This is a genomic window from Brevibacterium aurantiacum (assembly GCF_003932995.1).
Lineage (GTDB): Bacteria > Actinomycetota > Actinomycetes > Actinomycetales > Brevibacteriaceae > Brevibacterium > Brevibacterium aurantiacum.
This window is the reverse complement of record NZ_CP025333.1, coordinates 2824291-2938291: the sequence shown is the minus strand read 5'-3', so window position 1 is coordinate 2938291 and position 114001 is coordinate 2824291. Positions and strand designations below refer to the sequence as shown.

The window sequence follows — 114001 nt, the reverse complement described above, 5'->3', positions numbered from 1 at the left end:
CCCATCTCCGAGGTTGCGCACCGCGACAGCCTGTTCGACGCAGGCATCTTCGAAGGCTGAGGACAGCGGACCCAGCGGCAGCCACACGAAGTTCCCCTGCGCCTCGGGCACATCCCATCCTTGGTTGCGAAGAGCCTCGGCGAAGTCATCGCGGACGGCCGCGATCTCCTTGGCCCGGATACCGACCTCATCACTGTGGCGCAGGGACTCCAGTGCGGCAGTCTGGCTGACATCGGTGACTCCGAAGGGGATGACGGCCTTGAACAGTCCCTGGATGACCGATGCGTGAGCGAGCGCGTATCCGACCCGCAGGCCGGCCAGAGCGTGAGCCTTCGAGAAGGTCCGGACCAGAACGACATTGGGGTAGTCGGCCACGAGAGCGACCCCATCGACGACTCCGTCGGCGGTGGCGAACTCCCAATAGGCCTCGTCGAGGGCGACCAGCACCGTCGCTGGGACGTGATCGAGGAATCGGCGCACCTCCTCATCGCGCAGCGCCGGCCCTGTCGGATTGTTCGGGGAGCAGAGAATGATGAGGCTGGTCTTGTCGGTGATCGCCGCAGCCATCGCGTCGAGGTCGTGTCGACCGTCGTCACGGACCGGAACCTCGACCCGTTTCGATCCGGCCAGACCCGTGGTTTGGGGATACATCTCAAACGAGGGCCAAGGGTAGATCGCTTCGGTGCTGGCGTCCGAGGTGATCTGAGTCAGCGCCACGAGCAGTTCGCTGGCGCCAGTGGTCACGATGAGCTCATCGAGACTCACGCCGAGGCGGTCGGCCAGTTCTGTGCGCAGAGCCAGTGCCGCATCATCGGGGTACAGGGCAGGATTCTTCGCATCGGCGACCATGGCTGCGACGACGGCCGGCAGCGGCTCGAGGTAGTTCTCATTCGATGACAGTTTGAACGGGGTGAGCCCGTCGATCTCCTTGGGTGCCTTCCCAGGAACGTACGGTGGGAATGTCTCCAGCGAGGCCCGCAGCCGCGGGGTCGAGGTGCTGTCAGCTGAGGTGTCCGGAGTGCTCATGGAATCATGATCGCACAGGAGACTCACCAGGGTTTGTCCGGGGCCGAACGACCTCCGTCACCGCCAGGTCCCTGCTGTTGCTGTTCACGGTCCGAGTTCTCGCCGCGCTTGCGCAGCTTCTCACGCTTCTGCTCCTCCTCGGACTTCTCTCCGGAGTCATCAGATTTCTCTTCGCCTTCGTCAGAGCCCTCTTTCTCGTCCTTCTTCTTCGAGTCGTCTCCGGAGTCGCCGTTCTTCTGATCATCGCCCTCAGAACTCTCGGAGTCGTCGCTTTCGGACCCCTCCTGCTTCGACTTCTCTCCGGCCTTCTTGTCCTCGACGCGTTTCTTCGCCTCGTCGCTCTTCTGCTGCTCTTCGCTCTTCTTCGGCTGGCATTCCTTCGGAGCATCCTCCAAGGTCTTCAGCGACTGTTCGTAGAGTTCATCGGTCTTCTCAGGGTCCTGGCCCGCAGCCTCATCGGCGAGCTTCTCGTAGACATAGGACAGGTTGATGCGCACGGCGCACTCGTCCCGGACGGGAGCAATCTCGAGAGCCGACTCGAGGTCGTCTCGCGCTGGTTCGAAATCGCCGACTGCTGCCTCCGCGGTGCCGCGATTGTAGTAGCCGATGTGGCGTTGGACCGGACTGAGTGTGAGGAAAGCGGTCGATGCCTTCTTCGCTCCGGGGAAGTCATTCGACGAATAGCGTACCTGTGAGGCCGCCCCGAAATAGAGGGTCGCAGCCACATAGCCGAAGACGAGCAGCAGGACGGAACCGATGATGATGTTGATGCGAGACAGCCTGCGCATCGTCGACCAGGTGCGTGTGATCCGGTTCATGGCCGACCTCCTCGCCGTGTGGGGGCGATGGTACGCAGCCGCAGCAGTTCGCGGACCCCGAACACCATCTCGACTGCGATCCACGCGAACACGAGGATCAGGGGGACCCAGAAGTATTCGTCGACGGTGACGCGGCCATCCTTCTTCACCAGAGTCTGATCGTACTTCGGCGCCGAGTAGACGCTCGACATCGAGGCCCCGCCCTCACGATGGTGGTATTTCACGCCGAGGTCAGTCGCCAACTGTTTGAGGTTCGTCTCATCGATCTTCGAGATCCCGGGATTGCCCTGCCCATCGCGAATGTACTCGTCGGCTGATCCACCGGACCCGCCAGCACCGTCAGGGTCTTGGGGGTCGCCGAGGCCGGGATCATCTCCGGGAGACGATCCGTAGCCGAAGGGCTGGGGTTCCTTCATCTTCCCGCCCTGCGCGGTTCCGTATCCGAACACCGCGCCATCATCGATGCGCGAGGCGAAGGATGACCATGAGTCGACAGAGGTCTCAGCCGTCTGCTCACCGTCGCCGAAGTAGAAGACCAGGCTCTTGTTCTCAGGACGATCCTCCTGATTGGACTTCATGCGTTTGTCCAACTCAGCACCCGCCTCGGTGATGGACGAGCCATTCGAGTTCAACGACATCTCGGGGCTGAGGACGTCGACGGCGGAGGCGAACGCAGCATGGTCGGTCGTCAGCGGCATGACCGTCGAAGCGGTTGAGGCAAAGGAGATGATGCTCAGCCTGGTGCCGGGGAGCTGCTTGGCCAGGTCGAGCATGTCCTTCTTCACCCCTTCCAGGCGGGTCTTGTCACCGTCATAGTCCTCAGCGGCCATCGAAGTCGTCGTGTCGACGAGGAAGTAGACGTCGGCTGCGGCCTCGTACTCCTCGGTTGAGGATTTGATGGGAATGCCGGGGCGGGCCAAAGCGAGTGCGAGCACGACGACAATGCCCATGCGTGCGAACCATTTCCAACGCGGACCGTCCCCGCGCACAGCCGGAATGATGCACACGGTCAGCAGAGCGAGGACGAGGAAGCCCCATCCGAACCAGGTGAAGACGGGGTCGAAGATCATGATTTGGTCCTCCATGCCAGAACGAAGACACCGGCGAGGCCGAAGACCGCGATCCCGAGGGGAACGGTGGGCATGTCATGGACGACGGTGTAGGAGCGGCCGGGAGTGTTCTCGGCCTCCTGGCTCTGGATCTCTGAGACGATGCGGTCGATCGTCGACGCCGAACCCATGTCGAACTGCTTTCCTCCTGTGCGATCGGAGACCGACTTCAACTCCTTGGTCTGCGGGTTCGTGAGCACCGATGGGGGAGAGAGGCTGTAGACCCTGACATCCGACTCCACTGCGATGTCCGTGGCCTCGTCGAGGTCGAAGAGCGGGTCACCTGCGAGCATATTGTCGGTGGCGAAGACGATCGAGCGTGAGCGATCCTCGTCCTGACGATCGAAGTTGTCCACGCAGGAGACGAGACCGTCGCCGATGAGGGAGGACCCGCCGATGTTGGGAGGTGAGGTCGACCAGGAGTAGTCGGTGCCCTCCGAACCCCAAGTGCGGAATCCCTCCTCAGCCTCTTCAAGGTAGTTCTGGACCATCTCGTAGTCATCGGTGAGTGGGAATGCGGAGACAGCGGTGGAATTGAACACGGTCATGCCGATGCGTTCGCCGTCGAACCGGTCGACGAGTTCCTGATAGGCCTCGAGGAGATCGGCATCGTATCCGAGCATCGAACCGGAGACATCGAGGCAGAGCATGACGTCACGCAGCTTCTTCTCCGGGTTGACGGTCTCGACCCAGGCAGGCCGAGAGATCCCGGCGAGCGTCGACAGTCCGGTGAGGGCGATGACCGCGAGGAAGGCGACCGTCGTGAGCAGGCGAGTCCGCATGGCTTTGCGGAAACTCGGCAGGGTCGTTATCCGGGCGCTGTGTGCCACGGCAAGTGAGGAGGCGGTGGCCTTGGGCCTGCGAAAGAAGAAGACCGCGGCCGCGGCCAGCACCAGGAGGATGATCGCCAACCACCAGAGCATCAGGACCATCGCGTCACCAGCTTTCTGGCACCGGCGATCTGGGGCCCCAGATCGTGGGCTTCGTCCTCAGCGAACTCCGCCTCGTAGAGTCCCGACAGGGACTCGGCGAGGTCATCGAGACCGGCCACAGCCGCGTCTCGGTAGGTGAGGTGCTCGGCCTTGACGCCCCACGCGTCACGAGCGAACTCGCGCACGATCTTCGCCAGGTCCCGGGCGGAATCCCTGACGCCGACATCTCCGTCACCGAGTTTCGACTCGACGGCGGCGATCCGTGACATGTAGGTGCTGCGGACAGGAATGGGAATGCGCGGCCGGGATTTCGCACCTGAACCGGCAGCCGCGCGCAGCAGCGGAGCGAACAGATTGAGGACGGCGGCCAGCAGAACGGCACAGGCGGCGACATACCACCAGGCCGAGAGCTGCAGCGGCGCGACGAGTTCAGCGGGGCCCACGGCGGTGCCTCAGCAGAAGAGTGTGGAGATTGCCCAGTGCCTGGTCCGGGTGGGCGAGTTCGGTGTGTGAGATCCCGAGCTTGGTCAGCAGGTCGCTTCGGTGCTGCCGGCGGCTGGCCTCGGCGGCGTGGAATTCGGCGCGCACACTCGGATTGGCCATCACGGATGATGGCAGGCCGACGTCCGGTCGTGAGACGTCGAACGGCGCCGAGGCGGTCGGCAGCTGGGCGAGGTCTGCGTCGGTGATCGTGATCCACAGGATCTCGTGCTGCGCGCGCAGACGTTTGATCGTGGCCTCTTCCTTCGCGCCGAGGGGCGCTTGATCGGAGATGACGACGACGAGCATCCGGTGGTTGATGTGGGTGGCGATCCACTGCAGCTGCTCATTGATCGAACCGTCGCTGTCGGTGCCGGCTTCGGCGAGGATCTGCTGCAGCAGGTTCTCCAAGTGGGCTTCGCTGCCCTTGCGGGGCGATGCGGTGGACCGCGCTGAGTTTCCATGGACGAGCATCACGTCATCACCGTGGCGTACGGCAAGGTAACCGGTCATTCCGGCCATGAGGATCGCCAGCTGTCGTTTGTCGACTCCCGCCGAGGTGACGGCGTCGAAGTTCCGGGAGGAGTCGACGACCAGTGCCAGAATGTGCCTGCGGTGGGCGACGTAGCGTTTGACCAGTGGGTTCGAATGTCGAGCCGTGGCCTTCCAGTCGATGTCGCGGATCTCGTCGCCGGGGATGTAGTCACGCAGGTCATCGAAGTCGAGGCTGTGTCCGTGGAAGACAGAGGAATAGTCCCCATCGAGGAGCCGGCGGGTCCGACGGTGTGCGTGGATGGTCATCCGCGCCTTGATCCGATTGAGCAGAGCAGTCATCGATGCAGCCGATCAGGGAGTCGGGACGGCCATGAGAAGGGCATCGACGACCTGTGCGCTCGTGATGTTCTCGGCCGCGGCTTCGAAGTTGAGTTGGATGCGGTGAGCGAGGATCCGGTGGGCCAGGTCCTTGATGTCCTCGGGGATGACGTAGTTGCGGCCCCGGATCATCGCCAGGGACCGTCCGGCGTTGGTGAACGCGATCGAGGCACGAGGACTGGCGCCGTATTCGATGAAGGGAGCCAGGCGACCCAGATACTTCGTGGTGTTCCTGGTCCCGTGGACGAGCTCGACGAGGTACCAGCTGATCGATGGGTCGACGTAGATGGTGCGTGCATACTGCTGCAGCGTCTCCACGTCCTCGAGGCTGCACGAGGGCTTAGGCACGGAGTCGCGGTCGAAGACACCCGAATCGAGACGGGAGAGGATCTCCATCTCCTCGTTGGGACTCGGATGGGTGAGGAGATCTTTGATCATGAACCGGTCGAGCTGAGCCTCGGGAAGCTGGTAGGTCCCCTCCTGCTCGATCGGGTTCTGCGTGGCCATGACGAGGAACGGACGCGGAAGTTCGAACCGCTGGCCGCCGATCGTGGTCTGCTTCTCCTGCATCGCTTCGAGCATGGCGCTCTGCGTCTTCGCCGAGGACCGGTTGATCTCATCGAGGAGGACGATGTTGGCGTGCACGGGGCCCAGGACCGTATTGAACGAGCCCTCCTGAGCGTTGTAGATCTGTGAGCCGATGATGTCGGCTGGCAGCAGATCGGGAGTGCATTGGATGCGGGAGAACTTTCCGGCCACCGCATTGGCCAACGCCGCTGCCGCGGTCGTCTTGGCTAGTCCAGGAACACTCTCCAGGAGCAGATGACCACCGGAGAGGAGACCGATGAGCAGGCTCTCCCGCAAACGCTGCTGCCCGACGACGAAATGGTCCAAATAGGACTCCAAGCCTTTGAGAATCGATTGAGCATGCGCGATCTCTTGAGTGTTGGCGGGTGCCGTTGCCGTCATGGTGGGGCCTCTCAAATCTCAACTGGCTGACAAAACAAGCATATGGGCTGACCCTGACACACGTCTGGGCACTTTCGTGTCAGTACCGACACATACAGTTCAAGGAACGACACACAGCCGTGGAAGGCGCCGCGAAGTCGCGCACAACGCCACGAAATCGACGCGATGAAGAAGGGAGGCGGTGACCGTGGAAGTGGACCATATTCGACCGCAAGCGCAGTCGAGCGTGACACGCCGAAAAAGTGCCCACAGGTGAAATTTTTATCTGTGGACAAGTGTGGAAAACGCAGTAGGGGGAGGCGCCCGAAAATGGGTTTTCGGCCCCGCTGCCCAGTGTCCTCGCAGGTGATCGAACTACATCAGTGTCATTCGTGACTTGTGGATGACTGTGGACGATTTGAACACAGGGTGTGGATGATCGAAACAACACTGGTGTAACACTGGATATAGGGGTAGAGTCGACCCCGAGCACAACATCTAGTGGTCACACTCGGGCCTGATCTGCGTGATATTCGTCATTGTCAAGGTCATAGCCCGAGCTGGACATACCGTGGAATCTAAGCCGAAGTGCAGAATTGAGGAGTCGCGATGATCACCGTGTACACCAAGCCATCTTGCGTCCAGTGCAACGCCACCTACCGTGCGCTCGATGCCAAGGGTCTGAAGTACAAGTCGGTCGATCTCAGTGTCGATGAGAACGCCTTGGATGTCGTCAAGGCCATGGGCTACATGCAGGCTCCCGTCGTTGTCACCGACAACGACCACTGGTCAGGTTTCCGTCCGGACAAGATCGCCACTCTGGCCGGCGAGCAGACCTCGGTCTCCGTTGTAGCCTGACATGCTCCTGGTCTACTACTCGAGCAGCTCTGAGTACACCGACCGATTCGTCAGCAAGCTGCGGCACCCCTCACGCCGACTTCCCCTGCTGACAAAAGATGAGACGCTGGCGATCGACGAACCGTTCGTCCTTGTGACTCCCACCTATGGAGCCGGCCCCAACAGAGGCGCCGTCCCCAAGCAAGTGATCAAGTTCCTCAATATCGAATCGAATCGCCGCCACCTCGTCGGCGTCATCGGCGCCGGAAATACGAACTTCGGCGAAGAATACTGTCGCGCGGCACACAAAGTGGCCGCGAAATGCAATGTACCCGTGCTGTACCGTGTCGAACTCCTCGGAACCCCAGAGGACGTCGAAGCAGTGAATTTAGGATTGGACAAACTGTGCGCGAGCTCGCTGAAGACCGCAATGTAGAAGACATCATCCGCGAAGAGACGGATCTTGACTACCATGCGCTCAACGCCATGCTGAACCTCTACGACCAGGATGGTCGCATCCAGTTCGAACGTGACAAACAGGCTGCCAGGCAGTACTTCCTGCAGCATGTCAACAACAACACAGTCTTCTTCCATGACCTCAAGGAGAAGCTGGACTACCTCGTCGAGAAGGAATACTACGAGCCCGAAGTTCTCGATCAGTACTCCTTCGACTTCATCGAGGAGCTTTCGAAGCACGCCTATTCGGCTAAGTTCCGGTTCCAGACCTTCCTCGGTGCTTTCAAGTTCTACACCTCGTACACGCTGAAGACCTTTGACGGAAAGCGCTACCTCGAACGCTTCGAAGATCGCGTCGTCATGGTCGCACTGTTCCTGGCTCGCGGCGACGAGACCCTGGCTAAGCAGCTCGTCGACGAGATCATCCATGGTCGGTTCCAGCCGGCCACCCCGACCTTCCTCAATGCGGGAAAGAAGCAGCGCGGCGAGCTTGTCTCCTGCTTCCTGCTGCGCATCGAAGACAATATGGAGTCCATCGGCCGTTCCATCAACTCCGCTCTGCAGCTGTCCAAGCGCGGCGGCGGTGTGGCCTTCGCTCTGACCAACATCCGCGAGTCCGGTGCACCGATCAAGAAGATCGAAAACCAGTCCTCGGGTGTCATCCCCGTCATGAAGCTGCTCGAAGACTCCTTCTCCTACGCCAACCAGCTGGGTGCACGTCAGGGTGCCGGTGCCGTGTACCTCCACGCTCACCACCCCGACATCTACAAGTTCCTCGACACCAAGCGCGAGAACGCCGATGAGAAGATCCGGATCAAGACGCTGTCCTTGGGCGTTGTCATCCCGGACATCACCTTTGAACTGGCCAAGCGCAATGAGGACATGTACCTCTTCAGCCCGTATGACGTCGAACGTGTCTACGGCATGCCCTTCTCCGACGTCAACGTGACAGAGAAGTACGAGGAGATGGTCGACAACGCGGCCATCAAGAAGAACAAGATCAATGCACGCGAGTTCTTCCAGACCTTGGCAGAGATCCAGTTCGAGTCCGGATACCCCTACGTCATGTTCGAAGACACAGTGAACAAGGCGAACCCGATCGACGGCAAGATCATCATGTCGAACCTGTGCTCCGAGATCCTGCAGGTCTCCGAGCCCAGCAAGTACGACTCCGATCTCGGATACGACGTCGTCGGCAAGGACATCTCCTGCAACCTCGGTTCCCTCAACATCGCTCTGACGATGGACTCGTCTGACTTCGGGCAGACCATCGAGACTGCGATCCGCGGACTGACCGCTGTCGCTGAGACCTCTGACATCCAGTCGGTGCCCTCGATCGCCCGCGGCAATGACATGTCGCATGCCATCGGACTCGGCCAGATGAACCTCCACGGCTACCTTGCCCGCGAGCATATCTACTACGGTTCCGATGAGGGCCTCGACTTCACGAACATGTACTTCTACACCGTCGCCTACCACTGTGTGCGGGCATCGATGGAGATCGCGAAGGAACGTAAGACTGCCTTCGCCGGATTCGAGAGGTCGAAGTACGCGAGCGGCGAATACTTCGACAAGTACACCGACGAAGTGTGGGAACCACGCACCCGGCGGGTGGCCGAGATGTTCACCGAAGCCGGTGTGCATATCCCCACTCAGGATGATTGGCGTGAGCTCAAGGCTGCAGTTGCCGAGCACGGCATCTACAACCAGAACCTGCAGGCCGTTCCGCCCACAGGATCGATCTCCTACATCAACAACTCGACGTCGTCGATCCACCCTGTAGCTTCGAAGGTTGAGATCCGCAAGGAGGGCAAGATCGGTCGGGTGTACTACCCGGCACCCTTCATGGACAACGACAACCTCAAGTACTACCAGGATGCCTACGAGATCGGCTACGAGAAGATCATCGACACCTACGCCGAGGCCACGAAGCACGTGGACCAAGGCCTGTCGCTGACCTTGTTCTTCATGGACACCGCCACGACTCGTGACATCAACAAAGCGCAGATCTACGCGTGGCGCAAGGGCATCAAGACCATCTACTACATCCGGTTGCGCCAGCTCGCGCTGGAGGGCACCGAGGTCGATGGCTGCGTTTCCTGCATGCTGTGACCGTTGAGCGCTGTGGGCCGGTGCAAACCGGCCCACAGCCTCTTGACCCGGGGCCTGCCCATCGTGCAGGCTCCGGGTGCTCAATATTCTTAGTCTGCTGAGCAGACGATACGTACGCACGACGTACCTGCAACTTGGAAGAGAGATGGAAACGTTGGAGAATCTGACTTTGGCCTCGCACGTCGACGCCATCAACTGGAACCGTGTCGTCGATCCCGTCGACGATGACGTCTGGGATCGCCTCACAGGAAACTTCTGGCTGCCTGAGAAGGTGCCGCTGAGCAATGACATTCCCTCGTGGGCCACCCTCACCGAGGAGGAGAAGACGCTGACGATGCGCGTCTTCACCGGTCTGACTCTGCTCGATACGATTCAGGGCACCGTGGGTGCGATCTCTCTGATCCCGGATGCGGTCACGCCGCACGAGGAAGCAGTGATGACGAACATCGCGTTCATGGAGAGCGTGCACGCGAAGTCCTATTCGTCGATCTTCTCGACCCTGTGCTCGACGAAGGAGATCGACGAGGCGTTTCGTTGGTCGCGGGAGAACACCTACCTGCAGTCCAAGGCCGACATCATCCTCAGCTACTACCGCGGCGATGACCCGCTCAAGCGCAAGGTTGCCTCCACGCTGCTGGAATCGTTCCTCTTCTACTCCGGCTTCTACCTGCCCATGTACTGGTCTGCGCACGCGAAGCTGACGAACACGGCGGACCTCATTCGCCTGATCATCCGCGACGAGGCTGTGCACGGCTACTACATCGGCTACAAGTACCAGAAGGGCCTGGAGTCACAGTCCGAAGAGCGCAAGCAGGAGCTCAAGGACTACACGATGAACCTCATGTTCGAACTCTACGAGAACGAGGTTGCCTACACCCATGACCTCTACGACTCGGTGGGCTTGGCCGAGGACTGCAAGATGTTCCTCCACTACAACGCCAACAAGGCTCTGATGAACCTCGGGTATGAGGCGATGTTCCCGAAGGAGGTCACCGAGGTCAACCCGGCGATCCTCGCGGCGCTCTCGCCCAACAGCGACGAGAACCACGACTTCTTCTCCGGGTCCGGATCCTCCTACGTCATCGGCAAGGCCGAGAACACGGAAGACGACGACTGGGACTTCTGAGTCATCTTTCAGGCGCTTGAGGGACCGAGTCCTCCGAGCGTCAGCGGCCCATCCGAGCACACACTGCTTGGGTGGGTCGCTTTTCTGCATTGAGGAGTCTGCAGGCGAAACCGGTTCAACTCAGCTGCTCAACTCAGCTGCTCATCTCAACTGACTATTGTCAGCGAGATTCGCGTGCCTCACGTGCGGAGGCGACGTCGTCGACGATTGCCGCGATGTGCTGCATGCTCGCGATCAGCGACCCGTACAGGGCCCAGGAGCGCTCAGGGAGGCCGTCATCGGCGGCCATGGTCACCGACAGTTCTTCGAGGCGTTTGAAGATCGGCTCAACCTCCGCATCCGGGTCGGCAATCGATCGCCCTGCGTCGCGGACGATCGACGTCCACTGCTCGCGAAAGCGAGAGTCCCATTCGCCGTCTTCATAGGACCCCTCGCGCAGAGTTCGCGTGAGATGGCGCAGATGGGAGATGCCTTCGTCCACCCGCAACAGGATATTCTCGTAGCTGGCTTCCTTCGGCGATGTCTGAGTGTCCCGAGCCTCGCCCGATGGCGTGCGCCTCCGACGCAGACGATGACGCGGATTTGCTCGTTGGCTCTCACGAGCGAACTTGACCGACTGCCATGCGGAGTTCATCTCTTCGCTCATCGACTCGGTCTCATTGAACCAGTCATCGGCGTCCGCGGTTTCCCAGCCGTCGTCCAGTTCATCTGCCATGTCGACGAGCATGTTGCCCATGCGCCGGTTGATGCTGTCGACGTACCGTGCGGCCTGCTGATCCCGCAGCGGCGGAATCACCAGGAGATTGACGATGATGCCGACGGCAATGCCCAGGCAGAGCTCGAGAATGCGTTCGCCGAGCAGTGGCTGTTGGCTGTCGAAGCCGCTGCCGAGGACGAATATCCCCGTCGTCGCGATCGCCACGCCCTCGTCACGTATCCACGGCAGACGCGCGGCAGCGAGACCGACTAGGAGCGCGAGAGCAAATGTCCAGATGCTCACCCCCAGGTAGTTGCCGATGAGGAAGGACAAGGCAACACCGAGAGTCGAGGCGATCGTCGACTGTGCTCCGCGAGACAGGGAGCGGTGGACGGTGGCATGGACTGTCAGCAGCGCCGCCCACGGAGCCAGGAACGGCATCTGGGAGTTGAGGACATTGTCCGACAGCCACCACGCGCCGGTGGCCGCGATGACGGTCTTGACGATCTGGAGAACGTCCGTTGCAACGTCGGGGCGTCTGGCCAGCAGTGGTAGCTGGTCTCGTGAGTTCTGCGGCATTGGTCGTACTTTCGGACAGAGGCCATGTAGGTCTCACTCTACAAGGCATGAACGGCAGGTGACCGGTACAGGCGAGGGGCATGGGCACAGGGGATGGGCGGAGAATGAGAAAGCCCGACATTCCTGCAGGCGAAACCTGCGAAATGTCGGGCAGAGGTCAGACTGTCGTGGTTCTCGCTCTGCTTAAAACCCAGCAGTGCGAAGGAAAACCTTGACAGACGGCGGCGATCAGGCCGCCAGCGGCGTGATCTCACGCAGCGATGAGCCGGTGAACAGCACGACGCGGCCGGTGTTGTCACTGATCGTGACTTTGCCGTTGCGGGTGCTGATCTTCGGATCAATCAGTCCTGCATGCTCAATGGCACGCTGGACCCACTGTGGGAACTGAGTCATCGTTCCCTCCTTTCTTAGCTACTTCGTCGAAGGGCATGCATCAACGCATGTCATTCTCATTGTTTTCGTGGTAGCGACGGGGCAGTCGCCGGGGTGCCGGCCGCGAACCGCGTAAATCGGAAGCTGGCCTGCTGAAATGTCACCGTGGAGTGGGTTGATCCTTCACGGTGGGGGATCTGCGATTCGAAGTGAGACAGTGTCCGTGGCGAATCATTTGAAATGTCGAACCTGGATCTGAGTTCTCACTCATGGGCGACGTGTCATCGTGCTCAGTGGATCAGATGGTTCAATGAAGCCGGACAACTTCGAACGCAAGACACCAGCTTAACCGCAGTGGAAACGAGAAGTCAAAACGGCTATTGATCAGCGGGGAATCTTGCCTCGACGCAGCCTCACCAGGATGATGAGCGCGGTGAGCAGCAGAGCAGCCGCAACAAGCAGCATTCCGACGGGGAGCAGCGACTCATTGGCTACGCCGAACGTCTTCGACGACTCCTCGGAATAAGAGGTCTCTGCACCGTCGCCGGACTCCACCTGGGCGCCGACTGCTGAAATTTCATCTGCGTCGGCTCCGCCGGCATCGCTGCCGCTCTCCGAAGCGCTCGGGTCGCCACTGGGCGTCACTGTCTGGCCGACCGGGACGGTCTGCAGAGATTTGGGATCCTTCTGGGCGAAGTCCCATTCGAGGAGGTCGACCGCTGCCTGCCGGGAGTTATTGTCGATTCCGAGCATCGTCGAGACGACACGGCGGCCATCACGTTCTGCCACCGCGATATACGCGCCCTTGGCCTGACGCGTGAACCCGTTCTTCAGCCCGAGCCCACCGTCGACCTGGCCGACGATCTTGGTATGGTTCTGAATCTCGTAGCCCTTGAACTTCTCCTTGGTATCCGGGTTCTTGCCACCCGGGAACTTGTAGGTCTCGGTGTCGATGACGCTCATCAGATAGTCGTTCTCACACACCGCCCACGCCAGTTTCATCATGTCTGCGGCAGTCATGTACTGATTCTTATCGTCGAGGCCCGAAGTGTTCGCCGCGTGAGTGTTCGTCATCCCCAGCTCTTCGGCCTTCTCGTTCATCAGCGCCACAGCCTTGTCCTGACCGCCAGCGGCTCGCCCGAGCGCATTCGCAGCATCGTTGGCACTCGACATCAGCATTGCGTGGAAGAGCAGATCCACGGTGTAGTCGTTCTTCTGCATGAGACCGACCTTGGTGCCGTCGATCTCCATGTCCTCGAACTCTGCCTCAACCTTCTGCTTCGGATCGTCGAGGACCTCGACGAGCGCGAGGGCGGTGAGGAGTTTGATCGTCGATGCTGGGGCATGCTTTTTGTCGATGTCATGCGCGACCTGGAGCTCACCTGTGTCGAGGTCTCCCACCAGCCATGACGTTCCCACTGGTGTCGGTGGCTTCGATCCGTCGCCGAGGTCGGCCGGAGACTCGTAGACCTTCTCCGGTGTCTCCTCCGGTTGGCTCAGACCGTGCGAGGTGCTGGGGGAGAGGACCAGCTGAGCCCCAATCAGCACCAGAGCGATTACGGCGCTGACGAGGAGACGAAGTCCTGCCAGAGGTGAACAGGGGAGGACCGCTGTACGCGTCGGAGAAGAAGGATGGTGAGAACGCATCGCACCAGTCTACGACCGAGGGGAACTGGGAGCTTTCAGGAAACTCGGTGCGATTGGGCACAGCTTGCGCCGCCCCACCCGCCCCAGGGAACGCGAAAGGCGGCCGTGCACGAAAAGTGCACGGCCGCCTCGGCGATGGTGATCGTCAGATCAGAATGCGCGCTGCAGGACTGCCTGCTTCACCTCGGCGATGGCCTTGGTGATTTCGATGCCACGAGGGCAGGCCTCGGTGCAGTTGAAGGTGGTGCGGCAGCGCCACACGCCTTCCTTGTCGTTGAGGATCTCCAGGCGCATGTCTCCGCCCTCGTCACGCGAATCGAAGATGAAACGGTGCGCGTTGACGATGGCTGCCGGTCCGAAGTACTGGCCATCGGTCCAGAACACGGGGCACGACGAGGTGCACGCAGCGCAGAGGATGCACTTGGTGGTGTCGTCGAAGGCCTCACGCTGCTCGGCCGACTGCAGACGTTCACGCGTCGGCTCGTGACCGGAGGTGATGAGGAACGGCATGACCTCACGGTAGGACTGGAAGAAGGGCTCCATGTCGACGATGAGGTCCTTCTCCAGAGGCAGACCCTTGATCGCTTCGACAGTGATCGTCTTGGAGGTGTCAAGATCCTTCAGCAGGGTCTTGCAGGCCAGACGGTTACGGCCGTTGATGCGCATGGCATCGGAGCCGCAGACACCGTGGGCACAGGAGCGGCGGAAGGACAGCGAGCCGTCCTCCTCCCACTTGATCTTGTGCAGGGCGTCCAGGACACGGTCGGTGCCGTACATGGTGACCTTGTACTCCTCCCAGTGCGCCTCTTCGTCCTGTTCGGGATCGAAGCGTGCGATCTGGAAGGTGCAGTCGAACGACGGGATCGAACCGCTGTCGCCGGCCACATGGTCGGGCAGGTCGATCTTAGAGGCCGGCTCCGGGGTTTCGGTTGAGGTATCGGTGCTCATCAGTACTTACGCTCCATCGGCTGGTAACGGGTGACGATGACGGGCTTCGTCTCCAGACGCATGCCCTTGATGCCGTCGGTCTCCGCTTCGGGATCGAGGTAGGTCATCGTGTGGTGCATGAACTTCTCGTCGTCACGATCCGGGAAGTCCTCGCGGAAGTGCCCACCGCGTGATTCCTTGCGGTGGATGGCGGCGACGGAGATGACCTCGGCGAGTTCGAGCAGGAAGTTCAGCTCGACGGCCTCGAGGAGGTCGAGGTTGAAGCGCTTGCCGCGATCCTGAATGCCGACGTTGTTGTAACGTTCACGCAGTTTCGCGATCTCGTCGAGCGCTTCACGCAGAGTCTCGTCCGTGCGGAAAACCTGGACGTTGGCGTCCATGAGCTCCTGCAGATCCTTGCGGATGGCGCCGATGCGTTCGGTGCCGTCTGAGGTCCGCATCTTCTCGAGCAGTGCGACGGTGTCGTTCTCGGCAGCCTCGGGCAGTTCGACGAAGTCAGCGGTCTTCGAGTATTCTGCGGCGGCGATGCCGGCGCGCTTGCCGAAGACGTTGATGTCGAGCAGCGAGTTCGTGCCCAGACGGTTCGAACCGTGCACGGACACGCAGGCAACCTCACCTGCGGCGTAGAGGCCGGGAATGACGTTGTCGTTGTCCGCGAGCACCTCGGCGCCGATGTTGGTCGGAATGCCGCCCATGGCGTAGTGCGCGGTCGGGAAGACCGGCACCGGTTCTGTGTAGGGCTCCACACCGAGGTAGGTGCGGGCGAACTCGGTGATGTCGGGCAGCTTCGCATCGATGTGTGCGGGCTCGAGGTGCGTGAGGTCGAGCAGGACGTAGTCCTTGTTCGGACCACAGCCGCGGCCTTCGCGCACCTCATTGGCCATGGACCGGGCCACGATGTCACGAGGAGCGAGGTCCTTGATCGTCGGGGCGTAGCGTTCCATGAAGCGCTCACCGTCGGAGTTGCGCAGGATCGCGCCCTCACCACGGGCTGCCTCGGAGAGCAGGATGCCCAAGCCGGCCAGGCCGGTCGGGTGGAACTGGAAGAACTCCATGTCCTCGAGCGGGATGCCCCGGTTGTAGGCCACGGCCATGCCGTCGCCGGTCAGGGTGTGGGCGTTCGAGGTGGTCTTGAAGACCTTGCCCACGCCGCCGGTTGCGAAGACGACCGACTTGGCCTGGAACAGGTGGATCTCGCCGGTGGCCAGTTCGTAGGCGACGACGCCCGCCGGACGACGGACTCCGTCGACCTCGGTCATGGCCAGGTCGAGGACGTAGAACTCGTTGTAGAACTCGACGCCGTGCTTGACGCAGTTCTGGTACAGAGTCTGGAGGATCATGTGGCCGGTGCGGTCGGCTGCGTAGCAGGAGCGACGGACCGGGGACTTGCCGTGGTCACGGGTGTGACCGCCGAAGCGACGCTGGTCGATCTTGCCTTCTGGGGTCCTGTTGAAGGGCAGCCCCATCTTCTCGAGATCGAGAACGGCGTCGATGGCTTCCTTCGCCATCACCTCGGCGGCATCCTGGTCGACCAGGTAGTCACCGCCCTTGACGGTGTCGAAGGTGTGCCATTCCCAGTTGTCCTCTTCCACGTTCGCCAGTGCGGCGCACATGCCGCCCTGGGCGGCACCTGTGTGCGAACGGGTCGGGTAGAGCTTGGTCAGGACTGCGGTCCGGGCACGCTGGCCCGATTCGATCGCTGCGCGCATCCCGGCGCCACCGGCACCGACGATGACAACGTCGTATTGATGTACCTGCATGTTTCTCCTTCTATGCGGCCGAGCAGAACGACGCCAGCAATGCGGGGTCGGCTCCGGCCGGGCAGGGATCGAATGTGAAGATGACGAGCGTGCCGAGCACGATGACGATGATCGAGGCGATGTAGAGGATCACCTGGAGAGCCATCCTGGTGCCGGGCTTCTCGGCATAGTCCATGATGATGGTGCGCAGACCGTTGGTGCCGTGCAGCATAGCCAGCCACAGCATCATCAGGTCCCAGATCTGCCAGAACGGGCTGGCCCACTTGCCGGCTACGAACCCGAAGTCGATGGCCTGGACGCCTTCGCCGGCCCACAGGTTCACGAACAGGTGGCCGAAGATGAGGATGACGAGGACGACGCCCGAGATGCGCATGAACAGCCATGCGAACATTTCGAACTTCGACCGTGTTGATTTGTGGCGCGAGTAGCCGGTGCGCGGAGCCGGGATCGATGTTGTGCTCATGTCATCCTCCGAACGTGTGCATCAGCTGGCGGGGGATGAAGGCGATCATGATGATGAGCCATACGACGATGACTCCCCAGAACAGCTTCTTCTGATTTTTCGGTCCACTCTTCGAGAAGTCGACGAGAATGACGCGAAGACCGTTGAACGCATGGAATGCGATTGCGGCAACGAGTGCGATCTCGCCGATGGCCATGAACGGTGTCTTATACGTTCCGATCACGGCGTTGTAGGCCTCGGGTGAGACGCGGACGAGTGCAGTATCGAGCACGTGGACCAGCAGGAAGAAGAAGATTCCGACGCCTGTGACGCGATGCGCGACCCAGGACCACATTCCTTCATTTCCTCGGTACAGAGTGCCCGTAGACGCTTTGGCCACGGAGCATCCTCCATCTTGGATTAATCGACTGTGTACATCAAGAAACTACGCCGAACGCCGCCTGGTTGCCAGTTGAGCCACGCCTGAGCGTGGTGGATCACATTAACTTCCTGGCAGTTCCCTCATAGTCGCGATGTCCAGATACGACGATTTTCAATTACAGAACAATCATATGCCCTAAAGAATCGCTTCGCCGGGCTGACCTGGTGAGTCGGTTCCCACGCCGAGGCGGGTGCGGGCTGAACGTGGAAGTGCAGCTGATGTATCAGATGTCGAACCCAGGATCGAGAATTCCGGTTCTCCTCACCCCGACACGGCGGACAACATCGGTCAGAGCGTGACCGAACTTTGAGACACTGATGATGTGAACACACACTTCCACGCCATCATCCCCGCCGGCGGATCCGGAACCAGGCTCTGGCCGCTCTCACGCAAGGCATCGCCGAAGTTCCTCCACGACGTCCTGGGTACGGGCCGGAGTCTGATCCAGTCCACCTGGGATCGAGTCGCCCCGCTCGTGGGCACCGAGAAGGTCTGGGTCGTGACCGGGCAGAACCACCGCGACCAGGTGGCCGAGCAGCTTCCCGAGATCTCGGTGGACAACATCCTCGCCGAGCCCTCCCCGAAGGACTCCGCTGCCGCGATCGGTCTGGCCACCATGCTCATTGCGAAGGAAGACCCGGACGCGATCGTCGGCTCATTCTCCGCCGACCATTCGATCACCAACGTCGACGAGTTCCGGCTGGTCATCGACCAGGCCTGCGTCGCCGCAGAGACCGGCGACATCGTCACCGTCGGCATTATGCCCCGCAACCCTGCCACCGCCTACGGCTACATCGAAACCGGTGATCTGCTGGGGCTCAAAGGCGCACCGACTGCCCGCCGGGCCCTGGCCTTCGCCGAGAAGCCGGCCGCGAGCACGGCACGTGCCTACGTCAACTCCGGTCGCTACCGCTGGAACGCCGGCATGTTCATCGCCAAGGCCGCAGCCCTCCTCGAGGTCCTTGAGACCGAGGACCCGACACTGTTCGCGGGTTTGTCGAGGATCGCCGAGGCCTGGGGGACCGATGCCCAGGCACAGGTGCTCGCCGAGGTGTGGCCCGGGTTGGAGAAGCGCGCCATCGACTACGTCGTGGCCGAACCCGCTGCCGCGGCCGGACGAGTCATCGTCATCCCCGGCGACTTCGGCTGGGATGACGTCGGCGACTTCGACTCCGTGGCCCGTCTGCGCCAGCCGGTGGCGGGAGAACCTGCCGGGGTCATCTCGATCGGTCAGAACTGCGACCTCCTCGAAATCGACGCCTCCGGTGTCGTCTTCTCCGAATCCAAGCAGCCGCGCACGGTCGCGATCGTCGGCCTCGATGACCTCGTCGTCGTCGACACCGAGGACGTCCTGCTCATCACCTCGCGGTCCCATGCTCAGGATGTGAAGAAGGCGGTCTCGGCCGCAGGTGAACGCGGACTCGAGGACCTGCTGTAGGAACGCACGCATCTCGCAGTGTGAGGAGAGGCGTCTGCGGAGTGTGTCGAAATTGGTCGCAGTGCGCCCAAATGTGACGCGGAGTGCTTAGCATTGCAGTCAATGTCTCAGATATCCGAACCGCGCCTCGCCGGCGTCGCGCCCCCAGAAGGACCAGACGTGATCAGCTCGACCATTGCTGAGATCGGTGCCGAACTCATCGATTTCCGCCGCGATGTCCACGCACACCCGGAACTGTCCTTTCAGGAGTTCGGCACCACCGACAAGATCGTCGCACGCCTCGAAGCGGCCGGTCTGTCACCTCGGCGCCTTGAGAGCACCGGTGTCGTGTGCGAGGTCGGTGAAGGACCGCTGGCACTGGGACTGCGCGCCGACATCGATGCGCTGCCCATCGACGACCTCATTGACGAGGACTTCGCCTCAACGGTGCCCGGCGTCGCCCACGCCTGCGGCCACGATGTGCACCTGACCGGCCTCGTCGGCGCAGCCATCGCCTTGCAGCGACTCCACGAATCCACTCCCGGCGGACTCGGCGGGCGTGTGCGGCTGATCTTCCAGCCCGGTGAGGAAGTCACCCCGGGCGGTGCTCTGCGCGTCATCTCCCAGGGCGTCCTCGACGACGTTCCCGAGGTCTACGCCCTCCACTGCGACCCGAATGTCGACGTCGGCAAGATCGGCTCCCGCATCGGGGCCATCACCGCCGCCGGCGACACCGTCATCATCCGCCTCTCCGGTCATGGCGGACACACCTCACGACCCCACCTGACCGAGGATCTCGTCTACGCCTTGGGCAAACTCGCCACAGACCTGCCCTCGACGCTGGGCCGCCTCATCGACCCGCGCCACGCGATCTCCCTCGTCTGGGGCGAGATCAGCGCCGGCCACGCGGCGAATGTCGTCCCCAGCGAAGGCATCCTGCGCGGAACCCTGCGCTGCCTCGACGTCGACGGCTGGAATCAGGTCGCCGAGGTACTGCCGGAGCTGGTCGAGCGCATCGCCGGCCCGTACGGAGTCACCGTCGACCTCGACCATCGCCGAGGTGTGCCGCCGGTGGTCAACACCGAAGACCAGGTCGCCCTCATCGAATCCGCCGTGCGCGGAGAGCTCGGCGAGAACTCCGTCCAGCTGACCCCGCAGTCCATGGGCGGAGAGGACTTCGCCTGGTACCTCACCCACTGCCCTGGAGCGCTCGTGCGCATGGGCACCCGCACTCCGGGGGGAAAGACGTACGACATCCACCAGGGTGATCTCCTCATCGATGAGGACAGCGTTGAGATCGCTGCCCGCATCTTCACCGCGACCGCACTGAAGGTCCTGCAGCGAGACTGATGCCGTACCGGGGACTCAGACAGAACCGATAATCTTGGAGACATGAGAGTAAAGGTCATGAGCACGGTGCTGGGCGCCGGCTTCAGTGCGTTGAGCCTGGTGGCCCTGAGTGCGTGCTCGATGTCGACACCCGAACCCGTCGAGGAAGAAACACTCGGATGCATGATCTCGGCTCCTGCCGGATTCGACGATCACTCCGCCGGGGCACTGACCCTGGCAGAGACGGAACTGGCGCGGTCGGCGGGACTGTTCTCCGCGACATCGAGCCAGCGGGTGACCAACTCATCGGCCACCTCGGCGGCTCTGACGAGGATGAAGGACCAGGACTGCGCACTGACGACGGTGCTGGGACCCGGCGGGGCCGACGAACTCAGCGACCATGCCAAGTCCAATCCGGACGACGTCTTCCTCGGAGTGGCAAGCGGGCACGAGGACTTCCCGGACAATGTGCTCAGCATCGATTTCGACCTGGTTCCTCCGGCCTTCATCGCCGGCTACATAGCAGCGACCGCGAGCGAAACCGGTGAAGTCGGCGCGCTCGTCTCGCAGGGGTTCCCGCAGGCGAAGAAGATCCTCAACGCCTTCGATGCCGGAGTCGCACTCTACAACGACGAGGCCGACGAAGATGTCGAGAACGTGAAGTCCTACCGCGAGTCTGCGGTCGACGACCGGACCGTGGCCGACACCAGCGATGAGGGACGGAAGTTCTTCGAATCGGCCTATGGCTCGGATGTCGATGTGCTCGTGCCCTTCGGATCGGCGGCGGCAATGGGCGTGGCCACCGCGTCGACCGAGGAGATGGCGGCCCAGCGCACCCAAGAGCCCGAAGAAGAGGGCGCGGAGGAGAAGGCCCTGCCGAAGGTCATCTGGTACGGAGCATCCGGGGCCTTCAGCGACACCATCATCGCAACCATCGAGCCGAACATCCGTCGGGGACTGCGCAGCATGTTCGCCGAATGGCCGCAGAGCAGGAACCCCGACGAGGTCGCCGAGGCGTCGAAGGACGAACCCGCTGACATGGGCGGATTCCTCATCACCGACAAGCACTACAAGGGCACGATCGACAACGGTGGGGTGGGGATCTCCGCCGAAGACGGGTTCCTCAGCCGCGTCTCCGACGCCGGCCGCAGCATCACCGATCTGCGGGAGAGGATCAAGAGCGGGGACATCGATCCTGAGAAGTCCTGAACGGAAGTTCTGAGCTGGTGGATTCTTCCATCCTTCTCGCACCCTGATCCGATAAGCTGTGGGGGTGTTGAATAATCCCGCCGGAGTCGCAGAAGACGACCCGATCCTGCAGTTGCCCAAAGTCTCCCTCCATGATCACCTCGACGGTGGCCTGCGCCCCGCCACGCTGATCGAACTGGCCGCCTCGATCGGTCATGAACTGCCCGCCACCGAACCGGAGGCGCTGGCTCAGTGGTACTACGATTCCGCCAGCTCCGGTGACCTGGTCCGCTACCTCGAGACCTTCTCGCACACGGTTGCCGTGATGCAGAGCCGTGAGGGCCTGATGCGGGTGGCCAAGGAATGGGTCCTCGACCAGGTGGCCGATGGTGTGTTCTACGCCGAGGCCCGCTGGGCTCCCGAGCAGCACCTGGAAGGCGGACTCGAACTCGACGAGGTCGTCGACGCCGTCCAGCAGGGACTCGAGGCCGGAGTCATCGAAGCCTCATCCGATGGAAAGTTCATCCGCGTCGGCCAGATCATCACCGCCATGCGCCAGGCCGACAACTCGATGGCGATTGCCGAACTGGCCATCCGGCACCGCGAGAAGGGGTCTGAGTCAGGAGTCGTCGGCTTCGACATCGCCGGTCCCGAGAACGGCTTCCCGCCCTCGGCGCACCTGTCGGCATTCAACGCACTCCACCAGGCCTACGTGCCCGTGACGATCCACGCTGGGGAAGCCGCAGGCAAAGCCTCGATCCACGAAGCACTCACCGTCTGCCATGCCCAGCGCATCGGTCACGGCGCTCGCATCGTCGAAGACATGGACATCGTCGAAGGCGAAGGACAGCTGGGCAGCCTGGCTGCATGGGTCCTCGACCAGCAGATCCCGCTCGAGCTGTGCCCCAGCTCCAACCTGCAGACCGACATCGGCGGCACCATCGCCTCCCACCCCATCACCGGGCTCAAGGATCTGGGCTTCGCCGTCACCATCAACCCGGACAACCGGCTGATGTCAGCGACCTCGGTCACGCGTGAGATGCGTCGCCTCGTCGACGAAGCCGGCTGGACGCAGACGGACCTCGAATGGGCCACCGTCAATGCAGTCACGGCAGCCTTCCTGCCTCTCGACGTGCGCGAGCGCATGCTCGACGAGATCCTCATTCCAGGATTCGCCCGGGTGAACATTTGAGTTCACGGGACAAGCGTTCGAACACACCCGACGGTGCAGTACCGTCGGGTGGTTCGACTCAGCCTGCCGGCCACGGTGTTCCCACCCCGCGGGCGATGCTGGTCGTCGTCGTGGTGCTCGGGATCCAGGTGCTGGCCCTCCTCGGGTCCGCCTTGTCCTTCATCCTCACCGCCATCAGCGCCGGTCCTCTGGCCGGATCGCTGCTGGGACTGGCAGTCATGTTCCTCATCTTCGCCGCCGGAGTCGCCGCTACGGCGCGCGGATCCTGGAAACTGCATCGTTGGGCCCGGCCGGCGGCGATCGCCTTCGAGCTGCTCGTCATCGTCTTCGCCTTCAGCGTCATCGGCGGAACTCTGTGGCTCGGCCTGGCCTGCCTGGTCACGGCGCTTGCCGTGCTTCTCGGCTACTTCCAGCCCTCTGTCGTCGACGCCTACAACCGGGCACTCGAAGGCTGAGGCCTCAGACCTCGGTGCCGCGATCAAGGCCCAGAGTGGCGATGAGATCCTCGTGGAGCTGGAACCAGACGAGATGGCACGAATCGACATCGCTCCGATCGACCCACATAGTCTGGCCTGATTTGGCTCTGCGCAAGGCAGTCTCGTAGCGGGTCAGAATTCCCTCAAATCGCGTCAGGACCTTCGTCAGCCTTTCGACCAGAGGAGCGAGTTCGACACCCAACCTCTCGAACTCATCGAGGACTTCTGCGTCCCACCCTGCGTCGGAATGATCGTTGCTCGCGAAGGCGTCAACGGCGCTGGGCCCGATCTGCCAGGCGGTGGTCGCCCTCAGCATCCGGGCGTTGAGCGGGAGAAAGTCTCTGTAGACCGCGGCGATCTCACCGTCGGGATCGGCATGGTGACGTTCGAGTGCGAGCTCTCGCTCATTCTCCCATTTGCCGAAGTCGGTCAGCGACCAGCCATCGGTGTCGAAGAACTCGAGGTGCTGCACCCAGCCGCTGCGTTCAGCCTGGCGCAGCAGGATCAGGGTCTCCTCAGTGCTGGCTCCCGCACGTTGGGCAATGGCGTCAACGCCGGCGAAGCCGAGCAGTCGTACCGCATGGAGGACCAGGAGCTGAGGCTCTGAATGGTGGCTCATCGCTGCCTATCCTGGCGAGAGCTCAGACGAGCCACATACTGTTGGCAGGCCTGTGGCGATCGGAAGCCCATTGTTGCGGCGATCTGCGACCATGTCAGTCCCTCGTTTCGGGCAGCGAAGATGAGCCCGATCTCGACTCCCTCGACCTCCGCGCGAGCTGCGGGAAGCAGAGCCAATCCCGCGCGGAGATCCTCAGGGCCGAGGTCTGTCGATCTCCACAGTGCGAACTGGGTGAGGTCGACCGCGGTGGGCGGGGCGGGTTCAGGACGCCACTCACGGGCCTCCAGCCGATCCGCGCCGAGAGCCAGGAGTCGAGCCTGCGCATCATGTTCGCGCTGCGCCTCTGCATGGTCTCCGACCGCTCTGTCTACGGGGCTGGTGTGGTCTGTCTCATGCTTGCCATCCATAGGCCACATCCTGCTATCATCAACATTATGTTGTCAACATAACGTTGAAGGAGGGGTGATGGTGAGATCGCTTTCCAACGCGCACGATGCTCTGTCCGGAGGAAAGGCCAGGTCGCTGGCTAGGCTTCTGCGCGCCGGCCTTCCGGTGCCCGACGGCTTCGTCGTGCGTGCCGACCCCTCCTCAGCCTCTCAGCGCGGTGAAATGGTGCGCGACTGGATTGACCAGGAACTCTCGCGCCTGGGTGATCCGGTGGTGGCGGTGCGATCCTCGGCCGCCGATGAGGACAGAGCAGACACATCCGCTGCAGGAATGTATGACACCGTCCTCGGCGTCCGCGGCACCGACGATGTGTGTGCGGCGATTGCGTCCTGCAGACGCTCAGCAGACTCGGCGCGTGTTCGAGACTACCGTCGCCGAGGCGGTCACTCGGGGGTTCCCATGACAGGCATGGCGGTTCTCGTGCAGGTTCTTGTCGAGGCCGAAGTCGCAGGCGTGATGTTCACACCCCGAAGCGTGGGCGACCCAACCCGAATCGAATCATCGTGGGGACTCGGGCCCTCCGTCGTCAACGGTGGACTGACACCCGATGCATTCGAGGTCGGATCCAGCGGCGCCATCACCGCCGCCATCGGAGTCAAAAATGTCCGAACCGATACCGTTGAAGACCATAATGGGACGAAGACCACTGCGGTCGCGGAGGAGCTTCAGACCAGTCGAACGCTCGATGACGAGACGCTCCTTCGTCTGAAATCTCTGGGTGAGCGGGCATCTGCCGTCCTCGGTGGTCCGCAGGATATCGAATGGGCCATCGCAGACAGCGCGATCTGGGTCGTGCAATCGCGCCCAGTGACCGCTGCTCTGCCGGCGTTGCCTGTTACCAGAACTGCCAGCAACACGGGACAGGACATCAGCATCGGCAGGCACGGCAACTCCGACCTGGCACCCGAGGCGACCCTGATGGGTACTCCAGGGGCGCACGGGGTAGTGACAGCGCCCGCTCGGATCGTCTCTGGCCTGTCCGCGTTTTCCGACGTCAAGCCCGGTGAAGTGGTGATCTGCGCCTACACCGATCCCTCTTGGACGCCCCTGTTCTCGATCGCTGCCGGTGTCATCACCGAGGTGGGAGGGGCGCTTTCGCATGCAGCGATCGTCGCGCGAGAATACGGCATCCCCGCAGTCCTCGGTGTCACCTCGGCGAGGGCCCGCATTGTCAACGGTGATCTCATCACCATGGACGGAACAGCGGGAACGATCACAATCCACTGACTCAGGAATGGATGATGGGAACACGATATCTCTACATCGCACGTCACGGCGATGCTGACGCGTTCGGGAACCTCACCGACAGGGGCCGCGAGCAGGCGCGACTCCTGGGGCGGCGCCTGGCGCATCTGCCCATTGAGGCTATCTGGCATTCGCCGCTGCCTCGCGCCGCCGACAGCTCCCGGGAGCTCAACATCTTCCTCACTGGCAAGGTCACAGTAGGGGAGGCGCCGGAGTTGATCGACCACGTCCCCTACGTGCCGACTCCGGCTGAGACTCCGCCGGCGTGGGTGCCGTTCTTCGACGGGTATGCAAGCGAAGAAGCCGACGCCGGGTGCGCGATCGCTGACAGTCTCACCGCTCGTTTCGGCACGGCTTCGTTTGACGCCATTGGCACCCGCGATGACGATGTGCACGAGGTGCTCATCACCCATGCGTATCCGATCGCCTGGCTTGTGCGTGATGCCTTGGACGCGCCACCGCAGCGGTGGCTGGGTCTCAACAGTGCCAACACGGCGCTGACGGTCATCGAACACCGACTCCAGCTTCCGCCGACGATCATCATGTTCAACGACATGGGCCATCTGCCGCCACAGCTGCAATGGACGGGGTTCCCTGACGTGCCTCGCCCGTGATGTGACACATCGGGTGCTGCCTGCTCAGGCGCTCGGCGGCTGCCACCGCTGCACACTGGCGGCCTGGGCAGCCGTGAACTTCGAAGGCACAGCCGTGAAGATCGCATCGCGAATCCCGGCCAGCAGCGGGGATTGAAACTGGAAAACGGCGCCGAGGGTCCGTGACTTCGCTGCAATCGACTGACTGCGTTTTCTCCGCAGCTGGTCATAGCGACGCAGCGAAACGTCGACGTTTGCCGCCGGGCCCGCCAGGGCTGTCCGGCCAGACGACTCTGCGATGACCGGTGCCAGCAGCGCGGTCAGCGTGGCGGCGTCTTCGAGGGCCTGACCGCCGCCCTGACCCAGGTTCGGCGTCATCGCATGAGCGGCATCGCCGAGGAGGACGACGCGTCCCCGGTAGTAGGTCGCCAGGGGAGTGGCGAGGTCTGAAATCGGGGTCCGCCGGATTCGGTCGTTCGGTGTCGTGGCAATGAGTTCAGCGATCGGTGCGTGCCAGCCGGAGAACAGGTCCCGCGCAGTCGCCTTCTCATCGGCGAAAGATGCGTGTTGGGGCATGTTCGCCACCGCGAACCAGTACACGCGCCCGTCGTTGAGTGGAGCGATGCCGAAGCGCAGGCCCCGCCCCACGGTCTCGCCAGCGGCTCCACCCAGGTCTACAGGGCGTTCGGTGATCCCACGCCAACACGAATAGCCCGAATAGCGGGGTCCGATTCCGGACGTGACGGTTTCTCTCACCTGACTGTTGAGACCGTCGGCGCCGATGACGAGGTCGAAGCGTTCCGAGGAGTCCGGCGGTGATTCTTCTGACTCCGCGTCCCTCCCGGACCGGATCGTCACCGTGCCATCAATGCTCGCCGAGGTGACCAGGGCGTTGGTGCGCACCGTTGCTTCATCGAGAGCATCGAGCAGGACTCGGTGGAGGTCGGCTCGATCGACGATGCGCAGCTCACCGACACTGTCTGTGGGAAGGCGTGCGATCCAGCGTCCGTCGGGGCGCCGTTGGCCCGCAGCGAAGGATTCGGCTTGCTTGTCCGTGATCGCGGCGAATTGAGGACCAAGGCCGAGTGCTTCGAGGGCCCTGAGCCCATTGGCGAAGACGGACAGACCAGAACCCCCAGCACGCACCTCGGCGGCCTTCTCAAACACGGTGACGTTCGCACCGGCCCTCTGCAGACCCACGGCGGCTGAGAGCCCGCCGATGCCGGCTCCAACGATCGCGATCCTCATGGGGTGTGAGCCTCTCATCCGAGATCTGAGGTGTTTGCCTTACTGCTGCAGGTACTCCCCGCAGGCTTCGGTGAGGAAGTCCCCGGCGACGCCGCCCTCTTGGTTGAGACTGTCTGCGGTCTTCTGGATGCCCCACCAGACCTGCGGAGATGCGCCCCACTGCTGACGGAAGTCCTCACGCTTATCGGGATCATCGGCCAGGTCCTGAGCAGCCAGGGAGATGCGGTCCTGAGCATCATCGGCCGTGCACCGAGCCTCATCATCGGGGCCCTTCGGATTGAGCTCGGAAATCTCATCGGAGTTCTCCGCCTTCAGCGTGTATGCGGACCCGCCGATCTCCTCAACGGTGAAGGTGCCCTGGATGAGCAGGAAGGGCGACTTCTCGGTATCGACATTCTCGGCATCGACGGTGACACTGACACTGTCCGGGGTGTCGGCGGTGATGGTGGCCTCGCCGGAATCGGGAACGTCGGGGTTGCCGGTGTGGACGTAGACCTTGAGGTAGGCCTCGGATTTGTTCGCGGCCGCCTCGGCGAGGCCCTGCCACAGTGGATCGGCATCCTTCGCTCCGCCGGGGGAGGAGTCGACGATGGAGACCTTCGGAGCGTCATCAGGAGTCTCGACCGGAGTGACCTCCTCTTCGCTGACGGAGGGACGCGGTGCGGGACGGGTCTCCTCCGAGGTGGGAACGCAGGCTGTCGTCGTGGCCAGCACTGCGGCGGTGGTCAGGAGGGCAAGAGAGCGAATGCGCATGGTTCCTCGAAAGGTGGTCGGCGTGGCGGTGCCGGGCCAGGAGCCCAGCCTTGATTCCAGCCTAATCCGAGAGCTTGCGCTCGCCCCGGTGGACGCGCTGACCCGGCCCCGATTGCTCTGCGCAGCAGCTGCTGCGCGCGGCAGTCACTGCGGGCAGCGGCTACTGGTCGCGGGCCGGCATGAGATCGCTCAGGCTGACCTTCTGTGCGCCGGAATCGTCGAAGTTGTCCTCATCGAGCCACTGCACATAGGCCGCGCGCAGACTGGGCCATTCGGTGTCGATGATGGAGAACCAGGCGGTGTCGCGGTTGCGGCCCTTCACGACCATGTGCTGTCGGAACAGTCCCTCAAAGGTGAACCCGAAACGAGTCGCAGCCTTCTTCGACGGAGCGTTGTCGTCATCGCACTTCCACTCGAAGCGCCTGTATCCGCTGGCAAAGGCAAGATCGGCGAAGAGGAAGAGCGCCTCGGTGGCTCCCCGGGTGCGTGAGAGTGCCGGTCCCCACAGGATGTTGCCGATCTCGATGACGCCGTTGTTCGCATCGATGCGCATCAGCGCCTGGCGTCCCTCGGCCCGCTTGGTGCTGTGGTCGACGACTGCGAAGAACAACGGATCTGGAGACTGCGAGGCCGTAGCCATCCAATCATCGAAGTCTGCGCGCGCACGCTGCGGCGCCTGCGGCAGGTAGCGGAATCGCTCATCCGAACCGTCTGCGGACGCGGCCGTGAAGAGCGAATCCGAGTGCTGCCCGGCATCGAGGGGCTCGAGGTCGACATAGCGGCCGTGGATCGTCTCCCGCCGAGGTGGTTCAACTCCGGCCCAATCGTTGAGGTTCGTCTCGGTCATGGTCTCTCTTTCTCGTTCATCCTTGAACTCCTCCATCGGTTCGTCCCGATTCGCCCGGGTCTTCCCTGTGGTCTTCGGCTCAGCTGGTCTTCGGTTCAGTCTTCGTCGCCGTCGAAGCCGGTTGAGAGCTGGCGCAGCAGGGAAGCGAGCTTGCGGCGACCAGCCGGGGTGAGGTCGCTGAGGATCTCACGCTCCTTGACCAGAAGGTCGGCCAGAGCAGAGTCGACGGTGGCGCGACCATCGACGGTCAACCGCACGAGCACACCTCGGCGATCTCCGGGATCGGGCAGTCGTTCGACCCAACCGGCCGTGACCAAGCGATCGATGCGGTTGGTCATGGTGCCGCTGGTGACCAGCGTCTCCTGCAGCAGAGTCGAGGGGGACAGTTGGTAGGGCTCACCAGAGCGGCGCAGGGCCGAGAGCACGTCGAAGGCCCAGCCTTCGATGCCGTAGTCGCTGAAGCTCGACTTCCGCGCCAAATCCAGTTGGCGGGCCAAGCGGGAGACTCGGGAGAGTATCTCCATCGGGGACACGTCGAGATCCGGGCGCTCGTGGCGCCATGCCGCGACAATCCGATCAACCTCGTCCATGTTCCGATTTTACGTCCAGATCAAGAATCTTTGCGCCAAAGATACTTTTTCACGAGACATTTCTTACTCATTGACGGATTTGGCCTGCACGTTTGGATGGAAGTGCGTGTATGGGAATAAAGTGGTTGATGGTTGTTGCATCCGTCAACGCACCTGCGGAGCCAAAAGACGCCGCAGCAGAAACGAAGGAATACACGTGGATCTTTTCGAGTATCAAGCACGTGACCTGTTTGAGAAGCACGGAGTGCCCGTGCTCAAGGCTCAGGTCGCGACGACACCAGAAGCTGCGAAGAAGGCAGCCGAAGATCTTGGCGGCGGAGTCGTCGTCGTCAAGTCTCAGGTCAAGATGGGCGGCCGCGGCAAGGCCGGCGGCGTCAAGGTTGCGAAGAATCCTGAGGAAGCCGAAGCTCGCGCCAAGGACATCCTGGGTCTCGACATCAAGGGCCACATCACCGAAAAGGTGATGATCGCCGAAGGTGCAGACATCGCTGAAGAATACTACTTCTCGGTTCTCCTCGACCGGTCCAACCGCACCTACTTGGCCATGTGCTCCAAGGAAGGCGGAGTGGAGATCGAGCAGCTCGCCGAGGAACGCCCGGAAGCACTCGCCAAGATCCCAGTCTCTGCCATCGACGGAATCGATGCCGCCAAGGCCGAAGAGATCGCCAAGGAAGCAGGATTCGACGCAGACACCGCCGCTAAGGTGGCCCCTGTGCTGATGTCCCTGTGGACCGTCTTCGAGAAGGAAGACGCATCGCTGGTCGAGGTCAACCCACTGGTCAAGACCGGTGCCGGTGACATCATCGCACTCGACGGAAAGGTGTCTCTCGATGAGAACGCCGACTTCCGTCAGCCCGAGCATGAGGAACTGCGCGACGACAGCGCAGAGAACCCACTCGAGCTCAAGGCCAAGAAGCTCGACCTCAACTACGTCAAGCTCGACGGCGAAGTCGGAATCATCGGAAACGGTGCCGGACTCGTCATGTCGACCCTCGACGTCGTCGCCTACGCCGGTGAGAAGCACAGCAACGTCAAGCCTGCCAACTTCCTCGACATCGGAGGCGGCGCCTCTGCTGAGGTCATGGCCAACGGGCTCGAGGTCATCCTCGGCGATGAGCAGGTCAAGTCAGTCTTCGTCAACGTCTTCGGCGGAATCACCGCGTGTGACGCTGTAGCCGACGGCATCGTCAAGGCTCTCGAGATCCTCGGCGACCAGGCCACCAAGCCACTCGTCGTCCGCCTCGACGGAAACAACGTCGAAGAAGGACGTGCGATCCTCAAGGAAGCCGCGAACCCACTCGTCACTCTGACCGACACCATGGACGGTGGAGCCGACAAGGCCGCCGAACTGGCTGCTGCCAAGTAAGGAAAGGTCTTTACATAAATGTCTATCTTCCTGAATTCCGATTCGAAGATCATCGTCCAGGGCATCACCGGCGGCGAAGGAACCAAGCACACTGCGCGCATGCTCGCAGCCGGATCCAACGTCGTCGGCGGTGTCAACGCCCGCAAGGCCGGCACCACCGTCAAGCACAACGACAAGGACGGCAACGAAGTTGAGCTGCCCGTCTTCGGCTCCGTCTCCGAGGCGATGGAAGCCACTGGCGCCGACGTCTCCGTGGCCTTCGTGCCGCCGGCATTCTCCAAGGATGCTGCGATCGAGGCCATCGACGCCAAGATCGGTCTGCTCGTCATCATCACCGAGGGCATTCCAGTCCAGGACGCTGCCGAGGTGTGGGCTCGTGCGCAGGCCGCAGACAATGCGACCCGCATCATCGGACCCAACTGCCCGGGCATCATCTCGCCAGAGGCTTCGCTGGCAGGCATCATTCCTGCCAACATCACCAAGAAGGGCAAGCTCGGACTGGTCTCCAAGTCCGGCACGCTGACCTACCAGATGATGTACGAACTGCGTGACCTCGGCTTCTCCACCGCCATCGGAATCGGTGGTGACCCGGTCATCGGCACCACGCACATCGATGCGCTCGAGGCCTTCGAGAATGACCCCGAGACCGAAGCCATCGTCATGATCGGCGAGATCGGTGGTGACGCTGAAGAGCGTGCCGCTGCCTACATCAAGGACAACGTGACGAAGCCGGTCGTCGGCTACGTTGCAGGCTTCACCGCTCCCGAGGGCAAGACCATGGGCCACGCCGGCGCCATCGTCTCCGGCTCCTCAGGAACCGCTGCGGCGAAGAAGGAGGCCCTTGAGGCTGCAGGCGTGAAGGTCGGCAAGACTCCGACCGAGACCGCTGACCTCATGCGCGAACTCCTCGCCTGAGTCGTCTGACTCACTCACAGCGCGGTCCAAGTGCGATCGCTCAGCACACATGCTGGGCACCTGCACTTGGACCGCGGTGTTGTATGTCCGCAGGAAAGTGGGTGGGCGGCGCCACACGTAATGATGCGTCACGCACCGGGAGCAGCAAATCACCCCGATACTCGCTTTTCCTCCAATTGGTTCAGCAACCCGACCCGCCAGCATCAAATCACCCCCTTGCAACAGGTGGTTATGGAACGGACTGTGCGGGGTCGGCACGGGACGCTAATCTGAACATGTGAATGACCAGACACCGCTGTCCCAGAACCCACAGGCCGATCAGACGACGCCCCTCGATCAGTCGACGCCCCTCAACCCACCGGCCGTTGACACCTCCCCGGGCGCCCATCCGCGCAACTTCGGCTCCGACAACTGGGCCGGCGCCCATCCGGAAGTCATCGCCGCCATCGCCGAGGCCAATGTCGGACACACGCCCGGCTACGGTGGGGATCCCTGGACTGCGCGCTTCGGTGAGGTCATGAAGGGCCATTTCGGTCCCTCCGCCCAGGCGTTCCCAGTCTTCAACGGCACCGGAGCCAACGTGCTGGCACTGCAGTCGGCTCTGCCCCGCTGGGCGGCCGTCATCACCGCCGCATCGGCCCACATCAACTACGACGAAACCGGAGCCCCGGAGAAGGTCGGCGGACTCAAAGTCATCGGTGCCCCGACTCCAGACGGCAAACTGACGCCCGAGATCATCAACGGTGCCGTCCTCGGCCGCGGCAATGAGCACAACGCACAGCCCCTGGCAGTGAGCATCTCCCAATCGACCGAGTGGGGAACGACGTACACGCCCGACGAGATCCGTGCTATCGCGGACACCGCGCACGGTCTAGACATGATCCTTCACGTCGACGGCTCCCGATTGGGCAACGCCGCCGCCTATCTCGGCACCGGCCTCGGAGCCATTACCACCGACGTCGGAGTCGACATCATCAGCCTCGGCGGGACGAAGAACGGGCTCCTCGGCGCCGAAGCGATCGTCGTCCTCAATCCCGACATCGGCCAGGGGATGAAGTTCCTGCGGAAGATGAATCTGCAGCTGTCATCGAAGATGCGCTTCCTCTCCGCCCAACTCAATGCCCTCTACGACGGCGACCTGTGGTCCACCTCGGCGAATCACGCCAACTCCATGGCCCGGAGGCTGGCAGATGGCCTCGCCGAGGCGGTGTCCACCGACCGTGCCCCCGATATTTCGATCGTGGCCAAGACCGAATCCAACGTCGTCTTCGTACACATGCCCGAAGAGGTCTCGGCACGGGCACGACAGAAGTTCGCCTTCGCGAACTGGCCCATGGCCGAGAACGTAGTGCGCCTCATGTGCGCATTCGACACCACAGCCGAGGACGTCGACGCTCTCATCGCAGCCATCGTCGAATCCTAAATGCCGAGTCCTGAGTAGAGGCGTAGAGGCCGACCGACCGACCCAAGTCTCAGGTCGGTCGACCGTCGGCCGTTCCTGCTCAGTCTCCCTTGACGTTGACGAGCTGACGCAGCGTATGCCTGATCTCGACCAGCGCCGAAGCATCGGCCATCACCTGGTCGATCGGCTTGTACGCCTGCGGGATCTCATCGATGAAAGCGTCAGTGTCCCGGTACTCGATGCCGACCATGGCCTCCCGAAGCTGGTCATGGCTGAACGTCTTCCTGGCTGCGGTACGGGAATACTGCCGCCCCGCACCATGTGGTGAGGAGTTCAGCGATACGGGATCTCCCTTGCCCTCAACGACGTAGGATGCGGTGCCCATCGATCCAGGGATGAGGCCTGGCCGTCCGGCATCGGCCTCGATCGCGCCCTTTCTCGATACCCACACCGTCTTGTTGAAGTGCTTCTCGGACTGGGTGAAGTTGTGGTGGCAGTTGATGCGCTCCGCCTCGACCACGGTCTCACCCATCGTCTCCGACAGCTGCCGGGCCACCCGGTCCATCATCTCCTCCCGGTTGAGCAGGGCGAAGTGCTGAGCCCACTTCAGCTGACGGATGTAGGCGGAGAACTCAGGAGTGCCCTCTACGAGGTAGGCGAGATCCGGGTCCGGAAGATCGATCCACCATTTCTTGTTCAGCTGTACGGCGACCTTGATGTGGTGAGTGGCGATCTTGTTGCCGACGCCTCTCGATCCTGAATGCAGGAACATCCACACCCGATCGTCCTCGTCGACGGAGACCTCGATGAAGTGGTTGCCCGAGCCCAGCGATCCCAGCTGATGCCGCCAGTGTCCGGCATAGTCGGAAGGGTCGAATTCGGACCTCTCCGCCAACTCCTCGAGCTCGGCGATGCGTGGCGCCGCCGTGGCGACGATCTTGCGGTTGTAGGCCCCTGCCGAGGTCGGCACTGCCCGTTCGATGGCTTCGCGCAGTCCGGTGAGATCGCGCGCCTCGAGATCCTGTCTGGTGAACTGTGTGCGCACGGCGATCATGCCGCAGCCGATGTCGACTCCGACCGCGGCGGGGATGATCGCGCCCAGGGTGGGAATGACCGATCCGACGGTCGCGCCCTTGCCCAGGTGGGCATCGGGCATGAGCGCCAGGTGAGGGTAGATGAACGGCATTCGCGCAGTTGTGTGCGCCTGCTCGAGGGTCTTCTCATCGAGAAGTGACGCCCAGGAGATCAGCCGCTTGCTGAGTTTTTCCATGGTCCTTTCCTGATTTCTCTGTTGTGAGGTTCGGGACCCACATCGCCTAGATCTGGAAAGCCATGGCTGCGACATGAAAAAAGCCCCGAACCGTTGATCGGTGCGGGGCATGCTGACTTGCGCTAGGTCAGATGTCGCGCCACCGAAGGGTCGACTGATGCTGGGATTCGAATTGCTTCGATCCCAGGAGTTCGCGCGATGAGGCGTAAACGTTCATCAATGGATTCCTTCGTGTGTGTTCACTGCGCGAGGTGGCGCAGCCAGCGTGTCTGCCGACACGGAAGTACGACTATACACGAGCTTCCGTGCCGGCCGGCAGCTTTGTCATTTCTTCCGGTCGGCCTTCACAGAGACGACGGGGACATCGGAGTCGAGGATGATGCGCTGAGCCGTCGAGCCCATGATGAGTTTGCCGACGGGGGAGCGGCGACGCGATCCGATCACGATCATGCGGGTGTCCTCGGTCGCCTCGGCGAGGGCGAGGAGCTCTTCGACGGGATCATTGCCGCGCAGGAACTGCAGAATCTCATGGGAGACCTCGGATGAACGCAGCGCCTCCTTGAGCTCCTCCATATCCTGGTGCGTCGCCACACCGCGTTCGTCGGGCGTCTCTCCGACGCCAGCATTGAGCACGATCACGGTGTCATCGAAGGCCTTGGCCTGATCGATGCCGAACGTGACGGCAGCCTTGCCTTCGGGGGAGGGGGAATAGCCGACGAGAATTGTCATGGTTTCTCCTGATACGACATTGGACGAAGCACTCTCAATAAATAGCATACCTGCGCACGGCGATCCTCTGACGAGCATCTCAGCCGTTCTCCGACTCGATACTGCCTTTCGGCCAAGGTCCTCACCAGCCACGAGCAAAGCCCCAGCTAGGACCCGACCATGCCCCGGGTCACTCACCCATTTCGGCCGGGAGTAACGTTACCCCGGGCAGTAACAGAACTTGTGGTGAGAAAGAAGAATCGTCAGTGGCAGAGAACAAGAGTATGCAGGCCCCGAACACGGGCACCAAGGGCGAGAAGAAGTCGGAATGGAAGACGATCAAGTCGATCCTGGCCGCATCCTCGGGAAACCTCGTCGAATGGTTCGACTTCTACATCTACTCATTCTTCAGCGTGTACTTCGCTGACCAGTTCTTCGTCTCAGGCAACCAAGCGCTCTCACTCATGCAGGCCGCAGGCGTCTTCTTCATCGGCTTCCTCATGCGCCCCATCGGCGGCTACGTCTTCGGACGCGCAGCCGACCGCCTCGGCCGTAAGAACTCGATGCTCATCTCGATCCTGCTCATGTGCGCCGGATCCCTGCTCATGGCCATTCTGCCGACCGCGGCCACCGCCGGGGCGCTGGCGCCGATCCTCCTGCTCGTGGTGCGCATGATCCAGGGACTGGCCGTCGGCGGCGAATACGGCGCCACCGCGACCTACATGTCCGAGGTCGCCACAGAAGGTAAGCGCGGCTTCTACTCCTCCTTCCAGTACGTCACACTCATCGGCGGACAGCTGCTGGCCAGCCTCCTGGCCGTCATCATGACCCACACCCTGGGCACCGAACAGATCGAAGCCGGCTGGTGGCGACTGCCGTTCGTCATCGGTGCCGCTGCCGCCGTCGTCTCCCTGTGGCTGCGCCGCGGCCTCGAAGAGACCACCTCCGCAGAATCGCGGACGAACGAGAACTCCGGCAGCTTCCGTGAGGTCCTGCGCCATCCGCGCGCCTTCTTCGTCGTCCTCGGCATCACCAGCGTCGGCTCCCTGGTCTTCTACGTCTTCACCACCTACATGCAGAAGTACCTGCTCCTCACCAACGAGGGCACCGCCGGTGAGGAGACATTCAACAAGGGTTCGATCGCCGACCTGATGACGATCTGCCTGCTCGTCTTCGTGTTCATGCAGCCGGCAGCCGGAAAGCTCTCGGACAAGATCGGGCGCAAGAACAACATGCTCATCTTCGTCATCGGCATGATCATCCTGCCGATCCCGATGCTCAGCCTCATCGGCTCCGCGACGTCCCCGGTGGTCGCAGGACTCCTCATCCTCGTCACCATGGCGTTCATCAGCATGTACACCTCGATCTCCGGCATCGTGAAGGCGGAGATGTTCCCCGCCCACATCCGTGGAATCGGCGTCGGCTTCACCTACGCGGTGGGCAATTCGATCTTCGGCGGGTCCGCGGAATACGTCGCCCTGTGGTTCAGCAACGCCGGAATCGGGGCCTGGTTCGGTCTCTACGTCGTCATCATCGCCGTCGTCGGCCTGGTCGCCGTCCTGTTCATGCGCGACAACCGCAAGCACTCGACGATCGACAACGCCGATTCCTCCGCCTACCAGCGCATCGGCAACTGAGGTCAGCGCCGAGTCCGACTAGACTGTTCGAATGCCTTCTACCCTGCTGACTCCGGATTCTCCTGCCCGCCAACGCAGTCAGGATCTGCTGGAACAGTTTCCCGAGCTTGCTGAAGTTCCGGGATTTCCTCAGGCCAGGGTCCTCATCGAGTATGTGCTGGGTCGACGCAGCGGAGAGCTCGATGTCTCGGGGCGGGCCACCGCCGGATCGTTCGTGGACGCCGAGGTGGTCGCGGAGCTTCCGCACGAAATCCTCATCGTCGATGACGCACAGGGGCTGCAGTCGCGCCTGCTCAGTGAGATCGCACCCGTGCGTACCTACAACGACCGGATCGATGAAGCGCACACCCTCGCCGAGGTGGCAGATCGGACCAGCCCCATCGACGATCTCGCCGCCTTCGCTTCGGACCGGAATGAGGTGTGGGCGATCGTCAACGCACCGAAGGCCACCCACGCCCTGGCCGAAACCATTGCGGCCATCCAGTCAGACGTGTCCACGGTCATCGTCATCGGCCGCAGCGATTCGATGAGCCGAGCGGTGAACAAGGAACTTGCCCGCGGCTACGCGAGGGTCGATGTCTCACCCGGCGTCGGCAAACATCGGATGATCATCGGCAGCCGACGATTGTCCTCACCCAGCCTGCCGAGCTACCCTAGGCGCGGCACCATCGATCATCCGGCCACCGGTGTGCTCCAGGTCAGAGCCCATGGCGCCTGCTTCTCCGGGATCAAGAGCGATGAGGGATCGACCGCGCTGCTCACAGCCCTGTCCTCCGAAACCAAGCCCGCCGAGTCTCAACCCGCCGAGGCGGTCACCGGGTCCCCGAATTCCATCCTTGACCTAGGGTGTGGGAACGGATGGCTGCTCACGGCGGCGATGCAGGTGACGGCGGCGAAGAACGGCACCGGCGTGGACGTGTCGAAGGCGGCGGTCACCTCGGCGAGGGAGACCGCGGAGGCGAACGGACTCGAGGTCGACACCATCCTCGCCGACGCCACGGATGTCCAGGCCCTATCTGGCGGGCACGACCTGATCCTGCTCAACCCGCCCTTCCACCAGGGCACGACGATCGAGACCGATACCGCCGCCGGACTCATGGCCACAGCCTCGAAGCTCCTGGCGCCAGGGGGACAGGTCTTCACCGTCTACAACTCACACCTGGACTACCGCGCCACCTTAGAACGCGTGATCGGACCCAGCGAACAGCTGGCTCGCACCAGTAAATTCACGGTCATCCGCAGCCAGGGCTGACAGCAACCGACGCCGTCAGCTGCCAGTGGTGGTGCTGGTGCCAGCGGTGGTGCCAGTGGTGGTGCTGGTGCCGAATCGTGCCGACAGCACTTCGGCGGTCGCACCGACTCCAGCTGTCGCCACTTGCAGAGGCGTACCTGCGGCAACGATTTGGCCACCGTCGGGGCCGGGACCTGGCCCCATATCGATGAGCCAATCGGAACCGGCGGCCAGCTCCATGTTGTGATCGGCGATGAGGATGGTGTCGCCCTCATCGACGATCTGCCGGAAGAGTTGGCCGAGGACCCGGGCGTCGCTGGGGTGCAGTCCGTTGGCCGGCTCATCAAGGATGAACAGTGAGCGTTCACGTCGTTTCCGGGCCCGCATCACCGCGGCCAGACGCAGCCGTTGTGCCTCACCGCCGGACAGGGTCGCCGAGGACTGCCCGAGCAGAAGACCGCCCAGGCCGACCCTCTGCAGAACCTCGAAATGGGCGACGAGGCCCAGCCGTTCGGCGAACACCGTCGCCGCCGCATCGATCGACAGATCGAGGACATCCGCGATGGTCAGCTCCTCGACTGTGACCTCGAGTGTCTCCTCTATGAATCGGCGGCCCTCGCATTCGGGGCAGGTGCCGCTGGAGGCCGGCAGGTGGACGAGATCGATGGTGATGATGCCCAGGCCCTCACAGCGGGGGCAGCGTCCCCGGGCGGTGTTGAAGGAGAACTGTGAGGCGGTGAAGCCACGACTGCGCGCCAGATCGGTCTTCGCGAACAGGCTGCGGATCTTATCGAAGATGCCCAGGTAGGTGCCGATGACTGATCGCGGGGACCGGCCGATGGTGGACTGATCGAAGCTGACCACCCGGTCGAAGACCTCGAGCCCGGCAGCATCGGCCTCGGCAAGATCTCCTCCCTCACCACCGCTGCCACTGCGCCGGGATATCGTCGACGGTTCCTCCTCACCATCGAACGGGGAGGCTCCAGCGCTCCTGGCCAGTGTCGCCACCGACCGCAGCACCGAGCTCTTGCCCGCTCCGGAGACTCCAGTCAGAGTGGTGAGACCGCCGATGGGAAAGGACAGTGCCAGACCGCGGAGGTTGTTCGCCGACAGACTGGTGCACCGAGCCCAATCTTCGAATTCCTGGGGTGCTCGCCAAGGTTCGCTGGGAGCCTCATTGCGCAGGCGGACAGCGGTCGAGCTCTCCCCGTCGAGTGCCTCGGCGACAGGTCCGGAGAACATGAGCTGGCCTCCACGTGCACCTCCGCCGGGACCGAGCTCGATCACCCAATCACAGCGGCGCACGATCTCCATATCGTGTTCGACGAGGATGACCGTATTGCCCGCATCGCGCAGAGCCTCGATGTGGGTGAAGAGGTGATCAGTGTCCTTCGGGTGCAGACCGGTGGAGAGTTCGTCGAAGACATAGACCATGCCGTGAAGGCCGCTGTGCAGATGGGCTGCCAAGCGCAGTCGCTGCAGCTCACCGGGGGAGAGGGTGGCCGCTGACCGTTTGGGCGGAAGGTAGCCGACGCCGAGGCGCTCGATCACGTCGGTGCGCTTGTCGAGTTCGTCGAGGAGGACGTGGGCGGCCTCATCTGTGGCTGCGGAGAATCGCTTCGATTCGCTGGGGCCGCGTTCGAGGTCGGCGGCGATGGCGGCGTTGATCGTCACGGCTAGGTCTGTGAGGCTGTGGTCGCCCACCTCGGCGATATTCGCCCCGCCGATCGTCACCGCCAATGCGGCAGGGTTGATGCGACTCCCATGGCAATCGGGGCAGAGGTCGTTGCTGAGGAATTCCTCGGTGCGCTCGCGGATCGTGGCACTGCTGGTCGTGACCATTGTGTCGAGCAGGTACCGGCGGGCGCTGCGGAATTTGCCTGTGTATTCGCGGGCGACGTGGTCGAGTATCTTCTCCGGCTCGACGGTCACGGATGGTGTGTCTTCCGTGGTCAGCAGCCAGGTGCGGGTGTCAGCGGGCAGGCGCTTCCAGGGAATGTCGACGTCGATTCCCAGTGCTTCGACAAGGTGTTTGAAGTTCCGGCCCAACCATCCTCCCGGCCAGGCGGCGATGGTGCCCTCGCGGATGGTCAGGGTCTCGTCGGGCACTGCGGCGTCGAGGTCGATGTCATGGATGCTGCCCTTCGCCGCGCACGTCGGGCAGGCGCCTTCGACCGTGTTCGGGGAGAATGCCGAGGCAAGCAGACGGCCCTGGTTCGCGGGGTAGTCGCCGAAGCGGGAGAACAGCACCCGCAGCAGATCAGAGACCTGTGACAGGGTGCCCACGCTCGAATTCTCCGGGGGAGTCGACACGAGCTGTTTGACTGCAATTGCGGCAGGAAGGCCCGTGATCCGGTCGACCTGGGGCGCGGAGACCGCGCCGAGGAGGTGACGGGTGAACGGGGAGACCGATTCGAGGTAGCGGCGCTGGGCTTCGGCGTAGATGGTGTCGAAGGCCAACGACGACTTGCCCGAGCCCGATGCACCACAGATGCCGATGAGCTGCCTGTGCGGCAGAGAGACGGAGAAACCGGACAGGTTGTGCTCGCGAGCGCCGACGACGCCGATCTCTTCGGTCATGAAATGGCCACTTCCTCTCGTCCGGGTGCAGCGGTGAAGCTGCACCCGGATAAGGCTACGCGGTCAGCGGTTCGCTCGGTGGGCGCGCCACGTGCTGATCTGATCCCAGATGACGATGGCCCAGATTGCGATGACGGTGATGATCTGCTGCACCTCGGCGCCCGAAGCGGATGTGAGGTCCGGGTGCAGCACCTGCTGCGTCAGCAGAGCGATGGTGAGGAAGACGGCCATCGCCACGTCGAGGACCACACCGGTGATGATCAGCGCGGCACTGGTCGAAGAACGGACCAGCTTGATGACTTCGATAACGGCCATGAGGGTCAGGAAGGCCCAATAGCCGAGCAGCCATCCTGACTCCAGGTCGGGATTGATGAATGTCTCGCCGTTGTTGAGATGCCCGACGTAGACCAGCGAGGTCGGGATGAGCGGGATCAGCGCCAGAAGGACGAGGAAGATCAGGTTCAGGACCGCCTCGGCGCGGATCTGCTTCGCCTTCGCATCCGTCGCGCGCAGCTGATCGACTGACCAGTCCTTCTTCGTGCCGGCGATCTTATCTGCCGCACCTCCGCTCATCTCTTTGTCGCCGAGGGCGAAGATGATCGTGATTGCGGCGAAGGCCGTGAGCAGCGCGACGATCGTATTGCCGACGAGCTGACCGATGAGCGCCCCGATCTGGACCTCATCGTTGGTGGCGATGAACGCGATTGAGTTCGTCACGGCCGCGGCCACGGCGACGAGCGGAAGCACCCAGCGTATCGCCCAGATGAAGACCGGGTAGGACTTCGGCCCGATGAGATGCTGTGACGAGTTCGTGTACTCCCGGGAGAGCTGGGCCGGATCGCCGAGCTCTTCGAGCACCTCGCGTTCGGCAGCCGCGGTCTGCTCGTCTGCAGGATGTTCCAGGTCGCCGAGTCGGTCTTCGACCATATCGTCGATTGTGGCCTTGATCTCTGCCGCGATGTCACCTCGGGAGTCCTCCGGGAGGTGGCTGACCACATTGTCGACGTAGATGGTGGTGAGCGCACTCATGGTGTTCCTTCTTTCCAGAGTTTCGTGATGCTGGTGTTGAGTTCCAGCCATTGGGAGTGGAGTGCTGCGGCGACTTCGGCACCACTGGTGGTGACGCTGTAGTACTTGCGTGGACGCGCCTGTTCGGTGTTCCACTCGGCACTGAGCAGCCCTTGTTTCTCAAGTCTTCGCAGCAGGGGGTAGAGGGTGTTGGCCTCTGTGGCGATGCCGGCTTCGGTGAGAGTCGTCAGCAGGGAGTACCCATACTGAGGCTGACGGCAGGCAACGAGGCTGGCGAAGACGACGGTGCCTCGTCTCAGCTCTTGTTCGTGTGTTGCCAGTGCCTGCTCTTCATCCTCGTTCATGCTTCACACAATAGTGTGTGACACACACTATTGCAAGGGGCGGGGTATAGTGTGAGGCCGGAATTAGGTGAAGAGGTGGGGTGAAGCGCGAGAATCTGCAGGAGTGCCGTGATGAAACCAACTGGAAATGTTCGCTTCGTACCCGAAATGCCGGCGAAATATCCCTCGGCTAGCCTGTGCTCAAGAGCGAGAGAACAGCGATAGGGATGGCGATGAACGACTCGGCAATGACCTCGGCGAATACGACTCATCGAGTCGATGGAATGAACTTCTACACACGCAAGTGGGTTCGCCCAGAGGACCTCAACGCGAACGGCTCGCTCTTCGGTGGAAGCCTGCTGAAGTGGATCGACGAGGAAGCTGCGATCTACGCGATCATTCAGCTCGGCAGCCACAGCGTGGTCACGAAACTCATCTCCGAGATCAACTTCGTAGCTTCGGCTCGCCAGGGGGATCTCATCGAGATGGGGCTCGTCGCAACTCGTTTCGGCAACACGTCACTGACGATGCGAGCTCAGGTGCGCAATATGATCACGCGCAAGTCCATTCTGAGCATCGACAGAATCGTCTTCGTCAGCGTAGGGGAGGCGGGGCAGCCAGACCCTCACGGCTATTCATCGATCACCTATGAGCGCGATCGCATGCCCGTGGTGTGAAGCGGCGGGTACTGGCCAGCTGGTCGGGCCTCACAGGGCCTCACCTAGGTGCTCGGTTGTAGTCGAGCGCAAATGAGAGCCACAGTGCCAGGGAGGCCTCGTCGACGAGGTGGTCGGCGGCGACGGTGATCCAGCCTGGTCCCATGGTTCGTCCCGTTCCCATCTCGGCCTGTTGGGCCCCGGGTTGCTCCAGCAGCAGCCGGTCGTGGTCTTCAGCGGCGATCCTGACCAGCAGGGAGCCGTCCTTGCTGGCGCTGACGATCATCTTCTCGTTGACCATGAACGAGCGACCGCCGAACATCGAGACCTCGCGTTGAGCGGGTTCATCGGCGATTGAGGTGCGGATGCGTTCTGCGAGTGACCTTTGCGCGGATGTCACCGTCATTGCGCACCTCGGACCGGATCCGGCGGGCCATAGGAGAGTCGGTCGAAGATGAGCACACTCTCGCTGATCAGGCCATCACGAACTGTGAAGAACTCAGCTGCCGGTGTAGTCGTCGTCGCTGCCGTTTCGGGGTAATAGAACAGTGCGACCCTGTCGGAGTCGGCGAACTCGGCAATGTCGGTGATGCCGGTGAGCGTCGGCGCGAATCCGGCGATGAACGACTGATAGGCCTCCTTGCCGTCGAGGTCGACTCCTGGGGCTCGGCATGCGATGTCCTCGTCGATGAGATCCATCGCCCCATCGATATCACCGCTGGTCCACGCGTGGTGATATCGGCTGACGACGTTTTGGGCCGATTCGTAGGTCATGAGAAGCTCCTCTGCGATCGATGGTTCCGTGTGAGTGTGCAAACGGATGTGTGTGAACTCTGACACAACGCAGCTTGTTGTATTGTCCCGTCAGGTCATTGTCGCGTCTGGCTGCCAGTCATCGATTCCTGCATCTCCGCCCGAACCGGCGATGATCAGGCGGGGGAAGAAGTGCGCCCAACCGTCGGCGTGACCGCGGACCTCAGCGTCGGGCAGGTGCGAATGGAGCAGATCGACCCGCGTTCCCGATCCAATGGCGGTGAGGGTGAATTCGACCCGGGACGCACCAGGGGGAAGGTCCACGCTGCCGGCGAATCCCCATGACACGACCACACGATAGGGGCGACTGACCTCGAGGAATTTCCCTCGGACGGGGTGCCCCGCGATGTCGACGGCGAATCGGCCCCCAGCCGTCGCCTCCAGATCGGCGTACTGGCCCATCCAGGCCGTCATGCCTGAGTTCGTCGTCAGGTACTCGAAAACCGTCTCCGGCGAGGCGGCGATCTCGATGGAATCTCGGAATTCAGCCATGGGTCTCGCTGCCTGCATTCTCGGGTTCGTCTCGTGCCTCGATAGCAGCCTTGAGCTTCGAGAGTTTGGTCGGCCAGAAGTCGTCGAGGTAGGAGCGAACTGCCGCAAGGCCATCGGTCTCGACTGCGAACAGGTGGCGTGTGCCTTCGCGGACGCCGACGGTAAGGCCGGCTCTTCGAAGCACGCCCAGATGGTGCGATGTCGTCTGCTGGGACAGTCCGACTACCTCGGCGATGGACCCGACCGGGAGCGGATGGCCGCGGATCGCATGGAGAATCGACCGCCGATTGCTGTCGGCGAGCGCTCGAAGTGACAGGTCGAGGTCGATGTCGGGTTCAGCAGTCATCGTCGGCATCCTTTCGCTCGGATGCAGACAGACTACCACAAATGAATGTTTGTACTCATAGGTGTTGGTGGAACAGGGGACTGTCTAGGCTACGAGAAGCGTTGTCTCACATGACTGCTCGTCAACTCGTTGCACTACGGGCCCGCCCCTTACTCCGCGAGATCCAGCGTCGGAGTCGGTCGGCGGAATCCGCGGGTGACGAACGCAAGGTACCCGATGCCGAGGGCCAGCCAGATCGCACCGATGAGCAGCGTGCGCGGTGACAGGCTCGTCCACAGCCACAGGGTGAGGCAGAAGCCGATTCCGGGCAGGACGATGAAGTTGATGATCGCGCGCGATCCGCGACGATTCCCATCGATGATGAAGTGCTTGATGACCGAGAGGTTGACCGCGGAGAACGCGATGAGTGCACCGAAGCTGACCATCTCGGAGATGAAGCTGAGGTCGACGGCCAAGGCGAAGAGCGATACCACTCCGACGCAGAGTGTCGCGAGGATCGGAGTGTGGAAGCGTGGCGACAGACGCCCGAAGAAGCGCTTCGGCAGGACACCGTCACGACCCATCGCGAAGAGGATGCGTGAGACCGAGGCCTGAGATGTCAGTGCGGAGCCGCAGGCCCCGGCGACATAGGCAGCGGTGAAGAAGATCGCGAGGAACTCTCCACCCGCAGCTCCCATGACGTCGAGGGCTCCCGAATCGACGTCGGCGAAGTCATTCGACGGGTAGACGAGCTGAGAAAGGAACGAGAGCACGATGTAGATGAGCCCGCCCGTGACGGTGGCGATGACGATGGCACGCGGGACGGTGCGCTGCGCATCTTTGGCCTCCTCGGACAGAGTCGAGACCGCATCGAAGCCGAGGAACGACAGACACAGGATCGCGGCACCGGCCATGACATTGCCGAAACCGGGTGCGCTGCCGTCACCGGTGAACGGTGCCATGAGATCGACCGTGCCCGAGCCTGACATCGACGCAATGCCGAGCGCTGCGAAGGTCAGGATGAAGATCGCCTGGGCCGCGATGATGACGATGTTCGCTCGTGCCACGGACACAATGCCGATGACATTGAGCGCCGTGACGAGAACGATCGCCGTGAGCACGAACACCCAGGCAGGGATCATCGGGAACGCTGCGGACAGATAGATGCCGACGACGAGGTAGTTGATCATCGGCAGGAACAGGTAGTCGAGCAGCAGCGCCCACCCGGCCACGAAGCCGATGCCTGCCCCGAAGCTCTTCTGCGTGTATGTGTAGGCGGACCCGGCGAAGGGCAGCTCGTGCGCCATCTTCGCATAGGACCTGGCAGTGAAGACCATCGCGAGGAGAGTGATCACGTACGCCAGCGGCACCCGACCTCCGGTGACCTGAGTGACGATGCCGTAAGTCGTGAAAATAGTCAGCGGCACCATATAGACGAGGCCGAAGAACACGAGAGACGGGACCCCGAGAGCACGCTTGAGCTGCCCTTCGCCGCCATCGTGATGTCCTCTGCCACCTTGGGGCGCGCTGGTGTCGTGTGAGTCGGACATGGTGGTCCTTTCGCTCAGGTCGATGAATGCACGGCAACGCCGCCGAGGTAGGTGGTGCGAACGGCCATCTTCGCGAGTTCCTGCGGTGTCACGTCCCGAGGGTCGTGATCGAATCGGATGAGGTCTGCACTCGCCCCGGGGCGGATCTCGCCCCAGACTGCGGGGGAGTGATCGGCGAAGGCCTGGTGGGCCACTGCGGTCGAATAGCAGTCGAGGGCACGGTCGATGTCGACGATCTCCTCCGGAGTCCACCCGCCTGCGGGTTCGCCCGCATCGGTCTGTCGGCTCGTGCCGATCGCCAGGCCCTCGACGGGTGTGCCCGAGGTGCACGGCCAGTCCGAACCGAACGACAGGCGTCCACCGCGTTCGAGGATGGTCCGCATCCGGTACTGATGACCGGCCCTCTCCTCGCCGAGGCGGGGGAGGGTGAGCACGGTCATGAGGTCATCGAGCTGCGCCCACAACGGCTGCATGTTCGCGATCACCCCGAGCTCGGCGAATCGTGAGAGGTCATCGGCATCGACGAGCTGCGCATGGGCGATGACCGGCCGGCGATCCCGTGGACCGTTGCACGTCATCGCCGACTCGATGGCATCAAGGGCCTGGCGGACGGCGGCATCGCCGATGGCGTGGATGTGGACCTGGAATCCGGCCGCGTCAACGGCACGAACCGCTTCGGCCAAGGTCTCGCCTTCCCACACCCGCAGGCCGTGATTGTGCAGCGACGAGCAGTACGGTTCGAGCAGCGACCCGGTTTCGTTCTCGACGACGCCGTCGGCGAAGAACTTCACGGTCCGGGCACTCAGCAGCGGATCGCCGCGCACCTCGACGCGCCTCCTGGCCTCGACCATGGCAGGCAGCTGCTCAGCGAAGTGACGCGGATCCGCATAGAGGGCGAGATTGAACCGGACCTTGAGTCTGCCCTGATCCGAGGCAGCCAGATAGGTCTCGACATCGGCCGGTTCGACCCATGCGTCCTGGACCCAGGTGACCCCGCGCTCGAGGTAGTAGTCGGCTGCCCGTTCGAGCGCGCGCAGCCGCATGGCCTCGTCCAGCGGCGGACGCACGGCGTCGACGAGATCGACCGCGCCCCATTCCCGCAGTGTCCCCAGTGGCGAACCATCGCCTCGGCGAGGGATCTCACCGAGCTCTGGTTCGGGTGTGCCGGCAGTGATGCCGGCGAGTTCGAGGGCCCGGGAATTGCACCACACTGTGTGATAGTCCCAGGCGCGCAGCACCACGGGTCGGTCCGCTGCAGCGTCGTCGAGCCAACGGGAGTCAAAGAGCCCGCCCTCGACGAGGCTGCCGTCATAGGAGGCGCCGGTGATCCACTCGACCTCAGGGTTGGCTTCAGCAAAACGTCGCACCTCGGTCACGATCTCAGCGACGCTGGCACAAGCGCGCACCTGCGGTCCCTCCGCTTCGAGCCCGCCGAAGATCGGATGGGCATGACCATCACCGAAGGACGGCATGAGGAAGCCGCCATCGAGGTCGACTGACTCGGACGAGTCTGCGGGTGAGTGCTCAAATGAGGACGAGTTCAGGTGCCGGTCGACCTCGGCGGAACCGATCGCGACGATGGTGCCGTCTCTCACGAGCAGCGAGTCGGCGGTGCCGCTCGAGGCTCCGCGCCAGATGGTGCCGTTGTGGAAATGCGTCAAGGCCAATTCGCTTCGTCCCCCGCTTCGCTGCGTGTGATCTCTGACCCGCCACAGCGCACGAACAGTGTTCGTATTTGTGACTGAGAACACGATACACTCCGAGGGAGGTCAGGGAAAGAGGTCGGCATGAGACTCAATCGGGAACGACTCGTCGACGCCGCGCTCGCCCTCGTCGACGACGACGGATCCGAGGCGCTGTCGATGCGCACTCTGGCTGCTCGCGTCGATCGGCAGGTGTCGTCTCTGTACAACCATGTGTCGGGTCGAACCGAACTCATCGAACTCATGCGCGCCCGCATCGTCGCCGACATCGATGTGGCGGCGTTCGCCTCGGTGGGCACATCTGCGAGGGCGATTCCATGGGAGAGGGCACTCGAGTTTTGGGCACGGTCTTACCTGCGAGCATTCGCCGCCCACCCCAATCTCATCCGCCTGCTGGCGACGACGGAGATTCGGGATCTGTCGACGTACGAGATGTACGATGCGGTCATCGCCGGCCTGCGCCGAGGCGGCTGGCCGGAATCGAGGACCGTGGCGGTCATGCGCACGGTCGAAGCCCATGTCCTCGGATCCGCCCTCGACATCATCGCTCCCAGTGACCTCATCGCACAGGATTCGGCTGATGTCCGGTTCTCCGAAATCCGTACCGCCCTCGACCCACGATTCGTCGAGACCTCTTCGGCGACTGCCGCATTCGAGCTCGGGCTGAACGCACTCATCGATGGGCTGCGGCTGCAGCTGGAGGCAGGAATTTCGTGAATAGTATGTTGCTCGAAGACTTCTGGTCGGCCGCACGGTCCGCAGTACCGGAGCTGCCGGTGCACGCACCCCAGCCGTGGGCCTTCGGTGCGACGCCCGAGCATGCCGATGACCTCCTCGCATTGGTCCTTGACGGGACGAAGACCGGCACAGCCTCTGCGCTCTGTGACATCGAAGCCGAAGGGGAAGAAGTGCCCAGAGTCGGTGAAGTGAGCATCATCCTCGACGGCCGCGACAGTCCCCGAGCGGTCATCGAGACCACTGCCGTCGTGACTGTTGCCTTCGACGAGGTGACTGCTGAGCATGCTCACGCCGAAGGCGAAGGCGAACGGACCTTGGCGGCCTGGCGGGAGATCCACGAGAGGTTCTGGCGAGACTACAGCCAGAGCTCAGAGGGTTTCGCCTCGGATATGCTCGTAGTGTGCGAGCGGTTCCGGCTCGTGTTTCCACGGTGACCTGTAGACGCAGGTAATCGGACGGAAGGACGAAGTGTCTGAAACTGTCGATTGGTGGAGTCTCATCCATGCCGAACGTACCCGCTTGGTCAAACTGCTGGAGACGCTCGAGTCTGACCAGTGGAGCGCTGACACGCTGTGTTCTGATTGGAGTGTCGAGCAGGTCGTTGCCCATCTCAGCGCGGCGGCGAACACGGGCAGGTGGGCGTGGATTCGCAGCATCGTCGCCGCCGGATTCAACGCTGACCGGCACAATTCCCGACTCCTGGCCAGGTTCCGAGGGAGGTCGCCGGAAGAGACTCTGGGGATCTTCCGCACCTGCATCACGGCCACGATCGTACCGACGAAGGACTATCCTGCGTTCCTCGGCGAGGTCATCGTCCACTCTCAGGACATCGCCCGGCCACTCGGGCTGACTCTGACTCCCGACCCCAGCGCAGTCCTTGAGGTCGCTGGCTTCTATGCCGCGAAGGACTTCGCCGTCAACAGCAGGACCCTCGTCAAAGGGCTGACTCTCGTCGCAGACGATGCTGACTTCAGGGTCGGAAGCGGACCGGCGGTCAGAGGCAGGCTCCTGGATCTGGTGATGGCGATGGCGGGACGTCCGGACTTCGCTTCGCTGCTTGAGGGCGAAGGCGCCGAAGAACTGCGAACTCGCATGAGTTGAGGTCCGCGCACAGACGCTTGAGAAACTTCGTCCTTATGCTTCCTGCGGCTTCGCGTCGTAGGTGACCCAGTTGGTCTTCGTCGCCACCTTGTCATAGAGCACCTGAGCTTGAGCATTGTCGTCGGCAGTGATCCAGCGGACGACCGAACGCCCTTCGTCCGCGGCGATCTCCTGAAGACGGGCGATGAGCGCACGTCCGGATCCTGTTCCGCGGGCCTGAGGATCGGTGAAGAGGTCATCGAGCCAGAGACCGACCGTGCCGGTCGACGGACGCGAGAATCTCCGGAAGTCCGCGATTGCGACGATGCGGCCATCCGCCTCGGCGACCAGGCCTTGGCATTCGTGTGCTGTATCCATGAGCCAGCCCCACACCCGGGAGACGATGTCCTCGGATTCCGGCAGGTGATAGAACTCGCGGTAGCCGCGGAAGAGCTCACGCCAGCGAGCCTCGTCTGCCGAGTCAACAGGGCGAACGGAAGTGGTCGACGAATCTGCCATGACTGTCCGGGCCTTTCCTTATAGTTCTGCGGGGTGACATGTGAGCGCCGCAAGGCGACATGTACTGCAAGAGTATGTGAAAAAGCCCCTGGCCGGGAGGATATTTCCCGAACCAGAGGCCGTTCTCCGCTCTGTACGCGAGGGGGACTTGAACCCCCACGTCCGCAGACACTGGAACCTAAATCCAGCGCGTCTACCAATTCCGCCACTCGCGCGCGACGTCCTCAAGATTAGCAGGACGAGGGCGCGATGCTGAAACGATCAGATAACGCAGCCGGTCAGGCGGCGTCGATGCCCAAGGCCTTGCGCACACGAGCCACATGACCGGTGGCCTTGACGTTGTACTGTGCCAGTTCAACGGCGCCCTCAGCATCGATGACGAGCGTCGAGCGGATGACGCCCTGGACGACCTTGCCGTAGTTCTTCTTCTCCCCGAAGGCGCCCCACTCTTCCATCATGGACTTGTCGGGGTCGGAGAGAAGGTCGAAGTTCAGCCCCTCCTTCTCCGCGAACTTCTTCAGCTTCTCCGGCTTGTCCGGCGAGATGCCCAGAACAACCAGTCCGGCAGCAGACAGCGCCGAAAGCGAATCACGGAAGTCGCAGGCCTCGGTCGTGCAGCCGGGAGTCATTGCGGCAGGGTAGAAGTAGACGACTACCCGCTGCCCCTTGAACTCGCTGAGGGTCACGGACTTCCCGTCCTGATTGCTCAGAGTGAAATCCGGGGCGGTGTCGCCGACTGACAGACGTGGCATAATGTCTCCTCTTCTCGTTCGGAACTTCTCAGAAGTTCTCAGTTCAGTGTCCACTCTAGTCCGAGACCCCGACACGGTTCAGCCTCACTCGATTCGAGCGAAGACCTCGCCGACGGCCACCATGTCACCGACCTTCGAGAGCTGCTTGAGTCTTCCGGCGCTGGGCGCCTGGACTCGGGTCTCCATCTTCATCGCCGACAGCACAGCGACATCGTCACCCTCGGCCACCTCGGCGCCGTCGGCGACGAGATAATCGACGAGGTTGCCGGGCACCGGAGCACTGACACCACCGGTCTCCGCGGCGCCACCATCAGAGCCAGTTCCACCATCACCAGCACCGGCAGCCCCGCCACCGGCGCTGCCCAATGCGGCCAGCAGTGCACTCGGCAGCCCGAGGCTGGAGAGTTTGCCGTCGATTTCGATGTTCACACGCGTCAGCGAGGACTCGGACGCCGGTGCCGGCCGAGGCTGTGTCGTCATGCGGGGGAGGAGCTCGGACTCGATCCACTGCGTGTGGATTCCCAGCTCATCAGCGGTGAACGCGGGATCCGTCAGGATCTCCAGGGAGCATGGAAGCACGGTCGCCGGGCCCTCGACGTGGAGTTCCTTCGCCGCGGTCACGGTGCGTGCGATCGCGGAGGCACGGTCGGGGCCTTGGACGATGAGCTTGGCGAACAGCGAATCGAAGGCCGGCTGCACCATGTCACCGGCCCGGACTCCCGCATCCCAGCGCACACCGGGACCACCCGGGGCGTTGAGCACATCGATGCGGCCCGGAGTCGGCAGGAAACCACGCCCGGGGTCCTCGGCGTTGATGCGCAGCTCGATGGCATGCCCCCGCGGCTCAGGTGTCGACGACAGCGACAGCCCCTGACCGAAGGCGATGCGGAACTGCTCGGCGACGAGATCGACTCCGGAGACCGCCTCGGTGACGGGGTGTTCGACCTGGAGTCGGGTGTTGACCTCGAGGAAGGTCATCGTGGAGTCGGCGGCGAGGAGGAACTCGACGGTGCCCGCACCTCTATAGTTCACCTCGGCGCAGGTGGCTTCAGCCGAACGGTGCAGACGCTCACGCTGATCGGCGCTGAGGCCGGGCGCGGGTGCCTCTTCGATGAGTTTCTGGTTGCGGCGCTGGGCCGAGCAGTCGCGGTCGCCGACGGCCACGACGCGTCCCTGACCGTCGCCGACGATCTGGACCTCGACATGGCGGGGGCGTTCGAGGAACTTCTCGACGAAGCATTCGGAGCGTCCGAAGGCCTCCACAGCTTCACGGGTGGCCGATTCGAAGGCTCCGGCAACCTCGGCGAGGTCGTGGACGATCTTCATACCGCGCCCGCCTCCACCGTGGGCTGCCTTGATGATGATCGGCAGGCCGTGTTCGGCTGCGAAGGCCTCAACCTCGCCGGCGTCCTTGAGCGGCCGGTCGATGCCCGGGGCCAGCGGGGCGCCGACCTTCTGCGCCAGTTGGCGAGCGGTGACCTTGTCGCCGAGTGCCGTGATGGTGTCCGCAGTGGGCCCGATCCAGATGAGGCCGGCATCTTCGACTGCGGCGGCGAAGTCGGCGTTCTCGGACAGGAAGCCATAGCCGGGGTGGACGGCGTCGGCCCCGGACTGCTTGGCCGCTGCGATGATCGCATCGATGTTGAGGTAGGTGTCGGCCGCATTGGTGCCCGGCAGGGAGTAGGCCTCATCGGCCAGCTGCGTGTGCATGGCTTCGAGGTCTTGGTCGGCGTAGACGGCGACCGAGGTGTGGCCGTAGTGGGCGCAGGCGCGGATGACGCGGACGGCGATTTCGCCGCGGTTGGCAACGAGGATCTTCGGCATGATTCAGTGTCCGTTCTGCGGTGAATGGCGGGTGTGGTCTGTGGTGGTGGCATCGTCGGCCACCGGGGAGGTCTCGGTCACGAAGCGGATCATGACGCCGGGTGCCAGCTGTGCCGCGAGGTCTGTGTCATCGACGCTGGCGATGATCGGGTAGCCGCCGGTCAGCGGATGGTCGGGACCGAAGAGCACCGGCTGACCGTTGGGTGGGACCTGCAGTGCCCCGGTCACAGCACCCTCGCTGGGCAGCTCCCCGGTGCGGGCTCGTTCGAGGGGGATCTCACCGGCCAGTCTGAGTCCGACCCGATCGGATTCGTGGGTGACCGTCCAGACCTGTCCCAGCAGGGTCTGCAGGCCAGTGGAGGTGAACCAGTCATCGCGGGGTCCCAGGGTCACCGACAGCTCGATCGTCTCTCCAAGTGCGGGCAGGCGCCGCTGACCGTCTGCGCTGCGGATGGGATCGACGAGGTGGGGCGCCGACTCCGGTCGCCCCAAGCTGATCGTGGTGCCCGGCTCCAAATGCGCAGGGCCGAGACCGGCAAGAGTATCGGCCGAGGCGCTGCCCAGGGCAGTCTCCGCTTCGATGCCGCCGCGGAAGGCGATATAGGCACGGGTCCCGCGCTCGGTGCTGCCGAGTTCGAGTTCGTCTCCGTCGTCGAGTGAGAAGGCCTCGCCGAGGTGGTGCTGGAACACGGCACCGTCGGCAGAGGTCACGGTGATCGTTGCCCTCGCCCCGGTCACCGCGGCCACACCGTTACCGGTGAGGGCCAGCCTCACCCCGCCGCCGAAGCTCTCCAGCCCGGCCGCGGACTCGGCGTTGCCGACGAGACGGTTGGCAGTCTGCAGTGCACCGCGGTCGGCGGCACCTGCGCTCGAGACGCCCATGGCCGCGAAGCCGGGACGGCCGAGGTCCTGGACGAGCAGCTGCAGTCCGGGACGGATGACCGTGCAGGAATGCGCCGAGGCGGCCGCGCCCGGCTGCGAAGACACGGCAGATTCCGCGCTCGCCTCAGCGACCGTGACCGACTCCCGCTCTGCTTCCCGGAACTTCACTGTCGTTCCGGGCACAAACAGGGCAGGGGGTTCCCGGTCGAGGTCCCACAGTGTGGCATCGGTGCGGCCGATGAGCTGCCAGCCGCCGGGGGAGGCGCGGGGGTAGACGCCGGTGAATTCCCCGGCCAGGGCCACGGCACCCACGGGCACGCGGGTGCGCGGGGAGGATCGACGGGGAACGTCGAAGATCGGGTCGTCACCGGCGAGGTAGCCGAACCCGGGGGCGAAACCGGAGAAGGCGACCTGCCAGGTGGCGCGCTGATGCCGGGTCACCACCTCGGCGGGAGACAGGGAGAGGAGATCGGCCACCTCGGCGAGATCCTCACCGTCGTAGTGGACATCGATCGTGACCTCACGGGACTCACTCGAATCCGTGCCCGTGTGTTCGAGCCCGTGGATGGCATCGGTGAGCACCGGCGCCGAGGTGCGGGTCGGGTTGAACGTGACCAGGACCGTCCGTGCGGCCGGGATCAGTTCTTCGACGCCCTCGAGCGCAGCTGATTCCAGGGCACGATGTAAGTGCATGGTGGCCGCGAGATCCGGGCATTCGACGAGAAGATGACGGCGGGAGGCAGTGTGGAATTCGAGGGTGTCGATCATTGGCGGTAGTTGCCTTCCGGCGCGTCGGTGATGAACATCCGGCCCGGTGAGTGCGTGATCGCGAACGGTGGGGCCGAGGCTTGGATGGCGACCTGGGGAGTGACTCCGCAGGCCCAGAACACGGGAATGTCGCCGTCCTCGATCATCGGTGCGTCACCGAAGTCGGGGGCTGAGAGGTCAGTGATGCCGATCTGCACGGGTTCTCCGATGTGGACGGGGCCACCGTGGACGGCGGGGAAACGGTCGGTGATGCGCACCGCCTCGGCGACCTGTCCGGCGGGAATGGGACGCATGGACACGACCATGTTCCCGCTCACGCGACCGGCGGGACTGCAGGCGATCGATGTGGAGTACATCGGCACATTGCGCCCGGCCTGCTGATGGCGGATCGGAATGCCTGCCTCCAGCAGCCCGGTCTCGAAGGTGAAGCTGCACCCGATGAGGAAGGACACGAGGTCAGGGTGCTGTGCCCAGGCCGCGGTGGCGTCATCGACCTCGTCGACGAGTTCACCGTTCTCCCACAGACGGTAGCGGGGAATGTCGGTGCGCAGATCGCTGCCCGACGCCAGCGCGGATTCGACCTGCCCGGGCTCGAGGACATCGATGACCGGACACGGCTTCGGGTTGCGCTGGGCGAAGAGGAGCATGTCGAAGGCCCAGTCGGCAGGCACCGCGATGAGGTTGGCCTGGACCAGGCCGGGGGCCAGGCCCGAAGTGGGGTCCGTGGCACCGGCCCGAATACGCTCGCGGGCCTCCGCCCCGGCTGCAGCGTCGAACTGACTCATCGACCGGCACCGGCGAAGGCAGCGATCCTCACGTCCGAGGATTCGAGGAGCTCACGCGCAGCACGGGCCATGTCGATCGAACCCTGACTGTCGCCGTGGAAGCAGATCGACTGGGCGTCGACATCGACGAGGCTGCCGTCGATGGCCTCGACCTGCCCAGTCTGGACGAGTCTGAGCACGCGTGCGGCCACGGCTTGCGGGTCATGCAGCACTGCATTGGGTTCTGTGCGAGCGACCAGCGAACCGTCGGGGTTGTAGGAGCGATCGGCGAAGGCCTCGGCCGCAACCTTCAACCCCGCCTCGGCGGCGACGCGGTTGGCCACGCTGCCGGCCAGACCGAGGAAGACCAGGGAGGAGTCGACGGCCTTGACCGCGTCGACGACGACCTTGGCCTGCGCCTCGTCACGGACAATGGCGTTGTAGAGGCCGCCATGGGGTTTGACATAGGCGACCGAGCCGCCGACGGCTGCGGTCAGACCCAGGAGGGCACCGATCTGGTATTCGACCTGAGCCTGCAGGGTGGCTGCAGGAACGTCGAGGGGGCGGCGCCCGAAGCCTTCGTAGTCGTCGTAGCCGGGGTGTGCCCCGATGACGACTCCGCCCTGCGTCGCCGCTGCCAGAGTCGTCCGGATGCCCTCAGGGCTGCCGGCGTGGAACCCGCAGGAGACGTTGGCGCTGGAGACCAGGCCCAACATGGCCGAATCGTCGCTGACGACGCGGTCGGGAACGTTCTCCCCGAGGTCCGAGTTGAGGTCGATGGCAGATGTCATTGTCACCCTCCGATTCCGATCATTGCGAAGATGGGGCCGACCGATCCGACGGCCGTGTACCACATCACCAGTGTTGCCGCGGTGCCGATGATGAGCAACCACCTGGGGTACTTGTCGACCCGCAGCAGGCGTGGCCTGAACCAGCCGATGTACATGAAGATCGTCAGGCCGATCGGCAGGATGAGTCCGTTGAATCCGCCGACGAAGACGAGCAGGGTCGCCGGTGCTGTTCCGACGATGAGGTAGATGATGAGGGAGACGGTGATGAACGCGACCGTGGCCAGCTGCAGCGGCCATCCCTTGCCGAGGCGCTTGGAGAACGCGGACAGGAATGTCGCCGAGGTGTAGGCCGCCCCGATCACCGAGGACAGTGCCGCAGCCCAGAAGATGGCACCGAAGATGCGCATTCCGGCATCGCCGAGGACGGCTGCGAACGCCTGACCGGCAGGGTTGGCGGCCTGACCGCTGAGGTCGAGGGCGACTCCCGAGGCCACGACGCCGAGGATGGCCAGAAACAGGATGTAGCGCATGACGCCGGTGACGAGGATGCCTGTGAGCGCCGAGCGCATCACTGAGGGAGCATGCTCCGGTCCGGTCTTGCCCGAGTCGAGGTAGCGGTGGGCTCCCGAGTAGGTGATGTAGCCGCCGACGCTGCCGCCGACGATGGTCGTGATGGTGGCGAAGTTGATGGTGTCGGGCAGGAAGCTCTGCTTGATCGCTTCGCCGACCGGTGGGTCGGAGGCGATCGCGACGATGACGGTGAGGATGATCATTCCGACGCCGAGGACCATGACGACGGTGTCGACGACCTTGCCTGCGCGTTTGAACAGGAAGATGCCGATGGCCAGCACACCGGTGAGCAGACCACCGAGCTTCGGGTCGACGCCGAGGAGGGCGTTGAGTCCCAGCCCGCCGCCGGCGATGTTGCCGATGTTGAAGGCCAGACCGCCGATGACGATGAGGATCGACAGGAGGATGCCCGTGCCCGGGATGGCGCTCGAGGCGAGCTGGGCGGCTCGCTTGCCCGAGGACGTGATCATGCGCCACACATTGAGCTGGATGGCGATGTCGATGAGGATCGAGATGAAGATGGCGAAGGCGAAGGCTGCGCCCATCTGGGCGGTGAAGGTCGCCGTCTGTGTGATGAATCCCGGGCCGATCGCCGAGGTGGCCATGAGGAAGATCGCGCCGAGGATCGCGCTGCGGCTGACCTTGACCGAGGACTTCGCTGTCTGGTCATCGGGCACCTGATCGTGCGGCGTCTGTTCTTGTGGCTGTGACATGGGGTCTCCAAGTTGCCTGGAATGTGGTCTGCATCCCGATGCGATAGGGGGCCAGCCGCGGTGGTGGTCCGCATCACTATCGGAGAAGCGTTAGACAATCTAGCATGGATTGTTCAACAAGAATAGATCTGAGTCACAATGCAGTTCTGGAATTGTCCTCACGATTCTGGGCCATATGTTGCCCCGATCACTAGGATGGAACCGTGAATCACGAATCGTCCCTGGTCAATCAGCTCACCGACCGCCTCATCGCCGGCGAGCTGCCGCCCGGCGTCCGCCTGTCCGAAGCCGCTCTGGCAAAGGAGTTCGACGTCTCCCGCAACACGCTGCGCGAAGCCTTCCGCGTGCTGGGGGAGCAGGGCCTGGTCAATCACATCCCGCACCGCGGAGTCTCGGTGGCCTCGCCGAACACCTCTGACGTCATCGACATCTACCGGGTGCGGCGCCACATCGAATGCTCGGTGCTGGAGAACGCTCCGAAGAACCATCCGGGCGCCGAGGAGATGCGCCGGGCCGTGGAAGCCGCACAGACTGCCGCGGCCGCCGATGACTGGCTGCAGGTGGGAACACTGAATATGTCCTTCCACAATGCCGTGGTCTCACTCTCGGACAGCTCCCGGCTGATGCGCTCGTTCGGCAATGTCCTAGCCGAACTGCGTCTGGCCTTCCTCAAGGTCGAGGTCCTCGACTTCCTCCATGCGCCGTTCGTCGAGCGCAACCAAGAGGTCCTCGATGCCTATCTGCATGAGACCCCGAGAGAAGCGGCCGCTAAACTCGGCGCCTACCTCGGCGATTCCGAACGTCAGGTCCTCGGCGCCTACGCCCGCGCCGGTCAGGACTGAGCACCATGTTCTGAACCTGATGTTCTCAGCACAGTGCCCGCTGAGGCCCGACTGCTAGACTCATAGAGACGTGTTTGTGCAAATTGCATACGCCCATGTCGGCCCAGGCCTGCATGTCTATCGGCAGATCAGACAGTGGTCGGTCTGCAAGGAGTGCGCAATGAAGTATGCACCATATCTCTGTCCCGACTGCTACGGCCGTCTCATTGACACCGCCGCTGCTGCGGAACCCGGTGACGGAGTGAATCTCAACCCCATGCTCGAGTGCGCAGACGGCTGCGGCGTTTCGGAGAATGCACTCAAGCCCTATAGGATCCGGATGAACGGCAGATCCCGCAGAGCAACGAGGACACCAGTCCGATCTGCGGCCAAGGCACCGGTTCGACGCCAACACTAGCCAGCTGACACCGACCCTGGTGCCAGCTACGGAAGACAAACAAGAAACCGTCGTTCGGATGATCCGAACGGCGGTTTCTTTGCTGTGGTGCACCCCCCGGGACTTGAACCCGGAACCCACTGATTAAGAGTCAGTTGCTCTACCAATTGAGCTAGAGGTGCGAGCTGCGCTTGCCGCGCAACGAGAATTAATATTACTCAGGTTGCCAGGGTTCTTGCAAACTGAGAACCGCTCATTTGAGGTTTTGTGAGGTAGCTCGCATCCCTGCACGTCAGAGGTACATCCCGGATCTCGATTGTTCCGGTGGTTCCGAGATCGCGTGGACGTCGCGCTCACGCAGGAGCACATACGCGCTCCCCTCGAGCTCCACCTCGGCGAGTTCCTCAGGGTCATAGAGGACTGTATCGCCAAGGTTGGCCTGCCTCACGTGTGGGCCGGCCGCGACGACCTTGCCCCACACGAGACGTTTCCCCATGCTTGCGGTTGCCGGGATCACGATCCCGGCCGAGGATTTGCGCTCCCCGGCCTCCTCGCCCGGATCCACCAGGATCCGGTCGTGCAGCATGCGGATGGGCAGAGCGGACTCAGCCACGCTTGCTGCGGCCGGAGACACCCACGATCAGTGCGGCCACGCCGAGGACGACTCCGACGCCGAGTGCAACCGCCTCGGGCTTGACCGAGCCGCTCTCCTCTTCAACGACGGAGTACTTCGCCTTGTTAGCGGCGCGAGTCGCGAGGACCTTCGGGTGGACACGGCCCACAAGTTCATCGATGTTGTCCGCGATGCGCTCTTCGCGCAGGCGAATCGATTCCGCCAGCTGGCTGGGTGACGCTGAGTCGACGGTCACATCTGAGGTGTAGACATTGTCAGTCATCGGGGCAGGTCCTCCGGGTCGAGAATACGTTCATGCACGTGACGGGGTGCCACGGTGCTTCGTGTCAAGCTTAACCGCTTGATTCTCTCAGTGTCAGATATTGGGTGCGGAGAGCCGAAAAGTCACGACATCGACGTCCGCGTCTTCAGGCATGGTCGGATAGTGGTCGCGCAGATTGGTCACATATCCCTCGATGCTCGACCCAGCCTGCAACTGCAGAATCTGCGGTGTCAGCTCGCTGAGGCGATGGGTGTTCACCGAGGTGATGTCAACGGGCAGCGGCCCGTGCTCGGTATGTTCGAAATAGGCCAAAGCAGGGCCTGGCGAGTGGGATTCCTGCCACCGCACGGTCAGGTTCTTCCTCCCCGAGGTGGTCGCCTCGTAATAGCGAGGGTGAGCTGGCAGGCCCAGCAGCGCCCGATCTGGGGACTGCGACGAGTGCGTCGGGGTGCAGGTCGAGGATTACCTGACGGCAGCGTCCGCAGGGGGATAGGAGACCCCGACCGCCATCTCCGGCCGCTGCGATCGTGACCAGCGGACCTGCTCCGGCGGCTGCCGCATTGCCGATGGCGACGAGCTCAGCGCAGGGCCCGCCGGTGAAGTGGTGGACGTTGACGCCGGTGTGGATGCGACCATAGGTGTCCATGACGGCGGCTGCCACCGTGTGATTCTCATCGGCTCCGAGTGTGGCTGCCAGAGATTCGGCGACGTCGATCACCTCGAGTTCTGAGTCGTAGAGGTCCATGCTGTGATCTTAGAACAGCATGGACCTGTGAGGTGGGCTCAGTTCTGAGGCGGGTCAGTTCTGCTTATTGCGTCGGCTGACGATCCAGATGATGAAGCCGACGGCGGCCATACCTGAGGCTGCGAGGATGAAGATCGGCCACGAACTCGCAATAGTTGACACAATCGACTCACCGAACGAGGTCGATGGTGGTTTGTCGCTGCGAGGCTTGGGAGTTTCGCCTCCGGTGATGAGGTCCTTGTCATCATCCGGCACTGGAGTGTCAGGGTTCTGCGGGACGGGATCCGAGTAGTCCGGAGGTGGGGAGTCGCCGTTTCCGGGCAGCCAATCGTCGCCGACATCTCCAGGAATCTCATCGCGTGTGTCCGAGGAACCGTTGCCGGTCGCAGGGTCTGGGGTGGAGTCATCGCCGACTGGCCCGCCATCGCTATCGCTGGAGGTTGTTCCGGAGCCGTCTTTGTCCGCGGAGCCTTTGTCGTCCTTGCTGTCCTTGCCGCCGTCCTTGTCCGAGCTGCCTTTGTCATCGGAGCTGCCGGAATCGGAGCCGTCGGATATTGATGAGGAGTTCGAATCAGAATTCTGCTTGGACGAATCGGCGTCTGACGATGACGAGGTGTCGGATTCCTTGGAATCAGCTTTCGCAGAGTCTGAGGATTCGGAGTCGGAGGAAGTGTCGGACGAGGACTTGCTCTCCGAATCCGATGCGGTGTTGGAATCCGAGTTGTCGCCGGCAGAGGTGTCGACGTCGGTGCCGTCGGTGCCCGACTCCGAATCGGTGGAGGCGCTCAGATCTGCGTCATTGGATGAGTCCTTCGCACCACTGTCGGCACCGTCATCGGTGCCCTCAGCATCGTTGGAGTTATCTGAACTCGCTTCGCTTTCAGCCTCGTCGCTTGGCGGTGGGTATGGCTCGCCCTCTTCGACGGTGATGTCTGTTCCGTCTGAAGCGAATGTCCATTTGGGGCTCGGCTCATCATCGAACTCCGTGAAGACCATCTGTTCGCCTGTTTCGGCATTGAGAACGTAACCGTCCTCATCGAACGAATACTTGCCAGGTGCGTCGTCCGTTGCTTCGGGTACGGAGTTTCCACTGTCGTCGGTGGCGCTGTCTGGTTCGCTCCCATCTGCAGCAGAGTCGGAGTCATTGGCAGAAGTCGAAGAGTTCTGGGTTGGCCAGCGTTTGGCTTCGTCCTTTTCCTCCGGGCCGGCGAATTCCTTGCCCTCCCAGCTCCTGGGCATGTCGGAGACCTGCATAGTCTTCGCGGTCTGGTTCCATGTCGAGTCAATCGGCTTTTCGACCACACACGGTGCGCTGGTGTCACCACCATCACTGGGAGTGTCGCACTTGGGATCATCTGTCCCGCCGTCGTCGTCCGCATTGGCCTCGGGGGTCGCCCCTTCGTCTCCAGCGGCGTTGTCGGCATTGGAGTTCTCGGAACCGGAATCAGCCGTGACGGAGCTTGTCGCGTCGCCTGGATCCAAAGCTCTAGCACCTTCGGGAGATCCGTCAGGATCGGAAGTGGTGGTCCCCGAGCTTGATGAGCTGGTCTGGTCGGAGTCCGTGACACTCGCATTCGCAGGAGCGATTGTGCCTGTGATCGGCAGGAGCATCAGGGCAAGAGCAGTGCCGAGGGCGGCCGCCGTGCGGCTGAGCTCGTGTGTAACTGGCACTGTGTTCCTTCGCAGTGGGGGCTCCGGCATCAAACATACAAGGGGACATGACAGACAGGCACGTCGCTGTCCATCCTAATGGCTACGCCCAGGGTGAGAAAGTCAGAGTCTATTTCTCGCTCGTTTCGGACGTCTTATCGTAAGCGCGAATCGTCGAATCGGCGCCGTCGACGATGGCAGTTCCGCCGTCGTTGGTCAGCGCCAGCAGGTTGGTGTCTGTGCGGTAGGCGTGCTTGCCCGCCAGCAGGCAGGAGTCGTCGTTGTCGACGGTGCAGGGGACGATCGTGCCCCGCGGTTCAGACAAGTGGATGTCCTTGCTGGAGGTGTCCATGAGCAGCAGCCCGGATTCCAGATTGAAGAGGTACGGGCCGATGTACGCCCGCTTTCCGCCCTGCCCGCGCACCCATGACATCTCCCCGACGATGTCTGTTGTGGTGGTCACAGTCGACAGGATGGACCCGTCCTCCAAGGAGTGGACGACGAGTTGGATGCGGTGGCCGGAGTTCGTCGAGGCCCCCTGCTCACCCCACAGGGTGATCGCTTTGCCGTGGCCCGCAGAGACCCATTTGATGATCTGGAGCTCATCGGCGGGTGCCTCGAGCTTGATGGAACGTTCGTCACCGGACTTGATGTCCTTCGCCTTGACGGGACCGTTCCAGTCGGAGCTGAAGAGCTCGTCGTTCTCGATCGCCATCGGCGTCGACCCTGATTCGGGAGTCGGGACGTTCTCGAGTCCATCTGCGCCGAACGTCGACAGTCGGTTGCCCGACTTGATGAGGATGCTTTTGCCGGCCGATGTGATGCGAGCATTCTCCGGCAGCTGGTAGGACTTGGGCTTGTCCGCACCGTCGATGAGCGCCTCAGCAGTATTACCGGCCTGCCACAGCAGTGCGGGCTTGCCGTCGATCATCGTGTCGACGGCGAACGTCGGGGCTTCGCTGGTCTTTCCCGAGTAACGGGTCTTTCCTGTGCTGGAGTCGAGCACCTCGAGCTTGCCCTCGTCGACGACGAGCACACCACGATCCGAGGCTGTCACTGAGGCGTCCTTAGGGATCTTCGTCTCCCACTTCGGCGAGTTGTCGAACCCGGGGACGACGTCTTCGGTCTTGTTGACCGAGAGTTCGGAAGCGGGATTGATCTGCTTTTCGGATTCGATCGTCTGCGGCGAGTCCTGGGAACCGGCCGGGACGATGTTCGGAATGACGAAAGCCCCGATCATCAGGATCACGATGCCGATGAGCACGAGGCCGGGCACGGTGATCTTCTTCAGGCGCTGGGGCCGGCTCTGCGGGGAGTTCCTGTGCTGTGGTGCATGCTTGCGCACCCGAGTGCGCTTGACCGTCGGAGCGCTGGGGGCAGCCGGTCCCGAGAAAGGGGTGCCCAGGGGGTAGTCGTCCCCGCTGCCCGCCTCGGCGTCGGCCTTCGGCTGCTGCGGATGCGCTGCCTGCTCCTCAGCAGAGGTGATGTCCATCGCCGAGGTGGTTGCGGCCTCATCTGCCGAGGTGTCCCCGTTCGACGCAACAGGTGCCGCCGAGGAAGAAGAATCCTGAGGTGGCACGGGAGGAGGCGCCGGGGATGCTGAAGCGGCGGGGGCGATCTTGCCGGTCTCGTCGAGGAGGACGTCGACTTCCTGCTTGCCATCGTCGATGGTCACAGGCACTTGGGTCGCTGTCTCCCTGGCATAGTCGCCAAGGTAGGTCATGGCCTGTCCGGTGTCGGAGTAGCGACTCGTCGCCCCATTGAGGGTGAGATAGGTGAACCCGTCCTGAGAGACGGAGATCAGCGCACGAGCCATGTACAGGGTTCCTTGAATAAAATTGAGGGTGGGACCGTGACAATACTATTGAATACGATCGGGTGCTCCTACCGTTTTTCCGAAACCGTTATACATCTCTACTGAATCGTTGCACGTCAGGAGATCTGTGTCTCATTGTGCACCATATGGGCTGTGAGTTTGCCCGGGTGCCGGAGTGAGGTTAGGATATATCTTGCTGTCTGCGCCAAGGTGCAGCACATGTGGTGGGTATAGCTCAGCTGGTAGAGCGCCGCGTTGTGGTCGCGGATGTCGCGGGTTCAAGTCCCGTTACTCACCCCGAGCAGACAAGCCCCGGAGTCCGAGAGAAATCAAGGATTCCGGGGCTTTTCTCATCCCTGTTCCTCTTTCAGCTGATCGCAGGGTCACCCCTGGACTTCCGTCGGTGAAGTGACAATACTGGGTCGCAGGTGCCTTCTTCGTGAAGGACCACGATCTGTGACATCACGATTCGACGAACAGGAGACGTGTTATGAACACCCCAGAGAGCATTGCCTACACCGCAAAGGCCGAGATCACCGGAGGCCGTGACGGTCATGGCGCTACCGATGACAAGGCACTCGACGTCGATCTGCGCAGCCCCAAGGAAATGGGCGGGCCCGGTGGCGGAACCAACCCCGAGCAGCTCTTCGCCGTCGGCTACGGAGCCTGCTTCCAGGGCGCCATGGGCCTGGCAGGCAAGGAGCTGAAGGTCGACACCTCGAAGTCAGTCGTCAATGCCGAAGTCGGAATCGGCAAAGAAGGGGAGAGCTTCGGCATCAGCGTCAAGCTCACCGTGACCATTCCCGGCGTCGACCAGGACACCGCGCAGAAGGTCGTCGACCGCACCCACGAACTCTGCCCCTACTCGAAGGCCACTCGCGGCAACATCCCGGTCGAACTCGTCGTCCACGGCGCCTGACCGACCCACCGCACACCCAACTGAACACGACGATATGTCGGCACCCGAGAGGCATCTCGGGTGCCGACATCGGTCTGAGGGGAGGAACCCATGACCGTTGACCTCGACCTCACTGTCGTCGGCAGCATCAACGCCGATATCACCGCCATCACCCACCGACTGCCCGCAGCCGGTGAGACCGTGGGCGGGGGTCGGCTCGTCCATAGTCCCGGCGGCAAGGGTGCCAACCAGGCCAGTGCCGCGGCGCGACTGGGCGCGAGGACCAGGATGATCGGGGCCGTGGGCTCGGATGCCGCAGGCGCGGCGATGACACAGGCACTGCAGAGCGCCGGTGTCGGGACCGATGGCATCGGAGTCGTCGACTCGGGGACCGGGACCGCCCTCATCATGGTCGATGCAGCTGGCGAGAATCAGATCGCCGTGTGCGAGGGCGCGAATGCCCACGTGAGCATTGCCGAATGCGAATTCGGTGCCCAGGAGACCGTGCTCACCCAGCTCGAAGTATCCATGGACCTGATCACAGAACTGTCACATACCGTGCCGGGACGATTCGTCATCAACGCCGCCCCCGCTCTCCCTCTGCCCGCCGAGGTGGTCGAGCGAGCCGATCTCATCATTGTCAACGAGAGCGAATACGATCTGCTCCCGCAGCTGCGAGACGCGAAACTGGTGGCGATCACCTATGGTTCGCGGGGTTCGGGGTTATACGAATACGGTCGAGAGGTGGCCTTCGCAGAGGCATTGCCGCGTCGACCGGTCAGCACCGTCGGTGCCGGAGACGCATTCTGCGCGGCCCTCACCATCGCCCTGGCCGCCGGATACTCGCGGCAACGGTCACTGGCGGTGGCCAATGCCGTCGGTGCCGAGGCCGTGATGGACCCGAATGCCCAACCCGAATTCCACCGACTCGAGCACTACCTGCAATCGACGACTACGACGGAGACCACGACATGACGGACCCGAACGCTCCATCGCCTGACCTGTTCACGGGCCTGAGCGCCTTCCCCCTCACCCCGATCAGCGACGAGGAGATCGACGAGGCTGCCTACGCGGGGCTGCTCCAGCGTCTTGTCGCCGCCGGCGTCGATTCGATCACTGCCCTGGGATCGACCGGATCGTATGTCTATCTCAGCACCGACGAACGCGCCCGAGTCGCGCAGCTGACCGTCGAGCATGCTGCCGGGATCCCCGTGTTCGTCGGGATTGGAGCACTGCGCACGCGCGACGTTCTGGCAAATGTGGCCGCGGCTGAAGCCGCTGGCGCCCAGGGACTCCTGCTCGCTCCCGTCAGCTATCAGCCGCTGACCGAGGACGACGTGTTCGAACTCTTCCGCACGGTCACCTCGGCGACCGATCTTCCCGTCGTCGTCTACGACAATCCGGGCACCACGCACTTCACGTTCACCCTTGATCTCTACGCCCGACTGGCCGATCTCGACGGCGTGGCCTCGATCAAGATTCCCGGGCAGGCGATGTCGCCTCCGGACTTCACCGCCCATGTCGAACGGATTCGGGCCGCCACCGGCAACCGCGTGAGCATCGGGATCTCCGGTGACGCGTTCGGAGCTTCCGGCCTCAATGCCGGCTGCGATGCCTGGTACACGGCCGTCGGCGGAACCCTGCCGGCCCCGATGCTCGCGATCACCCGCGCCGCCCAGAACGGCGAAGCGGACCGGGCGTTGGAACTCTCCGCCGAACTCCAGCCTCTGTGGGATCTCTTCGCCGAACTCGGCGGCAGCCTTCGAGTCACCGCCGCGATCGCCGAACATCTGGGACTGGTTGCCCCGCATTCCCTGCCCCTTCCGATCCTCGGCCTCACCGATGACCAGAAGAGGAAAGCCGCCGAGGTGGCCGATACCCTCCACCTCGACTGAGCGACCGCGCTCGAGGTTTCGCCCGGAGCAGGGCACGTGTGTTCACTCGGAATCCACCCGGAGTTCGAGGCAGAGACAGACCGCCTGCCTATATATAAGTGGTTGCGGGCAGTTTCGCCCCCTCGATCACCTCGACTCCGGAGAACCGATGACGCATCAGTCCACCTCGCGCTCAACCACGGCCGCCCTGACCGTCCTGCTGCTGACCGCAGGCCTGAGCGCTACAGGGACGATGATCGGCACTGGAGCAGCAGCCGCGGCCGAGGTGAGTGAGCCCATCAGCTACTCCGCGCCGGAGGCAGGCGTGGACCTCGGATTCCTCGGCTCGCACGAGACCGGCCAGTTCGACGAGTCCGCCGCAGAGATCACCGCCGTCCACGGCGACACGGCCTTCACCGTCAATGCGCAGGCGGCAACCGTCGACATCATCGACATCTCCGATCCGCACAAGCCCGAGAAGTCCGGTGAAATCACCGGTTCCGGAATCGCGAACTCCATCGCCGTCCGTGACGACGGACTCGGCGTCATCGCGCTGGAGAACGAGGACAAGACCGCACCGGGATCGTTGATGTTCTTCGACGCCACCGACACCTCGGCGACGGTGCTGGGCACTGTTTCGGTGGGATCGCTGCCGGACATGGTGGCGCTGACCCCGGACGGCGCGCATGCGCTGGTGGCTAACGAGGGCGAACCGGACGAGGATTTCGCCACCGACCCTGAAGGGTCCGTATCCGTGGTCGACCTGCCCGCCGAGGTGGCCGCACCCGAGGAATCGGATGTGCACACCGCCGACTTCCACGACTTCGAGGAAAGCGGTTCGAAGACGCTGCCCGACGACGTTCGCGTCTTCGGACCCGAACCGCACGACGATCTGCCGGTGTCTCGCAACCTCGAACCCGAATACATCACCGTCGCAGGTGACAAGGCATACGCCACGTTGCAGGAGGCGAATGCGATCGCCGTTCTCGATATCGCGACAGCCGAAGTCACCGAGGTTCTGCCGCTGGGCTTCAAGGATCATGGTCAGGTCGGCAATGGACTCGACGCCTCCGACCGAGACCCAGAGGATGCTCCGGAGAAGAACATCGCTGAATACCCGGGACTCAAGGGCGCCTACATGCCCGACACGATCTCAACATTCACCTCCGGCGGCACCGACTACCTGGTCACCGCCAACGAAGGAGACTCCAGAGAATGGGGCGACTTCGTCGACGCAGCCAGGGTCAAAGACCTCGGCGAGGACGAATTGGCACCGGTCTGTGAGACCTCCCCGCTGGCCGACAAACTCGGTGACGAGGACCTGGGCAGGCTCAACATCATCACCGACCTGGGGCTGAGCGAAAGCGGAGACTGCTATGAAGAGCTCTACTCCTTCGGTGCCCGATCCTTCTCCGTGTGGACGACCGACGGTACGCTCGTCGCCGACTCCGGCGACAGCTTCGAACAGATGACCGCCGAGGCGATTCCCGATTTCTTCAACTCCAACCATTCCGAGTCCAACCTCGAAGGTCGCAGCGATGACAAGGGGCCAGAACCCGAGGCGCTGACTGTTGGTCAGGTGGGTGAGACCACCTATGCCTTCGTCGGGTTCGAACGGGTGGGCGGAATCGCCGCCTTCGACCTCAGCGACCCAACGAACCCCACGTTCGCCACCTATTTCAACAACCGTGACTTCTCGGTCTCCGTCGAAGATGAGATCGAGGACGCCGCCGACCCAGACGCTCTGCTCTCCAGCGCAGGCGACCTCGGACCGGAAGGCATCACCTTCCTCGGTGCCGACGAGTCTCCGACCGAAGAGGCCGCCCTCGTCGTCGGCAACGAGGTCTCAGGCACCACCAGCCTGTACTCCGTCGCCGATCTCAACGACGACGGCGGTTCGGACCCAGGGGCCGAAACTGACGACTCAGCTGACTCGGACGACTCGACTGATTCCAACGACTCAGCCGAATCCGACAGCTCGGCTGCATCCGATGACTCTACGGATGCCGACAGCTCAGGTACCTCAGAGGCTTCCTCCGACTCCGGTGCTTCGGCCGATTCCAACGACTCAGGCAACTCCACGGACTCCAACGACTCGACCACTTCCGACAGCTCCAAGGACACCGACGGAGCTGCCGACTCCACGGGTGCAGGCGAAGACTCTGCCGCAGACTCCGAAGGGTCAGAGTCCGAGGCGAACAGCGACGCCGGCGCGTCCTCCGACGGGACAGACGCAGACGGCGACAATGCAGGCTCGCTGCCGCGCACCGGTGCGGACATGGGCCAGTACCTCATCATGGCCGGCATCGCGCTGGGTCTCATCGGCTTCGGTGTCCTTGCCATCTACCTGGCACGTCGCCGTCGGAACGGTCGTCGCGGAGACGGTCGCCGCAGCGGGGCACAGTCGAGCAACGACGTCCTCGGCTCAATCGGGTGGGATTGAGCGCGAAGATTCTCTGCTCGGCTGGGTGGGACTGAAGCCTGCGATGGTGTCAGTCGATCTTGCCGATGGGTTCGCGTTTCTCGGCCTGGAACTGGTCCTCGGCGCGACCGCGAGCCCAATAGGCTGAGATCGACAGCGACTCACGGGGCACCTCGTGTTCCTTGAGGACCGTCCGGATCGTTTTGATGGTCCCGCGCTCACCGTGGGCGAAGACCTGCGGTGTTCCTTCGGACCAGTCGAGCTCGCGAACAGCGGAGATGAGCTCATCGTCATTGTCGACCCAGACCACGGTGACGCCAGCAGGTGTGGCCGGCAGCAGCCGGTCTGCTTCGTCTGCGACGGCGGCGATGACGGTGCCCTTCGCCTCGGTGTCCATGGCTTCAAGCGCGGTGCTGACAGCAGGTATTGCGGTGTGGTCGGCAATGAGCAGATGCCATGCGGCATCGGGGTTCGGCCGGTACTTGCCTCCGGCACCGACCATGACGATGGTGTCACCTGGCTGCGCGGTCTTGGCCCAGGGGCCTGCAACGCCCTCGTCACCGTGGATGACGAAGTCCAGTGACAGCCATTTCTCGTCTTCGTTGATCTCCCGCACGGTATAGGTGCGGTTGCGGGGCAGCTTCTCGGGGGAGTTCTCCCGCAGCTCTGCCAGATCATAGGGCGGAGTGAGACCGTGTGCGGGGTCGGCGAACATGAGCTTGACGTATTTGTCGGTCGCCTCGTTGCTGTTGAGGGCATCGAAGCCCTCACCGCCGGCCCTGATGCGAATCAGGTTCGGGGAGATGGCGGTGACCTCGTGGACGGTGAGGATGGCCTGCGGCCGGGGTGGACGGGCTGAGCTGTTCTGCGTTGTGTGCGTCGTCGACATAGAGAGCCTTCCTGGGATGCGCTGGGATGCGACAGGGCCGGGCCGTTCGGATGGGCCGCCTCGGCGAGGGCCCCAAACTGCGCCTGCATGATCAGGTTAGTTAGCCTTACCTTATCAAGTGACGGTGTGGGCTGCCTCAGCCGGGCCACCAGGAGCCGCTGCGAAATCACGCAGCAAAATCACACGGCTCTCTGTGACCAGTCCTCACGCAGCCGTCGCAGACCCTTGAGCGCCTTGGGGGAGTCGACGTATTCGACCTCAGGCAGGGACGAGCTCGGGCTCTTGCACAGGAGCATGTCTTCGGGGTCCATGAGCGCGATGCGCTTGCCGTCGTCCTCGAGACGACTCATCGCCTCGGTGAGCATGCGCCTGGCCACCCCGTTGATCTCGTTGACCCGACGCAGGTCGAGAACGAAGACCTCGACATTGGATTCGGGGGCGTCCATGGTCCGGATGACGTTCTCGGCACCGCTCCACTGAATCAAGCCCTGGAGGCTGCAGATGCGGACCATGACGCCCTGGGAGTCCACGAAGCGTCGGTCACGGCGAATGATGGAGCGGGCAGGTTCGGGAGCATCCATGATGTGCAGACTCAGCTCCCGTGAGAGAGTCCGGAAGATGTTGGCTCCACGAACACTCGTCCCGTGCTTGTCCAGGCGCGGAGAGAAGGTGGCGATGCCGACCTGTCCGGGCAGGACCCCGAAGACTCCGCCCGAGACGCCTGACTTGGCGGGCACGCCGACCTCTGTCATCCAGTCACCGGCCGCGTCGTACATGCCGCACGTCATCATGACGCCGAGGACCTGACGGTTCACGCGAGGTGAGAGCACCTGTTTGCCGGTGATCGGATTGATTCCACCGGCGGCCAGGGTAGCGGCCATGATGCCCAGATCCTTGGTGGTGATGAGGATCGAGCACTGGGCGATATAGCCCTGGACCACCTCGTCGGGCTGGTCGGTGTAGACACCGTGGGAGCGCAGCATATTGGCGATCGCGACATTGCGGTAGGCCTCACCCCATTCGCCTTCGGCCACCGAATCGTCGACGCGCAGCTGCCGCCCGGCGAACTCGGACAAGCCGGCACGCACGATCTCGATCCGCTCGGCCAGCGAGGCTCCCGGCTCACCCAGGAGCGAATGGATGACCATGGCTCCGGCGTTGATCATCGGGTTGAGTGGTTTGCCCGACATCTTGTCCAGCGAGAGCTCGTTGAAGGCCTCACCACTGGGTTCGACACCGACCATGTCGAGGACCGCGGCCAGTCCCTCCTGCTCGATCGCCATGCCGTAGATGAAGGGCTTCGACATCGATTGGATGGAGAACTCGAACTCCGAGTCACCGGAGGAGTATTCGACCCCGTCGAGGGTGGAGATGCAGATACCCAGCTTCTCCGGATCGGCTGCCGCCAGATCGGGGATATAGTCCGCGTTCACACCGGACCGGTCTGACCTGTGACGATCAAGCGTCTCGTCCAGAAAATCAGGGATAGGGGATCGCATTGCACCTCCTGCAGTGTGATGAAGTTCGTGGGATGTGATTCGGTTGAATGAGTCGGGGCAGCTGATGCCCGACTGCTATTCTCACACACACCTCTGCTGGTGGGGAGTCCACCGCGGGGCAGCGAACTCAACATGGGCAGAGCATGTGGCAGAACCGGAACTGGGCTGGCACAGATGCCGCAGCGGCCAACCATAGTGTGTGAATATGTCGAAGCCAATCAGCATCATCGTCGCCGGTGCCATCGGGTTCGCCGCGATAGTCATCATCCTCGTGATCGTGTTCCAGGGGTCCGCCCGCATCCCCGATATGCCACCGGATCGGTCGAGGTATCCCGAACAGGCGCTGACACCTGAAGAGATCACGGTGAACGTGACACCGCGTAGCGATGGGTCGCTGCAGGTGAGCCAGCGCCTGATCTTCGATGTCACAGATGAGATGAAGGAGCCGCTGTCCTGGTATATCGGTGGAGAGCAGATCGGCTGGAACACCGGCGTCGGTGACGGTCCGAGGTATTACGTGCTCCCACAAGTTGGGGAGGTCTCAGCGCAGGAGCTGAGCACCGCGGAGGACTCAACGAAGGAGAATCCCGCCGAGGTGGGCGATCTCACCGTGACACGCGAGAATCGGTCGATCGACGATCCATTCTCCGACTCGGCCGTCTACGACTTCACGCGTGAGAAGCAGGCTGGCGAGGATTCGCAGTGGACCCCGGGCAGGCACGTCGTCGACATCACCTATGTTCTTGACGACGTCTACCTCAACGTCGATGGGCATGAGCTCTTCGTTCTGCCCCTGCGATTTCCCTCTGGATCGAACGAAGCGCCGAGCATGCGCACCGTGTCACTGGAAGCGGGAGGCCCGATCCAGTGCCTGCCAGACCATACGGAGTTCGACCCTGACGCCGAATGCACGGGATTGGACAAACATCGCTTCACCGACGACGGGACCAGACTCACCTGGTCAGAAGAGACCTCACCCAGCATCGAGGCCATCGGATTCGCAGCCCCGGAGAACATGCAGGCCGAACCCATTGACGCACCCGAACGCGAGAGGAGCTGATCATGAACTCCCGAAAGCACTGGACCAGTTCAGGTAACCGGAAAGCCGCCGGTGCCGGCCTCGGTGTACTGGTGGTCGTGGCCGCAACCATCGTCGCTGGCACGGTTCCCGTCGATGATGTCTCTGCCGCACCCAACCCGTACATGGGAGAGGACGCCACTCACACCATCACCATCGACTCCGACGGCAGCTATCAGGTGCACATCGACCAGACCATGGAGCTGGCCAGGAACTACAAGTTCACCTTCGGCGGCATGGTTCACGACGGCTTCCGCTTGCCTGACACGGAGTCTGTGCTGCCGCCTTACCTGCGGGCACAGTACTCAGATCCGACGATCACCATGGATGGTCAAGCCGCCGAGGTGGATGTTGAGCACGAGGTCCACGCCGTCGACATCTCCGCCGAGGACACATTCACCAAAGGAGAGCACGAGGGCACCGTCGACTACAGGGTCACCGGTGCCGCAGTCGGCTCCGTGCAGGCGAAGACTGGAGGAGTCGCCGTCTACTTCCGATCGTTGGTGCCCGGGGACGTGGTCGTGAAATCAGCTGAATCGATCGTCGCAGTCGAGTGTGAGGACTGGCCTCCGGAGGGTGAACCCTGCGGCCGGAAGTCCGGTGATGACTGGTTGATCGGGCCTGACGAGCTGGCAGAGACCGACGCAGTACGGATCATTCTCGACACCGATGAGGCAGGCCTCAGCGAGCCGAGGATCGATTCGACGAAGTGAGAATCCTCAGGGGCGAGTTTCGCCCTCGTCGGTGCGAGGATTCACATCGGGGCGCTGCTCGCCGGTCGGTCGCTGCTCGTCAGTGGGACGCTGATTGTCACCGGGGTTCTGCTCACCGGCCGGGCGCTGGCCATCGGCCTGGTTGTTCTCCGACTTCCCATCGGTGCCGACGGCACGGTCGGCGGCGTCTCGGGCCTTCTGGATCTTATCGGTGTGCTTGCCATTGGTCAGAGACTCCGCGACCCCTGCCGCCTTGTCGAGAATCGAATCGGTAGCCTTCTCTCCCTTGTCGGAGTTGAGCTTCTCGCGGACCTTCGGATCGTTGGCCAGGTTCTTTGCCTTGTTGATGAACTTGTCGAATGGCATGATGCGGTCCTTCTCAGCAGACGGTCGTGTCAGCACTGACTGTAGTCACCGCGACTGTGCTCCACCTGACCGTGCAGTCGCACCTGAACCTGTAGCACCGTCGAGGCGGAGCACCGTCTGCAGCAAAACCTCGATTCCAGGGACGATGTCATCGAGTTCCGTGAATTCCTCGGGACAGTGGCTGCGGCCATCATGTGAGGGCACGAAGATCATGCCCACCTGCGTCTTGGCGGCGATGATGCCCGCGTCGTGACCGGCACCGGAGAACATCGTGGCCCTGGAATGACCAAGCTCATCGGCCACCTCGGCGATGGTCGAGGTGATCGGCTCGTGCAGCGGCACGGGCGCATCGTCGGTCGTCCACTCCATCTCCACGTGGACACCGCGCTTGTCGGCGTTCTGGTTGGCAGCATCGGTGAGCCGCCGCTGAGCCTCATTCAGCCAGGACCCCTCGGGGCCGCGGAACTCGCCTTCGACGCTGGCATTGGCCGAGACGACGTTGACGGCCTCGGGAGTGAACTGGATCTGACCGCTCGTACCCCGCGTGTTCGTCCCGGACTCGGCGATCGACTCGACGGCGAGCACCGTGCCGGCAGCGGCACACCCCGCGTCGGCGCGGACATCCATCGGGGTCGTGCCTGCGTGGTCCTGGCGTCCGGTGAAGAGCGCCTTGAAGTGGTTGATGCCGGTGATGGTCTCAACGACGCCGATCTGTCTGCCCATCCGCTCCAGTTCGGGCCCCTGCTCGATGTGGAGTTCGAGGAAGGCAGTGACCTTCGAGAAGTCGTAGCGTGCGTCGAGGAAAGCCTCGGGATCGATGCCGGAATCAGGCAGAGCCTCGGCGAGGCTGCGGCCGCTGGTGTCGGTGGCGGCCAGGGTGGTGCGGTCGACGAGTCCTGTCATCGCCCGGGAGCCGACGCAGAAGAAGCCGAAGTCATTGGGCTCTTCGTTGAAGAAGACCACGATGACGAGGTCATGGTCGAGTCGGATGTCGTTCTCCCGCAGCAGCCGCACGACCTCGATGGCACCGAGGACACCGGTGATTCCGTCGAATCGGCCACCGCCGTCGACGGTGTCCGTGTGGGACCCGAGCATGATCTCACGCCCGCCGAGGCGACCGGGCAAGACTCCGATGACGTTTCCGGCCCCGTCGACTCGGGTCTGCAGCCCTGCCTGCTTCATCAGGGTGCGGGCGTAGTCGCGGCCGGCGATGTCGAATTCGCTCAGCGCTCGCCTCGTCCATCCGGGCCGCTCCGAGTCGACGAGGGTGGCCAGCGTCGTCAGCTCGGATGAGAATCGTTGGCCTACCGGGGTGATCGTGCTCATCGTTGAGCCTTTCTGATGGTGCGGTGGTGAGGCGGTGCCAGTGTGCGTGAAGAGGTGTGCCCTCGTCAGGGCTGATGCACATCTAGGGTAGCGCCCTCTGCCTTCCGGTACCGACGGTTTCTGCTGCCCAAGATGAGCGTTGCCAGCAGGGCCGCGATCACGGAGGCGCTGAGGATGGCGACCTTCGCGTAATCGTGTGCGGGGGAGCCGGGAATGAAGCTGAGTTCGGCCACGAGGAGGGAGACCGTGAAGCCGATGCCGGCGAGCAGACCGACGCCGGCCAGATCCAGCCATTTCAGGCTCGGATCCAATCCGGCGGAGGTGAATCGGGAGACCAGCCACGTCGAGGCGAGGATGCCCAATGGTTTGCCGAGCACCAGTGCCGCGATGATCGCGAAGGTCAGCGGCTGGGAGAATGCCGTGGCCAGCCCCTCGAATCCGCCCACGGCCACACCCGCGGCGAAGAAGGCGAACACGGGGACGGCGAATCCTGCGGACAGGGGGCGCAGGCGGTGTTCGAGCACCTCGGCGAGATTCGGGGTTTCGTCTTGGACTGGCCTGCGATCCTGACCTGTGTCCCGGCGCCGAGCCAGGGCCGGGATGGTGAACCCGAGTGCGACACCGGCGATCGTGGCGTGGATTCCGGAGGCATGCATGAGGCCCCAGGCGATGAGTCCCAGCGGCAGCAGAATCACCCACGCTGCCCACGCGCGGTCGACGAAGAATGTTCGCCACCGGGAGGCGATGAGTCCGTAGACGATGATGACTCCGACGGCTGCCAGCAGGGGGATGGGGTTGATGGTCTCGGTGTAGAAGACGGCGATGATGCCGATGGCGAGCAGGTCATCGACAGCGGCGAGGGTGAGGAGGAAGATGCGCAGCGCCTTGGGCAGGTGGGAGCCGATGATCGCGAGGATCGCGACGGCGAACGCGATGTCCGTCGCGGTGGGAATCGCCCAGCCGCGCAGCAGCTGAGGGTTCGAGGTCATGAGCACCGTGTAGATGAGGGCCGGGACGATGACACCGCCGGCGGCGGCAGTGATCGGGACGATGGCCGTGCGGAAGCTGCGCAGGTCCCCATGGGTGAATTCGGTCTTCAGCTCCACCCCGACGAGGAAGAAGAAGATCGCGAGCAGCCCGTCGGCGGCCCAGGTGCCCAGGCTCAGCTGCAGGTGCCACGGCGCGAAGCCGATCTCGACGTCTCTGAGAGCGAAGTACGAGTCCGCGAGTGGAGAGTTCGCCCAGATAAGGGCGGTGAGTGCGGCGATGACGAGGAGTCCGCCGCCGACGGTGTCCTTGCGCAGAGAGGTGAGCAGGCGATTGTCGCCGGTGGTCGTTGGAGAAGGTGAAGACACGGAGATCCCATTTCGTGGTCGGACGGTGTGCTTTTCCGACCCGAAATGTGTGGGTGCTCTGCCAGAACGATCAGTGATCGAGCGCCGAGAGGCTCGTGCTCATGATCGTCTGCTCAGAGGGTGGGCCGGAGTCGTTCGCCGGCCAGAAGTGGGGCTGTTCCCGAGAGCATCATGCCCCAGGAGGTGATGTAGCCATTGGTGCCCGGATGTCCCAGAACCCACACCTTTGGTGTGAAAACGGTGTCGGGCATCGTGGGAGTCATCGCAGTCAGTCTACGCGAAATCAGAATGCTCTCGCAGGTTCACGCCCCGCCTCGAGTCGCCCCAACCTCAATTCAAGGAGACTCCGGTGCCATGGAGGCTGATCTCCAGACCGGTGTCAGTGGCCTTGATGTCGGTGAGTTCCAGGCCTGCGGGCAGGAAGTCGAGGTCGATGACGATGTCGGAGATCGACGAGGTCAGAAATGACGGAAGCGAGTCGATGTCGACCTCGGCAGATCCGAGCTTGATGGTCGTGGCATTGACCACGACCTGCCGCGACTGCGCCTGCGGGTCTATTCCGATGAGCAGCTCCTGACCGAGCAGCGAGCCTTTGAGGAAGAGTCCGCCGTCGATCGTGGTGAACGACATTCCCTCGGGCAGCGAGGCGTGTTCAGTGGCCAGCGAGTCGATCGTCGACAGCGGAATCACTGCGCTCGCCTCGACCGTGCCGATGGGGCGTGAGGTGTCGACCGGGACGTCGAAGAGTTCGGCATCGACGTCGGTGAAGTCGACATTCTCATACTGCGCCTGATCCGCTGTGACACGAACGGTGTCAAGCGTTCCTCCGGCCATCTGAGTGAGCACGGGGAAGCCCTCAACGTTGACATCAGCCTCGCCGTAGGGTTCGAGGCTCGAGGCGATCTTCTGCTCAGTGGTGAAGTCGACCACCCGGTCGGCGGCGATGACGCCGAGGATGAGGGTGAGCACGACGATGACCGCGGTGACGATGAGCTTGGACCGGCGAGACCTCCGCCGAGGTGGTTCGCGTGGGTACTCTGCAGTGCGGGCCATCGTCATAGCCACCATTGTTCCGCATCGCTGATGGCCCAGGCGTCGTGGGTCCGACTCACGTATCGACGATGACCACGTCGAGGGTGCGCGGACCGTGGACGCCTTCGACACGTTTGAGCTCGATGTCGCTCGTCGCCGAGGGCCCGGAGATGAATGTCAGCGCCGCCGTCGGAGTCAGGCGGGCGATCCCCTCGGGCACGATGTCGACGATGTCGGCCACGCGCACAACGCAGACATGATGGTCCGGCACGAGCGTGATCGCCCGCCTGCCGCACTCGGGTGATCCGTCGAGGACGATGGTTCCCGTCTGCGCGATCGCCACCGCCGAGGCGGTCACCACCGCAGCCTGTGCGTCGAGTTCGGGAATGCTCAGCTCCTGACCCGGAGCATCGACCGAGACCTCACCGGAGAACGAGTTCATCCATGAGTCATCGAGCCCGCGAGGCACGACGACCTTCGACCCGGAGTCGAGGAGCCCCGCAATGGTGGCCGCTGGGTCGCCGCTGACGCGGTGGACGTTGGCCTTATAGTCGACAAGACGATCGATGAGCAGCTCGATGAGGTCCTCACCCTCATGCGTGCCGGTGCGAAGATAGTCCGCGCTCTGATTGACCATTCCGCCGCCGGCCGCGGGAATGTCGGCACCAGCAGCTTCGGCCTCGCCGCTCGTGCCGTGCGACTGCTCGGAGCCGGTGGCACTTGGGGGTGAACCGGTGGGCACGGTCCCGGAGGCGGACGAGACGTACTCGCCCCCACCTCGGCGACCGAGGGCCTGATTGATGCGGCCGAGGATCTCTTCACGTGCGGTGTCCGTCATGTCTCGTCGTCCTCTTCCTCTGCGCGGGCCTGATCCTCGGCCCACAGCTGTCTGAAGCTCTTCTCCGGCAGCGCGGGGATGTCACGGCTCGAGGTCCATGCTCCTGCGATGCCTGGCAGCGAATTGATCTGCTCGCCGCCGGTGACCGTGTGGGCGATGGGCAGACCGGATTCGGCTGCGGCCATCCGCTTGCCGTCGCTCATCATCCACGAGGCGCCGGTGAGTGCGGCGTCGAGCTGTGAGGAGACGGGGGAGTGGTTGGCTTCGACGTCCTCGCCGCGCAGGTGGACGAGGATCTCGGGAATGTTGATCTTGACCGGGCACACGTCGTAGCAGGCTCCGCACAGGCTCGAAGCGTAGGGCAGGGAGCCGTTCTCTTCGACTTCTATGCCGGTCATCAGCGGTGAGAGGATCGCGCCGATCGGTCCCGGGTAGGTCGACCCGTAGGCGTGCCCGCCGGTGCGTTCGTAGACGGGGCAGACGTTCATGCACGCCGAACAGCGGATGCAGTTGAGCGCTGTGCGTCCGTGCTCATCGGCCAGGGCCCGGGTGCGGCCATTGTCGAGGAGGACGAGGTGGACGTTCTGCGGACCGTCGCCGGGAGTCGTGCCCGTCCAGAATGAGGTGTACGGGTTCATCCGCTCACCGGTCGATGAACGGGGCAGCAGCTGCAGGAAGACCTCGAGATCATCGAAGCTCGGCAGCAGCTTCTCGATGCCCATTACGGTGATGAGCGTCTCCGGCAGGGTCAGGCACATGCGGCCGTTGCCCTCCGACTCGACGACGCCGAGTGACCCGGTGTCGGCGATGCCGAAGTTCGCTCCGGAGATCGCGACCTTCGTGGTGAGGAACTTGTGGCGCAGATGTCGCCGGGCAGCCTCGGCGAGGACTGCGGGCTCATTCGTCAGGTCTCCGGCATCGGGCATCTTGTCCATGAAGATGTCGCGGATCTCATCGCGGTTGCGGTGGATGGCCGGGACAAGAATGTGGCTGGGCTTGTCATCGCCGAGCTGGACGATGAGCTCGGCCAGATCGGTTTCGAAAGCGTCGATGTCCTGAGTCTCGAGGTGTTCGTTGAGGCCGATCTCCTGGGTCGCCATGGACTTGACCTTGATCACCTCACGGCGCCCGCTCTCCAGCACCGGGGCGTTGGCCTCGACGAGTTCGGTGACGATGGCATTGGCCTCATCGGCATCCCGGGCCCAGTGGATGACGCCGCCGGCTGCCGTGAAGTTCTTCTCGAACTCGGCCAGATACTCCGGCAGGTTCTCCATCACGTGATTCTTGGCCTGAGACCCTGCCTCCCGCAGGGCCTCCCAGTCGTCGAGTTCGGCGACGACCTCGGAGCGTTTGTCGCGAATCGTCGCGGTCGCATGTCCGATGTTGTTGCGCAGCTGCTGGTTCGACAGATGCTGATGTGAGACCCCGGCGAAGGACTCGTCTTCGACGATATTGCCCTGCCCGCCTGGAATCTCATGGTCGTCATGGCGTGTGGACCGCAGCAGCGGCATTCCCAGAAAAGTCATCGCAGACTCCCTCCGCTCACGGTTGCTCCTTCACTTTGGACACGCAGCGGGTCTTCCTTGGTCGAGGCGAGGATCCGCGCCAAGTGGACCGCTGACTGTCCGACTCTCAGGCCCGACTGCACCTGGCTCGGCTCCTGCGGCTGTGTGCCCTGGTCGCCGGGGATTCGGTGGTCATCGTCGCTGGCTCCGACGACCGCTGTGAGCTGATCGGCATTGTCAGCACCGGCCTCGGTCGAGCTCGTCTGCTTCACATGCACGGCCGTGACGTCGGGGGTGCCCTCGAAGTTCCCGGTCCGCTGGAAGCGAGACATCCCGCCGCCCATGTGCAGGAGGCAGGAGGCATCTCCGCCGGTGCACACCTCGGCGCCGGTCGATTGGATGGTGCGGACCTTGTCGGCGAGCATCGCGGAGGAGACCTCGGGGTTCTTCACCGAGAATGTGCCTCCGAATCCGCAGCAGGAGTCGGCCAGAGGGAGCTCGACGAAGTCGATTTCCTTGACCGAGCGCAGCAGATTGCTCTGACGATCGCCGAGGCGCAGCAGGCGCATTCCGTGGCACGAAGGGTGGTAGGTCACCCGGTGAGGGAAGTAGGATCCCAGGTCAGCCCCCGCGTCCGTGATGCCGAGGACGTCGGTGAGGAACTGCGAGAGTTCATAGGTGCGTCCGGCGATGTCGGCGGCCTCCGTGGCCAGGGCCTCGTTGCCCATCCGTCTGGCGACCATCGGCTGCTGGTGTCCGAGCGAGGCGACACAGGACGCCGAGGGGGCGACAGCGACATCCCACTCGGTGCTGGAGAAGGCCCGGGCATGGGCTGCGATGACCGGTTCTGCCTGCGCGAACTTCCCCGAATTGATGTGCATCTGCCCGCAGCAGGTCTGTCCCTCGGGGAAGATCACCTCATGGCCCAGTCTGCGCAGAATCGTCACGGTCGCCTGCGCGACCTCCGGATACATGGCATCGACGATGCACGTGGCGAACAGTGCAATCTTCATCTGACCTCCAAGCCGTGGTGCCTGCAGTGCCAAGAATCGGATCCGGGGCTCGGCTCCTGAGCGGAGACCGATCGAATGCGACGGAAGTGGTTCTTGTCACAAATGTGGTCAGACCTTAACATAAGGGGATGTCCCCGCAAAGGCCTCGGCACAGATGCCCCTGACAATCCCGCTGACTGGGGACTCTTTGCGGGTACCGCGGTCGGCGAAAAGGCAATTACGATGAATAAGGCTTATGAAATAGTCCTTGCCGGAATCGAGGGTGCTTTCCTCGACGGCACCCTCAGCCTCGGTGACCGGCTGCCGGGGGAGCGGGCCCTGGCTCAGCGTTTCGCAGTCTCCCGATCCAGTGTGCGCGAGGCCATCCGCATCCTCGACGCCGTCGGCCTCATCCGGTCTGGTGTCGGTTCGGGGCCCGAGGCCGGATCGGTCATCGTCTCCGAGCCGGCGGTGGGCCTGTCCCGGGCCTTGAAGCTGCACGTCTCGGCTCGGCATATCGCTCCCGCAGACGTCCTCACCACTCGAGTCGTCCTCGAGTCAGATGCGGTTGCCACCGCCGCCGAGGCTGTTGCTGCCGAAGCTGGATCTGTCGCGAGGAAGTCACCGACGGGCGACCCCCGCACCGGGTCGGGCAGGGTCCACCTGAGGCGAGCTGGTGAGCTTTTGGCTCGGATGCGTGAGGCCGACATCGCCAAGGCGACCTTCCATGATCTCGACGCCCGATTCCATCGTGAACTGTGTGCCGCGGCCGGCAATCCGGTCACCGACATCATCCTGGCGTCACTGTCCAGCAGCATCCTCGACTATGTCTCCGCAGCGGCCGACGGCACCGATGATTGGCCGTGGGTGCAGGCCGAACTCACCGCACAGCACGCCGGTCTGCTCGAGAGCGTTCTCGCCGGTGACGCGGACCAGGCGCGTCGAGAATGTGCGGACCACATCCACTGGTTCGCTGCCACCACTGGAATCAGAGCCACTACTGGCAGCAGTGACTCTGCGCCAGCCGACACCGGCTCCACCAGCACAGATGCGCCGGCGAACGCTATCGACGCATGGGAGCCCTGACCATAGGATGGGCACCATGAACTCGCAGCGCACGCAGAACATCAGGACCGTCTCTTCCCGTCTCAACTCGTTCCACTCGGCCATGTACTTCTCCGAGACCGTGGGCGGGGAGTATGCCAAGCACGGCCTCGAGCCCGGAGTCGAGGGGAACCTGGCCGGACGATCGGCTCCGCTGGGGCGTGTGAATGCCGGGGTCGTCAGCGCCGCCTACTACAACTACTCACATGCCTTCCTTTCAACCCAGTTCCCGAAGATCTGGGACACAGCGTCACCGGAGACCATGGTGCAGGCGCGCTTCGACGCAGTGGCCGCATTCATGGCCGAGCTCTTCGACTCCCGTGAGGACATTGCGCTGCTCACCGAGGCGGCCACGCAGGTGGCCACGGCCGTGGAGCCTGTGCTGGCGAACATGGACTTCTCGGGCCGAGTATTGGCTCAGGCCACCGCGGACGCGTTGACGGCACACAAGCCGAACACGGCGTTCGAACGGCTGTGGGGCGTGGCGACCATCGCCCGAGAGTTCCGCGGTGACGGCCATGTGGCCTCGCTGGTGACAACAGGCGTGCCGGGTATCGACGCTCTCATGCTCGATGTCGCCACGGGTGCTTCGTTCAAGCCTCGTGCGGCGCAGAAGACCCGCGGGTACACCGACGAGGAGTGGAAGGCCGCGCAGTCGCGTCTGGCCGAGGCCGGTCTCATCACTGTCGGTGAGGACGAGCGCGGCTTCGACCTGCCGGCGATCACGGATGCTGGCCGCGATCTCAAGGAGCAGGTCGAGCAGCTCACCGACGGCACCGTGGCCGCAGCCTGGTCGGTCCTTTCCGACGAGGAGATCGAGGCGCTCGTGTCTCCGAGCCGCAGCCTGATCAAGGTCCTGGCCCAGTCCGGGGCCTTCCCCGCCTCGGTCTTCGCCCAGCCGGCCAAGAAGACCAGCTGAATCACTGAAGCCGGGCCGGCGCGCACGTCGTCGCTGCGCCGGCATCCACCTCGGTTCAGCGGGAGCCGGTCGAGGCCCGCTTCACGTGTGAGCGTGCATGCTCGATGGCACTGGGCAGGTCATCGAACAGGTGCTTTTTGTGTCTGAGTGCGCTGAGCACCCCGACGTGACGGAACAGATCGACGTGGGAGTCCTTCACGCCCTTGATGAGGACCGTGATCCCGCGGCGTTCGAAGGTGTGCACCACCTCGGCGAGGATGCGCGCCCCGGACGCATCGACGAGCTCGAGCTGGGACATCCGCAGGATCACCACGACGATTCCGTCGAGCTCCATGACTTCGTCGAAGACCCGGTCCGAGGAGGCGAAGAACAGCGGTCCATCGAAGCGCACGATCGAGATCGAATCATCGCCGGGATGGGCAGAGTCGTCGGCGGCGACCTCTTCGATCGTGACTCCGGTGGCCCGGGACAGGTTGCGCAGGGCGAACGCGGCGGCCACGACCATGCCGATGCCGACGGCGATGATGAGGTCGAACGAGATCGTGATGAGTGCGGTGATGACGAAGCCGACTGCATCGGATCGCGTCGATCGCATAATGGCACGCACCGTGGTCAGGTGAACCATGCGCACCGCGGTGACGAAGAGGACTCCGCCCAGGGCCGCAAGCGGGATGTGTCCCACGGGCGCGGCCGCGGCGAGAACGATGGCCAGGAGGACGAGGGCGTGGACGATCGAGGCGAGCCTGGTGCGACCGCCGGCACGGATATTGACCGAGGTGCGGGCGATGGCGCCGGTGGCAGGCATGCCGCCGAAGAGCGAGGAGCCGATGGACGCGATTCCCTGTCCGACCAGCTCTCGGTCGGGACTGTAGGCGCCCGATTCCGACATGGACGAGGCCACTCGTGCGGAGAGCAGCGATTCGATGGCCGCCAATGCGGCGATCGTCCCGGCAGCCGGCAGCAGTCCTCCGATGGCGCCGAGGTCGATGCTGGGAACAGAGGGCAAGGGCAGTGAGCGCGGAATCTCGCCGATGGTCGCGAGCGGATTGGGCACCAGCGCGGCAAGTGCCGTGACGATGATGATGCCGACGAGTGATCCCGGGATGGAGGAGTGGATCTTCGGGGCGAGGACCATGGACACGGCGACGATCGCGACTGCCGTGAGTGAATAGGGCAGATAGGACCAGTCGGCTTCAGAGATGAGCTGTGAGGCAGCGACCAGCGCATTCGTGCTGTGCTCACCCGGCTGCGAGTCGGTCGGCGTCGTGACGAACGGGACCTGCTGCAAGAAGATGATGGCCGCGATTCCCAGCGTGAACCCCTCGATCACGGGCCAGGGAATGAACGACACGGCACGTCCCAGACGCAGCAGTCCGGCCGCGACGACGATGATCCCGGCGATGAGCGTGACCGCAACCACCGCCTCGGCGCCCTGGGTGGCGACGATGGGCACGAGCACGACGGCCATCGCACCGGTCGGTCCCGAGATCTGCACATGCGATCCACCGAAGACCGCCGCGAGCAGACCCGCCACGATCGCAGTGATCAGGCCCTGTTCCGCGGTGAGCCCCGAGCTGACGCCGAAGCCGAGTGCCAAGGGGAGAGCGACGATGCCGACGGTGACACCGGCGAGGAGGTCCCTCGGCCACGACCGGCGGGTCTCGCTGTAGTCGGAGACGCCAGGCAGCAGAGAGCGTACTCGTCTGAGGGAGCTGAACAGAGCCGCCGAGGCGGTGCTGGGCGAACTCACTGCGCGGTCTCACTGGTGGTGGCAGGGCTGGCGGTGGGCGCAACTCTGCCCGTGGTGGCAGGGCCACCTGGGATCTGTGGCAGCGTCTGAGCCTCGGCGAGGCGGCCCTCGTCGTCTTCGAGCATCGACAGCAGCAGCGACCGGGCCACGGAGAGAAGCTCAGCGGTGCGCCGGTCGGAGAGGCGGTAGTAGACGTGGCTGGCTCGACGCTCGGATTCGACCAGGCGATGCCGACGGAGAACGGCAAGGTGCTGGGACAGGTGGGAGGCTTCGAGCTCGGTCTCGGCCTGCAGGTCGGTGACGCTGACCTCTGCGGCGCCGGCGAGGAGCTCGAGGATACGGATTCGGTAGGGGTGGGCCAACCCTTTGAACAGATTGGCCTTGACCTCATAGAGGGGGCGCTGCACGTGACTTAATGGCATGATGAAATCATCATTTCACATGAACGCCGAGGACGGCGAATGGCACTCGGGCCAGTCAGCGGGAGGTGCTGGCGCTCACCTCGGCGGCGATGGACTTCGCCTCTTCCGAGGTCGGGCCCTCAGTCGAGAAGACGGCCTTGCGGTAGTACTGGAGCTCGACGATCGAGTCGAGGATGTCGCCGAGTGCGCGGTGACCACCGTGCTTCTCAGGCGACTGGAAGTAGGCGCGGGGGAACCACTGCTTACTCAGTTCCTTGATCGAGGACACGTCGATGATCCGGTAGTGGAGGTGCTCGACGAGCTCGGGCATCTGCTTGTTCAGGAACACCTTGTCGGTGCCCACCGAGTTGCCGCCCAAGGGTGCCTTGCCAGCCTCCGGGACGTGCTTCTTGATGTATTCGAGCACCTGGGTCTGCGCCTCGGCGACCGTCGTCCCTGCATCGAGTTCGGTGATGAGTCCGGAACTCGTGTGCATCTTGGTGACGAAGTCGTTCATGTTCTCCAGCGCCGCGGCGGAGGGTTTGATGACGATGTCGATGCCCTCGTCGAGGGGGTTGAGGTCGAAGTCGGTGATGACAGCCGCCACTTCGATGAGCTCATCCCTGACTTCGTCGAGGCCGGTCATTTCACAGTCGATCCACACAATTTTGTCGTTGCTCACCAGACCAGCTTAGAGCAGAGGAGTGGGGCTGAGCATTTTCCCCGGCTGTGCGGATCACCACGCACTTGGCTGTGTGCACCGACACACCGCTGGTTGTGCGCGTCGACACACGCTGAGTACACGCACAAAACCAATCTGCGCCCAGTGACTTAAACTTGGACTGTCCCACGGGTGAACGTGGGGTCAGAAGACACTTTGTTGAGGGAAGGGTTCGTACGTGCGCTACACACTTGCTGTGATTCTCATGGTGGTGGGCGTCGTTGTCGGAGGCCTCGGAATTCTGCAGAAGACCCTGTGGGCGCCGGACGACCAGATCACCGCGACCGCAGAGATCGATGCGGAGACACCGGCCGTCGTCGTCGACCCCGGGATGCTCAATCTCTACGAAACCCCCGCAACTCTCAAGGTCGAGGGCTCAGGCGATCTGACGATCGCTCAGGCACCGGCCGAGAACGTCGAAGCCTGGGTGGGCGACTCCGCTTCGGCCCATGTGACCGGTCTCGCACCCGAGGGCGAACTGACCGTGAAAGCCCAAGACGGCAAGGCAAAGGTCCCCAACCCTGCCGGTGCCGATCTCTGGACTTCCGAAGTCACCGGAACAGACACGGTTGAGCTTGACTGGACCGACGACGCGAACCGGACAGGGTTCCTCATCGCCGGCAGCGGTGAGCCCGGCGACGTCAAGACCGTCACCATCTCCTGGCCCAACCATGCCGAGACCCCTTGGGCTCTTCCGCTGATGATCATCAGCGGGGCACTGTTCATCGGCGGCATCGTCGTCCTCTTCTTCAACCGCAAGAGCGCGAAGAAGGAGAAGAACCGGCGCACGGCCCGTCAGGAACGCCGCAAGAAGCTGGCAGAATACGGAACCGCATTTGCGATCGTTCCCGTTCTGGCGCTGAGCGCCTGCGGGCCCGAAGAGCTGCCCAAGCCGGAGCCCTCGGAGGCACCGAGCTCTGCAGCAGCCGGTGTCAACGATGATCAGGCTAAGCGGATTCTCGATTCCGTGGCCGAAGACATCAAGGCCGCAGACAAGAAGACATCCAGCTCCGATCTGAAGAAGCGTGCGGCAGGACCAGCCCTGCAGCAACGCGAGGACGCCTACAAGGTGAAGGAGAAGGTCGAGAAGCAGAAGCTGCCACCGGCAGTGGCCAACGAGAAGGTCGTGGTGAACTACACCGCAGCCACCGACAGCTGGCCGCGCATGACCAGCCTCATCACCTCGGCGGGCAATGACACTCAGCTTCTGGTCCTGACTCAGGAAGATCCACGCTCCGACTACAAGCTGTGGTCCCAGACCCAGCTGGTCCCGGGCACAGAACTGCCGGAGATTCCCGACGCCCGGCAGGGCTCGGCACCTCTCGATCCGAAGTCCAAGGACTATGCGCTGACCCCAGAGAAGGCTGTGTCCGATTACGCGAAGGCACTGGGCTCAGGGAAGGATTCGAAGGAAGCGAAGAAGTTCGAGTCCGATGACTTCTCGAAGTCGATCTGGAAGAACCAGCAGGCTCAGAAGCAGAGTGCCGAAGAGGGCAAGGCTGAGGTCACTTACAAGTACACCCCCGGCAAGGAGATCGTCGCGCAGGGCACTGCTGACGATTCCGCCGTCGTTACGGGAGTCATCGAAGCCGAGTCGACGATCTCTCCGGAGTCAGTTGACGGCCGGACCGGAACCCTGACACTGTCCAGCCCGCAGAAGGAACTGACCGGATCCGACAGCACCCAGAAGCCGGTGACGACGAAGACGACCCAGGTCCTGACCTTCCTCGTACCCAAGGACGGCAAGGTGCGCCTCATCGGCGGACTGGAGACACTCAGCGGCGCCGAACTGGAATAGTCCGAACTGGAAGGGTCGCAGGCCCGGCGACCTCCAACGGTCCGGGGCACTGCGATCCGAAGTGAGTGCAGGCCCGACGATGTCGATACGTTCTAAACTGGATGTCATCAACGCCGTCTGAACTGTAGAGTTCCGGACGAGACGTACCGTACGAATTCGCACTTCCCGCAACAAAGGAGACCACGTGTCAATGGATCCCTCGCAGGACAACACGCAGCCCAACCAAGGACTCGATCTGTCCGCGGTGCGCAGCAAGAACCTGCCCCATGAGGAGAAGACCGGTGGACCGGGTCAGTCCGCAGGAGGCCCCGCGGACCCGAATGCCGTGCCGGTGCCTGCCCTGGCATTCGATGTCGACGAGGCCAGCTTCAACGACGTCGTCGCGATCTCGGACCGGGTTCCCGTCGTCATCGATCTGCAGGCGGAGTGGAGTGAGCAGGGCAAGCAGCTCTCACCGATCGTCGAACGCATCGTCGAATCCTTCGGCGGCCGTCTGGTCTTGGCGCGAGTCGACGTCGACGCGAACCCACGCCTGCAGCAGGCCTTCGGCGTCGAATCGATCCCGAACGTCATCGCCATCGTCAAGGGCCAGCCCGTGCCTCTGTTCCAGAGCGCACTGCCCGAGGCGCAGGTCAAGGCCTACTTCGATGAGCTGCTCAAACTCGCCGGCGAGAACGGCGTCACCGGACATGCCGTCGTCGCCGGAGCCGAACAGGAACCGGCCGGCCCTGCCCATCCCGAGGCTGAAGAAGCACTGAACCGGGGAGACTTCGATACGGCCGAGTCTCTGTTCAAATCGGCACTGGCTGCGTCTCCGGCTGACGAAGAGGCCAAGTTCGGTCTCGCTCGCGCCGGATTGGGACGCCGTCTCATCGACGCCGATCCGCAGCAGCTCATCGCCACAGCAGATGCGAACCCCAAAGACCCCGAGGCGGCCAAGGCAGCAGCCGACGCAGAAATCGTCGGCGGCAACCCGAGCAGCGCCTTCAACCGCCTGATCTCGCTGATCCGCGTCAGCGCCGGCGATGAGAAGGAAGCGCTGCGCCTGCGGGTCCTCGAACTCTTCGAAGTCCTGGGTGCGGATGATCCGGCCGTGACCAAGGCACGCACAGCATTGATGAGGGCCTTGTTCTGATCCAGAGAATCCGACTCACCACAGCCATTCTGTTCACCCTCGCAGCGGTGATCGTGGCAGTTCTGGTTGTCTCCGCTCTGTCCGTCGTCGGCACCGACGAGGTCACCGAGTCCGAACCCTTCACCGTCAAGGACGGCGCCTATGCCGTCGTCCTCGACGAGGCGATCGTTCCCTATTCGGGCACCAGCGTGACCGTTGAGGCCGAGAACTCCGAGGGCACGGAACTGTTCGTCGGCACCGCCAACGGCGTCGACACCGACAGCATCCTCGACGGAGTGGCGCAGGAGCAGGTCAGTAACGTAGAGTTCCCCAACACTCTCGAGCACCGGTACATCCCCGGCGATGCCGAACCGGAAGCCGCGATCACGGACCGGGACTGGTGGATCAGCAAGGACTCGGGGGAGAAGGTCGCGAAGACCTTCGACCTCGACGCCGATCCCCAGGTTCTCGTCATCTCCGCAGCAAACGATGGCGAGAGCCTTGAGGGCACCACGGTCTCGTTGAAGATGCGTGTGGAAGGAGTCCTGGCATTAAGTCTCATCGGCATCGCTCTGGGCATCATCTTGGCCGGATTCGGCGCCTATTTCTTCCTGCGCTGGTTCAACGGCCGCATCCGACCGGAGAAGAAGAGCACGAAGGCCCGCCCCGGCACCCGCGGCTCAGGCCCAGGTTCTGGCAGTGGCGGCGGAACGGATACCGACGCCACGTTTGCGGACGGAACCAACACGGGACGTGTGCAGAGCTCGCGCCTCGTGAAGAACCCTGGCGGGGCGAACGCAGCGCCACCTCGGCGCCAGAACGCGCGCGGCAGACGATCCATGCGCGCGGTCACGGCTGCGGCCCTGACTTCGGGACTGGCCTTGAGCGGGTGCAGCGCGCTGCCCGTGGCTCAGCCGCACAGCCCCGACATCACGCCCTATGAGCGCACGGCGCTGCGCCCGGGCGAGGCCGGGGACTTCATGACCGGCTACACCGAGGCTCTCGATAAGACCCTCAAAGACGGCGGCACCGACTTGGAGAAGATCCAGGGCGAGCCCCTCATCGATCACACCCGAGCACAGATGCAGATCGCGGAGAAGGCGAAGCAGAAGCTGCGGGCACCGAACTTCAGCGAAGTCGTCGCCGGCAGCCCGAGCTTCACCGAGTATCCGATGTGGTTCTACGCATTCGGCACCAGCAAGGGCGACAAGAAGCTCACACAGGTGCAGCTGGCGACTCGCGAGTCGGCAGCTGCCGACCCGATCGTGCGCACCGCCTCCTACATTCCGACCGATCAGATGCCGACGCTGATGGCCGACGGGAACGGGTCGGTCAAGCCCGGCCCGGAGGGCTTCGACAAGGAGATGACGACGGCTGCGGACCAGGTGTCTACCTTCCTCGTCGACGGCAAGGCCGGTAAGGGCGATGCCGATGGACTCAAAGAAGGCGGATTCAAGGACTTCAGGGACTACCTGGGCGACCTGCGGGGCAAGGACTCCGGCTTCGACAAGGTCGACATCTCCTGCAAGCCCTACGAGAAGCTCGACTTCACCTCGATGACGTTGAGCACCGAACACGGTGCGATCGGAATGGGCGAAGTCCGCTGCACCATGACGATCGAGGTCCCCGACGACTACTCGGTCGATCTGGGCGACACTATCGAAGCAGTGAAGACCAATGACAAGGAAGGCAACACCGTCAAGGTCGACACCGCCCACCCGTATGTGCTGATGAAGACCGGCGATCAGCTCAGTGCCGTGGCCACCGACTGGAACGTGCTGTCCTCACGCATGGAGTGAGGGTGGACGTCAGCTGGTGCGGATTCTGCGTCCGATGAGGAAGAGCCACCAGAGTCCGATGAGGGGCAGGATGAGTGGGATGTATCCGTAGCCGCTGCCGAAGGACGACCACACTGAGGGTTTGGCGAAGTCTTCGGGGTGGGTGAAGCTGAGGATGCCGACGATGATGACGCCGAGGAATTCGGCGAGGCAGGCAGCGATCGCAATCCGGTGTGAGACGCGGTTGCCGATGACCAGGCAGACCGTGGCCACAATATAGATGACGGCGGCGAGCACAGACAGCGAATACGCAATCGGGGCCACGTCGAACTCGCGGATGACCTGGTAGCCGGCACGTGCGGTCGCCGACAGTGCGAAGACACCGTAGACGGCGGTCAATGCCCGACCCGGTCCGGTGTGCATCGCCGAGTACGGTGAACGGCTGCGCTTCTCGGCCCGCTCCTGCTTCGCCGCGGCGATCTCTTCTCGCTTCTTCACTGCCAAATCTGGTCCAATCTCTCGATCATGACGATCACCGTCAGTCCTGCCGCCGCAAGCACACCAGGTCCCCACCTGCTCAGTTCCGCAAAGGCCCAGAAGCCAGCCAGGGCGATGACGAGGATCGCGGTGATGACGTAGCCGAAGTACAGAAGCGGATCGATGTCGTGAGTCGAACCGAATGTGGCGATCGAGAGCACCAGCTGCACGATGAGCAGCAGCAGAAGGAAAGCGGTCGCACCGAGCAGCAGTTTGCCGGCGGGCTTGTTGCGGATGGTTTCGACGATCGACCAGATGGCCAGCACGGCGGAGACGGCATAGAGCACGTAGGTGAAAACGGTGAACACAGCCCCAGTTTAGTCGGCGCTGGTACGCACCCGGAACCTGCGGTGCCCGGATCTGCCCGGAGTCTCGGGTGAGATGCGGCACTGATCCTGGCCGAAGTGCCCTTCGCGGCCTAAAATAGGGAGAGTGCCGATTTATCTTGACCACGCAGCCACCTCGCCGATGCCGGCAGAGGTGCTCGACGTCTACACCGCTGAGCTGAGCCGACGGGCCAATCCCTCGGCTCTGCACACCGTGGGTCAGGCCGCGCGGATGCGCATCGAGACCGCCCGTGAGGACATTGCCCGCGGTGTCGGCGCCGCCACCTCATCCGAGGTCATCTTCACCTCCGGCGGCACAGAAGCCGATAACTTCGCACTCAAGGGCCTCTACTTAGCCCGCAACAACTCCACCTTCGACGCACCGGTTCGCCCCCGCGTACTCACCACCACGATCGAACATCATGCGATCCTCGACTCGGTGGAATGGCTGGGCAGCCAAGGTGCCGAAATCATCTACCTCGACGTCGACGACGAGGGATACCTCGACCTCGATGCGGCCCTGATCGAGCTGCGTCGGAACCCAGAACGCACCGCGCTCATCTCCATCATGGCCGCGAACAATGAGATCGGCACCCTGCAGCCGATCGCCGAAATCGGCGCTGCCGCCAAGGAACTCGGAATTCCCTTCCACATCGATGCGGTGCAGGCACTGGGCCAGATTCCGCTGAACTTCGCCGAGCTCGGCGCCACCGCCATGTCGATCACCGCCCACAAGATCGGCGGCCCCGTGGGCATCGGCGCACTGCTGCTCGACCGCGGCGCAGCCCCGGCACCGATCCTGCACGGCGGCGGTCAGGAACGCGGAGTCCGCTCCGGCACGCTCGACGTGGCCGGTGCCGTCGCCTTCGCCAAGGCCGTCGAACTCGCCACTTCCGACATCGAGGCTCGGGCCGCTCGCTTCTCATTCCTGCGCGACCGTCTCATCGCCGGCATCGAGGACACGATCCCCAACGCCACCCTTTCTGGTCGCCGAGGTGGGGGCAGGCTGCCCGCGAACGCGCACTTCACATTCTCCGGATGTGAGGGCGATTCCCTTCTCTTCGGCCTCGACGCGAGAGGACTGGCGACCTCGACGGGCTCGGCCTGCTCGGCCGGGGTCTCCCGACCCTCCCACGTGCTGCTGGCCTGCGGCATGGAGGAAGACGTCGCCAGATCAGCCCAACGATTCAGTCTCGGCCACGACTCGACCGAAGAGGAAGTCGATCGACTTCTCGCGGTCCTGCCCGAAGTCGTCGAACAAGCACACCAGGCTGGAATGGTCTCGGCCACTCCACGCTGGATGCAAGGAGCATCATGAAAATTCTCGTCGCCATGTCCGGCGGAGTCGACTCCTCGGTCGCCGCAGCACGCGCCGTCGATGCCGGCCATGAAGTCGTCGGCGTTCACCTCGCCCTGTCCCGCATGCCCGGAACCCTGCGCACGGGTTCACGCGGCTGCTGCACGATCGAAGACTCCCGGGACGCCCACCGCGTGGCCGGGATGCTCGACATCCCGTTCTACGTGTGGGACTTCTCCGAGCGGTTCAAGGAAGACATCGTCGATGACTTCATCGCCGAATACGCGGCCGGACGCACACCGAACCCGTGCATGCGCTGCAATGAGCGCATCAAGTTCGCCGCCCTCCTCGACCGTGCCCTGGCGCTGGGCTTCGACGCCATCGCCACAGGCCACTACGCCGAAGTGCTGCGCGACGACAACGGTCTCCCGGAACTCCACCGCGGAGAGGACCTGGCCAAGGACCAGTCCTACGTCCTCGGTGTGCTCTCCGGGGATCAGCTCGAGCACTGCTACTTCCCGATCGGCGCCACCGCCTCGAAGGCCGAGGTCCGCGCCGAAGCCGCCGAACGTGGGTTCTCCGTGGCCAACAAGCCCGACTCCTACGACATCTGCTTCATCCCCGACGGTGATACGAAGGCATGGCTGGCAGACAAGATCCCCATGCGTCCTGGCCTCATCAAGGACGCCGAGGGTGAGACCCTGGGCGAACACGACGGTGCGATGACCTACACCATCGGCCAGCGCAAGGGACTGGGCATCCAGAAGCCGGCTGCCGATGGCCAGCCTCGCTTCGTCACCGGTCTCGACCCGGCCTCGAACACCGTCACGGTGGGTTCCCGCAGCGATCTCGCGGTGTCCCACCTCACCGGCATCCGCACCACCTGGGCCGGTCCGGCACCGACCGACATCGGCAACGAACCGGCGACCGCGATCGACTGCGAAGTCCAGATCCGGGCCCACAGCGACCCTGTTCCTGCTCGAGCCTGGCTCGGTGACTACATCTCCGAGGCACCCGAGCACGAGGTGAACCCGATCGTCGACGAGGTCGAGGTTCCGGCCGCACGACCGGCCGGACAGCTCATGCACATCGACGTCGACGAGGAACTCTCCGGTGTCGCACCCGGACAGACCATGGTCATCTACCGCGGAACCCGAGTTCTCGGGCAGGCCACGATCGACGTGACAGCCAAGGACCGCCTCGGCGTCTGAGGGCAGAGACTGCCACAGCGTCTGAGGTCACGGCCCACCTCGGCGACTGAGCTGTGCTCCTCGCCCCTGCGTTAACCTGGGGGTATGAAGGAATTTTCCCAAGATGTCGTCACGGCACCTTTCGGAACCTGGTCGTCACCGCTCAGCGCTGCGGAGGTGGCTGCCGGTTCCGCGCCGATCTTCGATGCCGCCTTCCGTGGCGAGCACATCTACTTCTCCACGAAGGTCCCGGCGGAGAATTCCCGCACCGGGCTGGTTCGGACCACGCTCTCGCATCCGGGCCTGAAGGAACAGGTGCTGCCCGCGGACTTCAACATCCGGTCCTCGGTGCACGAATACGGGGGAGCGGCCTGGGCCTTGGACCCCGACAGCGAAGTCATCTACTTCGTCAACGCTTCCGACCAGCGGATCTGGCAGATCATCCCGGGCAAGGCTCCCCATGCGCTGACCCCGGACACCTCCGGCCGCATCCGTTACGGAGACCTGACGATGACGCGCTGGGGTCTGCTGTGCGTGCGCGAAGACTGCTGGTCAACGCGCAGGGAACGAGCCATCGTGCTCATCACCAGGCACGGGACGACGAATGTGCTCTCACGTCATTCCTACTTCATGGCCAGCCCCCGGCTGTCTCCGGACGGTTCGACGTTGGCGTTCATCGGCTGGGAACATCCCAATATGCCCTGGGACTCGACGAACCTGTGGCTCATCGACGTGCGCACCTCCGACATCCCGGCCGTGGCAGTGCTGGCCGGGCACGACGTCTCCCTCCTGCAACCCGAATTCACCTCGGACTCCTCGCTCATCCTCAGCTCCGACCACAGCGGAACCTGGAGCCTGTACTCACTGGAGTTCGAACAGGTCGACTGCCTTGTCCGCGACCGACAGGCTGCAAAGACGGGACCAGCGGGACAGGCAGACAGTTCCGTTGACCAACTCGACATCTCCGAGCTGCGACCGGTCCTCGACACCGGCGGTGAGATCGGCGGCGCCCTCTGGCAGCTGGGAACCAACTGGTACCTAAGCGATGACGAGGAGATCTGGGCCCACTCCCAATGCGATACCGCCTCGTTGATCCGGGCACGTCTCCCACGCTCGTCCAAGGGTGGTCCCGGCGGTGACGTCGAGGAGATCTTCCCTCCTGGAGCGCCCTTCGGCAGTCTCGAACTCCACGATCTCAACGACAGCCATGTCCTCCTGACCGGCAAGTCCGCGGACTCGACCGGAGCCCTCTACGCTGTCGACCGGGCCACCGGCAGCTTCACCGAGATCGCACAGGAACGACTCGACGCCCATCAGGACTACTACTCACGTCCAGGCACCCGAGTCCTCGGCGGAGTCCCCGTCGTCATCCACCCACCGCACAATCCCAGATTCACTGCCCTCGACCGGGAACTCCCGCCCTATGTGATCTCCATCCACGGTGGACCCACAGGGCAGGCGACCCCGGACATGTCGGCCCGATCCAGCTACTTCACATCCCGAGGCATCGGCGTGATGGAGGTCAACTACGGCGGTTCGACCGGCTACGGCCGAGCCTGGCGCAACCGACTGCGCGGCCAATGGGGGATCGTCGACGTCGCCGACGCCGTCGCGGCAGTCGAAGCACTGGTCGCCGAGGGACTGGCCGACCCGGATCGCATCGCGATCTCCGGTGCCTCATCGGGAGGGTGGACAGTGCTCACCGCCTTGGCCTCCTCGAACGTCTTCGCCTGCGGCACCTCCTACTTCGGAGTCACCGACCTGATGCGCTTCGTCGTCGACACCCACGACTTCGAACGGCACTACATCGACGGCCTGGTCGGGCCCTGGCCGGAGGCCCAAGACGCCTACATCACCCGCTCACCCATCAGACGAACGAGCCAGATCAGAGTCCCGGTGGCGATCATGCAAGGCGATCGGGACCCCATCGTCCCACCCAATCAGGCCCAGGACTTCGTCGATATGTTGGAACTGACCGGAGTGGAGTACATTTACCGTCTGTACAAGGGCGAATCCCACGGCTTCGTCCGCACCGAAACCATCATCGATTCCCTGGAAAGCGAGTTCGGGTTCTATGCCGACGTCTTCGGAATCCCACGCAGCCGCAACCATGGCTGAACCAGCCGCGTCCCCGGCCGACACCACAGCAACCCTGGAACCGGCCGGAACGACCACCGGCATCTGGATTCCAGGCCCCAGACCAGAGGCCGGCGCCGGATCGAAGTCCGGTGCCGCAGGCTACATCGCCAACAGCCCCGTCCGCGAGGCGGCCGCAGCAGCGTTCACCCACCTCGGCGAACAGCTGCCGCCTGTGCCGCTGAGCGCCCGTCGCTCCGAGGATCGGTGGGGCGCCGACGCGATCGGTCGTGCTGTCGGTCTCCTCACCGAGCTTCACGTCGATCGGGCCTCATTCGGCTGGCGCCTGACGAGTGCGGCGGGCAAGGATGAGCGGCTCGAATCCTCGGCCCTCAGCGAGGCCTTCGACGCCATCGCCGAATACGGTGACGGCTACACCGGCCAGGTCCAGATCTCCCTGCCGGGACCGTGGAGCCTGGTCACCGCACTGAGCCTGACCTCCGGGGCACCTGTGCTGGCCGACCACGGTGCGCGCCGCGACGTCATCCAGGCCTACGCCTTCGGTCTTGCCGCGTTCGCCGACAAGCTGGCCTCACTGGGAATGCAGCCCGTGATCCGCCTCGTCGAGACCCGCCTGCACCCGATTCTCACCGGAACCTGGCCCACGGTCTCCGGCTGGGCCACCCTGCCCGCCATCCCCGAAGCCCAGGTCTACGCCGCACTCCAGTCGACGCTGCGCCATCTGCCCCCGGTGCTGCTGAGCCTCCCCGACTTCGACCCCCTGCCGCTGCAGGGCAAGGAGATCACCGCCGCCGAGGTGGTCCGCAATTCCGGTGCCACCGCCGTGTCAGTGCCGTTGGCTAGCCTGAAGGCACACGGTTGGGAACAGCTGGCCATGATCTCCGAGGCCGGGATCGGAACATGGATGGGACTGCCGCCTGCCGCAGGATCGAGGCCGAAGGAGGTCAAGCACTGGTTGAACCGAATCATGACGCCGTGGAACCGCATCGGCATGAGCACGACCAGTCTGCGTGATTTCGGCGTCCTCGCGGGCGAAGAGCTTCCGCTGACCTACCCACCGCTGCTGTCCTCGGTCGAGGGGGACACAGCAGATGGTGCCAAGAACATCAGCACGGGAACGATGATGATCGCCGCCGGTCTGCGGCGTGCCTTTGAGGAGATCGAATGACCGCAACGCCCGACAACTCCGGCGAGTCCGATACGTCTGACCTCTCAGACGCCACGGCCCGTGCCCAAGCTCATGCAGACCTCGTGGAGAAGATCGAAGAGCAGCGCGCCGCCTACTACAAGGACGACTCGCCTCTGGTCGCCGACGCCGAATACGACGATCTCGTCCACCGCCTCGAAGATCTCGAAGAGAAATTCCCCGAACTCGTCACCGACTCCTCACCGACCCAGACCGTCGGCGGCAATGTCGACACCTCCACCTTCGATCCGGTCGAACACATCGGGCGGATGTACAGCCTCGACAACGTCTTCGACTTCGAGGAGCTGCGGGGATGGTACGACCGGGTCCGGGCGGCCACCTCGGCGAAGTCGAAGTTCCTCTGCGAACTCAAGATCGATGGACTCGCCGTCAACCTGCTCTACCGCAACGGTGAACTCGTGCGCGCCGCCACCCGCGGCGACGGCCGCATCGGCGAGGACATCACCGCCAATGTCCGCACCATCTCCGATATCCCCGACAAGCTCGACACCGACTACCCGCCGGCCGAAGTCGAGATCCGCGGTGAGGTGTTCTTCCCGCTGGAGAAGTTCACCGAACTCAACGCCGCCCTCGTCGCAGAGGGCAAGGCCCCGTTTGCCAACCCCCGCAACTCGGCCGCCGGATCCCTGCGCCAGAAGGACCCCGCCGTCACCGCTGTGCGACCCCTGCACATGCTCGTCCACGGCATCGCGGTGTGGACACCGGCCGATGACTCCCATCCCGAACCGGCCCATCAGTCCGAGGTCTATGAGCAGTTCCGGACCTGGGGCCTGCCCATCAGCGAATACTTCAAGGTGCTGGATAACGTCGATGAGATCGAAGACTTCATCACCTACTACGGGGAACACCGCCACGACGTCACCCATGAGATCGACGGCATCGTCATCAAGATCGACGACATCGCCGTCCAAGAGACCCTGGGCTATACCTCACGTGCGCCGAGGTGGGCCACGGCCTTCAAATACCCGCCCGAAGAGGTCACCACGAAGCTCCTCGACATCCAGGTCCAGGTGGGCAGGACCGGTCGAGTCACCCCGTTCGCGGTGATGGAACCGGTCACGGTCGCCGGGTCCACGGTGGAACGAGCGACCCTGCACAACGGCTACGAGGTCACCCGTAAGGGTGTGCTCATCGGTGACACTGTGACTCTGCGTAAGGCAGGTGACGTCATCCCTGAGGTGCTGGGCCCGGTGGTCGCTCAGCGTGATGGCAGCGAATACGAATTCGTCATGCCCACACACTGCCCCTCCTGCGGAACGAAGCTGGGGGAGCAGAAGGCAGGGGACAAGGACAAGCGCTGCCCGAATGCCCGGTCCTGCCCCGCCCAGCTGGCCAACCGCATCTTCTACCTGGCCTCCCGCGCCGCCTTCGACATCGAAGCCCTGGGCGAAGAGGCGGCGCTGGCTTTGACCGCACCGGCTGAGCCCGAGTCACCGCCGCTGACCTCGGAGGCGTTCCTTTTCGACCTCACGGCCGAGGACTTGGCCGAGGTGAAGATCTGGAGGAACAAGAAGGTCAAGGGCGTGGAGACCGGGGAACGCGAACTGGTGCCCTACTTCTACACGCGCCCCACAGCGAAGAAGCCCAGCGCCCCGAGCGCGAATACGAAGAAGCTCTTCGACGAACTCGACAAGGCCAAGGACCAGGACCTGTGGCGAGTCCTCGTCGCACTCTCGATCAGGCACGTGGGACCGACTGCTGCTCGAACCCTGGCCGCACACTTTCGCACCCTTGAGGCGATCCGGGCCGCCGAACTCGAGGAGCTCTCGGCCGTCGACGGCATCGGTTCGACGATCGCAGCGAGCATCCGCGACTGGTTCGCCGTCGGTTGGCATGTCGAAATCGTCGAAGCCTGGGCCGAAGCCGGTGTGCGGATGGAAGATGAGGAGCAGGAAGCCGGGGCACAGACCTTGGAGGGCCTGACGATCGTGGCCACCGGTTCGCTGAGCACATTCACCCGGGACGGGATCAAGGAAGCGATCCTCGGCGCCGGCGGCAAGGCGGCAAGCTCCGTGTCGAAGAAGACCGACTACGTGGTGGCCGGTGAAAACGCGGGATCGAAGTTGGAGAAGGCCGAATCTTTGGGAGTCAGAGTCCTCGACGAAGACACCTTCCGCATACTCCTGGAGACCGGAAGCATCGAGTGATCAGTCGGTTCACGATTCTGACACGTTCCCTGGCTGCCACCGATTCGACATCGAATGCCAAGGATCATCACAGTCGCATTGAAGTGGGGAAACAGCTTGATCTGGAAGAGTGAAAGCATGAAAGCAATTCCCCGATTGATCGCCGGCACTGCCGTCGTTCTCGCCGCAGTCCTCACCACAGCACCGGTGACAGCTGGCATTGCCGACTACATCCTCAATCCGGGACAGCAGCCGACCAAGCGTGCGGCCCCCGCGCTGACCGGCTCCACCACTGCACCAGTCACAACAAGCAGAACACGTGACGATGACAATTCTCGCGACGACGAGACTCGTGATGACGAAACACGTGCGGACGAAACTCGCGACCGCACCGATGATGCTCAGCCCAACGCCGAGACAACAACCAGCGCCCAGACGACACCCAGCGCCGAGACGACACCTGATGGCGGCGGGATCGAAGCTGCCGGCGCCACGGCCCTCAGCGACGGCGCGGGCCTGGTGGCACACACGGCTGCCGACGCCCAATCACGGGTCGCAGACCTTGCCGGCGATCTGCAGGCCGGAGTCGATGCAGGGGAATTCTCCCAAGCTGACGCGGACAGGGTGCTCGGCGACCTGTCGAGCTACATCAAGGGCGAACGTACCTGGCCTGAGCGCACCGTCGCCTGAGCGCACCGTCGCCTGAGTTCGGAACCCTGCCCGGCGAGACCCGTACGCCTCGACGCAGCTGAGCAATGATGCTCGGACAACCTCACATCGGTCCCTTCAGAACAGGTCCGGCAAAGAGACTAGACTTGCTGACGAGTAAACAGACCGATGAAAGGCAGGGAATGACGGAGTCCTCCGCAATCACCCCCGAACAAGTCGAGCATTTGGCCTCGCTGTCTCGGATCGCCATGGGCGAAGACGAGCTGAAGTCGCTCGCCGGTGACCTGAGCACAATTTTGAGCAATGTCGCCAGGGTCAACGAAGTGGCCGGCGACGATGTGCCGGCGACCAGCCACCCGATCGCACTGTCGAACGTGCTGCGCCCCGATGTCGTGGGCGAGACCCTGACCAGCGAGCAGGCTCTGGCCTCGGCACCAGCATCCGCCGATGACAAATTCCTCGTCCCACAGATCCTCGGGGAGGAATGATGAACGAACTCACCACCAAGAGCGCCCTCGAACTCGCCGCAGGACTGAAAGCCGGCGAGTTCTCCTCCGTCGAGGTGACCCAGGCTCACCTGGACCGCATCCACGCCACCGAAGCAGACTTCGGTTCATTCATCACCGTCACCGACGATCTCGCACTTGAGACCGCCAAGGCTGTCGATGCCAAGCGCAGCGCCAGCGAGGACGTCCACGCCCTGGCCGGGGTGCCAGTCGCGCTCAAGGACCTCATCGTCACCGAAGGCGTGGCCACAACCGCCGCGTCGAAGATGCTCGAGAACTGGGTCCCGCCCTACGAATCAACCGTGCACAACAAGGTCAAGGCCGCCGGACTTCCCGTTTTGGGCAAGACCAACCTCGACGAGTTCGCCATGGGGTCGACGACCGAGCATTCGGCCTTCGGCACCACCCGCAACCCCTGGAACCTCGAGCACGTGCCCGGCGGATCCTCCGGCGGCGCGGCAGCGGCACTAGCCGGCTTCCAGGCTCCGCTCTCGGTGGGCACCGACACCGGCGGATCGGTGCGACAGCCCGCCGCGTTCACCGGCACCGTCGGCGTCAAACCGACCTACGGTTCGATCTCGCGCTTCGGCATCATCGCCATGGCCTCAAGCCTCGACCAAGTCGGTCCCATGGGCCGCAATGTCGCCGACGCCGCGGCTCTGCACGAACTGCTCGCCGGTCATGACCCGCTCGACTCGACCTCGCTGCCCGACCCGGTGGCAGGCTTCGTCTCCGCGGCACAGACCTCGGACCTCAAGGGCAAGAAGCTCGGCGTCATCAAGCAGCTGCGCGGCGAGGGCTACCAGGACGGCGTCCGCGATGCCTTCTCCGCTGCTCTTGACGTTGCCGCAGCGGCCGGTGCCGAGATCGTCGAGGTCGACTGCCCGTCGATCTCGTACGCCCTCGACGCCTACTACCTCCTCATGCCCTCCGAGGTGTCATCGAACCTGGCACGCTACGACGGCATGCGCTACGGACTGCGCGTCGAGCCCGAATCCGGTCCGGTCACCGCAGAGACGGTCATGTCAGCGACCCGCGCCGCAGGATTCGGCGCCGAGGTCAAGCGCCGCATCATCCTCGGCACCTACGCCCTCTCCGCTGGCTACTACGACGCCTACTACGGTTCGGCCCAGAAGATCCGCACCCTGGTGCAGAACGACTTCGCCAAGGCCTTCGAATCCTGCGACGTGCTCGTCTCGCCGACGGCTCCGACGACGGCCCTGAAGTTCGGTGCCGAGGCGGCATCCGATCCGATGGCCCTCTACCTGGGCGACGTGGCGACGATCCCGGCCAACCTCGCCGGAATCCCCGGCCTGTCCCTGCCGGCAGGACTGTCCGATGGTCTGCCCGTCGGATTCCAGATCCTCGCCCCGGCACGTGAGGACGTGAAGATGTACGAGGTGGCCGGCCCGCTCGAAGCCGCCTTGGATGCCTCCGGGTCTCGTGTGCTCGATACTCTCGCGGAAGGACTGACCACCAAGTGAAATACGAAGACGCGATCAAGAAATACGATCCGGTCATCGGCATCGAGGTCCACGTCGAACTGGGCACCGCGACGAAGATGTTCGACGCCGCACCCAACACCTTCGGTGGGGGACCGAACACCAACATCACCCCCACCTCCCTGGGTCTGCCCGGCTCCCTTCCCGTCGTCAACGAGAAGGGCGTGGAGTACGCGATCAAGATCGGCCTGGCACTGGGCTGCGAAATCGCAGAGACCTGCCGCTTCGCCCGGAAGAACTACTTCTACCCGGACGTACCCAAGGACTTCCAGACCAGCCAGTCAGATGAACCCATCGCCGCTGAAGGCTCGGTCGAGGTCGAACTCGAAGACGGCACGATGTTCACCATCCCCGTCGAACGTGCTCACATGGAAGAGGACGCCGGCAAGAACACCCACATCGGAGGCGCCACCGGCCGTATCCACGGAGCCGACCATTCCCTGGTCGACTATAACAGGGCAGGGGTGCCCCTCGTCGAGATCGTGACCCACCCGATCACCGGGACAGGGGAGCGGGCCGCCGAGGTGGCCTCCACCTATGTGCGGACCCTGCGTGACATCTTCCGTGCCCTCGATGTCTCGGAGGCACGCATGGAACAGGGCAACGTCCGTGCCGACGTCAACGTCTCCCTGCGCGAGAGCCCCGATGCTCCGCTGGGTACCCGCACAGAGACGAAGAACGTCAACTCCTTCCGCTCGATCGAACGCGCCGTCCGCTACGAGATCGCTCGCCAGGCGACCCGTCTCGAAGCTGGAGAGACAATCGTTCAGGAGACCCGTCATTTCCATGAGGGAACGGGAGAGACCTCCTCGGGACGCCCGAAGTCCGATGCCGACGACTACCGGTACTTCCCGGAGCCGGACCTCGTTCCACTCGTGCCCAGCCGCGAGTGGGTCGAAGAGCTGCGGGCGACCCTGCCCGAGCTGCCGGCCCAGAAGCGCCGCCGTCTGGCAGGCGTGTGGGGCTTCTCCGATCTGGAGATGCGAGACATCGTCAACGCCGGTCTGCTCGAAGCAATCGAGGAGACTGTGAATGCCGGCGCGAAGCCTGCCGCGGCACGCAAATGGTGGACCGGTGAGGTGGCCAGGTTGGCCAACCAGAAGGACCAGCCCACCGCCGAGCTCGTCACACCGGCCCAGGTCGCGGCTCTGATCGGGCTCATCAATGACGGCAAGCTCAATGACAAACTCGCGAAGGACGTCCTCACCGCCGTGGCCGACGGCGAAGGCGAACCCGCCGAGGTGATGAGCGCTCGTAATCTCGAAATCGTCGAAGACACCGGAGCACTCGAGGCCGCCGTCGACGAGGCAATCGCCGCGAACCCAGACGTGGTCGAGAAGATCAAGGGCGGAAAGATGCAGGCCATCGGTGCCCTGATGGGACCGATCATGAAGGCCACCCGTGGTCAGGCCGACGCCGGAAAGGCCAAGGACCTGATCCTTGCCAAGATCAACGGCTGAGTTCACAAGCGTCTGAACAGAATCAGACGTCTGAACAGAACTCAGGATTGATCCAGCCACACCCTCTAGACTCGGATACCAAAGAAGTCCGGAGGGTGTGGCTGTTCGCATTCTGCCGGACCAGACGCCGACTCGGCCGGACACACATCCGGCAGTCGGCGTGAGGGTGCCATCCGTACGTGGAGGTGAATGCGGTGTCCCAGTCGTGGAAGTCGTTGTGGAAGAGCGAATGCGGGAAGTCGATCCCGATCTATCGCGTCCTCGTGCCCGAGAGCGTCAATCAGGACATCATGCAGGCCTGGAACGCTCGCGGGTATCGCTATACCGCCGGTGCTCCGAGTGCGATCATGCTCACCGGTGGAATGCGTCGGAACTTCTTCCGCTCCAGCATGCTGTTCAAGGGCGGAACCGGCGCCGGAGCCGCCGTGACTGCGGGCTTCGCCGCACCGGGGAGTCTGGCACTGCTGTCCGGCTTCGCCGATGCTGCGCTGATGTTCGGGGTGCTCGGAGGAACGACCGCTGTCGGTACCGGTGTGTTCGCCGCAGTCACCGCCCCGAAGTACCTCCGAGACCCTAAACGGCTGAGCCGGAAGAACCGTCAGCAGGTGGGACAGGCACAGTGGATCACGCCCGCCTCGCTGGGATTCCAGCCTGGCCGCAAGGAAGGCCGCGACACCGACGAACAGCGACTCTTCCACCTCGCGGTGACCATTGCGCGCAAGATCGTCCGGACCCGCGCCTGGACCCACCCGATCCTGCGCGACCACGTCTCACGTGTCGACCTTGACCATGCTGTCGCCTCGATCGGTGTGCGGCTGGCCGAACTGGTGCGGCTGCGTGAGGAGATCGAGAGCATTCGGGACGCGGGGACCGCGAAGTCGGTGGAGACGTACCTGTCGAAACTCGCTGTGGCCTTCACCTCGATGGCCAACCGTGTGCTGTCGATGCATGAGTACTATGAGCATCTCATCGCTCTCGACGAGCAGCTCATGCTGCTTCATAACTCCGAACGTTCACGTGAACTCGGCGACCGCGTCCTCGACGTGCTGTCCCGGACGGCCGCCGATGACTCCGCTGACTGGCAGTTCAGGGAACTGCGGATCGACGCCGAGTCGCAGTCCTCGATCATCTCGGGGCTGGTCGCCGAGCTCGAGCAGACCGCGGATGACTTCGATGATTTCGACTCACGTCTGGCAGCGGCCCAGGAATCGGTCGACGCGCTCGAACCCACGCCTTCGTCGCCGCGTGCCGCGAAGGACGACCCGAAGGACGACCGCCGCTTGGAGTGATCCGAGAAGCGTCAGTATGACTGAATCAGTGTCGGCTCAGTGGCCGAAGGGATCGGGGTCGATGCCCGGTGTCCAGGACTGTCCGGGCACGTTGTAACCATTGGCGGACTGCTCTTTCTTCCACTTCTTCGACCAGCGCTTGTCGAGACGATCGACGTAGAGCGTGCCCTGCAGGTGGTCGTATTCGTGCTGCATGATGCGGGCGAACCAGCCTTCAGCGGTCAGTGACACCGACTGCCCGGTCTCATCGAGACCATTGACCGTGACACGGTCCGCGCGCTTGAGCGGAAAGTCCAAGCTGGGAACGGAGAGGCAGCCTTCCGTCTCCTCATCAGGATCGGGGCGGGTGTCGGGCACCTTCGAGGCGATGAGCAGCGGGTTGATGAACGTCCCGCGTCGACGAACTCCCGCTTCTTCGTCCTCGGCGTTGAAGACGAAGATGCGTTTGCCTACGCCGATCTGCGGAGCGGCCAAACCGACCCCGTTGCTGGCATCGAGAGTCTCGTGCATATCGGCGATCAGAGTTGCGAGCTCCTCGTCGAAGTCGGTGATCTTCTCTGCACGCTGATGCAGCACGGGCTCGCCGTAGATGACGATGGGATGAATAGCCATGAGGACAATCGTATCGGCTTTCTCCACAGCAGCTTGTCGCGGGGAGACAGGCGCATCCAGGTGTGCAGCCTTGCGACCTGCCTGTCGGTATCTCGCAGACCGATCAACTGTCCCATGACCGCCTCGGCGTCTCAGATTTGTGCCTGCTCACTGGCTCTCAGATGAGGTTGTTGAGGTGGTGTCGAGGGTAGCTGAATTGGCACATGCGTGCCTGATTGTTCAGCGGTTCGATCGCCGACAGCGGCTGGTGCCGTGACGTGAGATGGGCAGTTAAGTGCATATGACGCGCAATGACAACATATTTCGCCAGAAGCGAACATGGATTGTTGAGCAACCGTCTGGGGAACAACCGCAGACGGCGGGTGGTTATGATGGTGTCGAACCGTCTCGGTCCACGAGACGAAATCAGCAGCTGAAGCCTTTGGCTGGTGGTTGTGTGACGTCTTCGTCACAGCCCTCAGTACCGGGCGAACAAATACGCGTGAAAGGACATGTCTTGACCATCTTCAAAAATGTTTCCGAACTGGTCGGCCGCACCCCGCTGATTCGTGTGAACAAGGCCAGCGAACGCTCCGGCTCGGAGATCGTTGCGAAGCTCGAATCCTACAACCCTGCGAACTCGGTCAAGGACCGCATCGGTGTCGCAATGATCGATGCCGCCGAAGCTTCGGGCGAGCTCAAGCCGGGCGGAACGATCGTTGAAGCCACCTCCGGCAACACCGGAATCGCGTTGGCGATGGTCGGCACCTCACGCGGATACAAGGTCCAGCTGACCATGCCGGAGTCCATGTCGAAGGAACGCCGTGCACTTCTGCGCGCATTCGGCGCCGAGCTCGTCCTCACCGACAAGGCCCAGGGTATGAAGGGCGCTGTCGAGAAGGCCGAAGAGATCGCCGCCGACGGTGCAGTGCTGGTCCGCCAGTTCGAAAACCAGGCCAACGCTGACATCCACCGCAAGACCACCGGCCCCGAGATCCTCGCCGACACCGACGGCAAGGTCGACATCTTCGTCTCGGGCATCGGAACCGGCGGAACCATCACCGGTGCCGGAGCCGCCCTGCGTGAGGCCAACCCCGACGTCAAGATCGTTGCCGTTGAGCCTGCCGCCTCACCGCTGCTCTCCGGCGGAGCTGCCGGCCCCCACATGATCCAGGGCCTGGGCGCCAACTTCGTCCCCGGCGTACTCGATACCAAGATCTACGACGAAGTCGTCACCATCGAAAACGATGATGCCTTCTCCCGTGCCCGCGACGTCGCCAAGGAAGAGGGACTGCTCGTCGGAATCTCCTCCGGTGCCGCACTCCTGGCAGCCGAAGAGCTGGGTGCTCGCCCGGAGAACGCAGGCAAGCGCATCGTCGTCATCCTGCCCGACTTCGGTGAGCGCTACCTGACCACGCCGCTGTTCGCCGAGTACATGGACTGAGCAGAGTAAGTTTCGACTGAGCATCGCCGCAGGCAGATGCCGGTTTCGCGGCGAGGGTGTCAAACACATGTTTGGCGCCCTCGCGGCATTGAGGATTGACGATCACAAGCAAGAAGGACTGTTGAGATGAAGGCACTGTGGACCGTGGCAGCGGCGGCGATCGGCGCGGTAGCCTATGGGCTGAGTCGACCTGGGGTGCGCGCGACACTGCGCGAGGACCTCGATACCGTGCGCAGGCGTGACCCTGCAGCCACCAATGATTTCGTCTCGATGGTCTCGTACCCGGGCATGCACGCGATCTGGGCCCACCGCGGCCTGCACCGACTGTGGCAGAACGACTCCACCAAGGTGCCGGCCAGGCTGATGTCCCAGGCGGTGAGGACGCTGACCGGAGTTGAGATCCATCCTGGCGCGCAGATCGGTCGACGCTTCTTCATCGACCACGCCAACGGTGTCGTCATCGGCGAGACCTCGGAGATCGGCGATGATGTGATGCTCTACCATCAGGTCACCCTCGGCGGCACATCGATGGAGCAGACGAAGCGCCACCCGACCATCGGCAACCACGTCCTCGTCGGTGCCGGTGCGAAGATCCTCGGCCCTGTGGTCGTCGGCGACAACTCCTCGGTGGGTGCCAATGCGGTCGTCGTCAAAGACGTCGCCGCCGATTCGAGTGCGGTGGGGATCCCGGCCAAGGTCAGGCCCTACAAGAATCGCACCGACCCCGAGGCGGCCGGATCCGATGTGGGTGACTCACGTTCTCCCTACGCCGACTTCGAACTGATCGATCCCGCTATCTGGATCTGAGCGAGAAGCTCGCTCGCCAGCTTCACCCAGCAACACTGTCTTCGCCGGGCCCTCCCAGCCGACATCCGCAAAGGATTCGGCTCGGAGGGCCCGGCTTTTGCTGTGTGACGCAGCTCAGATCGTTGTGTGACAGAGCTCGGGAATACTTCTCGACCGAAGTCTGTTAAACTTTCAACTAGTTACTTCAAAACTGAAGTTATTCAGTTCAAGGAGGGTTCGCGAAGAGCGAGCAGAAGGAGCAGACATGGAACTCGGAATCTTCACCATCGGAGACGTCACCAGCGATCCCACCACGGGGACCACGGTGTCTGAGAATCAGCGGATCAAGGATACGGTCGAGATCGCCAAGAAGGCCGAAGAGGTCGGCCTCGATGTCTTCGCCACCGGACAGCACCACAACCCGCCGTTCGTGGCACCCGCGAACCCGCCGGTCCTGCTCGCGAACATCGCAGCCCAGACGGAGAAGCTGCATCTGTCGACGGCCACCACGCTGATCACGACGACCGACCCGGTGCGTATCGCTGAGGACTATGCCTATGCTCAGCACCTCTCCGACGGGCGCATCAGCCTCGTCATGGGACGCGGCAACACCGGTCCCGTCTACCCCTGGTTCGGCAAGGACATCCGTTCGGGCATCCCGCTGGCAGTCGAGAACTACAACCTGCTCTACCGCCTGTGGCGCGAGAATAACCTCGACTGGGAGGGCAAGTTCCGTACGCCTCTCAACGGGTTCACCGTCACACCGACACCACTGGACGATGTCCCGCCCTTCGTGTGGCACGGATCGATCCGCAGCCCCGAAATCGCCGAACAGGCGGCCTACTACGGTGACGGATACTTCCACAACAACATCTTCTGGCCTGTGTCGCACACCGCTCGCATGGTTCAGCTCTACCGCCAGCGCTACGAGTACTACGGCCACGGAGCCGCGCACCAGGCGATCGTCGGACTCGGCGGTCAGGTGTTCATGCGCAAGAACTCGCAGGACGCCGTCAAGGAATTCCGTCCGTACTTCGACAACGCACCGGTCTACGGCCACGGCCCCAGCCTCGAGGACTTCTCGACGCAGACCCCGCTGACGGTCGGATCGCCCCAGCAGGTCATCGAACGCACCCTGAGCTTCCGCGAATGGGCCGGCGACTATCAGCGTCAGCTGTTCCTCATCGACCACGCCGGACTGCCCCAGAAGACAGTGCTGGAACAGCTCGACCTCCTCGGCGAGGAAGTCGTTCCGGTTCTGCGGAAGGAATTCGCCAAGGACCGTCCGGCCGATGTCCCCGACGCACCGACACACGAATCACTCGTCATCCGTCACCGTGAGGGCCGCGATCCCATCCCCGGTGGTGGCCCCGGATCACGTGCCTACGCCGACCGTCAGGCCAGGGCTGCGGAGCAGAACGAGAACCAAGGAGCTGATCGCTGATGCGAATTCTCAGCATCACAACCTCGCTGAGCGAGGACTCAACCACACTGAAACTCTCGAACAAGATCATCGCAGCGGCCACCTCGGCGGCCGATGCTGCGGACCTGAGCGCGGAGACCGAGCACATCAACGTGCGGAACCTGAGCTCGGACCTCACCGATATGGCCCTGACCGGATTCCGTTCGGACAACCTCGAGGCGGCCTTCGCGCAGGTCGCCGCGGCAGACGTGATCGTCACCGTGGCGCCCGTGTACAAGGTCGCTCCGGTGGGCCTGCACACCTTGTTCTGGCAGCTCATCGACGAAAAGGCGCTGGCGAACAAGCCCGTGCTCATCGGCTCGACCGGTGGGACGCCTCGGCACTCGCTGGCGGGGGAGACCGTGCTGCGTCCGATGCTGTCCTACCTCAAGGGCATCGTCGTACCGACGACGATCTTCGCCGCCACCGATGACTGGGGCAGCATCGAAGGCGGGCGCAGCCTCAACGCCCGAATCGCTCAGGCCAGCGAGGAGCTGATCGGATTGGCAGCGAGCCTGCACGGTGTCGGCACCGGTTCGGACGCAGGCGCTGCCGGTGAGACCGCCGGCGCCGCCACTGCGACCACGACGACCGGCGAGTTCGGTCGGCGTGGCGCGCAGCGGAACCCGAGCATCGATGATGAGTTCAATCCCGAGCTCATCACGCCCTTCGCTCAACTTCTCGAGGGATGACGATGGTCGAGGTCAAACTCGGTCGGGACCGCGACGCTCTGGCGCAGAGATCGTGGCGCCTGTACTTCGAGACCTCACAGCGCATCCGGCAGAACCTTGAGGGCAACCTCAAGGACCGTGCCGGGCTGACCGTCAGCGACTACAACACGCTGCTGCTCCTGTGGGAGGAGCCGACCCACCTGCTGACGATGAGCGTGCTGGCCAAGAAGCTGGTGTTCTCGCCCTCACGCCTCAATTACCGGATCAAGGTGCTTGAGGACGCGGGCCTGGTGACGAAGACGGAATGCGCAGAGGACAAACGAGCGCACAACGTCGGGCTCACCGAGGCCGGTGCCCAAGCTTTCCTCAACGCGGGACGTCAGCACCGGGAGAACATCGACGAAGTCTTCCTCAGCCATGTCGACGATGAGGAACTCGAAGTCATCGAACGAGTATTCGCGCGCATCGGACAGGCCCTGCCCGAATAGGACAGTCTGAACACCCCTGCCCGAGTGAGCCTGTTCGTGGGACAATGTGACCATGTCGATCAAGACCATTGCCTTCCCAGATTCTGAACTCCGCAACCGCGTCATCGCCCGGATTCCGGCGCACCAGCGTGCCAACGTCGACCTGGTCGTCTACTCGGACGCCGAGAAGTCGGCGAAGCTGAGCCGAGATGACGTCGATGTCGTCGTGCTCCCGTACCTCGATTCGGGACCGACCATCGAACTGCTCGACGAGCTGCCGAACCTGGGCCTGGTCATCACGCAGACCACCGGGTACGACCCTGTCGCTCACCTGCCGGAGCGCGGCATCAAGGTGGCGACGGCCTCGGGCGTGCACACAGGCGGAACGGCCGAACTCGCCCTGACACTGACCCTAGCGAGCCTGCGCGGCATCGATGATGCCGTTCGTGCGCAGAGCGCGAGGATCTGGAACCACAAGCGCAACCGCTCCCTGCAGGATCGCCGCGTCATGATCATCGGCGCCGGCGAGATCGGTTCGGCGATCGCCGATCGGTTTGCTCCCTTCGAGGTCGACCTCACGCGGGTGGCGACGACCGCTCGTGAAGACGATCGCGGGAAGATCCACAGTGTCGATGAGCTGCCGACACTGTTGCCCCACACCGAGGTCGTCGTCCTCATCACGCCTCTGACCGAGTCGACCAACCAACTCGTGAACAAGGACTTCCTGTCCCGGTTGCCCGACAACGCTCTCGTCGTCAACGTCGCTCGAGGCAAGGTCGTCGACACCGATGCCCTCGTGGCCGAGCTGAGCACCGGCCGTCTCCACGCCGCGCTTGACGTCATGGATCCCGAGCCGTTGCCGGAGAACCATCCGCTGTGGGGGACCCCGAACACTCTCATCACACCTCATGAAGGCGGCGACACCTCGGCGTTCGAGCCTCGCGTGGTGCAGATCCTGGCCGAGCAGGTGCGCCGACTCAACGACGGCGAGCAGCCGCTCAACCTCGTCTCGACGGAGTGATCGCAGCGGTTCTCGAGGAACTGTCGGCACGTTCTCGAGGAACTGCCGACCGGTTCTCGATCGACCGCCCAAAACAAGTTCCAACATGCGAGAACTCGGCATATACATGATGGACTCGGGCGTAGAGTGCCTGCATGAGCATTGATACGAACTCCACCACCCCGGACATCAAACCTCGTTCTCGCGACGTCACCGACGGTCTCGAAGCCACTGCCGCACGCGGCATGCTGAGGGCAGTCGGCATGGGCGATGACGACTGGGTCAAGCCGCAGATCGCCATCGCGACCTCGTGGAACGAGATCACCCCGTGCAACATGTCTCTGCAGCGTCTCGGCGGGGCCGCCAAAGAAGGCGTCCATGAGGCAGGCGGCTTCCCCCTGGAGTTCGGCACCATCTCCGTCTCCGACGGCATCTCCATGGGCCACGAGGGCATGCACTACTCGCTGGTCTCACGCGAGGTCATCACCGACTCCGTCGAGACCGTGATGAGCGCCGAGCGACTCGACGGGTCCGTCCTCATGGCCGGCTGTGACAAGTCGATCCCGGGCATGCTCATGGCATCCGCCCGCCTCGGCCTCTCCAGCGTATTCCTCTACAACGGCTCGATCATGCCGGGTACCGCGAAGATGGAGGACGGCACCGAGAAGGAAGTCACCCTCATCGACGCCTTCGAAGCAGTCGGCGCCTGCCGTGCCGGAACCATCAGCCAAAAAGACGTCGACTCCATCGAGCGCGCCGTCTGCCCGGGTGAAGGCGCCTGTGGTGGCATGTACACCGCGAATACGATGGCCTCGGCCGCCGAGGCCATGGGCATGTCCCTGCCAGGCTCGGCCGCACCTCCTGCCATCCACCGCGACCGCACGATGTTCGCGCGCAAATCCGGTGATGCTGTCGTCAACCTGCTGCGTCAGGGAATCACGACGAAGGACATCATCACCCGCGAATCGCTGCACAACGCGATCGCCGTGGTCATGGCCTTCGGCGGATCGACCAACGCGGTTCTCCACCTCCTGGCCATCGCCCACGAGGCCGGAGTCGAACTCGCCCTCGATGACTTCAACCGCATCGGCGACAAGGTCCCGCACCTGGGCAACGTCAAACCCTTCGGCCAGTACGTGATGAACGATGTGTTCAAGATCGGCGGCGTGCCGGTGATCATGAAGGCTCTGCTCGACAACGGAATGCTCAACGGCGACTGCATGACCGTGACGGGAAAGACCGTGGCGGAGAACCTCGAGACGATCAACCCGCCGGACCCCGACGGCAAGATCCTGCGCGCGCTCAACAACCCGATTCACGCCACCGGCGGCCTCACCGTGCTCAAGGGCTCGTTGGCTCCCGAAGGTGCAGTCGTGAAGTCCGCCGGCTTCGATGCCGACGTCTTCGAAGGCACCGCTCGCGTGTTCAACCAGGAGAAGCCGGCCATGGATGCCGTCCTCAACGGTGAGCTGAAGAAGGGCGATGTCGTCGTCATCCGCTACGAAGGACCCAAGGGCGGACCCGGTATGCGCGAGATGCTCGCCATCACCGGTGCGATCAAGGGCGCGGGAATCGGCAAGGACGTCCTGCTCATCACCGACGGACGCTTCTCCGGCGGATCGACGGGACTGTGCATCGGTCACGTGGCGCCCGAGGCCGTCGACGGCGGACCGATCGCACTCGTCGAGGACGGCGACAAGATCACCGTCGACATCGCGGCACGGTCCATCGACCTGCATGTTGACGAGTCGGTGCTCGAAGAGCGTCGCAAGACCTGGACGATTCCCGAGAACCACCGCCTCACCGGTGTGCTCGGAAAGTACGCGAAGCTCGTGCAGTCGGCCTCCACCGGTGCCGTCTGCTTCTGAGCAGGGGACACCCGATGATCTGATCATCGAACAGTCGAGTCCCGGATAGCGGGGATCGATCCATCGCCGAGGTGGTGCGGACCAATGTCCGCACCACCTCGGCTCTTCTGTGCCCGAAGAGGCAGAAGACCACCCCTTGTTACCCAACTGTAATCACGGCGTGTCGCCCGAGAATCTGCGGCACCCTCGGATGGAGAGAAAGAAATTGTGCAAGGTGCTTTGTGTGGGGGATCACATCTGGATACAGTACAACTTACGTTCAGTTGTTTGTGATGGTTCACGGATGAACCGCGCAGAGTAGCTGAGCTGACGACACTTGACGCAAAGGAACTTTGACCGCAGATGACTCGCACACCCCTCGAGATTCGCAAAGAGATCTATTCCCTCATCCCCGGACCGATGCATCAGTCAGAGAATAATCACGAAAGTTCTCGAGTCGCAGCGATTTAGGTCTCGGCATGGGAAAATACGTTCTCCGGCGATTCGTCAACTATTTCATCCTGGCGTTCATCGCCACGGTCACCGCCTACATCACCTCCAGTGCGTTCATGGATCCGGCCGCGCGGTATCGGGGCCAGAATCCGCCGCTGTCAGAAGCCTCGATCAAGTCGATCCTCAACGGACACGGGACCAATCCGGATGTTCCGATCATCGAGCGTACGTGGGCCTGGCTGACGGGGATCTTCCTCCACGGGGACTTCTCTACGACGGTCCACAACAATCCGGTCTTCCAAGAGATCATGACCCGGGCAGGGGTCAGCCTCAAACTTCTGCTCATCGGTTCCATCCTCGGAGCCATCCTGGGCGTCGTCCTCGGCGTGTGGGGCGCGGTTAAGCAATACAAGGCCTCTGACCAGACAGTGACTTATGCGTCCTATCTGATCATCGCCACTCCGACATTTGTGATTGGCGTGGTGCTAATGATCATCGCCACCGCCTTCAACGGTCTCATCGGCACAACCCTGATTCGCTTTTCAGGTGAATACACGGCGGACATACCGCCGGGCTTCTTTCCGTGGTTCACCGATCAGCTCTCACATATGCTGTTGCCGACATTGGCATTGGTGATGATGGGTGCTGCCACCTACTCGCGTTATCAGCGCTCGGTCATGCTCGATGTGCTGGCCTCTGATTTCATCCGCACCGCGAGATCGAAAGGGCGCACCCGCAAGACCGCCTTGGTCAAGCACGGTGTTCGCGTTGCCCTCATCCCGATGTCGACCTACTTCGCCTACGCCTTCGGCACGTTGGTCGCAGGATCGGCGATGCTCGAGGTGGTGTTCTCCTGGCACGGCATGGGGGAGTTCACCATCAACTCGATCCTGCAGTCCGATATCAATGCTGCTGCCGGGTCCGTCCTGTTCATCGCAGTGCTGACTCTGATCTCTTCGACCCTCTCGGAGATCCTCTACGCTGCCCTCGACCCGAGAGTGAGGATCTGACATGGCCACCGATCTTCCGATCTCCACGACTGCCGACACCGAGGTTGTGCCTCGTCGTTCGAAGCCGACCTCCCGTCTGACCTTGGTCTGGCGCCGACTGCGCTCGACCCCGCGCTTCTGGGTCGGCGGCATCATGCTGGGGTTCTTCGTCCTGTTCGCAATATTCGGCAACACGATCAACATCTATACGCCGACTGACCAGGACATCCACGCACTCAACGAGGCACCGAGCCCGCAGCACTGGTTCGGCACGAACACCATCGGCCAGGATATCTACGCCCAAACCGTGGCGGGACTGCAGAAATCTCTGCTCATCGGCATCATCGCCGGGCCCGCAGCGAGCCTCCTAGCCGCGATCATCGGTTCGACAGCGGGATACTTCGGCGGCCGCATCGAGGTCGTCATCGTGTGGTTCATC

At 63.3% G+C, this 114001-nt stretch carries 110 protein-coding genes, 3 tRNA genes and 1 pseudogene (2 of these 114 running past the window's edge); 52 read left to right on the top strand and 62 right to left on the bottom strand.

Translation table 11 applies throughout. From position 1 onward, the window contains the following. The 7 genes in view from CXR25_RS13545 to CXR25_RS13515 are tightly spaced (at most 23 nt apart) and all read right to left on the bottom strand, a layout consistent with a single transcriptional unit that may run on beyond the window. A protein-coding gene (locus tag CXR25_RS13545) for a histidinol-phosphate transaminase (RefSeq protein ID WP_009881963.1) crosses the window boundary here: on the bottom strand, positions 1–1026 show its 5' portion. It extends 84 nt beyond the left edge of the window; only the first 1026 of its 1110 coding nucleotides appear in the window; it begins with the start codon at positions 1024–1026; the stop codon falls past the left edge of the window. 23 nt (positions 1027–1049) lie between these two features. Beyond that, the gene (locus tag CXR25_RS13540) at positions 1050–1844 is read right to left on the bottom strand and encodes a tetratricopeptide repeat protein (protein ID WP_101583420.1); all 795 of its coding nucleotides are present in this window, start codon (positions 1842–1844) and stop codon (positions 1050–1052) included. After that, complete coding sequence (locus CXR25_RS13535; RefSeq protein WP_101557222.1) at positions 1841–2914, bottom strand: vWA domain-containing protein; 1074 nt, start codon at positions 2912–2914, stop codon at positions 1841–1843. The genes CXR25_RS13540 and CXR25_RS13535 overlap by 4 nt, the downstream gene beginning before the upstream one ends. After that, positions 2911–3885, bottom strand: coding sequence for a vWA domain-containing protein (locus tag CXR25_RS13530; protein WP_069600626.1), 975 nt, complete (start codon positions 3883–3885; stop codon positions 2911–2913). Before CXR25_RS13530 ends, CXR25_RS13535 begins: the two co-directional genes overlap by 4 nt. After that, the gene (locus CXR25_RS13525; RefSeq protein WP_069600625.1) at positions 3876–4328 is read right to left on the bottom strand and encodes a hypothetical protein; all 453 of its coding nucleotides are present in this window, start codon (positions 4326–4328) and stop codon (positions 3876–3878) included. Before CXR25_RS13525 ends, CXR25_RS13530 begins: the two co-directional genes overlap by 10 nt. Further along, a complete protein-coding gene (locus tag CXR25_RS13520) occupies positions 4315–5199 on the bottom strand; it encodes a DUF58 domain-containing protein (RefSeq protein WP_096145922.1) in 885 nt (294 codons plus the stop codon). The genes CXR25_RS13525 and CXR25_RS13520 overlap by 14 nt, the downstream gene beginning before the upstream one ends. Before the next feature lie 12 nt (positions 5200–5211). Further along, positions 5212–6207, bottom strand: coding sequence for an AAA family ATPase (locus CXR25_RS13515; RefSeq protein WP_114319881.1), 996 nt, complete (start codon positions 6205–6207; stop codon positions 5212–5214). A gap of 588 nt (positions 6208–6795) precedes the next feature. Between CXR25_RS13515 and nrdH the strand changes: the two genes are divergently transcribed. From nrdH to nrdF, 4 genes are all read left to right on the top strand, one after another. Beyond that, positions 6796–7044, top strand: a complete 249-nt coding sequence (nrdH, locus tag CXR25_RS13510) for a glutaredoxin-like protein NrdH (RefSeq protein WP_009881976.1) — start codon at positions 6796–6798, stop codon at positions 7042–7044. 1 nt (position 7045) lies between these two features. Next, complete coding sequence (gene nrdI / locus CXR25_RS13505) at positions 7046–7459, top strand: class Ib ribonucleoside-diphosphate reductase assembly flavoprotein NrdI (protein ID WP_009881978.1); 414 nt, start codon at positions 7046–7048, stop codon at positions 7457–7459. A 5-nt stretch (positions 7460–7464) separates the two neighbouring features. Continuing rightward, positions 7465–9591: a class 1b ribonucleoside-diphosphate reductase subunit alpha gene (nrdE, locus tag CXR25_RS13500; RefSeq protein WP_240513611.1), complete on the top strand. Its 2127-nt coding sequence runs from the start codon at positions 7465–7467 to the stop codon at positions 9589–9591. Positions 9592–9736: 145 nt separating this feature from the next. Next, the gene (gene nrdF / locus CXR25_RS13495; protein WP_009881980.1) at positions 9737–10717 is read left to right on the top strand and encodes a class 1b ribonucleoside-diphosphate reductase subunit beta; all 981 of its coding nucleotides are present in this window, start codon (positions 9737–9739) and stop codon (positions 10715–10717) included. Between the two features lie 160 nt (positions 10718–10877). On the opposite strand, the gene CXR25_RS13490 is transcribed toward nrdF, so the two are convergent. From CXR25_RS13490 to sdhC, 7 genes are all read right to left on the bottom strand, one after another. After that, the gene (locus CXR25_RS13490) at positions 10878–11993 is read right to left on the bottom strand and encodes an FUSC family protein (RefSeq protein WP_125240632.1); all 1116 of its coding nucleotides are present in this window, start codon (positions 11991–11993) and stop codon (positions 10878–10880) included. 228 nt (positions 11994–12221) lie between these two features. Then, positions 12222–12386: a hypothetical protein gene (locus tag CXR25_RS18675; protein WP_164513972.1), complete on the bottom strand. Its 165-nt coding sequence runs from the start codon at positions 12384–12386 to the stop codon at positions 12222–12224. Between the two features lie 363 nt (positions 12387–12749). Beyond that, positions 12750–14012 carry a D-alanyl-D-alanine carboxypeptidase family protein gene (locus CXR25_RS13485; protein ID WP_125240631.1) on the bottom strand — a complete coding sequence of 421 codons (1263 nt, stop codon included), beginning with the start codon at positions 14010–14012 and terminating at the stop codon, positions 12750–12752. Positions 14013–14162: 150 nt separating this feature from the next. Further along, positions 14163–14960, bottom strand: coding sequence for a succinate dehydrogenase iron-sulfur subunit (locus CXR25_RS13480; RefSeq protein ID WP_096157341.1), 798 nt, complete (start codon positions 14958–14960; stop codon positions 14163–14165). Next, a complete protein-coding gene (gene sdhA, locus CXR25_RS13475) occupies positions 14960–16720 on the bottom strand; it encodes a succinate dehydrogenase flavoprotein subunit (protein WP_096178860.1) in 1761 nt (586 codons plus the stop codon). Before sdhA ends, CXR25_RS13480 begins: the two co-directional genes overlap by 1 nt. A 10-nt stretch (positions 16721–16730) precedes the next feature. Further along, positions 16731–17183 carry a succinate dehydrogenase hydrophobic membrane anchor subunit gene (locus CXR25_RS13470; RefSeq protein ID WP_125178260.1) on the bottom strand — a complete coding sequence of 151 codons (453 nt, stop codon included), beginning with the start codon at positions 17181–17183 and terminating at the stop codon, positions 16731–16733. A gap of 1 nt (position 17184) precedes the next feature. Further along, positions 17185–17562, bottom strand: coding sequence for a succinate dehydrogenase, cytochrome b556 subunit (sdhC, locus tag CXR25_RS13465; protein WP_035279682.1), 378 nt, complete (start codon positions 17560–17562; stop codon positions 17185–17187). 364 nt (positions 17563–17926) lie between these two features. On the opposite strand from sdhC, the gene CXR25_RS13460 reads away from it, so the two are divergent. From CXR25_RS13460 to CXR25_RS13440, 5 genes are all read left to right on the top strand, one after another. Continuing rightward, on the top strand, positions 17927–19042 hold the full coding sequence (locus CXR25_RS13460) for a mannose-1-phosphate guanylyltransferase (protein ID WP_101557220.1): 1116 nt from the start codon (positions 17927–17929) through the stop codon (positions 19040–19042). A gap of 102 nt (positions 19043–19144) precedes the next feature. After that, the gene (locus CXR25_RS13455) at positions 19145–20371 is read left to right on the top strand and encodes an amidohydrolase (protein WP_085974905.1); all 1227 of its coding nucleotides are present in this window, start codon (positions 19145–19147) and stop codon (positions 20369–20371) included. A gap of 57 nt (positions 20372–20428) precedes the next feature. After that, positions 20429–21559, top strand: coding sequence for a BMP family lipoprotein (locus CXR25_RS13450; protein WP_101557219.1), 1131 nt, complete (start codon positions 20429–20431; stop codon positions 21557–21559). A gap of 64 nt (positions 21560–21623) precedes the next feature. Continuing rightward, on the top strand, positions 21624–22730 hold the full coding sequence (locus tag CXR25_RS13445) for an adenosine deaminase (RefSeq protein WP_096145917.1): 1107 nt from the start codon (positions 21624–21626) through the stop codon (positions 22728–22730). Next, on the top strand, positions 22727–23185 hold the full coding sequence (locus tag CXR25_RS13440) for a hypothetical protein (protein WP_226833674.1): 459 nt from the start codon (positions 22727–22729) through the stop codon (positions 23183–23185). The genes CXR25_RS13445 and CXR25_RS13440 overlap by 4 nt, the downstream gene beginning before the upstream one ends. A gap of 4 nt (positions 23186–23189) precedes the next feature. On the opposite strand, the gene CXR25_RS13435 is transcribed toward CXR25_RS13440, so the two are convergent. Further along, positions 23190–23825 (bottom strand): transcriptional regulator, encoded by a 636-nt coding sequence (locus CXR25_RS13435; protein ID WP_096178859.1) that lies wholly within the window; start codon positions 23823–23825, stop codon positions 23190–23192. Further along, positions 23822–24232 carry a DNA-binding protein gene (locus CXR25_RS13430; RefSeq protein ID WP_096178858.1) on the bottom strand — a complete coding sequence of 137 codons (411 nt, stop codon included), beginning with the start codon at positions 24230–24232 and terminating at the stop codon, positions 23822–23824. Before CXR25_RS13430 ends, CXR25_RS13435 begins: the two co-directional genes overlap by 4 nt. 58 nt (positions 24233–24290) lie before the next feature. On the opposite strand from CXR25_RS13430, the gene CXR25_RS13425 reads away from it, so the two are divergent. Beyond that, a complete protein-coding gene (locus tag CXR25_RS13425; RefSeq protein WP_096178857.1) occupies positions 24291–25499 on the top strand; it encodes a PEP/pyruvate-binding domain-containing protein in 1209 nt (402 codons plus the stop codon). Positions 25500–25510: 11 nt separating this feature from the next. After that, positions 25511–26131, top strand: a complete 621-nt coding sequence (locus tag CXR25_RS13420) for a histidine phosphatase family protein (protein WP_240518525.1) — start codon at positions 25511–25513, stop codon at positions 26129–26131. Between the two features lie 24 nt (positions 26132–26155). Here CXR25_RS13420 and CXR25_RS13415 read toward each other — a convergent pair whose 3' ends face one another. From CXR25_RS13415 to CXR25_RS13400, 4 genes are all read right to left on the bottom strand, one after another. Continuing rightward, a complete protein-coding gene (locus tag CXR25_RS13415) occupies positions 26156–27358 on the bottom strand; it encodes an FAD-dependent monooxygenase (RefSeq protein WP_096178855.1) in 1203 nt (400 codons plus the stop codon). Between the two features lie 39 nt (positions 27359–27397). After that, positions 27398–28111: a hypothetical protein gene (locus tag CXR25_RS13410; protein ID WP_069600609.1), complete on the bottom strand. Its 714-nt coding sequence runs from the start codon at positions 28109–28111 to the stop codon at positions 27398–27400. A 160-nt stretch (positions 28112–28271) separates the two neighbouring features. Further along, positions 28272–28958: a GNAT family N-acetyltransferase gene (locus CXR25_RS13405; RefSeq protein WP_029417711.1), complete on the bottom strand. Its 687-nt coding sequence runs from the start codon at positions 28956–28958 to the stop codon at positions 28272–28274. Between the two features lie 95 nt (positions 28959–29053). Continuing rightward, positions 29054–29548, bottom strand: coding sequence for a MarR family winged helix-turn-helix transcriptional regulator (locus CXR25_RS13400; RefSeq protein WP_009885126.1), 495 nt, complete (start codon positions 29546–29548; stop codon positions 29054–29056). Positions 29549–29744: 196 nt separating this feature from the next. On the opposite strand from CXR25_RS13400, the gene sucC reads away from it, so the two are divergent. The 3 genes from sucC (at position 29745) to CXR25_RS13385 (ending at position 33252) form a co-directional block, all read left to right on the top strand. Beyond that, a complete protein-coding gene (gene sucC / locus CXR25_RS13395; RefSeq protein WP_009885127.1) occupies positions 29745–30914 on the top strand; it encodes an ADP-forming succinate--CoA ligase subunit beta in 1170 nt (389 codons plus the stop codon). Between the two features lie 18 nt (positions 30915–30932). Beyond that, positions 30933–31829 (top strand): succinate--CoA ligase subunit alpha, encoded by an 897-nt coding sequence (gene sucD, locus CXR25_RS13390; RefSeq protein ID WP_009885128.1) that lies wholly within the window; start codon positions 30933–30935, stop codon positions 31827–31829. A gap of 277 nt (positions 31830–32106) precedes the next feature. After that, entirely contained in the window at positions 32107–33252 is a 1146-nt protein-coding gene (locus CXR25_RS13385; protein ID WP_101557218.1) for a threonine aldolase family protein, read from the top strand. Positions 33253–33331: 79 nt separating this feature from the next. Here the strand turns inward: CXR25_RS13385 and CXR25_RS13380 are convergent, their stop codons facing one another. Both CXR25_RS13380 and CXR25_RS13375 read right to left on the bottom strand, forming a co-directional pair. After that, the gene (locus CXR25_RS13380) at positions 33332–34501 is read right to left on the bottom strand and encodes an RtcB family protein (RefSeq protein ID WP_125240630.1); all 1170 of its coding nucleotides are present in this window, start codon (positions 34499–34501) and stop codon (positions 33332–33334) included. 324 nt (positions 34502–34825) lie between these two features. After that, positions 34826–35230 (bottom strand): universal stress protein, encoded by a 405-nt coding sequence (locus tag CXR25_RS13375; RefSeq protein ID WP_009885131.1) that lies wholly within the window; start codon positions 35228–35230, stop codon positions 34826–34828. 245 nt (positions 35231–35475) lie between these two features. Between CXR25_RS13375 and CXR25_RS13370 the strand changes: the two genes are divergently transcribed. Both CXR25_RS13370 and CXR25_RS13365 read left to right on the top strand, forming a co-directional pair. Then, positions 35476–36846: an MFS transporter gene (locus CXR25_RS13370; protein ID WP_096161213.1), complete on the top strand. Its 1371-nt coding sequence runs from the start codon at positions 35476–35478 to the stop codon at positions 36844–36846. A 31-nt stretch (positions 36847–36877) separates the two neighbouring features. Next, positions 36878–38098: a class I SAM-dependent methyltransferase gene (locus CXR25_RS13365; RefSeq protein ID WP_009885133.1), complete on the top strand. Its 1221-nt coding sequence runs from the start codon at positions 36878–36880 to the stop codon at positions 38096–38098. Between the two features lie 15 nt (positions 38099–38113). Here CXR25_RS13365 and CXR25_RS13360 read toward each other — a convergent pair whose 3' ends face one another. From CXR25_RS13360 to CXR25_RS13350, 3 genes are all read right to left on the bottom strand, one after another. Next, entirely contained in the window at positions 38114–40657 is a 2544-nt protein-coding gene (locus CXR25_RS13360; RefSeq protein ID WP_125240629.1) for an excinuclease ABC subunit UvrA, read from the bottom strand. Between the two features lie 63 nt (positions 40658–40720). Then, positions 40721–41686, bottom strand: coding sequence for an HAAS signaling domain-containing protein (locus tag CXR25_RS13355; protein WP_125240628.1), 966 nt, complete (start codon positions 41684–41686; stop codon positions 40721–40723). Further along, on the bottom strand, positions 41683–42030 hold the full coding sequence (locus CXR25_RS13350; RefSeq protein WP_096145910.1) for a PadR family transcriptional regulator: 348 nt from the start codon (positions 42028–42030) through the stop codon (positions 41683–41685). Before CXR25_RS13350 ends, CXR25_RS13355 begins: the two co-directional genes overlap by 4 nt. 212 nt (positions 42031–42242) lie before the next feature. Here CXR25_RS13350 and CXR25_RS13345 point away from each other — a divergent pair, with 212 nt between their 5' ends. After that, complete coding sequence (locus CXR25_RS13345; protein ID WP_371860657.1) at positions 42243–42686, top strand: acyl-CoA thioesterase; 444 nt, start codon at positions 42243–42245, stop codon at positions 42684–42686. A gap of 40 nt (positions 42687–42726) precedes the next feature. Here the strand turns inward: CXR25_RS13345 and CXR25_RS13340 are convergent, their stop codons facing one another. The 6 genes from CXR25_RS13340 to CXR25_RS13315 all read right to left on the bottom strand — a co-directional run bounded on the left by CXR25_RS13340 (position 42727) and on the right by CXR25_RS13315 (position 47506). Further along, positions 42727–43071 (bottom strand): TfoX/Sxy family protein, encoded by a 345-nt coding sequence (locus CXR25_RS13340; RefSeq protein WP_096145909.1) that lies wholly within the window; start codon positions 43069–43071, stop codon positions 42727–42729. Beyond that, positions 43068–43439: a nuclear transport factor 2 family protein gene (locus tag CXR25_RS13335; protein ID WP_096158852.1), complete on the bottom strand. Its 372-nt coding sequence runs from the start codon at positions 43437–43439 to the stop codon at positions 43068–43070. The genes CXR25_RS13340 and CXR25_RS13335 overlap by 4 nt, the downstream gene beginning before the upstream one ends. 90 nt (positions 43440–43529) lie before the next feature. Further along, on the bottom strand, positions 43530–43970 hold the full coding sequence (locus tag CXR25_RS13330) for an SRPBCC family protein (RefSeq protein ID WP_029417714.1): 441 nt from the start codon (positions 43968–43970) through the stop codon (positions 43530–43532). Further along, positions 43963–44316 carry an ArsR/SmtB family transcription factor gene (locus CXR25_RS13325; protein ID WP_096157332.1) on the bottom strand — a complete coding sequence of 118 codons (354 nt, stop codon included), beginning with the start codon at positions 44314–44316 and terminating at the stop codon, positions 43963–43965. The genes CXR25_RS13330 and CXR25_RS13325 overlap by 8 nt, the downstream gene beginning before the upstream one ends. 149 nt (positions 44317–44465) lie before the next feature. Next, positions 44466–45845 (bottom strand): APC family permease, encoded by a 1380-nt coding sequence (locus CXR25_RS13320; protein WP_096157331.1) that lies wholly within the window; start codon positions 45843–45845, stop codon positions 44466–44468. A gap of 14 nt (positions 45846–45859) precedes the next feature. After that, the gene (locus CXR25_RS13315; protein WP_226829997.1) at positions 45860–47506 is read right to left on the bottom strand and encodes an amidohydrolase; all 1647 of its coding nucleotides are present in this window, start codon (positions 47504–47506) and stop codon (positions 45860–45862) included. 126 nt (positions 47507–47632) lie between these two features. Here CXR25_RS13315 and CXR25_RS13310 point away from each other — a divergent pair, with 126 nt between their 5' ends. The 3 genes from CXR25_RS13310 to CXR25_RS13300 are packed head-to-tail and all read left to right on the top strand — an operon-like array spanning position 47633 to position 49387. After that, a complete protein-coding gene (locus CXR25_RS13310; RefSeq protein WP_009885144.1) occupies positions 47633–48265 on the top strand; it encodes a TetR/AcrR family transcriptional regulator C-terminal domain-containing protein in 633 nt (210 codons plus the stop codon). A 5-nt stretch (positions 48266–48270) separates the two neighbouring features. After that, positions 48271–48720: an ASCH domain-containing protein gene (locus CXR25_RS13305; RefSeq protein ID WP_009885145.1), complete on the top strand. Its 450-nt coding sequence runs from the start codon at positions 48271–48273 to the stop codon at positions 48718–48720. 34 nt (positions 48721–48754) lie between these two features. Beyond that, complete coding sequence (locus tag CXR25_RS13300; RefSeq protein WP_125178254.1) at positions 48755–49387, top strand: maleylpyruvate isomerase family mycothiol-dependent enzyme; 633 nt, start codon at positions 48755–48757, stop codon at positions 49385–49387. Positions 49388–49420: 33 nt separating this feature from the next. Here CXR25_RS13300 and CXR25_RS13295 read toward each other — a convergent pair whose 3' ends face one another. The 8 genes from CXR25_RS13295 to CXR25_RS13260 all read right to left on the bottom strand — a co-directional run bounded on the left by CXR25_RS13295 (position 49421) and on the right by CXR25_RS13260 (position 56949). Further along, positions 49421–49885 carry a GNAT family N-acetyltransferase gene (locus CXR25_RS13295; protein WP_125178253.1) on the bottom strand — a complete coding sequence of 155 codons (465 nt, stop codon included), beginning with the start codon at positions 49883–49885 and terminating at the stop codon, positions 49421–49423. Between the two features lie 133 nt (positions 49886–50018). Then, positions 50019–50101, bottom strand: a tRNA-Leu gene (locus tag CXR25_RS13290). Positions 50102–50163: 62 nt separating this feature from the next. Continuing rightward, positions 50164–50637 carry a thioredoxin-dependent thiol peroxidase gene (gene bcp, locus CXR25_RS13285; protein WP_096157327.1) on the bottom strand — a complete coding sequence of 158 codons (474 nt, stop codon included), beginning with the start codon at positions 50635–50637 and terminating at the stop codon, positions 50164–50166. 84 nt (positions 50638–50721) lie between these two features. Continuing rightward, entirely contained in the window at positions 50722–52461 is a 1740-nt protein-coding gene (locus CXR25_RS13280; RefSeq protein ID WP_096157326.1) for an acetyl/propionyl/methylcrotonyl-CoA carboxylase subunit alpha, read from the bottom strand. A 3-nt stretch (positions 52462–52464) separates the two neighbouring features. Beyond that, positions 52465–54111, bottom strand: coding sequence for a 5-oxoprolinase subunit B/C family protein (locus tag CXR25_RS13275; protein ID WP_096157325.1), 1647 nt, complete (start codon positions 54109–54111; stop codon positions 52465–52467). Beyond that, positions 54108–54896 (bottom strand): putative hydro-lyase, encoded by a 789-nt coding sequence (locus CXR25_RS13270; protein WP_125178252.1) that lies wholly within the window; start codon positions 54894–54896, stop codon positions 54108–54110. The genes CXR25_RS13275 and CXR25_RS13270 overlap by 4 nt, the downstream gene beginning before the upstream one ends. After that, complete coding sequence (locus tag CXR25_RS13265; protein WP_125178251.1) at positions 54893–55666, bottom strand: LamB/YcsF family protein; 774 nt, start codon at positions 55664–55666, stop codon at positions 54893–54895. Before CXR25_RS13265 ends, CXR25_RS13270 begins: the two co-directional genes overlap by 4 nt. A 2-nt stretch (positions 55667–55668) precedes the next feature. Beyond that, positions 55669–56949 (bottom strand): NRAMP family divalent metal transporter, encoded by a 1281-nt coding sequence (locus CXR25_RS13260; protein WP_226829695.1) that lies wholly within the window; start codon positions 56947–56949, stop codon positions 55669–55671. A 203-nt stretch (positions 56950–57152) separates the two neighbouring features. Between CXR25_RS13260 and CXR25_RS13255 the strand changes: the two genes are divergently transcribed. After that, a complete protein-coding gene (locus CXR25_RS13255) occupies positions 57153–57791 on the top strand; it encodes a GntR family transcriptional regulator (RefSeq protein ID WP_009882731.1) in 639 nt (212 codons plus the stop codon). A gap of 482 nt (positions 57792–58273) precedes the next feature. On the opposite strand, the gene CXR25_RS13250 is transcribed toward CXR25_RS13255, so the two are convergent. From CXR25_RS13250 to CXR25_RS13225, 7 genes are all read right to left on the bottom strand, one after another. Beyond that, positions 58274–58349, bottom strand: a tRNA-Lys gene (locus CXR25_RS13250). 110 nt (positions 58350–58459) lie between these two features. Next, positions 58460–58780 (bottom strand): GroES family chaperonin, encoded by a 321-nt coding sequence (locus tag CXR25_RS13245; protein ID WP_009882710.1) that lies wholly within the window; start codon positions 58778–58780, stop codon positions 58460–58462. Beyond that, positions 58773–59063: a DUF3618 domain-containing protein gene (locus tag CXR25_RS13240; RefSeq protein WP_009882709.1), complete on the bottom strand. Its 291-nt coding sequence runs from the start codon at positions 59061–59063 to the stop codon at positions 58773–58775. The genes CXR25_RS13245 and CXR25_RS13240 overlap by 8 nt, the downstream gene beginning before the upstream one ends. 93 nt (positions 59064–59156) lie before the next feature. Further along, positions 59157–59411, bottom strand: a complete 255-nt coding sequence (locus tag CXR25_RS19225) for a hypothetical protein (RefSeq protein WP_338027579.1) — start codon at positions 59409–59411, stop codon at positions 59157–59159. After that, positions 59332–59808, bottom strand: coding sequence for a cytidine deaminase (locus CXR25_RS13235; RefSeq protein WP_096157322.1), 477 nt, complete (start codon positions 59806–59808; stop codon positions 59332–59334). Before CXR25_RS13235 ends, CXR25_RS19225 begins: the two co-directional genes overlap by 80 nt. 54 nt (positions 59809–59862) lie before the next feature. Beyond that, positions 59863–61479 (bottom strand): hypothetical protein, encoded by a 1617-nt coding sequence (locus tag CXR25_RS13230; protein WP_096161693.1) that lies wholly within the window; start codon positions 61477–61479, stop codon positions 59863–59865. A gap of 109 nt (positions 61480–61588) precedes the next feature. Further along, positions 61589–63274: a hypothetical protein gene (locus tag CXR25_RS13225; protein WP_096157320.1), complete on the bottom strand. Its 1686-nt coding sequence runs from the start codon at positions 63272–63274 to the stop codon at positions 61589–61591. A gap of 224 nt (positions 63275–63498) precedes the next feature. Between CXR25_RS13225 and CXR25_RS13220 the strand changes: the two genes are divergently transcribed. The 5 genes from CXR25_RS13220 (at position 63499) to CXR25_RS13200 (ending at position 68489) form a co-directional block, all read left to right on the top strand. Then, a tRNA-His gene (locus CXR25_RS13220) sits at positions 63499–63571 on the top strand. 193 nt (positions 63572–63764) lie between these two features. Further along, on the top strand, positions 63765–64193 hold the full coding sequence (locus CXR25_RS13215; protein WP_009882705.1) for an organic hydroperoxide resistance protein: 429 nt from the start codon (positions 63765–63767) through the stop codon (positions 64191–64193). 90 nt (positions 64194–64283) lie between these two features. Then, positions 64284–65147 (top strand): ribokinase, encoded by an 864-nt coding sequence (locus tag CXR25_RS13210; protein ID WP_096161695.1) that lies wholly within the window; start codon positions 64284–64286, stop codon positions 65145–65147. Next, positions 65144–66067, top strand: coding sequence for a dihydrodipicolinate synthase family protein (locus CXR25_RS13205; RefSeq protein ID WP_009882701.1), 924 nt, complete (start codon positions 65144–65146; stop codon positions 66065–66067). Before CXR25_RS13210 ends, CXR25_RS13205 begins: the two co-directional genes overlap by 4 nt. A 148-nt stretch (positions 66068–66215) precedes the next feature. Then, positions 66216–68489 (top strand): choice-of-anchor I family protein, encoded by a 2274-nt coding sequence (locus CXR25_RS13200; RefSeq protein WP_096157319.1) that lies wholly within the window; start codon positions 66216–66218, stop codon positions 68487–68489. Between the two features lie 49 nt (positions 68490–68538). On the opposite strand, the gene CXR25_RS13195 is transcribed toward CXR25_RS13200, so the two are convergent. Then, positions 68539–69357, bottom strand: coding sequence for a siderophore-interacting protein (locus CXR25_RS13195; RefSeq protein WP_009882699.1), 819 nt, complete (start codon positions 69355–69357; stop codon positions 68539–68541). A gap of 179 nt (positions 69358–69536) precedes the next feature. Further along, positions 69537–70856 carry a glutaminase gene (locus CXR25_RS13190; protein WP_009882698.1) on the bottom strand — a complete coding sequence of 440 codons (1320 nt, stop codon included), beginning with the start codon at positions 70854–70856 and terminating at the stop codon, positions 69537–69539. Between the two features lie 205 nt (positions 70857–71061). Here CXR25_RS13190 and CXR25_RS13185 point away from each other — a divergent pair, with 205 nt between their 5' ends. Next, the gene (locus CXR25_RS13185) at positions 71062–71916 is read left to right on the top strand and encodes a hypothetical protein (protein ID WP_069600516.1); all 855 of its coding nucleotides are present in this window, start codon (positions 71062–71064) and stop codon (positions 71914–71916) included. Positions 71917–71918: 2 nt separating this feature from the next. After that, a complete protein-coding gene (locus tag CXR25_RS13180; RefSeq protein ID WP_009882696.1) occupies positions 71919–72647 on the top strand; it encodes a hypothetical protein in 729 nt (242 codons plus the stop codon). Between the two features lie 6 nt (positions 72648–72653). On the opposite strand, the gene CXR25_RS13175 is transcribed toward CXR25_RS13180, so the two are convergent. The 8 genes and pseudogenes from CXR25_RS13175 to CXR25_RS13145 all read right to left on the bottom strand — a co-directional run. Beyond that, complete coding sequence (locus CXR25_RS13175) at positions 72654–73013, bottom strand: antitoxin (protein WP_009882695.1); 360 nt, start codon at positions 73011–73013, stop codon at positions 72654–72656. 45 nt (positions 73014–73058) lie between these two features. Then, entirely contained in the window at positions 73059–74339 is a 1281-nt protein-coding gene (locus tag CXR25_RS13170; protein WP_009882694.1) for a Zn-dependent hydrolase, read from the bottom strand. A 65-nt stretch (positions 74340–74404) separates the two neighbouring features. After that, the gene (gene nhaA, locus CXR25_RS13165) at positions 74405–75694 is read right to left on the bottom strand and encodes a Na+/H+ antiporter NhaA (protein WP_009882693.1); all 1290 of its coding nucleotides are present in this window, start codon (positions 75692–75694) and stop codon (positions 74405–74407) included. 113 nt (positions 75695–75807) lie between these two features. Then, positions 75808–75957 (bottom strand): hypothetical protein, encoded by a 150-nt coding sequence (locus CXR25_RS18665; protein WP_162619340.1) that lies wholly within the window; start codon positions 75955–75957, stop codon positions 75808–75810. 67 nt (positions 75958–76024) lie between these two features. Further along, on the bottom strand, positions 76025–76753 hold the full coding sequence (locus tag CXR25_RS13160; protein WP_009882691.1) for an LmeA family phospholipid-binding protein: 729 nt from the start codon (positions 76751–76753) through the stop codon (positions 76025–76027). 49 nt (positions 76754–76802) lie between these two features. Then, positions 76803–77564 (bottom strand): LutC/YkgG family protein, encoded by a 762-nt coding sequence (locus CXR25_RS13155; protein ID WP_009882690.1) that lies wholly within the window; start codon positions 77562–77564, stop codon positions 76803–76805. Further along, the gene (locus tag CXR25_RS13150; RefSeq protein WP_404801854.1) at positions 77561–79090 is read right to left on the bottom strand and encodes a lactate utilization protein B; all 1530 of its coding nucleotides are present in this window, start codon (positions 79088–79090) and stop codon (positions 77561–77563) included. The genes CXR25_RS13155 and CXR25_RS13150 overlap by 4 nt, the downstream gene beginning before the upstream one ends. A gap of 251 nt (positions 79091–79341) precedes the next feature. Next, positions 79342–80082, bottom strand: a pseudogene (locus CXR25_RS13145) ((Fe-S)-binding protein); the annotation flags it as partial. Between the two features lie 222 nt (positions 80083–80304). Between CXR25_RS13145 and CXR25_RS13140 the strand changes: the two are divergent. Together CXR25_RS13140 and CXR25_RS13135 are read left to right on the top strand one after the other, a co-directional pair. Beyond that, positions 80305–81147, top strand: a complete 843-nt coding sequence (locus CXR25_RS13140; protein WP_164513971.1) for a FadR/GntR family transcriptional regulator — start codon at positions 80305–80307, stop codon at positions 81145–81147. A 16-nt stretch (positions 81148–81163) separates the two neighbouring features. Beyond that, complete coding sequence (locus CXR25_RS13135; RefSeq protein ID WP_125240627.1) at positions 81164–82084, top strand: SCO6745 family protein; 921 nt, start codon at positions 81164–81166, stop codon at positions 82082–82084. A gap of 55 nt (positions 82085–82139) precedes the next feature. Here the strand turns inward: CXR25_RS13135 and CXR25_RS13130 are convergent, their stop codons facing one another. Genes CXR25_RS13130 through orn form a run of 3 tightly spaced genes read right to left on the bottom strand, consistent with a single transcriptional unit; the run spans position 82140 to position 84917 of the window. Next, positions 82140–83834 (bottom strand): SulP family inorganic anion transporter, encoded by a 1695-nt coding sequence (locus tag CXR25_RS13130; RefSeq protein ID WP_125240626.1) that lies wholly within the window; start codon positions 83832–83834, stop codon positions 82140–82142. Beyond that, entirely contained in the window at positions 83831–84256 is a 426-nt protein-coding gene (locus CXR25_RS13125) for an ArsR/SmtB family transcription factor (protein ID WP_125240625.1), read from the bottom strand. Before CXR25_RS13125 ends, CXR25_RS13130 begins: the two co-directional genes overlap by 4 nt. Before the next feature lie 55 nt (positions 84257–84311). After that, positions 84312–84917 carry an oligoribonuclease gene (orn, locus tag CXR25_RS13120; protein WP_125240624.1) on the bottom strand — a complete coding sequence of 202 codons (606 nt, stop codon included), beginning with the start codon at positions 84915–84917 and terminating at the stop codon, positions 84312–84314. Between the two features lie 217 nt (positions 84918–85134). Here orn and CXR25_RS13115 point away from each other — a divergent pair, with 217 nt between their 5' ends. The 3 genes from CXR25_RS13115 to CXR25_RS13105 all read left to right on the top strand — a co-directional run bounded on the left by CXR25_RS13115 (position 85135) and on the right by CXR25_RS13105 (position 89667). Beyond that, positions 85135–86754 (top strand): hypothetical protein, encoded by a 1620-nt coding sequence (locus CXR25_RS13115; RefSeq protein WP_125240623.1) that lies wholly within the window; start codon positions 85135–85137, stop codon positions 86752–86754. 190 nt (positions 86755–86944) lie between these two features. Next, positions 86945–87889 (top strand): tetratricopeptide repeat protein, encoded by a 945-nt coding sequence (locus CXR25_RS13110; RefSeq protein WP_009882680.1) that lies wholly within the window; start codon positions 86945–86947, stop codon positions 87887–87889. A gap of 53 nt (positions 87890–87942) precedes the next feature. Further along, positions 87943–89667, top strand: coding sequence for a hypothetical protein (locus tag CXR25_RS13105; protein ID WP_125240622.1), 1725 nt, complete (start codon positions 87943–87945; stop codon positions 89665–89667). Between the two features lie 9 nt (positions 89668–89676). Here the strand turns inward: CXR25_RS13105 and CXR25_RS13100 are convergent, their stop codons facing one another. Further along, positions 89677–90144 (bottom strand): hypothetical protein, encoded by a 468-nt coding sequence (locus CXR25_RS13100; protein WP_096161189.1) that lies wholly within the window; start codon positions 90142–90144, stop codon positions 89677–89679. Next, complete coding sequence (locus CXR25_RS13095) at positions 90141–90491, bottom strand: hypothetical protein (RefSeq protein WP_009882677.1); 351 nt, start codon at positions 90489–90491, stop codon at positions 90141–90143. The genes CXR25_RS13100 and CXR25_RS13095 overlap by 4 nt, the downstream gene beginning before the upstream one ends. Positions 90492–90615: 124 nt before the next feature. Between CXR25_RS13095 and CXR25_RS13090 the strand changes: the two genes are divergently transcribed. From CXR25_RS13090 to CXR25_RS13045, 10 genes are all read left to right on the top strand, one after another. Further along, entirely contained in the window at positions 90616–91827 is a 1212-nt protein-coding gene (locus CXR25_RS13090) for a cysteine desulfurase family protein (RefSeq protein WP_125240621.1), read from the top strand. Further along, positions 91824–93017 (top strand): tRNA 2-thiouridine(34) synthase MnmA, encoded by a 1194-nt coding sequence (gene mnmA / locus CXR25_RS13085; protein ID WP_096157310.1) that lies wholly within the window; start codon positions 91824–91826, stop codon positions 93015–93017. The genes CXR25_RS13090 and mnmA overlap by 4 nt, the downstream gene beginning before the upstream one ends. Before the next feature lie 84 nt (positions 93018–93101). Further along, positions 93102–95114 (top strand): prolyl oligopeptidase family serine peptidase, encoded by a 2013-nt coding sequence (locus tag CXR25_RS13080; RefSeq protein ID WP_125240620.1) that lies wholly within the window; start codon positions 93102–93104, stop codon positions 95112–95114. Continuing rightward, on the top strand, positions 95107–96261 hold the full coding sequence (locus tag CXR25_RS13075; RefSeq protein WP_101598686.1) for a uroporphyrinogen decarboxylase/cobalamine-independent methonine synthase family protein: 1155 nt from the start codon (positions 95107–95109) through the stop codon (positions 96259–96261). The genes CXR25_RS13080 and CXR25_RS13075 overlap by 8 nt, the downstream gene beginning before the upstream one ends. Then, the gene (ligA, locus tag CXR25_RS13070; RefSeq protein ID WP_125240619.1) at positions 96258–98447 is read left to right on the top strand and encodes an NAD-dependent DNA ligase LigA; all 2190 of its coding nucleotides are present in this window, start codon (positions 96258–96260) and stop codon (positions 98445–98447) included. Before CXR25_RS13075 ends, ligA begins: the two co-directional genes overlap by 4 nt. 117 nt (positions 98448–98564) lie before the next feature. Then, positions 98565–99116: a hypothetical protein gene (locus tag CXR25_RS13065; RefSeq protein ID WP_125240618.1), complete on the top strand. Its 552-nt coding sequence runs from the start codon at positions 98565–98567 to the stop codon at positions 99114–99116. A gap of 161 nt (positions 99117–99277) precedes the next feature. Further along, positions 99278–99583: an Asp-tRNA(Asn)/Glu-tRNA(Gln) amidotransferase subunit GatC gene (gatC, locus tag CXR25_RS13060; protein ID WP_009882665.1), complete on the top strand. Its 306-nt coding sequence runs from the start codon at positions 99278–99280 to the stop codon at positions 99581–99583. After that, the gene (gene gatA, locus CXR25_RS13055) at positions 99583–101085 is read left to right on the top strand and encodes an Asp-tRNA(Asn)/Glu-tRNA(Gln) amidotransferase subunit GatA (protein ID WP_096157306.1); all 1503 of its coding nucleotides are present in this window, start codon (positions 99583–99585) and stop codon (positions 101083–101085) included. Before gatC ends, gatA begins: the two co-directional genes overlap by 1 nt. Then, the gene (gene gatB / locus CXR25_RS13050; RefSeq protein ID WP_069600503.1) at positions 101082–102563 is read left to right on the top strand and encodes an Asp-tRNA(Asn)/Glu-tRNA(Gln) amidotransferase subunit GatB; all 1482 of its coding nucleotides are present in this window, start codon (positions 101082–101084) and stop codon (positions 102561–102563) included. The genes gatA and gatB overlap by 4 nt, the downstream gene beginning before the upstream one ends. A gap of 194 nt (positions 102564–102757) precedes the next feature. Then, the gene (locus tag CXR25_RS13045) at positions 102758–103852 is read left to right on the top strand and encodes a hypothetical protein (RefSeq protein WP_069600502.1); all 1095 of its coding nucleotides are present in this window, start codon (positions 102758–102760) and stop codon (positions 103850–103852) included. A 36-nt stretch (positions 103853–103888) separates the two neighbouring features. Here CXR25_RS13045 and def read toward each other — a convergent pair whose 3' ends face one another. Next, positions 103889–104464 carry a peptide deformylase gene (gene def / locus CXR25_RS13040; RefSeq protein ID WP_069601391.1) on the bottom strand — a complete coding sequence of 192 codons (576 nt, stop codon included), beginning with the start codon at positions 104462–104464 and terminating at the stop codon, positions 103889–103891. Positions 104465–104960: 496 nt separating this feature from the next. Between def and cysK the strand changes: the two genes are divergently transcribed. From cysK to CXR25_RS12995, 9 genes are all read left to right on the top strand, one after another. Next, positions 104961–105887, top strand: coding sequence for a cysteine synthase A (gene cysK, locus CXR25_RS13035; protein ID WP_069600501.1), 927 nt, complete (start codon positions 104961–104963; stop codon positions 105885–105887). Between the two features lie 126 nt (positions 105888–106013). After that, on the top strand, positions 106014–106694 hold the full coding sequence (epsC, locus tag CXR25_RS13030; RefSeq protein ID WP_096157304.1) for a serine O-acetyltransferase EpsC: 681 nt from the start codon (positions 106014–106016) through the stop codon (positions 106692–106694). Positions 106695–106938: 244 nt separating this feature from the next. Continuing rightward, positions 106939–108117, top strand: coding sequence for an LLM class flavin-dependent oxidoreductase (locus CXR25_RS13025; protein ID WP_101584146.1), 1179 nt, complete (start codon positions 106939–106941; stop codon positions 108115–108117). Beyond that, entirely contained in the window at positions 108117–108827 is a 711-nt protein-coding gene (locus CXR25_RS13020; RefSeq protein ID WP_009882655.1) for an NAD(P)H-dependent oxidoreductase, read from the top strand. Before CXR25_RS13025 ends, CXR25_RS13020 begins: the two co-directional genes overlap by 1 nt. Before the next feature lie 2 nt (positions 108828–108829). Next, positions 108830–109294, top strand: a complete 465-nt coding sequence (locus tag CXR25_RS13015; protein ID WP_096157302.1) for a MarR family winged helix-turn-helix transcriptional regulator — start codon at positions 108830–108832, stop codon at positions 109292–109294. A gap of 52 nt (positions 109295–109346) precedes the next feature. Next, the gene (locus tag CXR25_RS13010) at positions 109347–110294 is read left to right on the top strand and encodes a 2-hydroxyacid dehydrogenase (RefSeq protein WP_069600498.1); all 948 of its coding nucleotides are present in this window, start codon (positions 109347–109349) and stop codon (positions 110292–110294) included. A 134-nt stretch (positions 110295–110428) separates the two neighbouring features. After that, positions 110429–112141, top strand: a complete 1713-nt coding sequence (gene ilvD / locus CXR25_RS13005; RefSeq protein ID WP_096161717.1) for a dihydroxy-acid dehydratase — start codon at positions 110429–110431, stop codon at positions 112139–112141. A 458-nt stretch (positions 112142–112599) separates the two neighbouring features. Next, the gene (locus CXR25_RS13000) at positions 112600–113583 is read left to right on the top strand and encodes an ABC transporter permease (protein ID WP_009882647.1); all 984 of its coding nucleotides are present in this window, start codon (positions 112600–112602) and stop codon (positions 113581–113583) included. A gap of 1 nt (position 113584) precedes the next feature. Beyond that, positions 113585–114001, top strand: the 5' end (the start) of a protein-coding gene (locus CXR25_RS12995; RefSeq protein WP_009882646.1) for an ABC transporter permease. The gene runs 501 nt beyond the window's last position; only the first 417 of its 918 coding nucleotides appear in the window; its start codon is at positions 113585–113587; its stop codon lies off the right edge, out of view.

Excerpts from the sequence above, each read along its gene's own strand:
- CXR25_RS13350 (WP_096145910.1), bottom strand. The coding sequence starts at position 42,030 with ATGAACGAGGATGAAGAGCAGGCACTGGCAACACACGAACAAGAGCTG.
- CXR25_RS13010 (WP_069600498.1), top strand. The coding sequence starts at position 109,347 with ATGTCGATCAAGACCATTGCCTTCCCAGATTCTGAACTCCGCAACCGC.
- CXR25_RS13175 (WP_009882695.1), bottom strand. The coding sequence starts at position 73,013 with ATGCCATTCGACAAGTTCATCAACAAGGCAAAGAACCTGGCCAACGAT.
- sucD (WP_009885128.1), top strand. The coding sequence starts at position 30,933 with ATGTCTATCTTCCTGAATTCCGATTCGAAGATCATCGTCCAGGGCATC.
- CXR25_RS13000 (WP_009882647.1), top strand. The coding sequence starts at position 112,600 with ATGGGAAAATACGTTCTCCGGCGATTCGTCAACTATTTCATCCTGGCG.
- CXR25_RS13075 (WP_101598686.1), top strand. The coding sequence starts at position 95,107 with ATGGCTGAACCAGCCGCGTCCCCGGCCGACACCACAGCAACCCTGGAA.
- gatC (WP_009882665.1), top strand. The coding sequence starts at position 99,278 with ATGACGGAGTCCTCCGCAATCACCCCCGAACAAGTCGAGCATTTGGCC.
- ligA (WP_125240619.1), top strand. The coding sequence starts at position 96,258 with ATGACCGCAACGCCCGACAACTCCGGCGAGTCCGATACGTCTGACCTC.
- CXR25_RS13410 (WP_069600609.1), bottom strand. The coding sequence starts at position 28,111 with ATGCGCATTCGCTCTCTTGCCCTCCTGACCACCGCCGCAGTGCTGGCC.
- CXR25_RS13080 (WP_125240620.1), top strand. The coding sequence starts at position 93,102 with ATGAAGGAATTTTCCCAAGATGTCGTCACGGCACCTTTCGGAACCTGG.
- CXR25_RS13330 (WP_029417714.1), bottom strand. The coding sequence starts at position 43,970 with ATGGCTGAATTCCGAGATTCCATCGAGATCGCCGCCTCGCCGGAGACG.
- CXR25_RS13320 (WP_096157331.1), bottom strand. The coding sequence starts at position 45,845 with ATGTCCGACTCACACGACACCAGCGCGCCCCAAGGTGGCAGAGGACAT.
- CXR25_RS13305 (WP_009885145.1), top strand. The coding sequence starts at position 48,271 with ATGTTGCTCGAAGACTTCTGGTCGGCCGCACGGTCCGCAGTACCGGAG.
- CXR25_RS13215 (WP_009882705.1), top strand. The coding sequence starts at position 63,765 with ATGAACACCCCAGAGAGCATTGCCTACACCGCAAAGGCCGAGATCACC.
- gatA (WP_096157306.1), top strand. The coding sequence starts at position 99,583 with ATGAACGAACTCACCACCAAGAGCGCCCTCGAACTCGCCGCAGGACTG.
- CXR25_RS13335 (WP_096158852.1), bottom strand. The coding sequence starts at position 43,439 with ATGACCTACGAATCGGCCCAAAACGTCGTCAGCCGATATCACCACGCG.
- CXR25_RS13490 (WP_125240632.1), bottom strand. The coding sequence starts at position 11,993 with ATGCCGCAGAACTCACGAGACCAGCTACCACTGCTGGCCAGACGCCCC.
- CXR25_RS13540 (WP_101583420.1), bottom strand. The coding sequence starts at position 1,844 with ATGAACCGGATCACACGCACCTGGTCGACGATGCGCAGGCTGTCTCGC.
- CXR25_RS13205 (WP_009882701.1), top strand. The coding sequence starts at position 65,144 with ATGACGGACCCGAACGCTCCATCGCCTGACCTGTTCACGGGCCTGAGC.
- CXR25_RS13275 (WP_096157325.1), bottom strand. The coding sequence starts at position 54,111 with ATGATCGACACCCTCGAATTCCACACTGCCTCCCGCCGTCATCTTCTC.
- CXR25_RS13515 (WP_114319881.1), bottom strand. The coding sequence starts at position 6,207 with ATGACGGCAACGGCACCCGCCAACACTCAAGAGATCGCGCATGCTCAA.
- CXR25_RS13235 (WP_096157322.1), bottom strand. The coding sequence starts at position 59,808 with ATGGACCTCTACGACTCAGAACTCGAGGTGATCGACGTCGCCGAATCT.
- CXR25_RS13240 (WP_009882709.1), bottom strand. The coding sequence starts at position 59,063 with ATGACTGACAATGTCTACACCTCAGATGTGACCGTCGACTCAGCGTCA.
- CXR25_RS13485 (WP_125240631.1), bottom strand. The coding sequence starts at position 14,012 with ATGCGTTCTCACCATCCTTCTTCTCCGACGCGTACAGCGGTCCTCCCC.
- CXR25_RS18665 (WP_162619340.1), bottom strand. The coding sequence starts at position 75,957 with ATGACTCCCACGATGCCCGACACCGTTTTCACACCAAAGGTGTGGGTT.
- CXR25_RS13065 (WP_125240618.1), top strand. The coding sequence starts at position 98,565 with ATGAAAGCAATTCCCCGATTGATCGCCGGCACTGCCGTCGTTCTCGCC.
- CXR25_RS13135 (WP_125240627.1), top strand. The coding sequence starts at position 81,164 with ATGAACTCGCAGCGCACGCAGAACATCAGGACCGTCTCTTCCCGTCTC.
- CXR25_RS13450 (WP_101557219.1), top strand. The coding sequence starts at position 20,429 with ATGAGCACGGTGCTGGGCGCCGGCTTCAGTGCGTTGAGCCTGGTGGCC.
- CXR25_RS13405 (WP_029417711.1), bottom strand. The coding sequence starts at position 28,958 with ATGACCGAGACGAACCTCAACGATTGGGCCGGAGTTGAACCACCTCGG.
- CXR25_RS13025 (WP_101584146.1), top strand. The coding sequence starts at position 106,939 with ATGGAACTCGGAATCTTCACCATCGGAGACGTCACCAGCGATCCCACC.
- CXR25_RS13270 (WP_125178252.1), bottom strand. The coding sequence starts at position 54,896 with ATGAGTCAGTTCGACGCTGCAGCCGGGGCGGAGGCCCGCGAGCGTATT.
- CXR25_RS13155 (WP_009882690.1), bottom strand. The coding sequence starts at position 77,564 with ATGACGGACACCGCACGTGAAGAGATCCTCGGCCGCATCAATCAGGCC.
- CXR25_RS13480 (WP_096157341.1), bottom strand. The coding sequence starts at position 14,960 with ATGAGCACCGATACCTCAACCGAAACCCCGGAGCCGGCCTCTAAGATC.
- CXR25_RS13375 (WP_009885131.1), bottom strand. The coding sequence starts at position 35,230 with ATGACAATTCTCGTCGGCTATTCCCCCTCCCCCGAAGGCAAGGCTGCC.
- CXR25_RS13360 (WP_125240629.1), bottom strand. The coding sequence starts at position 40,657 with ATGACCGAAGAGATCGGCGTCGTCGGCGCTCGCGAGCACAACCTGTCC.
- CXR25_RS13420 (WP_240518525.1), top strand. The coding sequence starts at position 25,511 with ATGATGGGAACACGATATCTCTACATCGCACGTCACGGCGATGCTGAC.
- CXR25_RS13455 (WP_085974905.1), top strand. The coding sequence starts at position 19,145 with ATGTCTCAGATATCCGAACCGCGCCTCGCCGGCGTCGCGCCCCCAGAA.
- CXR25_RS13110 (WP_009882680.1), top strand. The coding sequence starts at position 86,945 with ATGGATCCCTCGCAGGACAACACGCAGCCCAACCAAGGACTCGATCTG.
- CXR25_RS13340 (WP_096145909.1), bottom strand. The coding sequence starts at position 43,071 with ATGACGGTGACATCCGCGCAAAGGTCACTCGCAGAACGCATCCGCACC.
- CXR25_RS13225 (WP_096157320.1), bottom strand. The coding sequence starts at position 63,274 with ATGGCTCGTGCGCTGATCTCCGTCTCTCAGGACGGGTTCACCTATCTC.
- CXR25_RS13435 (WP_096178859.1), bottom strand. The coding sequence starts at position 23,825 with ATGAGCCACCATTCAGAGCCTCAGCTCCTGGTCCTCCATGCGGTACGA.
- CXR25_RS13530 (WP_069600626.1), bottom strand. The coding sequence starts at position 3,885 with ATGGTCCTGATGCTCTGGTGGTTGGCGATCATCCTCCTGGTGCTGGCC.
- CXR25_RS13190 (WP_009882698.1), bottom strand. The coding sequence starts at position 70,856 with ATGCGATCCCCTATCCCTGATTTTCTGGACGAGACGCTTGATCGTCAC.
- CXR25_RS13160 (WP_009882691.1), bottom strand. The coding sequence starts at position 76,753 with ATGACGATGGCCCGCACTGCAGAGTACCCACGCGAACCACCTCGGCGG.
- def (WP_069601391.1), bottom strand. The coding sequence starts at position 104,464 with ATGGCTATTCATCCCATCGTCATCTACGGCGAGCCCGTGCTGCATCAG.
- ilvD (WP_096161717.1), top strand. The coding sequence starts at position 110,429 with ATGAGCATTGATACGAACTCCACCACCCCGGACATCAAACCTCGTTCT.
- CXR25_RS13140 (WP_164513971.1), top strand. The coding sequence starts at position 80,305 with ATGAATAAGGCTTATGAAATAGTCCTTGCCGGAATCGAGGGTGCTTTC.
- CXR25_RS13400 (WP_009885126.1), bottom strand. The coding sequence starts at position 29,548 with ATGGACGAGGTTGATCGGATTGTCGCGGCATGGCGCCACGAGCGCCCG.
- sdhA (WP_096178860.1), bottom strand. The coding sequence starts at position 16,720 with ATGCAGGTACATCAATACGACGTTGTCATCGTCGGTGCCGGTGGCGCC.
- CXR25_RS13365 (WP_009885133.1), top strand. The coding sequence starts at position 36,878 with ATGCCTTCTACCCTGCTGACTCCGGATTCTCCTGCCCGCCAACGCAGT.
- CXR25_RS13280 (WP_096157326.1), bottom strand. The coding sequence starts at position 52,461 with ATGCCGAAGATCCTCGTTGCCAACCGCGGCGAAATCGCCGTCCGCGTC.
- CXR25_RS13430 (WP_096178858.1), bottom strand. The coding sequence starts at position 24,232 with ATGGATGGCAAGCATGAGACAGACCACACCAGCCCCGTAGACAGAGCG.
- CXR25_RS13520 (WP_096145922.1), bottom strand. The coding sequence starts at position 5,199 with ATGACTGCTCTGCTCAATCGGATCAAGGCGCGGATGACCATCCACGCA.
- epsC (WP_096157304.1), top strand. The coding sequence starts at position 106,014 with ATGAAGGCACTGTGGACCGTGGCAGCGGCGGCGATCGGCGCGGTAGCC.
- CXR25_RS13260 (WP_226829695.1), bottom strand. The coding sequence starts at position 56,949 with ATGTCACAGCCACAAGAACAGACGCCGCACGATCAGGTGCCCGATGAC.
- CXR25_RS13185 (WP_069600516.1), top strand. The coding sequence starts at position 71,062 with ATGTCGAAGCCAATCAGCATCATCGTCGCCGGTGCCATCGGGTTCGCC.
- CXR25_RS13020 (WP_009882655.1), top strand. The coding sequence starts at position 108,117 with ATGCGAATTCTCAGCATCACAACCTCGCTGAGCGAGGACTCAACCACA.
- CXR25_RS13265 (WP_125178251.1), bottom strand. The coding sequence starts at position 55,666 with ATGACATCTGCCATCGACCTCAACTCGGACCTCGGGGAGAACGTTCCC.
- CXR25_RS13535 (WP_101557222.1), bottom strand. The coding sequence starts at position 2,914 with ATGATCTTCGACCCCGTCTTCACCTGGTTCGGATGGGGCTTCCTCGTC.
- CXR25_RS13295 (WP_125178253.1), bottom strand. The coding sequence starts at position 49,885 with ATGGCAGATTCGTCGACCACTTCCGTTCGCCCTGTTGACTCGGCAGAC.
- bcp (WP_096157327.1), bottom strand. The coding sequence starts at position 50,637 with ATGCCACGTCTGTCAGTCGGCGACACCGCCCCGGATTTCACTCTGAGC.
- CXR25_RS13210 (WP_096161695.1), top strand. The coding sequence starts at position 64,284 with ATGACCGTTGACCTCGACCTCACTGTCGTCGGCAGCATCAACGCCGAT.
- CXR25_RS13200 (WP_096157319.1), top strand. The coding sequence starts at position 66,216 with ATGACGCATCAGTCCACCTCGCGCTCAACCACGGCCGCCCTGACCGTC.
- CXR25_RS13415 (WP_096178855.1), bottom strand. The coding sequence starts at position 27,358 with ATGAGGATCGCGATCGTTGGAGCCGGCATCGGCGGGCTCTCAGCCGCC.
- CXR25_RS13380 (WP_125240630.1), bottom strand. The coding sequence starts at position 34,501 with ATGGAAAAACTCAGCAAGCGGCTGATCTCCTGGGCGTCACTTCTCGAT.
- CXR25_RS13195 (WP_009882699.1), bottom strand. The coding sequence starts at position 69,357 with ATGTCGACGACGCACACAACGCAGAACAGCTCAGCCCGTCCACCCCGG.
- CXR25_RS18675 (WP_164513972.1), bottom strand. The coding sequence starts at position 12,386 with ATGACTCAGTTCCCACAGTGGGTCCAGCGTGCCATTGAGCATGCAGGA.
- CXR25_RS13425 (WP_096178857.1), top strand. The coding sequence starts at position 24,291 with ATGGTGAGATCGCTTTCCAACGCGCACGATGCTCTGTCCGGAGGAAAG.
- CXR25_RS13170 (WP_009882694.1), bottom strand. The coding sequence starts at position 74,339 with ATGAGCACGATCACCCCGGTAGGCCAACGATTCTCATCCGAGCTGACG.
- CXR25_RS13470 (WP_125178260.1), bottom strand. The coding sequence starts at position 17,183 with ATGAGCACAACATCGATCCCGGCTCCGCGCACCGGCTACTCGCGCCAC.
- mnmA (WP_096157310.1), top strand. The coding sequence starts at position 91,824 with ATGAAAATTCTCGTCGCCATGTCCGGCGGAGTCGACTCCTCGGTCGCC.
- CXR25_RS13180 (WP_009882696.1), top strand. The coding sequence starts at position 71,919 with ATGAACTCCCGAAAGCACTGGACCAGTTCAGGTAACCGGAAAGCCGCC.
- nrdH (WP_009881976.1), top strand. The coding sequence starts at position 6,796 with ATGATCACCGTGTACACCAAGCCATCTTGCGTCCAGTGCAACGCCACC.
- CXR25_RS13355 (WP_125240628.1), bottom strand. The coding sequence starts at position 41,686 with ATGAGTGCGCTCACCACCATCTACGTCGACAATGTGGTCAGCCACCTC.
- nrdI (WP_009881978.1), top strand. The coding sequence starts at position 7,046 with ATGCTCCTGGTCTACTACTCGAGCAGCTCTGAGTACACCGACCGATTC.
- CXR25_RS13150 (WP_404801854.1), bottom strand. The coding sequence starts at position 79,090 with ATGACTTTTCTGGGAATGCCGCTGCTGCGGTCCACACGCCATGACGAC.
- CXR25_RS13125 (WP_125240625.1), bottom strand. The coding sequence starts at position 84,256 with ATGCCATTAAGTCACGTGCAGCGCCCCCTCTATGAGGTCAAGGCCAAT.
- nrdF (WP_009881980.1), top strand. The coding sequence starts at position 9,737 with ATGGAAACGTTGGAGAATCTGACTTTGGCCTCGCACGTCGACGCCATC.
- CXR25_RS13310 (WP_009885144.1), top strand. The coding sequence starts at position 47,633 with ATGAGACTCAATCGGGAACGACTCGTCGACGCCGCGCTCGCCCTCGTC.
- CXR25_RS13325 (WP_096157332.1), bottom strand. The coding sequence starts at position 44,316 with ATGACTGCTGAACCCGACATCGACCTCGACCTGTCACTTCGAGCGCTC.
- CXR25_RS13345 (WP_371860657.1), top strand. The coding sequence starts at position 42,243 with ATGAACGACTCGGCAATGACCTCGGCGAATACGACTCATCGAGTCGAT.
- CXR25_RS13015 (WP_096157302.1), top strand. The coding sequence starts at position 108,830 with ATGGTCGAGGTCAAACTCGGTCGGGACCGCGACGCTCTGGCGCAGAGA.